Raw genomic sequence first — 108734 nt, 5'->3', positions numbered from 1 at the left:
CCAGGCATCTGTCATTAAAGCTGTTTTTCATTGTCCCTAGCACAAGACTGTATTTCGACGTATCCGAGAATTTCCTCTCAACGGATATGAACTTATTTTCAAAGTTCTCCGTGTATTGTCCTCGATTATGCGTCAGATGATAAACGTATGAGCCGGTATTTATTGAATACAGATTTATTTCATCTGCAGAGCAATGCAACGTAAAAAGATAAAAACTTCCGCACCACAGCCATGTGGGCCATCTTTTCCGATCTGTCTGCTTATGTGGAATATTATCCATATTCGCTCACTTTAGCTAACGTACTGAAATTATAAGGACTGTTTTCGATCTTCAGCTGGATAAATTTTAGCATACATACCAAAACTCGAGATATTCACGTCACGGATTGGGGGCTGAAATTACGATAGAACATGTTCTGCGAACCCTTACCCCAAGCGCTTACACGAGTGAAAATCAGCCTTTTTGCCGCCGCTAAAATCATAGCCTCTGAGGTATAATCGCTGTTCAGAAAAAGGCAAAGAGGATGTGACAAGATGCTGACTTATATCACTATAGGTACAAATGATCTTCAGCGCGCCGCGGCGTTTTATGACGCGATTTTTAAAGTGCTTGGCTATTCACGTTTGCCTGCCTGGACCAAGGACTGGGCAATGTGGGGAGATGAAAATAATCCAGATGAGGGGTTTAGCTTCTGTATTTGTCCTCCCTTTGACCGACAACCCGCAACGGCGGGAAACGGGACCATGTTCGCATTCCGTGCAGCTAACGCGGAGCTTGTCAGACGTTTCCATGCAGCAGGCCTTCTTGCGGGAGGAAAGAGTGAAGGCATGCCAGGGACACGAACCGCGTACGGCCCCGATTTTTATGTTGCCTATCTGCGCGATCCTGACGGGCATAAGCTGGCATGCGTTTGTCAGCATTATTCTTCTGAAGCCGATACGTTCCCATGCGAAGAATAGTCACAAGCGGTCGTTTTTGAACTATGTTTAACACCAGTCAGAATAATAAATAGTTGAACTGTTATTAGATTCTGAATAGTGGCGGCCTTAATCCGGAGCATTTGAAAGCCAGAACCTCACTGAGAAGTGTGCCAGCATGACGTGGCTAATATTCCTGTCCGGAGAACAACGTGTTCGGAAAACAATTGTTAAACTACATGCCAGGTTTACAAACTTTGTTAGCCTACGATAAAAGCTGGCTAAAAAATGATGTTAAAGCTGGCTTATCCGTTGCGGCTGTCGCGCTTCCGGTGGCTATTGCTTATGCTGAGTTGGCGGGTGTTGGGGCAATAGTGGGGCTCTATTCCTGCGTTTTACCGATGATAGCGTATGCACTCTTTGGTTCTTCACGTCAGCTTATTGTGGGCCCTGATGCCACGACCTGCGCGGTGATTGCGGCCGTCGTGTTTCCTCTTTCTGCAGGTAATCCCGAACTGCACTGGCAGCTGACCATTATCATGACGTTGATGATGGGTGGGTGGTGCCTGCTTGCCAGTAAATTCCGCCTGGGCGCACTTGCCGATCTGCTTTCTCATCCAATCCTTACGGGTTTGCTTAATGGCGTTGCCGTGACGATTATTGTCGGGCAATTAGGCAAGGTGTTGGGGATAAAACTCGACGAAGCGCAGGTTATTGAGAAAATAATGGCCTTGCCAGGCCGTCTTTCAGAAAGCCATTTATTAACCGTTGGCATATCGCTTTTAACGTTAATTATTTTAATGGCGATCAAAACGTATCGCAGCCACTGGCCAGCACCGTTGATTGCCATTGTGATGACAACGTTACTGGTATGGGCGACATCTGCACAACAGTATGGTATTGCCACTATTGGGGGAGAAGGCTTCCAGCCTGGTTTACCCGTCGTTAACTGGGGCGCGTTCCAGCCCGGTCCTATGCGTGATTTAGTGATCCCGGCGCTGAACCTGGCGTTGGTCAGTTTTGTCAGCCTGATGCTGACCGCCCGCAGTTTCGCCGCGAAAAATGGCTATGAAATTAATGCTGATGCAGAGTTCCGGGCACTGGGGATTGCGAACCTCATGTCGGGATTATCTCAGGGGTTTGCTATCAGTGGAGCCGATTCCCGGACCGCGGTTAATGATTCAGTGGGTGGGAAAAGCCAGCTGGTTTCCATCGTCGCAGCCTTACTCATCGGTATCGTAGTGGTGTTTTTCACTCAGCCATTACAATTTATTCCGGTATCTGCATTAGGTATTGTTTTGATGTACGCATCCTGGTCATTAATTGATCTGCGCGGGTTATGGAACCTGAGGCGTAGAAATAAACAGGCATTTCGCCTGGCCTTCTTCACGTTTGGCTGTGTGTTAATTATCGGCGTTATCCAGGGGATCGGCCTTGCGGTGTTGCTTGGCCTGTTACAGTTCCTGCGTACGGTGTTTCGTCCCTCTGAGCACTTACTGGGAACTGACGACGATGGCATGATTCACTCATTAGGTAATACAACCGATATTAAAATGGTCCCGGGCGTGCTGATGTATCGATTTAACTCACCGTTGACCTATTTTAACGTGGCTTATTTTAAACGTCGGGTATTGAACCTGGTTGATGGTGCAGCAGTACAGCCTAAATGGGTGGTCATTGATGCCGTTGCTTGCTTCACCTATTCAGACATCAGCGTTCTGGCAACCATAAATGAGTTAAAGCGCGATCTGAAAGGTCGACAGATTACGTTAATCCTTGCGGGCAGAAAAACGGAATTAACGCGCTGGTTTAAAGATAGCCGGCCAACAATGAATGATGATGACATGATTCTGGCGCCAGACCTCTATCTGGCACTTCGGTTCATTCAAAGCAAAGAGAGTGCGAGTGAATCAGGTAGCGAGGTATAAGCTAAAGGCTTGCCCGCCAACCGCGAGCAAGCCGCATCCCTTAGCGATACAGCGTTTTTTCCGCAACCGGAATAAGCAGCCCGGCTCGCCAGTCCGCGAGCGTCAGCTGCGCAAGCCTGCCCAGTGCGGTATAAAAGGGATGCCCGGCGTTTTCCACAAACACCGACAGGAAGCGGGTGCTCCACGGCAGCAGGTGCCACGCCAGAAGCTGAGCGCACTCTGCTTCGCGGCCATTCTCGGCCAGCCACGCCGCCAGCAGCAGCAAAGTACCAAAATGATCTTCCGGCTCATTCTGCTGCATCTCAAACGCGATATTGTTCTCACGCATCCACTGGCGCAGCGCGAGGGTCGAGTCGCCAAACAATACGGATTCACGGTCCAGCCAGACGGAACCCCACGGCGGAGCGGGTAGGGCATACGGACCAATAAACAGCCGTTGCCAGGCGTCCGCCAGCGGCTCATCGGAAGATGAGGCAAACGTATCGGCAACGGGCTGCAGCGTTTCTGCAGGCAGGGGCCAGTCCTGAACCCATTCGCCAGCGGTGAGCGCTTTCACCAGCGGCGCGGCCTGCTCGCTGTCCGGAGCGAAATAAAACAGCGCGCCCAGCACCCGGGCGCTGAACGCGAACGATTCACTATGTGAGACGTCTTTCATTAAACCTTCCTTGCTCGCGCGGATGACGCCCGCGCGACTGTGTTAACCGATAATACTGACCACAGAATAAACCAGGGTCTCGTGTTTCACCCTCTACACTTTCTCAATCTGCACGAGATTGGTGTGCTGCGGGTTGCCTTTTGCCAGCGGAGAAGGACGATGGGTCGTCAGCGTGTTGATGCAGGAGCCGTGGTCGATACGATCGCCACTCATATTGGCATCGTGCCAGGCGCCCTGGCCCATGGCGCTCACGCCGGGCATGATGCGCGGCGTCACTTTCGCTTCAATTCGCACCTCGCCGCGGCTATTAAAGACGCGCACCGTATCGCCGTTCTTAATGCCGCGTTTTTCGGCATCGACAGGATTAAGCCACACCTCCTGGCGGCAGGCCGCTTTCAGCACGTCGACGTTACCGTAGCTCGAGTGGGTACGGGCTTTGAAGTGGAACCCGAAAAGCTGCAGCGGGAACTGCGCGCGCTCGGGTGCATCCCAGCCGTCAAAGGTCGATGCGTAGACGGGCAGAGGGCTGATGGTCTCATCTTTTGCCAGCTCCCAGGTGGCCGCAATCTCTGCCAGCTTGCTGGAGTAAATTTCAATCTTGCCCGATGGCGTTTTCAGCGGATTGGCTTCAGGGTTCTCGCGGAATTTTTTATAGGCCACGAAGTGTCCGTTCGGATCTTTGCGCTTATAGATGCCCATTTTTTTCAGCTCGTCATATGACGGAAGCTGAGGATCTTTCGCGAGCATTTTGGCATACAGAAACTGCAGCCACTGTTCCTGCGTGCGTCCTTCGGTGAATTTCTGATGGATATCCGGCCCGAGGCGTTTCGCCACTTCGCTCATGATCCAGTAGATCGGCTTACGCTCGAACTTCGGCGCGGTCACGGGCTGGAGGAAAATCAGGTAGCCCATATTTCCCGCATAATCGTTAGGAATGATATCTTCCTGCTCGACGGTCATCAGGTCCGGCAGCACGATATCGGCATACTTCGCTGACGAGGTCATGAAATTGTCGATGACGACAATCATTTCGCACTTGCTTTCATCCTGCAGGATATCGTGGGTTTTATTGATATCGGAGTGCTGGTTGATGATGGTATTGCCCGCGTAGTTCCAGATGAACTTAATCGGCACGTCCAGCTTATCTTTCCCACGCACGCCGTCGCGAAGGGCGGTCATCTCCGGTCCGCGGGCGATGGCGTCCGTCCAGCTGAAGCAGGAGATTTGCGTTTTGACCGGGTTATCCGGTATCGGCATACGTTCGATGGTAATGGTGTATGTCGACTCACGCGCGCCGCTGTTGCCGCCGCTAATCCCCACGTTTCCAGTCAGAATAGGCAGCATGGCGATGGCGCGGGACGTCAGCTCGCCGTTCGCCTGGCGCTGTGGTCCCCAGCCCTGGCAGATATAGGCCGGTTTCGCGGAGCCGATTTCCCGGGCCAGCTTGATGATGCGATCCGCCGGAATACCGGTGATGCGTGAGGCCCACTCCGGCGTTTTCGCCGTGCGGTCATCGCCCTGGCCGAGAATGTACGCTTTGTAGTGGCCGTTAGCGGGCGCGCCTTCCGGCAGCGTTTTTTCATCGTAGCCAACGCAGTATTTATCGAGAAAAGTCTGGTCGACCAGGTTTTCGTCGATCAAAACCCAGGCAATACCCGCCACCAGTGCGGCATCGGTACCCGGACGGATCGGGATCCATTCATCTTCGCGTCCGGCTGCCGTATCGGTATAGCGCGGGTCGATAACGATCATTCGCGCGTTTGAGCGCTCGCGGGCCTGCTCCAGATAATAGGTAATCCCGCCGCCGCTCATGCGCGTTTCCGCCGGATTATTGCCGAACATCACCACCAGTTTGCTGTTTTCAATATCAGAGGTGCTGTTCCCGTCGTTGCTGCCGTAGGTGTAGGGCATGGCGCAGGCGATTTACGCCGTGCTGTAGGTGCCGTAGTGGCTCAGGAAACCGCCGTAGCAGTTCATCAGGCGCGCCACCAGCGAAGCGTAAGGGGAGGAGCGGGTGATATTGCCGCCGACAATCCCGGAGGAGTAGTTAATATAAACCGCTTCGTTGCCGTATTTGCTGACCACGTTTTTAAGGCTGGCGGTGATGGCGTCCAGCGCTTCATCCCATGTGATGCGCTCGAACTTGCCTTCACCGCGTTTGCCCACGCGTTTCATCGGGTAGTTGAGACGGTCAGGGTGATTGATCCGACGGCGAATAGAACGCCCGCGCAGGCAGGCGCGCACCTGATGGTTACCGTAAATATCTTCACCTGTGTTATCCGTTTCGACCCAGTACACTTCGTCGTCGCGGACGTGCAGACGTAGCGCGCAGCGGCTGCCGCAGTTGACCGAGCAGGCGCCCCACACCACTTTATCTTCAACAGGCTGGACGGCGTTCTTCACCGCCGCGGCGGCGCTTTTTAAACCAAAAGGAAGCGAGATCCCACCGGCGGCCAGCGCCAGAGACCCTATTGCCGTAGATTTCACGAGAGTTCGACGGCTAATCCCGCCGTGATGTTCAGTATCGGACATGGCTCACCCCATCATTATAATTACGTATTATTTTTCCCGAAATGATAACCGGGCTAATGATGGGGTGAGTGTTACTGATTTGGGGGTATTAAATCTTAATCCTCATCAAATCAAAGGGAATTGAGGGTAAATTACTGCGCTTCAGCAGCCCCGTTGCCTGAACGGGTGTACAAAATTTTAAAGGTGTCGTTGGCGCAGTGGCCTACCACCTGCGTGCCCGCCTGGTCGGCCTGATCGTTCGGCACAATGCTCAGCGTAAAACCTGATTCAGGCACACCGTTGTTGATAATTTTCTGCTGAATGTCGCTTTTCACGCGCTCGCAGGAATCCGGTGCCGCCAGCGCGGCCGTTGAGACACTCATTAACAGCAGGGCGGTAATCCAGGGTAACCGTTTCATCTGTAGCTCCTTTTCTCTGTGTAGAGATTAATTTTAGCAGGCTTCGTGTAAACAACTGTATTTGCTAATATGATTGGGAATAATCTCCCTGCACGGTAATAAATGTGAAGAAATACGCAGCGATAACGCTACTGGCAGCAACACTGGTGGGGTGCGACAACAGCTCCGCGCCGCTGTCGTTTACGCCCGAAATGGCGAGTTTCTCGAACGAATTTGATTTTGATCCGCTGCGCGGCCCGGTGAAAGACTTTACCCAGACGCTGTTCAACGAGAAGGGCGAAGTGTCCAAACGGGTCACCGGCACCGTGTCTACGGAAGGGTGTTTCGATACCCTTGAGCTGCACGACCTGGAGGCCAATACCGGCGTGGCGCTGGTGCTGGATGCCAATTACTACCTTGATGCAGAAACCCAGCAGCGAAAAGTGAAGCTGCAGGGGAAATGCCAGCTGGCCGAACTGCCGTCAGCCGGGATAACCTGGGATACCGACGACAACGGTTTTGTGGTGGCGGCGCACGGCAAAGAGATGGAAGTGAAGTATCGCTACGATGCGGACGGCTACCCGCTGGGCAAAACCACCGTCTCCGGGGATCAGCATCTGTCCGTCCAGTCGACGCCGTCTAAAGACGTTCGCAAAAGAATGGATTACTCGGCGGTGAGCATGTTGAATGATAAGCCGCTGGGCAACGTGAAGCAGAGCTGCGATTACGATCGACACAATAATCCGGTGAGCTGCGACCTGACGATCACGGACGATAGCGTCAAACCTGCCGTTGAGCGCAAATACACCATCAAAAACACGATTGAATACTACTGAGAATAAAACCGCGCAGGTTACTGCGCGGTCGGTTTCAGCAGGCTGGCGCCTGACGGCTTGTGTCCGGCCAGGTGCTGATGCTGGAAGATGCACATGCGAATGGTATTGCGGTATTCGCCGTTGATAAAGAACTCGTGAATCAGCTCGCCTTCCACCATAAAGCCCAGCTTGCGGTAGATATGGATCGCTTTCTCGTTCTCTTTATCCACAATCAGGTAAAGCTTGTAGAGATTCAGAACGTTGAATCCATAATCCATCGCCAGCTTCGCTGCCCGTGAGGCAAGGCCTTTTCCCTGATGTTCAGGGGAGATGATGATCTGAAACTCCGCCCGACGGTGAACATGGTTGATTTCAACCAGCTCCACAAGTCCGGCTTTTTCGCCTTCACACTCCACCACAAAACGACGTTCACTCTGATCGTGAATGTGCTTATCGTAGAGATCGGACAGCTCAACAAAAGCCTCGTACGGCTCTTCGAACCAGTAGCGCATCACGCTGGCGTTATTGTCGAGCTGGTGGACGAAGCGCAGGTCTTCACGCTCCAGCGGACGAAGCTTAACGTCGCAGGGCGCCGACATTACGGGGCTACCGTGCGGCCAGTGCGGCGATCCAGGCAGCGCAGGGTGTTTGGCTCCCAGTAGGCGTTGACGTTTGCACTTTGCTGGCACTTATCGCGCGCGTCAAAAGCGACATCTTCTTTATCCCACTCTTTCTCAGCACGTTTGTTGACCTTGTGGCGAAGGCTGCGGGTGTCATTCCATTGTTCTTTGTCCATAGCGGCGTTCTGGCGGCTTTGCGCGCTGTCACCAGACTCAATTATGAGCTTGCTGGTTTCCGCTGTCGCAGAGGCGGCAAAGGCGAACGATGACAGCGCCAGCAGGGCTGTCAGACAAAGGCGTTTGCTTAATGTGGTCATAGCGTTTCCTTTTAAACGGGTGCAGATAATCAAGTTATCCCGAACAGATTCTACACCAAAGCGAAAAGACGGCATACCCGCGGAGCAGGTATGGAAAAGTAAAGGATATCATCAGGTATGATGTCTAAATAAATCCTCACCTGACGTGAAATATGCTCAAAACGACGCTGCTTTTTTTTGCCACCGCGCTATGCGAAATCATCGGCTGCTTCTTGCCCTGGCTCTGGCTGAAGAAGGGGGGAGCCGTATTGCTGCTCATCCCGGCAAGCGTCGCGCTGGCCCTGTTTGTCTGGCTGTTAACGCTGCATCCTGCCGCGAGCGGCCGCGTCTACGCCGCTTACGGCGGCGTCTATGTCTGTACCGCGCTGCTGTGGCTGCGCGTGGTGGACGGCGTCAGGCTCAGCGCGTACGACTGGGCCGGCGCGCTGGTTGCCCTGTGCGGAATGCTGATTATTGTGGCGGGATGGGGACGGGCCTGATCCCCCGGTTTTGTGATCGTTAGCCGATTTTATGATCATTATACTTGTATGGTAGTCTGGTTAGTGGGTAAGTTTCCAGCATCACAACGAATGATGTAAGGAAAGGAATTATGAAGATTGTCGCGGCTGACGTGTTTGTTACCTGCCCGGGGCGGAACTTTGTCACCCTTAAAATCACCACCGACGAGGGGATTGTCGGCCTCGGTGACGCTACGCTGAACGGGCGTGAACTCTCCGTTGCTTCCTACCTGAAAGACCACCTCTGCCCGCAGCTGATTGGCCGCGATGCGCACCGCATCGAAGACGTCTGGCAGTTCTTCTATAAAGGCGCCTACTGGCGTCGCGGTCCGGTCACCATGTCGGCCATCTCCGCCGTGGACATGGCGCTGTGGGACATCAAAGCCAAAGCGGCCAACATGCCGCTCTACCAGCTGCTGGGCGGCGCATCCCGCGAAGGCGTGATGGTTTACTGCCACACCACCGGTCATACCATTGACGACGTGCTGGAAGATTACGCCCGCCATAAAGAGATGGGCTTCAAGGCGATCCGCGTGCAGTGCGGCGTGCCGGGCATGAAAACCACCTACGGCATGGCCAAAGGGAAGGGGCTGGCCTACGAGCCTGCGACCAAAGGCGACTGGCCGGAAGAGCAGCTGTGGTCGACCGAAAAATACCTCGATTTCACACCGAAGCTGTTCGACGCGGTGCGCAGTAAATTCGGCTTCAATGAACATCTTCTGCACGACATGCACCACCGCCTGACGCCAATCGAAGCGGCGCGCTTCGGCAAGAGCATTGAAGAATTCCGCATGTTCTGGATGGAAGATCCAACGCCTGCGGAAAACCAGGCCTGCTTCCGCCTCATTCGCCAGCACACCGTCACGCCAATTGCCGTGGGCGAAGTGTTTAACAGCATCTGGGACTGCAAGCAGCTCATCGAAGAGCAGCTCATCGACTATATCCGCACCACCATTACCCACGCGGGCGGGATCACCGGAATGCGTCGCATCGCGGACTTCGCCTCGCTCTACCAGGTGCGAACCGGCTCGCACGGTCCGTCGGATCTCTCGCCTGTATGCCACGCCGCCGCGCTGCATTTCGACCTGTGGGTGCCAAACTTCGGCGTCCAGGAATATATGGGCTATTCCGAACAGATGCTGGAAGTCTTCCCGCACAGCTGGCGCTTTGATAACGGATACATGCATCCGGGCGACAAGCCGGGGCTGGGCATCCAGTTTAATGAAAATCTGGCGGCGAAATACCCCTACGATCCGGCCTATCTGCCGGTGGCCCGTCTTGAAGACGGCACGCTGTGGAACTGGTAAACGAGGAGCGAACGATGAAAAGCGTAGTGATTCAACAGCCGAACGAACTGGTGATTGAAGAGCGGCCACTTCCGCAGCCAGGCCCGGGTGAAGTTCGCGTCAAAATCACGCTGGCGGGGATCTGCGGTTCGGACAGCCACATCTATCGCGGCCATAACCCGTTTGCGAAGTATCCACGCACGATCGGGCACGAGTTTTTTGGCGTGATTGACGCCGTGGGCGAGGGCGTAGACGGCGCCCGTCTGGGCCAGCGCGTCTCGGTCGAACCGGTGATCAGTTGCGGACACTGTTATCCGTGTTCCGTCGGAAAACCGAACGTCTGCACCTCGCTGGTGGTGCTGGGCGTACACCGCGACGGGGGCTTCAGCGAATACGCGGCGGTACCCGCTAGAAATGCCTGGCCTATCCCCGATGACATTCCGGATAGACACGCCGTCATGGTTGAGCCCTTCACCATCGCCGCCAACGTGACGGGACAGGCCTGCCCCAACGGGCAGGACGTCGCGCTGATTTACGGCGCAGGGCCGATGGGGCTGGTCACCGTGCAGGCGCTGAAGGGCGTCTATAAGGTGAAGCAGGTTATCGTGGTTGACCGCATCGACGAACGCCTGAAAATGGCCCAGCGCAGCGGTGCGGACTGGGTGTTGAATAACGGCGAGCGGTCGCTGCAGACCGCGCTGGACGAAAAAGGCATCAAGCCGACGTTAATCATTGATGCCGCCTGTCATCCGTCGATTTTGCAGGAGGCGATAACCCTGGCCTCACCGGCTGCGCGCATCGTGCTGATGGGCTTCTCCAGCGAGCCGAGCCAGATTGTTCAGCAGGGCATCACCGGCAAAGAGCTGGCGATCTTCTCCTCGCGCCTCAATGCCAACAAATTCCCGGTCGTCATCGACTGGCTGAAGAAGGGGCTGATCGACCCGGAAAAACTGATCACTCATGCCTTTGACTATCACCATGTAACAGACGCCATTGAGCTGTTTGAGAAAGACCAGCGGCAGTGCTGCAAAGTCTTGCTCACGTTCGGGCAATAATCATTTACGCGGTTAAGAGCCTGCGCAGACAGGCTCTATGTGGTACGCATCTTACCCTTCAGAGATAGCCATTATGACGCAAGCACAACCTCAAAGAACCACCTCCGATCTGGTGAAAGCCGCCGTCTCCGGCTGGCTGGGCACCGCCCTGGAGTTTATGGACTTTCAGCTTTACTCGCTGGGGGCTGCCCTGGTCTTTCACGAGATCTTCTTCCCGGAACAGTCCGCCGCGATGGCGCTGATCCTCGCGATGGGGACATACGGCGCAGGCTACATAGCACGCATTGTCGGCGCCTTTATCTTCGGCAGAATGGGCGACAGCATTGGCCGTAAGAAGGTGCTGTTTATCACCATCACCATGATGGGGATCTGCACCACGCTGATTGGCGTCCTGCCGACCTACGCGCAGATCGGGATTTTTGCTCCCGTTCTGCTGGTGACGCTGCGTATCATCCAGGGCCTGGGAGCCGGGGCGGAGATCTCCGGGGCCGGGACCATGCTGGCGGAGTACGCGCCGAAAGGCAAACGCGGCATCATCTCCTCGCTGGTGGCGATGGGCACAAACTGCGGGACGCTGAGCGCAACGGCGATCTGGGCGGTAATGTTCTTTGCCCTCGACCGTGAAGAGCTGATTGCCTGGGGCTGGCGCGTGCCGTTCCTCGCCAGCGTCGTGGTGATGATTTTCGCCATCTGGCTGCGAATGAACCTGAAAGAGAGCCCGGTGTTTGAGAAAGTGAACGACGCGCAAAGCGTGCAGCCGGACACTTCGCTCGGTTCAATGGTAAAAAGTAAATCCTTCTGGCTGGCTACCGGCCTGCGTTTTGGCCAGGCGGGCAACTCGGGTCTGATCCAGACGTTCCTTGCCGGATATCTGGTCCAGACGCTGCTGTTCGATAAAGCCATCCCTACCGACGCGCTGATGATAAGCTCCATTCTCGGGTTTATCTCCATTCCGCTGCTGGGCTGGCTTTCCGATAAAGTAGGGCGCCGTCTGCCGTACATTATCCTCAATATCTCCGCCATTCTTCTCGCGTATCCGATGCTGTCGATCATCGTCGATAAGAGCTATGCGCCGGGGACAATCATGCTCTCGATCATCGTTATCCATAACTTCGCCGTGCTGGGGCTGTTTGCGCTGGAAAATATCACCATGGCGGAGATGTTTGGCTCGCGAAATCGCTTTACCCGCATGGCTATCTCGAAAGAGGCGGGCGGTCTGGTGGCGGTGGGCTTTGGTCCGGTGCTGGCGGGGATCTTCTGCAATATGACCGGCTCCTGGTGGCCGATTGTCGCCATGCTGGTGGCCTATTCCGCGATTGGGCTGGTCTCGGCGATCCTGATGCCGGAAGTGCGCGACCGTGATTTGAGCGCGGCGCAAGACGCAGCGGAGTCCGCACCAGAAGAGAGTGTGGGTTACGGCGCGGTCTCCTCGCGGCGCTAGTGGTTCATAACTTGCGTGACCTGTCACACAACTTTAGCTTTATGTCACACCACATGAGCAAAAGTTAATATAAATCAAAATTTCAAACGGCAGTATCAGTATGGTTGATGGCAGTTACTTTTTTACCCCAACTGCCATTCTAGTTGGTGTAGTCAGCAGGCGCTGCCGCTTCTGAAGGCGTGGCAGCGGTCCACGGCTTTCTAATTAACGAGTCTTAATCATGGAAAACACCTTATTACAGGCCAACGCGACGCTGCCTCAGTACGATCGCGACAGCCTTCAACCACGCATTGTTCATCTGGGTTTTGGCGCCTTTCACCGGGCGCACCAGGCGGTATACGCCGACATCCTCGCCGCTGAGCACGGCAGCGACTGGGGCTACTGTGAGGTTAACCTGATTGGCGGCGAGCAGCAGATTGCCGATCTGAACGCGCAGGATAACCTGTACACCGTGGCGGAGATGTCTGCTGACGCATGGACATCCCGCGTGGTTGGCGTGGTTAAAAAAGCGCTGCATGCACAGGTCGACGGGCTGGAGTGCGTGCTGGCGGCGATGTGCGAACCGCAGGTGGCAATTGTCTCGCTGACCATCACCGAGAAAGGGTACTGCCACTCGCCGGCGACAGGACAACTGATGCTCGATCACCCGTTTATCGTCGCCGACCTGCAAAACCCGCACCAGCCGAAATCCGCGCCGGGCGTGGTGGTGGAAGCGCTGGCGCGTCGCAAAGCGGCGGGTCTGCCCGCGTTTAGCGTGATGTCCTGCGACAACATGCCGGAGAACGGCCACGTGATGCGCAATGTGACCTGTGCTTACGCCCGAGCGGTAGACGGCGAGCTGGCGGACTGGATCGAGGCTAACGTCACCTTCCCGTCAACCATGGTGGATCGCATCGTGCCGGCGGTCACTCCCGATACGCTGGATAAAATTGAGCAGCTGACCGGCGTGCGTGACCCGGCGGCGGTCGCCTGTGAACCGTTCCGCCAGTGGGTGATCGAGGATAACTTTGTGGCAGGACGTCCAGAGTGGGAAAAAGCCGGTGCCGAGCTGGTGTCAGACGTGATCCCGTTTGAAGAGATGAAGCTGCGCATGCTCAACGGCAGCCACTCCTTCCTGGCGTACCTGGGCTATCTGGCCGGTTACCCGCATATCAACGACTGTATGGAAGATGAGAACTACCGCCTCGCCGCGCATACGCTGATGCTTAACGAGCAGGCGCCCACGCTGAAAGTGAAGGGGGTTGATTTAGGTCGCTATGCCGATCTCCTGATTGCCCGCTACAGCAACCCGGCCCTGCGCCATCGGACATGGCAAATCGCGATGGACGGCAGCCAGAAGCTCCCGCAGCGTATGCTGGACTCCGTGCGCTGGCACCTGGTGCATCAGAAGCCTTTCCCACTGCTGGCGCTGGGCGTGGCAGGGTGGATGCGTTATGTTAGCGGCGTGGACGAGCAGGGTAACGCCATCGACGTGAGCGATCCGCAGCTGGCGGTGATTCAGACGGCGGTGAAGGGAAGTGCGGAAGGGGAAAGTCGGGTTAACGCGCTGCTCGGCATTGAGGCCATCTTTGGTAAAGAGTTACCGCAGGAGCCGCGCTTCGTTGCTGCGGTGATGACCGCGTACCGGGCGCTGCTGCAAAAAGGCGCGAAAGCGACCGTGGCGCAGTACGCGTCTCAACGGTAATTCAGCACATGCCGCCGTGCGCGGCGGCATGGCTGCGCACAGCTTAGTGCATCCCAAGGCGAATCAGCTCAATCGGCTCGAACTTACCTTCGCATCCTTCCACTTCAACCGTTTTGCTGCGGCGCACCTGCGCGGCATCCAGCCCGTCGCTGTGGATCGCTTTAATCACGCCGGTTTTGCCCGTGCCGCTAATCATGACGCGGCTGCCGGTGGTGATTGCATTGCGGTTACGGTCGTATGTCATCATGGTATTTTCTCCTCTCTAACCTGTTCGTTACGGCGCTATTTCGGGTTATGCCGTTCACGGGGCATATAAATACGCCTGTCCGCGCTTCATGTTTTTGTTTTTGATCAAAATCACACTTTTTTCTTTATTTCGTCTGGCGCTGACGGTTCAGGACGGTAATTTACAAAGTGGACCATTATTTTCATTAATTGATAGTTTCGACAGGGAAGCGTTGAGGGTTGGTTTATATTCCCGATGTCATCCTGTGTGCAGGAAATAACCCTTCATCGGAATAAGGAGTCAGGCTTATGTATAAGAGCATTTTGATGCCTGTAGACGTGTTTGAAATGGATTTGAGCGACAAAGCGGTTCGCCACGCGGCAAACCTTGCAAAGGCAGAGGGCGCGTCGATTACCCTGGTCAACATTCTGCCTGCCAGCAGCCGGTCTCTGCTGCGCGGGTTCAACGCCGATATTAAAAAGTTTGAAGAGTATATGACCGCAGAATCCGGTAAGAAAATGAACGAGTTAAAAAGACTGTTCGATATCGCCCCAGAGAATATTCACAGCATGGTGCGTTTTGGCAACGTCCGGGATGAAATTATCAAGCTGAGCAAGGAGGGGGAATATGATGCGATTGTGATCGGGTCGAAAAACCCGAGCATCACCACTCATCTGCTGGGTTCAAATGCGGAATCTATTCTGCGCTACGCCACGATCCCGGTGTTAGTCGTTCGCTAATCACGCCGCCGCACCCGAAAGGGGCGGCGAATATTACTCTTCGCTAAACCACTCGCTATTTTCCTGACGAATAAGCTGCACGGATTCGCTAATTTCCTGCAGATGCAGCGTCATCGCTTTTTCCACACCGTCCGGGTCGCGTTTTTCCAGCGCGCTGAAAATATCATGATGCTGTCGGAGCAGCATTTCCGGCGGGGAGACGTGATCGAGGCTCATATAGCGCACGCGGTCAATGGTGGCCTTGATGTTCTCGATGGTGTCCCAGGCCAGCTGACAATCCGCGATCTGCGCCAGCTTCTGGTGGAATTCATCATCAAGCTGGAAGAAATCATTGAGCTGCTTACGGTCAATCGCAATACGCTGCTGGTGAAGGTTCTGCTCAAGCTGGTAACACTGGTTGTCGTTGATAAGCGTTGCGGCGCGGCGCGCCACCGCACATTCAATGGCCTGGCGAACGAAACAGCCGTTGCGTACCTGAGAGAGTGAAATTTTGTTCACGTAGCTGCCGCGCTGCGGGCGGATCTGAATCAGTCCGTTTTCAGCAAGCTTAATAAACGCTTCACGTACCGGCTGACGGGAAACGTCAAAACGCACGGAGACCTCTTTTTCAGAAAGCGGCGTTCCCGGTGGGATCAGGCAATGGACAATATCACGTCGCAAAATGCGATAGATTTGCTGGTTAACGGGCTGGGTGGGATTGAGTTGCGATTCAGCGGCCATGAGTTGTCATTTCTCAGAGAGTTAGCCTGAACATACTACCATTCTTTTATAACCCGAAACAGACCCGGCCCGCAGGCCGGGAAGGGCGGATTTAGCCACGATGGACGCTAAGTCCTGCAAAACTCTGGCTGACTGGCATCATTTCCACGGTATTGATGTTGACGTGTTTTGGCAGCGTCGCCACCCACCAGACCGTTTCGGTCACATCTTCCGGCGTCAGCGCGTTAGCATTTTCGTAGGTTTTGCCCGCTTTTGCGTCATCCCCTTTGAAACGCACGTTGGAAAACTCGGTGCCGCCCACCAGACCCGGCTCGATATCGGTGACGCGAATGGCGGTGCCGTGCAGGTCGGTACGCAGGTTAAGGCTGAACTGGCGCACAAACGCTTTCGTCGCGCCATAGACGTTGCCGCCTGCGTAAGGCCAGCTTCCGGCGGTGGAGCCAATGTTGATAATGTGGCCGCGGTTGCGCTCGACCATGCCCGGCAGCACCGCGCGGGTCATATAGACCAGCCCTTTGTTGTTGGTGTCGATCATGTTTTCCCAGTCTTCAACGCTGGCTTTGTGGGCTGGCTCCATGCCCAGCGCCAGACCGGCATTGTTGACCAGCACGTCGATGGCGCGCCACTCGGCGGGCAGGTTGGCAATCATCTCTTCAATGGCCGCGCGGTTACGCACGTCCAGCTGCGCGGTCAGGATGCTGTCGCCTAATTCGTCCTTCAGCTCCTGCAGGCGCTCCTGACGACGGCCCGTGGCAATAACCTTGTGCCCGTTGGCGACGAAGCGACGCGTGATGCTTTCACCAAAACCTGCCGTTGCCCCGGTAACTAAAATAATCATCTCACTGTTCCTCAACGCTTTTTGTGTTGTACTAACATAGCACGGCCGCAGAGGGTGCGTTAAGGCAACATTTGTATGACGGCGTTGCAGGGGATGGCGGCCTGGCCTACTCTGGGAGGATACCCGTACTCAGGAGCGAAAGATGACGGCCACGAATCCCTTTTTTGACATCAGCCTGCTGCCCTATCAGGCCCCCCATTTTGATGAAATCACCGACGATCACTATCGCCCGGCCTTCGATGAAGCGCTTCGCCAGAAGCGGGCGGACGTAGACGCCATTGTGTCCCAAACCGCTGCGCCGGACTTCACCAACACCGTGCTGGCGCTGGAGAAAAGCGGTGCCATGCTCTCGCGCGTCAGCAGCGTGTTCTTCGCCATGACCTCCGCGAATACCAATACGTACCTGCAGGAGCTTGAGGAAGAGTTCTCCACCGAGCTTGCCGCGCTGGCGAACGACATCTGGCTGAATGACGTGCTTTTCGCCCGCGTGGAGAGCGTCTGGCAGGATCGTGCCGCGCTGGACGCCGAATCCCGCCGGCTGGTCGAGGAGACGTATCAGCGGTTTATTCTGGCCGGCGCGCGTCTCAATGAAACGGAAAAAGCCGAGCTGAAGGCGCTGAATACCGAGGCGGCGACCCTGACCAGCCAGTTCAACCAGCGTCTGCTGGCTGCCGATAAGACGGGCGGGCTGGTGGTGGATTACGCGCACCAGCTTGATGGACTCAGCGCCAGCGAGATTGCCGACGCGGCGCAGGCTGCCGCGGAGCGAGGGCTAAACGATCGCTGGCTGATCCCGCTTCTGAACACGACCCAGCAGCCCGCGCTTTCCGCGCTGCGCAATCGTCAGACCCGCGAAAACCTGTTCAACGCTGGCTGGACGCGCACCCAGAAAGGGGATGAAAACGACACTCGCGATCTGATCCTCCGCCTTACGGCGCTGCGTGCGCGGCAGGCCCGCCTGCTGGGCTTTGAGGATTACGCCAGCTGGAGCATCGCCGACCAGATGGCGAAAACTCCGGACGCCGCGCTGACCTTTATGCGCGGCATTGTGCCTGCCGCCCGTGCCCGTGCTGAGCGCGAGCAGGCCGATATTCAGAAAGTGATTGATGACGAACAGGGCGGTTTCACCGTGCAGGCCTGGGACTGGGCCTTTTATGCCGAGCGCGTGCGTCAGGCAAAATATGCCCTCGATGAATCGCAAATCAAACCCTATTTTGCGCTCAATACCGTTTTGCACGACGGCGTATTCTGGGCCGCAAGCCAGCTGTTTGGCATCCGCTTTGTGGAGCGCTTCGATATCCCGGTGTATCACCCGGACGTCCGCGTCTGGGAAATTTTCGACCACACCGGTGAGGGCATGGCGCTGTTTTACGGCGACTTCTTTGCCCGCGATTCCAAGCAGGGCGGGGCCTGGATGGGGAATTTCGTCGAGCAATCCTTCGAGCTAGCTGCCCGTCCGGTGATCTACAACGTCTGTAACTACCAAAAACCGGCTAACGGCGGCGTTGCGCTTCTCTCCTGGGATGACGTGATCACCCTGTTCCACGAGTTTGGCCATACGCTGCACGGTCTGTTTGCCAGCCAGCGTTTCGCCACGCTCTCCGGGACCAATACGCCGCGCGATTTCGTTGAATTCCCGTCGCAGATCAACGAACACTGGGCCAGCCATCCACAGGTGTTTACCCACTACGCCCGCCATTACGAAACCGGTGAACCGATGCCGGAGGCGCTGCGTGAAAGCATGCTCAACGCGACCCATTTCAACAAGGGTTATGACATGACGGAGCTGCTGGCTGCCGCGCTGCTGGACATGAACTGGCACGGGATTAGCGAAGCCGTTTCGAGCGTTGACGCGTTTGAAGCGGCAGCACTGCAAAAAGAGGGGCTGGATCTGCCCGCCGTTCCGCCGCGCTATCGCAGCAGCTATTTTGCCCATATTTTCGGCGGCGGCTACGCGGCGGGATATTACGCCTACCTGTGGACGCAAATGCTGGCGGACGACGGCTATCAGTGGTTTGTTGAACAGGGCGGCCTGACTCGTGAAAACGGGCAAAAATTCCGCGAGGCGATTTTGTCCCGTGGTAACAGCACGGATCTGGCTGAACTTTATCGGCAGTGGCGCGGGCACGATCCGAAGATTGAACCGATGCTGGAAAATCGCGGGTTGAGCGAATAGAGCCAGTCTCGTCTGAAAAAAGAACCGGGCTTTACGCCCGGTTTTTTTATAGGCTCCAACGTGCTTGTAACGTCTTCTGCAAAAAAAGTTTTAATATGCGTTCTTTATAAATAAAACAGGTGAGATTAAAACTTACTTCGGACAGTATATTTAATTTATCGAGTTTAGGTAGTAAAAGAGTTAATGATTAATAATTTGATCTGGTTTAGAGAAATCAAATATTCTTTAATCTCAGATTTTTAGCTATAAATTTTTGTTATTTTGTGCCGATAAATGAAAGTGGCATACAAATCGACGTACTAGCAGTTAAGAAGGCGAAAGATGACCCTACCTCTGAACAATCCGGGCTTCACCGACACCGAGCCTTCTAAAGGCCTGATAAATAAAACCTTTACCTATATTGTAACGTTGTTGATAAGTATTTTTATTGCGGCAATAATTTCCCTGCTAATAATAAAAGATAATGTGAATGAAATCAGCGACAAGCACGATGAATTTTTGTTAAGGAAAGCCCTCGATACCCGCCAGGAAAGCATGCGAAGTCATTTGAAAGACAATGCCGAGTGGGGAGATGCCTACAAACATCTTCATCTGAACACTGACGTTCACTGGGCATGGGATAAGCAGAACCTGGGCAAATCCCTGTATGACAACTTTGGCTACGAAGGGGTGTTTGTTCTCTCGCCGGAAGGGAGCACGCGATACAGCGTCGTTGACGGGAAGCTGAAGCTTCAGGAGCTGGAGCGCTGGTTAGACAAATCAACCAAAGACCGTTTACTCCATGAGTTGAGTATAAAAAAGGGAGTGCCGGTTTCTGTGCTAGCGCTTATCGATTCCGTGCCGGCCATTGTTTCTGCGGAATGGATAACGACGGGCGATGATACGAGCGTGCAAACCATGCCCGGAAAACCGTCGACAATGGTGTTTATAGACAAGTTAACGGCTAAAAAACTCCTCACGATTGGGCAGGATGCCGGTATCCAGAACGTTCGTACTTCTCCCGCTACAGCCACTTCTCAAATAAATAATCAGACAGAATTTACCTTAAGCACCCAGAATGGGGATGTGAAAATTATCTGGGACGGTGAAAATCCCGGCCAGGCGTTAATAATTTATTTTTTGCCATTGCTCATTCTTTCAGTCGTTCTGACGGTATTGATGACGGTGATATTAATGCGCCATATTATGCACAAGGCGAGAATGCTTGACGAAAATACGTTTCTCCTCGAGCAGGCGCGGTTGAATCTTATTACGAGTGAAAAACGATTTCGGGACGTCAGTGAAACAACCAGCGACTGGTTCTGGGAAACAGATTTATCGTTAAGGATAACGTGGCTTTCGGGTCGTTTTTCTACAATAACGGGATATGAAAATAGCAAATGGATAGGCCGCAGGTTGGATGAACTCTTTCCGTCGACAAGCGGATTATCACATGACTGCGCCAGGCAGCGGGACTTAACCGAACGCTTTGAATTTAAAAACTGTCCTTATACTCACGCGCAACAATCCACCTCATATTGCACGCTTCTGGCAAAATTTTCTGCTCAGCCTGATGGAACGGTGGTGTTGCGAGGCGCGGCAACCGACGTTTCTCAGGAAGTTGAAGCAACAAAACGCGTGGAGTTCCTGTCACGCCATGATGAATTAACCGGTCTGCCGAACCGGTATCATATTAAGGAATTTCTGGCTGGCAAGTTAGCGAAAGAAGACCTTAACCACTATCCCTTTGCCATGATTTGCCTTGATTTAGACAAGTTTAAACCCGTCAATGATATTTTCGGGCACTCCACCGGCGATGCCCTGCTTGGCGAGGTCGCTTCACGTCTTAAAAATTGCGTTCGTCGAGGTGATTTTGTCGCACGGCAGGGAGGGGATGAATTTATGCTTCTCCTCGGCAACACCAGCCAGCAAGACCAGATTGAGGAGGTGTGTCGTCGCATCGTGCAAGAGCTTAACCGTCCTTTCGCCATTGAGGGCAATGATGTGGCGATAGGCGTAAGCATGGGCATTGCGCTGGCTCCCCGGGATAGCAGCAGCGCAAACGATCTTCTCCGCTACGCGGATATTGCGCTGTATCAGGCGAAACAATCCGGCAGAAACCGATGGGTCTATTACCGCCCGGATATGTCGGAAAAGTTGACCGAACGCAGGAAACTGGAATTAGAACTCAAGACCGCGATTCGCGAAGAACAGCTCTACCTGGTTTACCAGCCGCGTTATAACCTCAGGTATTCTACTATTGATGCCGTCGAAGCGCTGGTGCGCTGGCAGCACCCGGCTCGGGGGACCATAATGCCCGATCAGTTTATTCCGCTGGCAGAAGAAACCGGGCTGATTATTAGCCTGAGCAACTGGGTCATACGCAAAGCCAGTACGGAGACGAAAGACAAATTGCCGGGATTATCGGTCTCCGTCAATATTTCTGCTATCGAATTCCAGGCAAGCGATCTTGCCGAAAGGATAAAAGAGATCCTTCACGAAACGGGGCTTGAACCCAACCGGCTGGAAATTGAAGTCACTGAAAACGTCACGCTTTCCGACCCGGAAAAAACCTTGCAGACCATGAAGTCTCTCAAAAAAATGAGCGTCCGCATTCTGATTGACGATTTCGGTACCGGCTATGCCTCTCTGAGCTATCTGCGGAAGTTTCAGTTTGACGGGCTTAAGCTCGACAAGAGCTTTATTTTTACCCTGGGGGACTCGCCGCAGAACCAGTCAGTCGTGGAGAAAATTATCGACCTGGGGAAAGCCTATTCCATGGCGGTAACCGCAGAAGGGGTGGAGACCGCCGAACAGCTGTCTTTTCTGAAAAAAAATAAATGTGATGAAGTTCAGGGCTACTTACTTGGAAAACCGGCCGCCATTACGGACTTAAATTTAAACGCCAACAGAGTAAATCTCTAAATCGCGCTTTCACTCAGGGCTGCGTAAATGAAAAACCGGGCTTCGCGCCCGGTTTTTGTTATCCGCTATCCGTTCGTATTCACGAGCGTAAACGCCGCTTTCTATCTCACGACCAGGACAGGGCATTTCGCATGCCGAACCACTGCCGCAGCGTTCGAACCCAACAGATACGTCGATATGTCAGGTTTATGGGAAGCGATGATAATCAGGTCGGCATCGACCGTGTCAGCGAGCTTAAGGATTTGATCCTTTGGAGATCCCGTCACGGCGTGAGTCTGTACCTTGTCTGGAGGAATTTTGAATTGCTTAACGATTTCATCCAGCTTCGCTAAGGCCGCGTGCTGGAACTCTTTCAGCTTCGGCATTTCTACCGAATAGGCCAGGCCTAATGATGAATAATACGGAAGCGATGGAATGACGGTAAGAAAGTGAACTTTAGCTGTGTTAAGTGCTGTATGTGCCTGAACGAAGGGGATAACCATGTGCGTCAGGCTATCCTCCGAAATGTCAATTGGAACCAAAATTGAATTATACATTTGTCCCTCCTGAGTGTTTTTCACACAATTCAGGGTAGACCGTTAATTTCAGGAAAACAGAGAGCAAGCTGTCATAACGAGTACAAATTTCGGTTATGTGATAGGCGTACAGTGGAACCTGCCCTGATCTCGCTAACGTGGCGTGACAACGAACAGGGGCATTCGGGGATGAATCTCTCCGCGTCACGGTCCGTTTTCTGCAAAACGCCAAAGCCTCAACCGGGCGCAATGCCCGGTACCTTGTTCATATTGCGTGACAGCTGACGGACGCGATAATTTTATTTCCGCCCATATTCCCCATAATCAGATCGAGTAATTTTCGGTATTCCTCCCGGGTCATCACCTCCGCGCGAATTTCAGTTTTACCTTCTGTTTGCGCCGTAGCGGAATAAATTGCTTTCAGACTTAACGTCAACTCTTTCGCCATGTTTACGACGCTTTGCCGCACCGCATCTTCATGCTCATCATTACAGGTGATTTTAAGGACATAGCATTTTTCGCCTTCATGTAGCACGGGCAGTTGATTAATTCGCTGCGCGGCTTCGCGAAGCAATATGTTAGCGCAGAGAATAATTAGGCTGGCCATAGCGGCATTCCAGAACTGGCCTAATCCGCACAGTACACCAATTCCGGCCGAGCACCACAGCGTTGCGGCGGTATTCAAACCACGAATATTCATTCCTTCACGCATAATGACGCCTGCGCCAAGAAAGCCGATTCCGGAGACGATCTGCGCTGCGATACGCCCCGGGCTATCAGGAGAAGTCGATACCGAACTTAAAATGAACACTGCCGCACCCGTGGCAACCAGTGCATTGGTACGAAGCCCGGCCATACGCTGGCGCCACTGTCTTTCCGCGCCAATAATTGCGCCCAGCAGCATCGCTGCGAGCAGATGAGAGATATAAGGGAACATCAGCCTGTCGCCTGTTAACGTTATTAAATAATAAGCGTCAGTGCTTTGCTAAGCACATCATAACGCCGTTTAAATGCTAAGCGTGTCAGGACAACGGTGGCGGAAAGAGTGAATGAGTAAACATGAACATGCGATTCCCCACAAATTGAGTGGTTCTTACTGTGTCGGGATACAATCGCTTAAAGAGGATTGCTGCCCACCGTTTCAGGTAAGCAGCGAGAAAATCGCGCTAGCTTACCTTCGTATCGACGATAAAATAACTTTCCAACGAAGGACTCCTGTGAAAATTTATTGCCAGTATAGTCAGGGGCGATAATGAGTAAAGCGAAAAAACAGACTCCGTTATGAATTGTTTAAGTTCGGAAAGCATGTTTTTTTAAGACGTCATCTGATTTTCAAAAATACCCGGTATACTACATTTTCTTTTTTACAGGCGATAACAGACAAAGGCAGGAAGTATGTCTCTTCGTTCGCTGCGGGCATTGTGCCTGACAAGTTTTTTCATTGCGGATGTCCGCGATGGCCTCGGTCCTTTTCTCGGTATTTTTCTGACCGAACGCCACTGGACCCCCGATGATATCGGCATCCTGATGACGGCCGGTGGGCTGGCGGGACTACTCGCTACGCTGCCGGCGGGATTCATCACCGACACCTCGCGCAGCAAGCGGACCGTGCTGGCGCTGGTGTGCCTGCTCATCACCCTTAGCACGCTCCTGCTGTGGTTTAGCCAGCAGAGCGGCATTGTCGCTGTTTCGCAAATCGTCACCGGTATCTGTGCGGCGTTTGTCGGTCCGCTGATCGCCGGAATTACCCTGGGGCTGACCGGTCAGGGCGGGTTCAGCGCGCAGATGGGCAAAAATGAGGCGTTCAATCACGGCGGCAACTTTGTTACCGCACTGATTGCAGGCGGCATTGCGTGGTACTGGGGCGTCGGCGGGATTTTCCTGCTGATGACCTGTACCACGCTGTTAACGCTCTGCGCGCTGCTTGCCATTCGCAACGGGGATATCGACAACGACGCCGCACGAGGACTCTCTTCTTCAGCGAGCCTGCCGGTTCCCGGATTTGCCGTGCTGATAAAAAACCGGGCGCTGTTCGTGACCGGACTGACGCTGCTGCTGTTTCACCTGGCGAACGCCGCGCTGCTGCCGATGCTGAGCATGAGGGTGGCCGCCGCGCCCGCCTCGATCAACCCCGGTTTGTACGCGGCGGGCACCGTTATCATCTCCCAGGCCGTGATGATCCCCGTCGCCATCTGGGTCGCTAACCGAATAGACCGCTACGGCTACTGGCGCTTAATTATGCTGGCGCTGCTGGTGATGCCGGTGCGCGCGGCGCTGGCTGATGCGCCGCGCGATAAATGCGCCCCTTTCCGTGAGATAAATGGCATCGCTGCGGCGTTTCAATATTCGCAAAAGAATTACAATCCTACTGCGTCATCCTTCCTCTGACCATCTACCGGAAAATACCGGTAAAGCGTCGATAACCCTACCCCGTAAATAATGGCCAACTGTTGGCGGGTGTGCCCCTTCGCCAATAGCCGCCCAATCTGCTCTCGCTCACGCGCTTTTAATGCGTTGGGCCTTCCACCTACGCGTCCCTGTGCCCTGGCTGCTGCCAGCCCGGCCAGCGTTCGTTCGACGATCAGCTCACGTTCCATCTCCGCCAGTGCCGACATCACGTGAAAAAAGAAACGCCCCATGGCAGTGCTGGTATCAATACTGTCTGTTAAAGAGCGGAAGTGGGCACCGCGTTCATGTAACTCTGATATCAGTGCGATCAGGTTCTTAACGCTGCGCCCCAGCCTGTCCAGTTTCCACACGACCAGGGTATCCCCGCTATTAACGCACTTTAAAGCACGTTTCAAACCGGGACGGCTGGCAACTTTTCCGCTCATACGGTCTTCAAAAATGCGTTCACAGTTTGCGCTTGTGAGTGCATTACGCTGTAAATCGCTGTTCTGGTCGATTGTTGATACGCGGATATAACCAATGACGGCCATCAATTCTCCTCCTCTAAGTCGCGGTGGGAGGATTTTTACAGATTTCGCTATGTGTAACCGCTTTTCCAAAAACCTTGGTTTGAAAGAAGCGGCAAAACGGGACGTGGGCACTGGCGCGAATCAGATACCGGATATGTCAGCATGGCAAAGAACACCGGGGTCGAATCGGTGGCGAAAACTGCCAGATGGTACAATCATTCAGATTGGAATCTCGATGTCTGGTTTTTTAGGTGCGCCGGTAAATATCACGCTTCCGGTCTCCTTCAGCAGTTCAAACTACAGTGTTGTAACATCCTACGATAATGCCCGCTCTGGTGTATCGGTCATTCCCGGATTTGCTGCGCTTCCTGTTTCACCATCGCAGTTTGCATTAATGAACTCAATGCCTGCTCAGGGAACGGGGCACTACGCTTATTGGATAGCCATAGGGGATTAAAAAATGGAAAAATATTATTATTCGGGGTCACAAAAAGGCTTTTTTACCAGTGCAGACACCGCGCCTGATGATGTTGTCGAAATAAGCGTTGAGTATTGGGAAGCGTTACTTGATGGGCAAAGTAACGGACAATATATTTCGAGCAATGCAGACGGCTTTCCTGTGCTAACAGATCCACCACCACCAACGACTGAAGAATTAATTGCTAAAGCTGAGAGGCAGAAGTCCGCATTAATGGCTCAGGCTAATAACTCTATCGCGCCGCTTCAGGATGCTGTTGATTTAGGCATGGCAACAGATGAAGAATCGACTGCACTGTCAGAATGGAAAAAATACCGGGTCTTGCTGATGCGTGTTGATACAACAAAACCCGTATGGCCTATACCCCCGGCTTTGTTGGGAGGGTAATGGCAGGCGCGGTACTGGTATCGACTTTAGTCAGTTTATAGCGGTACCGCTGCCATTCAGCCAGGCGTGGCACGTCAGCATCATCGATATAGCCTCCAGCCTGAGCATCTGCCAGTGGAGCAATAATCGTCGTTGCCTCAGCAAGCAACGCGTTTATCTGCTGTTCGGCCTCTTCCACAGCCGCAGCGTGCTGTGCATTTGTGTCGGTCTCCCATTCGCTGCCGTTCCACTTATCATAGAGTGTGCCAGGGGCCTGCGTAGTGGTATCCTCCGGATAATCACCCGGTACGGTGATGGAAATTTTCTCGCCTGTTTTTGTGCTGTAAACAACCTCACCGCGATGATCGACAACATACTCCCAGGCTTTGCCATCTGCCGTTCGGCAAACAGTAAAGCCGTCTTTGATTTTGTCAGGCGCATCCACGCATGAATTGGCTGGGATGCCGACACCTGCCGCCAGATACTCAACTGACGAAGACAGGTATTCTCGCGTTTCACCGTCATAGTTAAATACGATGACATCACCGGCTACGATGGCAATCAGTTCGCTGTTTAATTCTGCCTGAGACATTATGCTGCCCTCACGATGTAGTTAAACGCGGTATTGCATGGAGCTGTCTCATTCTGGCCTTCTTCAGTTATATACACACCACTGCTTCCCGAAACCGCATAGTAAGTTGTTGCTGCTGCTTTCCTTGATTGTTCATGTACGGCAGGGGTTGCTGTTCCATCCCCATTACCAAATAAAAATCCATGAGTATGCTTTCTCATTTTATCAGCAGCGTAAGACAAAATGGCACGGCCACTGTCAAGACCTCGCCCGTCATCCCAGCCGCGAATAAACACACCACGTAAATCCGGGAGAGTGCCAGTGGGATAAGCAACAGCCAGCCGTGGATATTGCGCTAACGAAAATGCCGCACCGTTGCACTTGAGCCACCCCGTGGGCGGTGTTGCAGATGGCCATGGAACAGGTACGCCGACAGGCAACGCAGAGCCTTCCCCTAAACCAAGGTTTTTGACAAAGAGCGCCGGGTCAGGAATATCTGCGCCGTTCTGGTCTTTGGCCAGCTTCTCCGCCAGCTTGTTCAGGACCGTGGTTGCAAAGTTTGGATCGTTACCAAGGGCATCAGCCAGCTCTTTGAGCGTATCCAGCGTCTCAGGGGCGCTGCCTGCAAGCGCCGCAAGTGCTTTGGCCACAAACTCCGTCGTCGCCAGCTTCTTGCTGTTGTCGCTATTTGCAGGCGTAGGCGCTGTTGGCGTGCCGGTGAATGTCGGGCTGGCTTTCGGTGCGTACTGGGTATGCGGGTCTGCTGCCGCGATGTGTTTCGCAAGGTCTGTACCGCCTTTCTCAACCTGTTGTTTCAGGTACAGCGTGCGGCTGGCCAGTTGTTTACCCTGACGGTTAGAAATTCCGTCAGGCCCACCCAGAACGGGGTCAGAGACCTCAATCTGGTAGATGCCTTCTTCCCACTGCGGGGTTTCAGGTAGGTTTGCCATAATTAACTGCTCCCGTGGTTATAGCTGCCGTCATAGTTGACGGTGTTGTTGTAGCGAATGGCGACAGACTGATACTCCAAGCTTGCCAGATGGCAGCGGGCCGGAGCAAAAGCAGCGAGCGTCTGGCGTAACAGCGCCGCCTGATCGTTAGTGATGGGCTGTTGAAGGATGACGCGATATACCGCCCAGGCTTCCGCATCGCCATGAACGAAAAGCCCGTTGTAAGTGTGTTTGCCGTCGTAGCCAATCTGGCCAGTACCTTCAATCAGATCCACTTCGCCGAAGCCGAAACGGCGGATAATTTCCCTGATTGACCACGGCGTCCCTTTGTAGCGGTGCAGCTCGATAGCGGATTTGATAAGCATGCGGCGAACATCGTCAGATTCCGCCAGCTCCCAGCCATCGCCAAACAGTGAGAACTGCTCGCCCAGCCATGGCAGCGCGGAACTGTCGACAATATCGACGAGATAGACCATCAGTACGCTCAGGTCGATGTTATCCAGCCGCCCGGCCAGTCTTCCCAGCGTTCTGAGACTGATATCACCCTCAAGCGGCGGCGGGAGTTGTAGCGGCTCAGCCATCAGACACTCCAGTCATGTTAAGAGTGATCGCCGTACAGTTTGCCCATTCGTTTTCTGCCACTACCTTCAGCACCGGTGTCACCAGTTCGACCTGATACACTCCGGCAACGGACAGCACGCTGATAATCTGACTGGGGACAATATCGCGCCCCAGCGTGGCGGTACGAGACGCTACCCAGTTCTGTATGGCGCTGTTGGCGCTGTCCTTTATCGAGTTGGCATCCTGGTCACGATAGATAGTGATGTTGGCTTCAATGGCGTAATCCACCTGAACAGGTGTTTTAGCCCGCACGGTATCAGTGAGCGGCCTGACTTTTTCGTCCGAGCAGAAACTCTCTACCAGCGTGAGGATGCTGTCGTCCGGCAGGCCGGTGCTGAGCAGCGGATACAGTTCTACGGTGCCGGGAACCGGGGAAAGCACCGCAACATCGACGATGTTGGGATGGGCCTGCATGGCATGAAAGCGGTATGCCATACGGCTTCCGGCGTTGGTGAATGACTCCGGGGCCAGTTTGATACGCTCGCGGAGCCTGTCATTGTCTTCCTGCTCTGAACCGCCAGAACTTGCCATCAGATTGGTCACCTGCAGGTCGACGTTATCAATCTCATCGAGCAACTGACTGACCTGCGCAGGTTGCCAGCCATTGCCAGCGGCTCCCGGTTCGGTACAGGTGGCCGTGGCATTGACCAGCAGCAATCCGGCTTTCAGCACCACGTCCGTTTCGGTGGCAAAAATAATGCTGTCGGAAGCGCTGACGCGGGTGCCTGCCGGAATCAGCACATCAATGGCCAGTGCCTCATCCACGGAGAACTGGAGAGTTGTGGTGGCAGGCTGCGCGGCAAGGCGGTAAACACCGACCAGTTCACCGAGGTAATCAATCATCGGCTCACGGGCAAAGGCGACCAGATTCTGTTTGGCCGCTTCCTGCGCCGCTACCCTGACCAGCATTTCGCGGTATGCCCACAAGTCAATCAGCAGGCGCTCAGCCTGGGCGGGGTACAGCGTCTTGCCGGTCGCGGCTTCGTACTGAGCAATCATTTCAGCCGTGATTTTGTCGGCATCGCGTTCAATAAAATCGGGTTCTGTCAGCGCCATAAAAGCTCCTGAGTCCGGGGCTGTCCGTCAGAGCCTTTCCAGCTCACCCGGAGCGTAAGATGTTCGCCGTCGACGGCGGGTTTAACCGACATAAGCTGGCAGCGAGGCTCCCAGCGGCGAATGGCATCGACGGATTCGCGCACCACATGCGGAATAGCCCGGTCGATGGGCCAGTCGATATAAAGGTGAAGATTGCTGCCGAACTCCGGGCGATGCGGGTCGCTACCGCGAGGAGTACGCAGGATGATTTGAATGGCCTGCCAGATATCATCCAGCCCCCGAACGATTTCGCCGGGGGCCTGCAGGGCCGGTTGCCAGAATACGGAGGTTGTTTTCATGGGGGCAGTATTGCCCCTGCGCGGGAACGCCGATATTAAAGGCGTTTAAGAAGGTCAGTGGGAGTGGTGATTAGAGTTCTGGCCATCAGACAGCATGCTGCCTGTTGAGTGGGCATTGCCGTTGATTTCAAGGTTGCCGTTCACCGTGGTGGTGTCAGCGGTCAAATCAATGGTTTTCCCCTTCAGACTGATACCCACCGCAACCTCGATTACTACGCGCTCGATACCACCTTTGACCGTCAGCGTATGGGTCGCGCGGTTATAGCTGAACTCTGCGCCATCCGCGTATTTCGTGCCCCGGACGTTTTTGTCGCTGAACGGTGGCTTATCGACGTCTGAATACACCGCGCCCAGAATGACACCATCCTCGCCGTTGGCATCGAGCAGCACCTCAACCTGCTCCCCCACGTCAGGGAGCCAGTAATCCTTGTTATCCTGGGTGTTGCGCTGGAGTACGTTAAGCCAGTTAGTGCGCAGGTTATCGCACTCAGGCAGACGAACGCGGGCCTGAACCTTGTCGGCATCGACGGCGCTGACCGTACCGACCTGACGGGTGACGCCTGCCATTATTTCTTCTCCTTTGTTACCGTAGATGTGCTGCCGTCCGGTTTATAGACGGTCAGTGTCTGACTCTTGCCGGTCTTTTTACCTTTCTTCGCCTTGCCCTGCGTGACCGGCCCTCGCGCCACCTCCAGTTCGGTGATATAGCCGCTGTTGCGGTCAAACGCATGGCGGGCAGTGGTTATCAGCCATGGCCCGGATAACTGTCCAAAACCCACCAGTTCAATTTTGTTGCCTGCAGTCAGTTGAGGCGTCCCCATCAGCGTCAGGGAGCCGTTCTGCTGGTATTCGTTATGCCTGGCCAGCGCCGAATCCGCTTTAATCCGGGCACTGTCCGGGTCGCTGACGCGGCTGTTGACCTTCAGTGAGTCGGCACTGGTGACCTTACCGCCTTTGGTTTGTTTGTCGCTTTCGCTGGTACCGCCATCAGCTTCGTAGACGATCAGCTTTTTATCGCTGCTCTTCTGGTGTTTTACCTTTGCGGATTTGTAGACGCGGTTGATGGTGTCACGCAGGGAAAAGCTGGCCACATCCTGTGGCTTCAACTGTTTTACCGGCTCCTGATCGCGCAGCGTGGCCAGATGAGAGAAAATTAGCTGGTCGCTGACCACTTTCACGGCATAACCATACTCGCTGGCCAGTCGACGCAGGAAGCCCACGTCCGTTTCAGCATACTGTGTAACGCGGTCAATTTTGATGGACTCAATACTGCCAACCAGCTTCAGCTGATGCTTTTTGGCAATCCGCCCGGCGATGGCCGCCAGCGTGGTGCTCTCGAAACCACGACTGGATTTTGTCCGCAGGGCGTTGTTGACCGACGTGGCCACGCCCCGGATAGCGACAACGGACGCGGGCGAACTCACCTCGATCTCGTCTATCGAGAACGTACCGCAGGACAGCAGCTTCTCGCCCTGATAACCCATTTTCAGCGTCAGCGTGTCACCCTTGCCCGGATACCACTTATCCAGCCAGCGGCCATCGGTGTCGTCCAGCTCCACCTCAATGGTATCGGACTCGCTTTTGATGTTATCGCTGTAGGTTACGCGGGTGACAAAGGGGGCGATATCGGTGGTGATGTTCTTCTGCAGATACCACAGCGTGAATACCGGACTCAGAACATCGCTGACGCCGGTTAACGCTGATGCGGCCTGTGCAGTGCTGTTTATCTCAGCCATGGGGCAATATCCTCTTCTGTGGTGGCTTCTTCAGCCTCGATAACCGGGATCAGTAACAACAGCCCGGAGGGCAGCACCGGCGTAATGGCCACGTGCGGATTGGCGGCAATTATCCGGGGATAGCCCAGTGGGTCGCCGTAGTACTGCCATGCCAGAGAGTCCCAGCGCTCTCCGTCACGGGTGACATGTTCAAGAAACATCACACACTCCTCGCCAGAATTTTAGCTGCCATGGTGCTTAACCCCGGCGACATACGAGTGAAGGTGGTGCTGGCGGAGTTAAGCTGCCCGGAAACAGCATCCAGCGCTGCCGCGATATTGCTGCCGTCCACGCCGCTCAGCGAAGACTGTGCCTGTTGTACATATGTAGCCGCATCACTGGTGGCTCTGGCCAGACTGATGGCATCGGGCATGGATTCAGAGAGAGCATTAAACGCCGGAACGCTCTGACCTAATGTCCCGGACACGTTGCCCAGTCCGGTCATCAGCCCCGGCACGCGGGTCAGTGCGACGGCGGGGTTATCCTTCATCTTCTGCGCCACCCGAACGGCACTGATAGTGGTCTGGAGAACAGACTGCGCCTGTTTGGCATAATTGACGCCGTCGCGAACGTACTGGGCCACCCCGGAAGGTGAAGGAACAGCACCGGAGACCGCTCCGACGCCGGGAACCTGGGTGCGTATTGCAGGCGGCTGCAGCGGGTTTTTCGGGTCGCCAATGTACTCCCGGAGAGACGCGGTGGCATTGACGGCCAGCACGTTGCCTGTGCTGTCGGTCTGCTCGCTGGTCGCGGTCACGTCGGTAATCACAAACCAGCCGCGATAGTCACCGTTGCCGAAAACCAGTGCCAGCGCCTGATGGGCTTTCATGGCCGTTCTCAGTCTCGCCAGCTCCACGTCGGGCACACAATAATGTTGATGGAAGACCAGGCTTATCTGGATTTCGTCCAGCTTGTCGCCGACGAACTGCAGGCCGGGCTTACCCTCTATGCGGGCATGTTCCGCATAATCGACGCCGAACGTGGCCTCGAAGCCATCCCAGTAGGTAATCAGTTCAAACTCAATATCACCCAGAACTGCAAACATCAGCTGTACCTCCTGCGTTGTTGCTGAGCCAGCAGACGATCCAGCATTTTCTCCAGCTCATGCAGGCTCATATTCAGTGCGCCGGTCAACCCGTCAGGCGCTGCGGTTTCTTTGCCATTGAGGAAAAACTGAGGATTAAAGCTGACCTGGATACCGCCAGATGTTCCGCCGCCAGTTGCAATTGCGCCACGACCTGAATATCCCGCTGCCATGATTTCCGGCGACGGGATACGGGGAACATCGGGAGTCATCTCTGTTGCCAGGCGTTGTCCGGCGAGCGCTGCCAGTGGTGTGGTACGCTGCAGGCCGATAGCGGCACCCTGCGCGATATTGTCACCAAAGCCTATAAACACGCGGCTCGGCGAATGAATGCCCAGCTTTTCCTTGAACCAGCCGCCGACACTGTCGCCCATATCTGTGACGGTGGTTTTGAGCGACTCCCATTTGTTTTTGATGCCGTTTATCAGCCCGTCGATAAGATGGCCACCGAAGTCAGTGAACTTCGCTGGCAGATCAACGCCGAGATATTTCAGCGCAGCCGCAAAGGCTTTATAGAGCAGACCAACCGGCGACCAGTTAATCAGCAGCTTACCAATCCCCATGATACCGCCGTTAAAAGCCTCTTTAATGTCAGCCCAGCGCTGTTTGAACCAACTGCTGACAGCCCCCCAGTTACGATAAATAAGATAAGCCGCCGCCGCGACGGCGGTGATAGCAAGACCAATGGGATTCATCAGCAGTGCCCGGCCAATCCAGAGAACGGCACGCCCGGCGATCATAATGCCGCGGACCAGCCCCCCGGAGAGCACACCACCCAGTGTTCTGGCTCCTCTGGCGACGGAGCTGAAGCCGGTCACCAGCCAGCGAAGTTTGCCGCCTTCACCCAGCGCGAGTGTCAGGCGAAGCCAGTTGGCCCGCAGGAGCACGGCATTTTTCCAGACGTTGACGAAAGGTGAAATAAGGAGATTCAGCCCGAGCTTGAGGCCGATGGTTGCCATCTTGAACGCAAGTAATGCGCCAATCACTTGAATTGTGCCGCTCACGAGTTGCGGATTAGCCGCAATCCATTTTCCAACGCTGTTCATTAAGGGGATGAATGTTTCCCCCAGCTGGATCAACGCCGGACGTAATGATTCTCCGATGCTAATGGCCGAGTCGTTAAACCCAATCTGCGTTCTGCGCCAACGTCCTTCGAGCGTATCATTTTGTTTCGCTGCATCCTTGTCCAGCGTAGACATTGCAGAGGGAGTGTTCATTTCCTGCTTGTTAGATTGGTACTTATCCCAGCCCTGACGCATAGACAGTAGATGGTTCACGGTCTGGATATCGGTAAAGACTTCCGCCAGTCCGAAGGACTCCATCAGCTTCTGCTGGCCTTCCTGATCGCCTCTTGAGCCTGCCGCCTTCCATTGCTGCACAAATGCCTTGCCTTTACCGTCGATAAACCGGTTGGCAATCATCAGGGAGGCTTCATATTGAGAGAACCCCTGGGCTACATAATTTTGCATTGATCCCTGGTAATCCACGCCAGCCTTAGCGTATTTCTGCGTGGTATCTCCGCGTCCCATTGCCGCCAGCCAGTTTGACATATTGGTGACGGCCTCTTCCGCTGAGCCGCTGCCTTTACCCACTTCCAGACTGGCTACGATCTGGGTTATGGCGTCTTTGCCGTAAATACCACGTGCAGCGAAGGCTTTGGCCATACCGGGTAACGCTTTCGCCATATCCTTCAGCTCAAACGAGCCTAGCTTGGCCCCGGTTGCCGCAATCCCAAACGCCTGCTCCAGCTCTTTGGCATCGGTAATTTTCAGCGCATCGCTAAAGGCGTAGGTCATTTTTGCGAGGTCAGTCATATCTGCTTTGGTGGCCGTGGCCGCTTTACCGAGCATCCCGGCAAAGGTCGCTGCCTGCTGCGGATTCATGCCATCGGCAACCAGTTGACCAACGCCGCTCAACAGAGATTCCTGGAGCTGATTGACCTGCAGGGATGCCCGACGAATGGCAGTACCGATGGCCTGTTCCTGCCTTGAATCCAGATCACCGGTGACACTGATATCGCGTAGCTGGGATTCAAACGATGAATATTGTTTGACAGAGGCCATGACCGGTGCGCCCAGCGTTCGGGCGATACCATAAGTCTCTGCTCCCTGGCCATAGAGCGCCATGCGGTTAGCTTTCAGCGCGTCACTGGTGGCTGATACTGCTGACAGACGGCGCTGCTGGCGTTCAATTTGCTCCATTGTGCGGCTTACCCGCAGCAGTTCGCTGTTGAGGCGCTGCATCCGGGAAGAGCCTAACTGGCCATAACGTTCAGTTGCACGAGTTAAGGCATTCTGGCGTTCCTGCAGGCGTCGGGATGTATCGCCCAGGGAATCTAGGGCGCGTCGGGTGCCACTGACGGCTGAGCGGAAGCTGCTCCCGACAATGCCGCCAATAATGACGCCGACTGAAAATTCACTGGCCACGGTTGTTATCCTCTGAAAGCGGAAAAACGGAAGGAAAATGTCTGAGAGCCATGCAGAACAGCCGCGAGGGGCGGCTGTTAAGTGATGAGTCGTTACTGATTGTCGCCGAACTCGCTTTTGATTTGCTCTTCAGCCTGCTCCAGCCACATCTCCAGATCGTCAGTATCGAGGGCATCAATCTCCCCCGGCTGAAATCTAAACCACCTCGCCAGCAGCCCCTGCGCCTGCATCAGCGTTTTCGTCGCTCTTGCCCAGCCCAGTGACTTGCTGAAATCGTTTCTGCAGCTCCATGTAATCGGCAAGATCCATGTTATCGAGGTCTTCGGGGAGAATACCGGTGCTACGGGCAATGAGCGGTTCGTCCCAGTCAGCCGGGTCTTTACTGATTTTGCGCACCTGCTTCAGGTCTTTGACCGTCAGGCGTTTCAGTTCAACCTGCTCCACTCTGGTGCCTGCTGCGGTGGTGAAGGGGTAAGACAGCTTAAAAGTATCGGATTGGGTCTGTGACATGATCGTGCTCCTGTGTAAGTTCAGAGCAGTATGTCTGGAGGTGGACGTGACGGATATTAAAGGGGATTAAGAAGAAAGGGGCCGAAGCCCCTGTGATATCAGTGAGTGCGAAAGCCTTTGCAGTTACGCAGGAAGGCGATGAGAAGCGCCTTTCCTTCAGATTTGCCGATGCCGGTGAACCAGTGGTCAGGTGGCTCCCATTCCTCAATCAGGTCAGCCAGCTTCCGTGCTTTAGAGCGGGTGCAGTCAATCGGGTCATTGGTTTTCTGGGTATTAAAAAGGTTTTCCACCCCCGGAATATCAAGGATGGTAAACCACGTACCATTTCCCATGCCAATCGAACCACAGTTCCCGCCTTTATCTTCAATCTCGACGGTCACCGTCAGCCCCCGATATTGATGCGGTAGTCAGTCAACTGGTCAACGCCGCCGACGCGGAAGATGTTGGCCAGATAGTCCAGCTCCAGCAGCTCTTCACCATCCAGTACCTGCTTGATGTACGTGCAGGTGAAGCTACTGGAGAACTCGGCGTTCTCGTGCTGTTTGAACGTCCCCAGCGGGTTCTTCTTGAACATGATCGTCAGGAATGTGACCAGCGGGATTTCGTCAATCAGCCCCTGCGAACTGTAGCGCTGGACGCTGGAACGGCACTGCAGCGCCAGCGACTTATACGGGTTCGCAGCAGACAGCATCGCGTCGCGGTAAAAGCTGTTCCACTTGATCTCACCCTCCAGCTTGTCGAAGCCTGCCGGGAGTTCCACTTTGCCCACCATCCCCAGCGCCTTATGCTCCTGCATGGTCATGGAGACGTCCGGGAGTTTGACCTCCTCGGCCCGGCCCAGCAGGTTAGCGCCATCCAGGTAGATGTTGGCATTCGTGATGCGGTTGATCTCAATCTTTGCCATCAGCTATTCCCCTTCAGGGTTAACAGATATTCCGAGGTGATCTCGGTCTCAAACGTCAGTCGCTCCAGCGGTGGTGGTGGCGTGTATTTGTAGCTCAGCAACAGGTGACCGGCGGCAAGCTCCGTCTCTTCGTTGCGGGCCGGATCAAACCAGCAGCTGAAGCCCAGCAGCGCACCGTCACCAATCAGCTTGCGACCGTAGGCGTTGACCGACTCCGTCAGCGCATCAATCAGCGCCTGGGTAATCGGCATGTCGATGTACTGCTGGCTGAAATAACGCAGGGACTCGTTGATCACATCACCGGTGCGGCGAACGTTCTCAAAGTTGCGCATATGGGTGACCGTTGGCCATGCCGCCATACGGTTGCCCCACAGACGCAGGCCGCTGCCGTAGCTGCTGAAGACCGTGGTGATGCCCTGTTCGTTGAGCAGGTTCACCTCACTCTGCGGGTCGTCAATCATTGCTGACAGCTGGCGCTCCACACCAGTGATACCCAGAATCTCCTGGTTGGAGGACGACCACCAGTAGCCCTTGTCCAGGTCGACCTTTGCACGCAGACCTGCAGCACGCTGGCTCAGCGGCTCCAGCCGTTCGCTGTTGGTGGCCGCGTCGTACACCTTGACGTGCGGGTAGCACAGACGGACGCGGTCGGAGCTGGTGTTGAAGTTAATGGTGCCTTCCGGGCCACGCCCCGCCAGAGCCTGAGCAAAAGTGGTACCAATCGGCGCGTCGATGTAGGTCACCGCGCCCAGCTTCTCAGCCATGGCGATAAGCTCAACCGAGACGCTGTTCTGGGTGCAGAAGACCGGGGCAATCAGGATTTTTGCGAAGTAGCCAAACAGGTTGAAGCTGTCGTTAAGCAGCTTCATGCCGGTACGGTTGCCCGCCGCATTAACGGCACCGATGATATCAGCCGGGGTGACTTTAGTGGGATCAGCATAGTTATAGCTGGCCTTCACCGTTGCATCTGCCGCGATGCTCTTACCGAGGTTGGTAATCACCCCGGTCTGTGCATCAAGCGAGTAGTCCTGACCTTCCACATAAGGCTGGCCATCGCTGTCCGGTTTCAGTACCAGCTGCGCGACCACCGGATTAGCCAGCTTCGCTTTGCCCGTCGCCTTGTCGAACGTTACATCTTCATCGGCCACAGCAGTTTTATGCACAGCCGGATCAAGCACGTTAATGACCAGAACGGTGCCTGCCCCATGGTCGTAGATCGCATCCAGCGCCTGCGGAATGGTAAAGCCGGTGAGCTGGCTGCCAAACGCCGCGGCATCTTTCTCAGACAGGCACTGCACCAGCGTATTGACGTCCCCCATCGGGGCGGTACCAATCAGGCCAATGACGGCAGACTTCACCGTTTTTACCGGGCGGGCACCGTTTTCCACCTCAATGGTTTCGACGCCATGCAGATAGTTAGCTGCCATGGGAGTCCTCCGTTTTCACATCGTTGTCGCCGACGTTCCTGCGCTTTGGTGACTGCACAACCGGTGTGCTGGCGGGTTTAGTCTCTTCAGATACCGGTGTCAGATGCTTCAGCGCCACCAGTACCTTCACATAGTCATGCTCCTCCGGCAGGGAAACATTCTTCCCCGGCCAGAGCAGGATTTCGGTTCCGTCCGACAGCGTGACGCCGCTGGCCGGGCCGGAATAGCGGTATTCTTTCATCACTCGCTTTCCTCATAGTTCACTTCGGTTAACAGCGGGCCGGACGGTAAATCGCTGTCTTCGATAAAGACACTTTCAGTGGCAAAGTCGAGGGCGTACTGCCATAGCCCCTTGACCTCACCGATAAATACCTCGCGGGTCAGCCAGATGCGACGGCGGCAGTTCGGCGGGGTGTAGCCACCGAGGATGCGACGGACTGCATCCAGAACATCAATCGCGCCTCTTTTACCGTTGAGCTGGCGGAAGACCACCGTGACGCAGAGCTGGATAGTCTGAGGCTGGAGTACCGCACCGATATCATTCGGCTTATCGAAGCGCGACCCGGCATAGCTCACCAGCAGCGCCCCAACCGGATGATTCAGGCGATATTCAGCCGGTTTCTCCGGGAAGTACTCCACCTGCAGCTGCGGCAGCTTCTCCCGTAACCGGGTCAGTACTGCATCGAGGACGGGCAGAACGTTCATCAGTATTTCTCCAGTAAGCCGTCGCGCCCGCCAAAGGTGGGGCGGCGTGCCCGTGCCCGGATTTCACCGGACTCAGGCACGTCTTTCTGAGTCGACTGCAGCCCCAGCGTGAGTTTTCCGTCGCGGATGGCCTCAAGCTGACGCCGGGCCTCTTTGTGGTCATCCTTCACGGTATCCGGGACTGCGCCTTCCGGGCGGCGGGTGTAGAGCCGGTAACGCACCAGCGTGATGGCAATGTCGCGCAGAACGGTCGGTATCTCCGCCAGCGGCAGGGTATAGCGTCCGCGCAGATGGGCATCAATCAGCTCATCGGCATAGCGAATACAGCTGTCCATCACCTCAGTTTTCACCGTCGCGGGCGAGTCGAAGTCCAGCTCCTCATTGGTGAGCTGAATTAGCGTCCGCTCAGGAACCTGTTCAAGCAAATCCGCGAGGGTGCAGTACATATCACACACCGCGCAGGATGCGGATAACGTCGCCTTCGGCCAGAGCCTCATCCAGCGCAATCCCGGCAGAAATACCCGCCGGGGTCTCGCCTGATGCGGCTGTCTGGGGAACGGCGCAGGCATTCTCATCCGACTGGACATTCTGCCCTTTAGCAATCGCAGCACCAGCCTCGACTGCAACAATACCCAGTACGTTGACTGGCGTTACATCACCGGCAGCGGCATCCACCTCTGCCACGCCAAGCGCGACGGCTCCGGCCTGACAGGGGCCATTATCGGCACCGACAAAGCGCTGTTGCGTCAGCGCCGCGCTGGCCGTCACGGTGGTGGTCAGAATGACCTGTTGAGTTGTACCCATGACCGTCTCCTTATTTCACGATGTTGGTGACGAGATACCCGGCATCGCCACCGACCACGGCGACTTTGTAGATATCGGTATAACGGCAGTACTTCACTTTGCCGCCGACGCCGTCGTATTTATCCGCCACTGGCATCCCTTTCCGGCGCAGGGTGTAACCGAAGGACGGTTCGTTTTCGTCGGCGCTGTCGGTGCCCGGCTGGGGTTTGCCGACGTAATGCAGCATCAGGTTGTCGCCCCAGATATCGGTCGGGACTTTGTCCTTGTTCTGCGCGTCTTTCATGGAGGCCATGGAGACCGGCTCGCCGATCGCCACATCTTCCAGCTGGAAAAGGTCTTTCAGAATTTCGATGGTGATACGCTTGCGCTCGTTGGCCCCAATCGCGGCCTGAATCGCCGGGTGGAACTTCAGCAGCGACATGACGCTTGCCCCCATGGTCATCAGGTTCGGACGCAGGCCGGTGGCGTTACGCACCGCTTCGATCCCGCCTTCAATGATGCCAATCGGGTCACCCTTGCCACCACCCCAGCGGTCGGCAGCGGCCAGCGCTTTGACGTTAGCCGCGCGATAGACGTTCTTGTCCTGGGCCAGACGGGCCGCATACAGTTCTCGCTTGAGGTTGACGCCGCTCGTCACACGGCGAATGGCTTTGGCCTCTTCGTTGAACATCGACTCTGCCTGCTCGCGATAGTCCACCGGCGCGGCCAGATCGTGCTCGTTGAGAACCAGGTCCAGCTTGCCGGTTTTCTCGCGCACCAGAACGTTACTGTCAGCCCCCACGGCACGCTCGGTGTCGTACTCCACAAAAGCGGATTTACCGAAGGTCGGCACGGTCACACCTTCCTTATCGGTAAGGACAATGGGGAAGATGCGTTCGCCGATGAACGCGGCATTTTTATAACCGCGTGCGATGCTGGTCAGCACCGGGTCAACGACGCGCTTACCCTTTAAATAGTCAGACATGTTCTCTCCTTAATTACAGGCAGCGGGAGACAGCAGCGTCGTAGCTGATGCCTTCTTTTTTCGACAGTTCCAGCGCTTTCTGATGCAGCGCCAGACGTTCCGGGTCGGCTTCAGCAAACTCCGCTGACGTCGTTTTGATATCCGTGCTCACGCGGTCTTTGGTCGCATGCTCACTGAAATTCAGTACCGGATCAGTGCTGTCCAGCAGCGTCTTAAACGCCGTGGCCAGCGGGGTGCGGGTATCGCCTTCGGCAAACTCAACCGGCTTGTCACCTGTAGAGACCGCGTCAAGAATGGCAACAACAACCGGTTTTGCTGCCGGGGTCAGGCGACCCGCGCCGACCAGCTTCTCGGCAAAGGAGACGTTGTCCGCGTGCAGCTTGTCCTGCCTGGTCTTTGCTTCCTGTTCCGCCCGTTGGGTGGCTTCCGCTTTCAGACGCGTGTTTTCCGCCTGAAGCGCTTTGATTTCTTCTTCAGTCATGGTGCTGTTCTCTTGTTGAGGGTTGGGATTGTGTTCACTGAAGTCCGGTTCAGACTTCCCGGTGTCGCGGTAAGCCTCTTCGCGCAGGGAGTCAACCTGCCATGAAGGAAGCACCTTGTCGGTCTCGTCCAGCCCGAACTGGGCGATCAGAAAATCGCGCAGACGGCCCCATAAAGAGGCATTGGTGATATCACTCCAGTCGGCAAACTCCACGACGCCTTCTTCTTTCTCACCAAACGAGACCTGCTTCAGCCCCTTAATGGAAGGTGGCTGCGCCCCCAGAAAGCCGACATGACGGAGGTAAAGCGTGCCGGGCTTCGGGTTGTTCGGTGAGTCAGGGAGATAGAATGAGGCGGAGACCTTCTTGAAGCGTCCGTTGCCCACCAGTTCGGCAAACTGCGGGTCGAGCTGGTCAGGCTCTGCCAGCAGATCGCCGCCGTTAAGTGACAGGGATTTCACCCAGCCCCACGCCGGGTCTTCCGTTTTGGGGTGGCCAATAACGAGTGGTGCTTCATGGACGGACGGGTCATAGGCTTTCACGCAGGCGGCAAGATCGCTTTGCGTGAACGGCAGTTTCGTGCCGTGCATATCGGTATGAGTACCGGCTTTAAAAATGTGAATGGCTGGCATTTTGCTGTCCCGCGTTACGTTGTCGGGGACAGTCTGTGGAAAAAGCATCAGCAGCGCTTTTAATCTGCTTTAGAAAAAATCGGGGGTATCAGTACGGGGAATGTCACGCTGCGGGCAAATAGTGGTGCAAAGCGGGGGCTGTAAAGCCTTTATAAAGGTAATACAGCCCCTCAGCGGCTGGCAATGATAAATCACCCGCCTGCAGAGACAAAACTCAGCGACGGGCCGCTGCTTCAAGATGGCGGACAATCGTATCGAGGATGGGGACAACCACTTCAGGCTGCAGCTCACCGTCCCCTGTCAGCGGCAGGAACGGACGGGCCGGAAGTTCAACGGACTCATTACGCCCCGTTTTACCACCGAACTGGTGAATCGGCCCATAAACGACATTAGTGCCAACCGCTGCCTGCCGGTCGTCATGGTCGGTTGATACTGACCCCATCAGACGCCCGGTATCCTGCAGTGTTTGCCCGTCGCGCTCCTGCGCTGCCAGCGAGGGAGTCCACCCCGGACGCCCCTCATCGAGAAAGTTAAACTGTGTCTCAGCCAGCAGGGTTCCGGCGATTTTACGCATCGCGGGTTCCAGGTCTGTGGCAGCCAGGTCCAGCGCACGGAGGCTCCGGCGCAGGGATTCATCGTTAATGGTGATATTGACCAGGTTATCGGAAGCCATCGTTATCCTCTCAGTTCCTGCTGTGCCAGCGGTTGAAGCGTACCCTGATAGCGGGCAAGGTCGGGACGGTATGCTGCCCCCGGCGCGTAAGACCAGCCGACGTCGGTGGCCACCTTCGTGGTGCCGGTATTGAAGGTGGCGACGTTCTGCATCTCGCCTGTTTTCTCTGAGACCAGCTTCAGCTCCCATCCCATGGCTGAGCCAGAATCTGACACCTTCAGGCCACGGGCACGCACATCGGCTGCGCTCAGGGCAATGACACCACAGCGGCAGCGCCAGCCGTTCGGCGGGTAGAACGCCTGCCAGAACGGGTCATCATAGCGCAGCACCAGACCATGCAGCGCCAGATGGCTCTTGCGGGTATGGCTGTCGTTGATGCCGGTATACATCCAGTACGGCCTGTCGTCGACGTTCTCCATCTGCTCCGCCCAGCGACCGGCACTGTAGAGTACGGACATATTGGTACGAAAGATGGTGTCGAGCCGCCACGGGCTGCCCTGCTGGATGGTGACCGGCTCGCCCGTTACCGGGTCTGTGGTGTCACGTGGCCCCCACCATCCCTTGCGCTGCAGCTCCGGCTCCAGCTGCTGGCGGAACCAGCGGTCAGTCTTGCCCTCATCCAGTGCCTGCTGCAGGGCGCTCCTGATATCTTCCAAGATATCAAGGCGGGTCACTTTGGCGACGGTAAAGGCGCGGGCATGGGCATCCTGCCACATCTCCTCCCAGTCCCACGTGAAGCTATACCCTTTGGACTTCAGGTAGCTGACAGCCCGTTTTGGGGGCAGCGTCATGCAGTACGCCAGTTCAGCCGTTGTCACGCTCATGCAGACGCCCCCAGACAGTTGCAACAAACATGATACGGGCCAGCCGTTCCTGCAGGTCATCCGCATTCATCTGCGGGTACAGTTCAGCCAGCGCCCCCAGCAGCTCAGACGGGTTAACGCCGTCTTTCACCTGGTTAAAGAGCGGCTCCAGCACCGGCGCAAGTACGCCATTTAAGGTGCCACCGTTCATCAGAATATCCAGCGCATCATCGAGGTCCTGCTGGGCCTGAATATCAGCATCTATGGCCTCGGCGAACGACAGCGGCAGCGTGTTCTTCTGGCGCTCTGACGGTGGTGTCTCGTCAATATCGCCGTCCTGCAGCTGGTACTCACGCTTGAAGTATTGCGGGGTGAAGACCACACCGGCGCGGCTGAGTTTCTCGTCGCGGGTCGCCTGGGTATCATCGACCGTTCCCTGTTCCCACATCTTCCAGACGGGGCTGGCCACATCGCCAAAGTTCATCGATACCGCCATCCTGATGGCCTGATTCACCGCGCTTTCCACGATATCAGCGTCAGCGTCACGGATATCATCGGTGACCTCCAGTCCGGCCTGCGCGGAGGCGCGGTTACTGTTGGCCTCGGTGGTCTGGTTCTGCCCCAGCAGGGCGATGGAGATTTCACTGCGGGCAAGCGTGATCAGGTTCTGATAAATATCGCTACTGTCGGCCTTGCCTGCGGCCTCCTTAATTTCAATGGAGGAATCGTCAGGGATAGCGGCCACCGCGTCTTCCACCATTGCCTCCATGGAGTCCAGCAGCAGGTCAATCTCACCCTGGGCCGTCCCGCGCGGATGCTTACCGATAACCCACGGTGAGCCGTACTTCTCGGCAAAGCGCACCCAGAATTTCATGCCGCCTTTTTTGAATGTCACGGGCCAGAAGCACATCGACAGGTCAGGGAAGCCATACGGGTTGTCGTAGGTCGCGTCCTGACGCGGTACCACGAACTTGTTCAGCGGTACCGGCTCGCCTTCCAGCCCGGCGTCTTTTGCCCGAAAGCGCAGCAGGTTGTCATTGTCGAACTGGAACCACTCTGGCGGCTTACCCACGATATCGGCGATGCCCCAGGATTTAACAGAACGCCCCCACATGATCTCACAGGGCTGATATCCGTAGAGAACGGCGTCGGTCATCTCGCCGATGATGCGTGACAAATCCAGATCGTCGAGCATATCCCGGATGAAGCTGAATACCCGCGCCGGAGCATGACCGCGCTCAAGACCACGCTCCAGCGACTTGACAGCCGCCTTACGCCTGCGGATGCAGCCACCAACCAGCGGGTCGGTACGCAGTTCACGATAGATGCGGATATCCCGGCCCTGAGATTTCAGAATGGGGTCAGGGTTAGGCAGGTACATTCCCAGCCCGAAGAAGTCGATGGAGCGGCTGCGCGAGGCGATCTGCTCCGTCAGCGTTTTAGTGGGTTCGGCAAAAGAGACAAACTCATTGGGTGAAACCCAGAGTCCACGGGCCATCAGTAATCCTCCAGCATACGGGCCGCCTGACGACGACGGCGTGAGCTTGCCTTCACCGGCCCTTTGTTAATTTCACGGCTGGCGAAGTACGCCAGCGCCAGTGCGATGGCTGAATCCCCGTGACGCTTGCCACTGTCAGACTTCGCTTTTGAGCGCTGTTCCGGCACGCGGGGAACGCCGTTGACCACCTGAACGGCCCGCAGGTCATCCAGCGTGTCTTCATCCTTCGGTAAATCCACCAGGTTGCCATCTTCCAGCGCAGCCTTGACCGGCGGCATATGCTCGCGGTACCAGTTTTCAGTTGGCATCACCTGCTTAACCCGGCTGGAGCCGTAGCGCTGCATTGCGTATTCGGCGAGGTAAGAGCCGTTACCACGGGCATCGAGCGCCGCGCCCATCAGGTTTGGCAGGCCGTCCATCAGATGCCACGCGATTTGCTCCTGCTGTTTGAACGGCACGTTGCGCAGCTCCAGCACGAACGGTACGCGACGCACCAGGTTCTTCTCCTGCAGCAGGGGATAGTCCACCGACAGGTCACCGCTGCGGCCAAAATCTCTCCCCAGGAAAGAACGTGCGTCAGCAGGTAGTGCTTCAAGCAATGGTTTGAGGTGTTCGTCCAGCCAGTCCTGCGTCTCGCTCCAGCGGACGTCGTCGGGCTTCAGTTCGTAGCCCTCCGGGCAGGTCAGACGCAACACTGGCGTGCCTGCCGACATACGGGACTCAATCAGGGCGCGGGACAGCCAGGCTCCGCCGCCGTTGGCCGGAACGCAGTCAAGCTCCTCCGATGCACCGGCACCGTAGAATTTGTATACCGATGCCATCCACGCCTGCTCGGACGCTTCCGACCATTCTTTCCCGGTACGCAGGCAGACGCGGTGGAACAGTCCCTCCGACACAGCCTCCTGGAAAGTAATGCGGTGTACGCTGCCCCCCTGACGCCCGGCCCGGATATCACCGATAAGCGTATTGAACGGGTTATCGTCACCGTCATGGGTGGAGATAACACGCACCTTACCGCCCCAGATAAGCATCGCCAGCGCCGCCTTCAGCAGCTCGTCCAGTTGCTCATGGAACGCCGCTTCATCGATAACGATGATGCCCTGACGGCCACGCAGGTTCGACGGTCGACTGGAGAGCGCGACAACGCGGAAACCGGAGTCGGGAAACTTGATGGTGTAGGTCTTGATGTGCTTGTCGTCTTCGTCCTCCTCCCAGAAACCCTCTTCGATTTCACTGGCGGCATAGTTGAATGCCCGCGCCCACATCGCACACGCCTGGATATATTCGACGGTCATGTCCTGGTTATAGGCGATGTAATACACGTTCATCCCGCCCGCAGGTGCTGAAGAGGCTGCGGTCAGCACATCATCGGACGCCTCAGCCCAGGTGATACCGGTACGGCGGCTCTTCTCAATCACCTTAAGCGGAGAGGTGTCAGCCACCCAGCGCTGCTGGTAAGGCATCAGAACGGCGGGGATATCCAGCGCCGAGGTATCAGGCAAAACGGGAGCAAGCTGACTCATGTGGCAATCCCCAGAATTTCACGGCGCAGCGCCTGTACTGCATCGGTTGACAGTCCACCCTTACGGGCAATTTTCTCGGCGTTGCTGGCCGCCTGCTGCGCTCTGGCCCGAACTTCAGACTGGAACTTCTTGAGGTTGACGGACGCGCGGGACAACGTGGCCACGTTCTTCGCCACCTTCGACAGCAGCGCCACGCGCTCTTTGGGGTCGACTTCGCCTTCTTCCGCTTCCTGCAGCTGGACGATGCTCTCGAACAGCTCGGTCTGAATCAGGGCGATCACCGCCTCCGAACGCGCATCCTGATCGTCAGCAGCTCCCTCGGTCAGCATGCGGGCCGCTTCGGTAGCCGCACGGATGGCACCATAGCGGCGCTCAATCTTCTGGCCATAGCGATGGATAGCCGATTTGCTGATGACGTAACCCTGCTCACGCAGCAGGGACTCCAGCTCGTTATACCCACTGAAGCCGGATTCAGTCAGCGCCCGCTCAAGCCAGCGACGCACATCTTCCGGCAGCTTTTCTATCGTGCTGCGTCTGGCCATCATTCACTCCAGTACTTTTCCGGGCGGGCGATGCCGGGGCCGCATTCCACGGTGTATTCCACCAGGTCAACGCCGAGGCGGGTCAGGTCGGCAAACCAGTCACCGGAGGGTTTTTTCTCCAGATCTACCATCTTGCGGTCGGCCAGATAATCCAGCTCACGGCGCAGCTCCAGCGGCGTGGTGTCCGGGTAGATGGCGCGGGATACATCCAGCAGCAGCGTCTCGCTGGCGGTATACGGGCGGGTTTTGTTCAGAGCAACCAGCAGACTCCAGCGCAGGGATTCCCGGCGCACGCGGGCGATATCAACCATGGTGACCTCCTGTATGACGGTACTGCTGTACCACTTCCAGTTTGTTGTAGAGTGCGTCCAGCTTGGCCTCGATGACCGTCTGGCCACGGATGTAATCCTCGCGGCGGACGTAGTTCAGCGGTAAATCCGCTTTAAACCGCATAAATTCTTTTTCCAGCTCGCCCCAGTTGGAGGCGGACTGTTGCAGCGACTGCTCAAGGGAGGCGAACCGCGCCGCCTGACGCTCCTCCGCTTTACTGAACAGCCACTTGGCCATACCGCCGACAAAGCTCATGAAGGTGATGAGAAAGCCCACCACCGTCCAGAATTCAACCTGCAACGTCATTTATGTAATCCTTCCCGTTCGTCCAGCAGCCCGTTTATCTGGCCGCGCCAGATGCGACACTGCTTCGCGTTGTCGATGATGTTGGCGAGGACGTCACGCTGGGAGACGCCTGAGTCGCGTAGCCAGGCGTCAGCGGCTTCAGGTTGCCCGGACGCTGCGCGAGTGCCGGTGTCAGCGGCGGCAGTTGTGTCTGAATGACCGGTGTCGACGGATGCGTTGTCATATCCGAGCGCGGTGTTGTACTGGCGCACGAAACCGCGAGTAAACACGCACTCAATGGGATGGCTCTTGCCTTTTTCATCAATCCAGCGCTGTGTGACATCGTTAATTTGCCCCTGTAATTGTTTGTTCTGGCTCTCAAGCTGAGCAATCTGCTCAAGGTAACTGGCTTCGGCCTGGTGGCCTGCGGCAACCTGATCCTGATACCGCTTTGCCCAGGCCCGCAGCGCAGCGTTCTCAAGCATCGTTTGTTCGGTTTTGTAGGTATCAAACGCTGACTGCAGCCGACTGAGCGCTGCGTCACCGTCACGTTTTGCGTCCTCAGAACCGTCGTGATAGCCCCAGCGGTTCAGTCCATAAAGAGCAGCCACCAGAACAAGCGCCAGCACCATGCCGCGCCACGGTAATCTTTTAACCAGGTTCCACACAGCTGCTGCCTCCCCATGTGAGATAGCGCGGAGCCAGCTCCCGCAGGATACGCTGCGGATAATGGCGGTTCTCACGCCAGTTGGCGGCGCTGCGTCCGGCATTCACCGTCTCGACATGGCCAAACCAGCGGGCACTGTCCAGCCCTTTCTGTGAGGCCAGCCGTTTGTCCCGCTGTACCCAGCCCAGACCGCCGTTATAGCCCGACAGCGTCATGGCCATACGCTCACAGTTGCTGGCGGCGCTGACGCGCTGCCACAGCCAGCGGTCATAGCTGACCAGCGCCCGGATGGCCCATGCCGGATTAAACGGCTCACGGCTGTTCAGCCCCGGCATCAGCTGACTTATCCAGTCAGCGGTGGCGGGCATAAACTGCGCCAGCCCCTGAGCGCCAACCGGCGAGACCGCATCAGGTCGCCAGCCGCTTTCCTGATGCAGCTGCGCGGCGAAATCGGCCACCGGCGCAGACAGTCCCCATTCAAGCCGGGCATTACGGATCACATCGTCGCGATACTGCAGAGCGGCCTGTGGCGGCTGGGCTGCGCGGGCCTGACTGAAGAAACCGCCACACCAGAGCAGCCAGGCAATCACCAGGTTGCCAGCGAGCTGCCACCAGAAGCTGTATTTATCGTTGCGTGGCTCGCCATGCTTGATGGCGGTTACGCCCAGACCAAAGGCGAGCAGGATGATGAGGGTGATTTGAGGCCAGTTCATGGTCACAGCCCCGTAGCCACGGCCAGACAGACCGATGCAACAATCAACGCACGGCGGATTAGCGCAGCGGAAAAGACCAGGTGAAGGCCAGTCTGGACGGGGAAGCGACCATCAGCCATCAGCCTGTCATCGTGCTTCAGGTACTGACCGGGGCGGGATTTGGGAAAAAGCGAACGGTCAAGCCAGTAGCCCAGCACAGCTGCCAGCGTGATGAGTGACAGCTTGTAGATAACCACCGGCAGCTGCTGAGGCGATACCAGACCGATGGTGCCGAGCAACAGCACAGAGGTCAGCAGCCAGCCGCTGAGACGGGGCTTTTTAACAGGGGGAATGAATTTTTTCAGGTTTTTCATGAGTGTCTCCTTGTTGTGTGGGAGACAGCATCACAAATGTGGCGGGATACGGATTTTAAAGCGCGTTATAAGTGTTCGCAGAGGGAAGCGGCCAGAATGGTGGCACACAAAACACAGGGGAGGCAAGCACGATGACTGAACCGAAACAGCCCGGTTTTAAAAAAGGGTTCCTCTTTGGGATCAGAACCGGAGAGAAAAATAAAACTTACACGCTGAGCGTGGATGCATGTTGCCCAACCGAAGCGATTGCAGAACTGAAAAACGCGCTGGTTGCACTTGAAGAGAGAAGAAGTTATTTCGCCAGCGGAGAAAACAACGTCATGATGATTGGCAATGTGGCGGCGACATCACGATATAAAGCCGCACCTAATCCTGCTACTCAGTTATCCTGCGACCAACGAATACTGGAAGCGGAATCAGCAGTTCCCAGAACGGTTCTTCCTCACCAGTCTTAACCGGGGCCGCTTCTCCCGACCAGTAAAGCCAGGCCCGGTGATAAAGTTCCAGCACCGGGCAATCACTGTTCAATAACCTCATATCTCCGCGATGCACCGGCTCATCTGTGAGGGCTTCATATATCGGTGCCGTTCTGATTTCCTCTTCGCCTCTCTCATCGGCCAGTAATTCCCGGAACTTCCTGACTTCACTCAGATGCTGACAGGCAAACAGTGACTGATAGCGGGAAGGTTTGTCAGGAAAATGGCTACGGCGAACTAACTCAAACACCAGACCGACCAGCAGACTTCTGCTGACTCCACTGTCATCTTCCATTTTAGGACCGGGGTTATAGAGATAGTTATGACCGTGCTTGGAAAGACCATCGGGATACATCTGATGAAGGAAAGCGGCCAGCTCCGGCACTTCAGGTTCGTATTTTCCGGTAATTACATGGCAAGGCGAAGGCAGACGATTAGCGGAATCAAGTGTGTAATACGTACCCATTCAGAAAACAATCCTTATCTAACTAACACTGCACGTAGGTTACACATCCAGTAAATTGCGTTAATAGAAAACAGTTATCCCTAAACCTCATCCTGACAGTGAAAGAACGACCAGCCCGGTGCTCGAACACCGGACTGGTCATCAACCCACAGGTATGCACTGTGAGCCGACCAGGGTTCAGTCAGTCTCGCGAGACCAGACTAGCCTGCCATATTTTCACTGATTGCAAAAGGCTTACGGATAATGAAAGAACAATCTTTACCCATCGTCCCCTGGATTGGCGGCAAACGTCGTCTGGCTAAGCATATTCTGCCGCTGTTCCCGGCCCATACCTGCTATGTGGAGCCGTTCTGCGGGGCAGCTGCGCTCTATTTTCTTAAGACACCCAGCAAGATCGAAGTCATTAACGATATCAACGGTGAGCTGGTGAATCTGTATCGGGTGGTAAAACATCACCTGGAAGAGTTTGTCCGCCAGTTCAAATGGGCGCTGGTCAGCCGTCAGATTTACAAATGGCTGCAGGATACGCCGGAAGAAACGCTCACCGACATTCAGCGGGCGGCCCGGTTCTACTACCTGCAGAAACAGGCATTTGGAGGCAAGGTCGCCGATCACACATTCGGTACCTCTACAACCAGTGCGCCGCGCTTCAATCTGCTGCGTATTGAGGAAGAACTATCGATGGCACACCTGCGCCTGTCCAGAACGCTGATAGAGCATCTGGACTGGCACCAGTGCATAGAGCGATATGATCGCCCGCATACGCTGTTCTACTGTGACCCACCGTACTGGGGAACGGAAGGCTATGGTGTGGAGTTCGGGCTGGAAAACTATGATCACATGGCAGATTTAGCGCGAAGGATCAAAGGGACGATGATTATATCGGTGAACGATATCCCGGAAATGCGGCAGGCATTCAACGGTCTGAACATGCAGTCGATTGATATCAGCTACAACCTTAAGGTAACAGGCAAACCCAGCCCGAAGAAAGAGCTGGTAATTTGTAATTTTTGAAAGAGGTAGTTAAAGGTGGTGGTGCATCTGCAGCACCACCTAAACATTTAACCCTGCCTTGGACAAGTCCAATAATCATTATCTGGCTCTGGTGAATAAGCCTTCAAACAACCTGCTCGCGGGGTCTTACCATCATCTGTCATAGGAACTTTTTCCTTATCAAGTTTCACGGTCAGGTCTCCACCGGGAACATCCGTTTTATCGAAAAAAACAGCCTGACATGCTGATTTAGATATTTTCACTTCGTGGGCATTATTTGATATGAACAAATAACAATTATGACCAGAGGCTATGTAGTCACTTGGAATATTATTTTCATCTTTAATATGAAACTGCACCGTTGTCACCGGGCGTTCGCTATCCTCGGATACTTCGATTTTTTCAAAACTGTCCGCGTACTTATCCAGGCCGGGGAGTTGTTGGCGAATAAACGGTAATTCGCGTTTTATAACCGGATTATCTGTTTCAACGCTAAAAACCGTGTGCTCCTTAGCTGTGGTGGACGTATCAGCAGGATCGGTATTATCTCCACACCCAGATAAAACTAATATCAACGGTAAAAATAATTTGCGCATAGTCATGTCCTTATACCTCTAATGTTCTTAATGGGAACAGATTAACCCGTATTTTTTAATCTATCGAACGCTGCGGACAGCTCCTTAAGCTGTTTTTCCATATCAATCATTCGCTGTTTTTCCTCAGCGCCTCGCAGCAACTCTTTTCGCACCTCTGGCTCCAGTTGGTTGAGCAGTTCCAATAACTTCAGATCAGACTGGTTGAAATGCTGCTCCTGATTAGCTGGCTGTGCTTTCTCTACCCCAACAGCTTCCCCTTTACCAGTAAGTAGCCAATCTATTGATATGTTCAAATGGGTGCTTAACGCAACAAGAGCCTCCGCATTAGGTTCTCTCTCTCCACGCAGATAGTTTTGAAGTGAGCGATATGGAATTTTCGACAAGTCTGACAATGCCTTTATTGTCAAGCTTTTAGCATCCATCGCTTCGCGCAATCTCTCTTTTATACTCATTTGAACATATCTCGATTTGACATACCCGTTTGGGTGCGTACAATAGACCCAATAGAGTACATCATAACCCAACAGGAACACGGTGCATATGAACAAACAACAAGTTCGGGCACGGCTGGTTGAACGAGGCAGTAGCTTGCGCCAGTTCGCGCTTAACGCGGGCTATGAGCCACGAACAGTCACCCAAGCTGTCAGTCGCTGGGCAGGAAAAAGCGAACTTCCACGCGGTCGTTTGACTTATCGGATTTTGCGAGACCTTTCGGTCGCAATAGGCAAAGAAGTTACCCCCGGCATCCTCAAGGAGGCGTCATGAGTAAACCAAATACATCAAGCTCAGGTACCCGTATTTTGCGTGTCCTTAAAGCTTTACGCGGTCACGCTCTGAACGGTGTTTCTAACGGTGAACTGGCATCGGCTCTGGGTGAGTCACCGGCGAATATCAATCGTGCGCTGAATACCCTTATCGAAGAAGGACTGGCCCTGAAACTGGATAACGGGCGTTTTGCCCCTGGAGTCCAGCTCTTACAAATCGCCATGGCGCACAGTACCGAAATGGCACGGGCGCAGGATCGTATCAATGAAATCAACCAGCGTGTTATGGCTGGCAGTCGCTAAGGAGTTGAAATGGGACGCACAAAATCACAACCAGTTGAACTAGTGGAAGATGTACCGCTGACCGATGGTCTCAGCGTCAATCTTAATGCCATGACCGAACATCGCCTTGAAATCATGCAGCAGTTCGGTGATGGCCTGCCATATGAACGTGACCGCATCGTTCACGAGACACGCTTCTACATGGCTCAGAGTGCTGAAGCCATGCTGGAGGCTGGTAAGCGGCTGATTATCCTTAAAGAGAATGAGCCGCATGGCGAGTTTGTTGAGATTGTCAGGGAGCATCTCGGCATCGAACCTCGCATTGCGCAAAAAATGGCGCAGGCCGCACTCAAATTTCTATCTCCAGAACTGGAGTCAAAAGCGAAAACGTTTTCGCTTTTAGGGCGCTCAAAGTTATACGAACTAATGCTGGAAGATGATGAAGAACTGGCTCAATTAGCAGATGGCGGCACAGTGGCAGGCCTGACGCTAGATGATGTTGATCGCATGTCGGTACGTGAGTTGCGCCAGTCTCTTCGCGAAGCCCGCGAAACCAGCGCAGCGCAACAGCGCGTGCTGGCCGACAAAAACGAAAAAATCGACTCGCTTTCCACAAAACTGGAGAAGAAATCCCGTATCCAGCCACCTAAGCCTGACGAAGAAGTGAAGAAGTTACGCGCGGAAGTGACGGCGTTAGCGGTTGAGGCGGAATCTGCCATCGCGGTTCGACTGTCCAGCGCCTTTGAGACCCTGTGCGCATACTGCGCTGAAAACATGATTGATACCCCCAGAGACTTTATGGCCGGTCTGGTCTGCCAGCTGGAAAGCACCGCGCGTAGCCTGCGCTCCACATTTGACCTGCCGGATGAGCCGACAGGTAACGCTGCCCCTTCATGGCTGACTGACCCGACGCCACAGATTAACGGGCAGGAGGCATAACCGATGAGTGCCGCCCTGACTGAACGACTGGTTTATGTTGCCCGCGCGGCACGTGACGCGGGGCATGGTAAGCGCGGTGCGATATACGACGCCGCCTGCGCTGAACTAGGCATGTCCCGCGCCACCCTGCTGCGCAAGCTGAAGGAGGTATCAGTGACTGACAAACGTAAAAAACGCGCCGATGCCGGGCGCAGCGCCCTGAGCCGCGACGAAGCCGCGCTGATATCAGCCACGCTGCGCGAGGCCACCCGTAAGAACGGCAAACGCCTGTATTCCATCGCAGATGCGGTGGAGACCCTGCGGTCAAACGGCTTTATCACTGCAGGCAGAACGGACGAGGCCACCGGCGAGTTTTTCCCATTGTCCGAGGACACCATCAGCCGCGCCCTGCGTAACTATGGTCTGCACCCTGAACAGCTTGACGCCCCGGCCCCGTCGTCCGAGATGGCCAGCCTTCATCCCAACCATGTCTGGGAGATTGATGCCTCGCTTTGTACGCTTTACTACCTGAGCAACGGTCATAAAGGGCTGCAGGTAATGGACAGCGCGAAGTTCTACAAGAACAAGCCCGCCAACATCGCCCGCATCGCCAGTGACCGCGTGTGGAGTTATGAGATTACCGACCATACCAGCGGCTGGATTTACGTTGAGTACGTGATGGGGGCTGAATCCGGTGAGAACCTCTGTTCTGTTCTTATCAACGCCATGCAGGAGCGTGGTGGCGCTGACGTGCTGCACGGCGTGCCGAAAATACTCTACCTCGACCCCGGCTCGGCGAACACCGCTGGCATGACAAAAAATATGTGCCGTTCGCTGGGCATCGACCTGATAGCGCACAAACCACATAACGCCCGCGCCACCGGGCAGGTGGAAAAGGCGCGTGACATTATCGAACGCAAGCTGGAGCCGGGTCTCAAGTTCCAGCCGGTTCACAGTCTGGAAGAGCTGAACGCGCTGGCGGTGAAATGGCGCAGCCACTTTAACGCCACGGCTGTTCACAGCCGCCACGGTAAAACCCGCACGGATATCTGGCTGAAAATCACCGCAGAGCAGTTGAAGAAAGCACCTTCCGTCGAGGTATGCCGCGAACTGGCGGTGGCTGCGCCGGAAAGCCGCAAGGTCACATCAAAACTGCGTGTACCGTTCCGGGGCGCAGAGTTTGATGTTTCGACGGTGCCGGGCGTGATGGTCGGTGAAAAACTGATGATTACCCGTAACCCGTGGCGCAGCGATGTTGCGCAGGTAGTGCTGACCGGCGAAGACGGCCACGAGACGTTCTTCCTGGTCGAAGAGGTCAGAAAGAACGAGTTCGGCTTTGCCGAGAGCGCGGCGGTATTTGGCGAAAGCTACAAAGCCCTGCCTGAGACCCCGGCGCAGACGGCGGCAAAAGAAATCGAAGAGCTGGTCACCGGCACGGATAACGCCGCCGATGCAGCTGCTGCACGCAAGGCGAAGGCGCTGCCGTTTGGCGGGCGACTTGACCCGTATAAACATATCGACGACACCACGCTTCCGGCCTATATGCCTAAGCGCGGTCAGGCTTCAGACGTGCGCGGCCCGCGTATTGAGCAGCGTCCGCTGACCCATGTGGAGGCCGCGAAAGCCCTGCGCGAGAAGTTCAGCGCGAACGGCCATACCTGGACGCCGGAATGTTACCGCCAGTTAACAGCACGGTACCCGGAAGGCGTACCGGAAGCCGCACTGGATGAAGTGATGGTCATCCTGACCGCTCCGGCCCACAACAGCGTTATCAGCATCGTTAACGGCAACTGAGGGGGAAGACATGCTGGTACTGAAGCAACAACTGAAAGAGGCCCGTATCCCGCAGGCGGTAGTGGCAAGAGCCGTCGCCGTTTCCGAGGCCACGCTGGCCCAGATTGTGAACCATAACGAGTGGCCACGCACCAGCCCCGAAGAGGTACGCCAGCGTCTGGCGTTGTATCTGGAAAGTCAGGGGATTGATACAGCGAAAAGTTTTGATGCTGCACAGGGCGCTGTCACGCCCCGTACAGCGGGTACTACCGATAAAACCAACCTCAGTGAGGAAGAGAACATGTTACTCAAAAAGCAGGTGTTATTTCCAGCAACCAAAAAAGCGTTTGGCCTTTTCCGTGACCCGTTCGCCGATGAGGCCATGCAGGGCGCGGACGATGTGTTCACCACGCCGGATATCCGCTACGTGCGTGAGGCGCTGTTCCAGACCGCCCGCCACGGTGGCTTTCTGGCGGTTATCGGCGAGTCTGGCGCGGGTAAATCCACGCTGCGCCGCGACCTGATTGAACGCGTCAACCGCGAGAACGCGCCGGTGATTGTTATCGAGCCATACATCATCGCCATGGAGGACAACGACGTGAAGGGCAAAACCCTCAAGGCGGCAGCCATCGCCGAGGCCATCATCAGCACCATCGCGCCGCTGGAGAGCATCAAACGCAGCCAGGACGCCCGTTTCCGCCAGTTGCACCGCGTCCTGAAGGACAGCAGTCAGGCGGGCTTTAGTCACGTTCTGGTGATTGAGGAGGCCCACAGCCTGCCCATCCCGACGCTGAAGCACCTCAAACGCTTCTTCGAGCTGGAATCAGGCTTTAAAAAACTGCTGTCCATCGTGCTGATTGGCCAGCCTGAACTGGCGGACAAACTGTCTGAACGCAACATGGAAGTCCGTGAGGTCGTCCAGCGCTGCGAGGTGGTTGAACTGCTGCCGCTGGACAACAGCCTGGAAGAGTTTCTGGCGTTCAAACTGCAACGTGCCGGTAAGCAGCTGGCCGACATCATGGACGCCAGCGCAGTGGATGCCATCCGCGCCCGCCTGAGCAATCTGGGCAGCAACCGAAAAAGCATGGTCAGCCTGCTGTATCCGCTGGCCGTCAGTAACCTGGTGATAGCGGCCATGAATCTGGCCGCTGAAATCGGGGTTCCTCAAGTCAACGCCGACGTCGTCAAAGGGGTTTAATCATGAAATCCATCGCCGATATCAACCAGCAGATGAACAAGGTGCAGTCTGCCATTATGGCGCTCAACGCCATGAATACTACCGTGCAGAGCGTCATGATTGCGGGTAGTAAGCCGGTTATCCGTATCGCCCGCAACGGGCACTGTGCCCGCCTGCTGGAGCAGGGCAAGGCAAGTTATACCCATGTTGGTCATGACGGCTCAGGGCGCTTCCGTCAGGGCGTCTTTGAACTGCATGGCTGCCGCATTACCTGGTCAGAGTCATTACATTAACCATAAGGTGAACAGAGATGAGCGAAGTAAATAAAGAAGACTACATGAAAGACCGCAAGGGGCGTCTGGTGCCGGTTGACCAGGTGTCTGACTATGACCTTGCGATGGACTCTTTCGTTAAAGAACAGGTTGCCGCCGCGAAGATTAAGCGTGATGAACTCAGCGACTTCAAGCGTCGTGCCTTTGACGAGTGCTATGCCTGGCTTGACCTTGTGGCCGAGAAGTACGGCAGAACGCGCGGCGGTGCCAAAGGCAACGTGACCTTCAGCAGCTTCGACGGTGCTCAGCAGATCACCATCCGCGTGCAGGAAACCCTGACCTTCGGGCCAGAACTGCAGATTGCCAAAGACCTGATAGACGAATGCGTCACCGAGTGGTCGGAAGGCGCGAACGCCAACCTGCGGGCCATCATCAGCGATGCTTTTCAGGTGGACAAAGAGGGCCAGCTTAACACCGGACGCATTCTTTCCCTGCGTCGCGTCAAGATTCAGGACGAGCGCTGGAACCGGGCAATGGAGGCCATATCGGAATCACTGCAGGTGGCCATGTCCAAAACCTATATTAATTTCCGGGAGAAAGATAAACACGGGAAGCTAATTAATATTCCGTTAGATATCGCTGCCATTTAATTTTAATTCAATTTCTTTTTTATTTCGGCGTCAGCGCCGTGGGCTTCTGCACGCCGAAAACAGTATTGAGGAATAAATCATGTCCATCAAATGTTCCAACTGTAAGAAAGGTATCACCACTCTGAAGTTCAGCGACGCCAGCGTCATTACCTCTGGCAAATACCATGTTCCAGCCGTCCTCATCACGCTGGTATGCCCGCACTGCAGCCAGCATTACTACACCGAAGTCCCGGCCATGGAGTTCATCCCCTGCGAGGCAAAACAATGAAAGGCATGAAATTATATAACCGTTCGACGATCTACAATCTGGCCCTGAAAACCTTTGGCCCTGAAGCACAGGCGCTGAAGTTGATGGAAGAAGCCGCCGAACTGGCCGCTGCTGCCGCCCGCAACATGAACGGACTGGGCAATGAAGTTGATCTGGCTGGGGAGCTGGCTGACGTTGAAATCATGATTGAGCAGTTCCGCCTCAACGGGATGGGCCTGATGATTGACTTTCATAAACAGAAAAAGCTGGAACGCCTTGCCGAACGTCTGGGGGTGACTTATGCCTCAGAATAATGAAAAACTGCTGGAGAAGTTAAAAAAGCTGCTGGCGCTGGCGAAATCCGACAACCCTCATGAAGCTGCACTGGCCCTGCAACGCGCCCAGAAACTGATGCAGGCCTATAACATCACCCAGGCTGACCTCGCACTCAGTGATATTGATGAAAGCGTCAGTAACTACTGGGCAGCAGGTAGCGTTAACCCGCCGCGATACATGCTGGGTCTGCTGGATATTATCCAGGTAGCATTTGGCGTTAAGTCTATTATTCACTCCGGCTTTAAACCCAGCGTTGGTTTTTACGGTAATAAAGACCGGGTTGAACTGGCCTCATATACATGGGAGGTACTGGCCAGACAATTAATCGTGGCCCGTAAAAACTATATTCGACAGCAGAATAAAAGAATCAAAAACACGACCAAGACCAGTCGTGGTGACAAGTTTGCAGAAGGATGGGTTCTGGCCGTGCGCAGCGAGGTTCATTTATTTGCTATGTCCCGCGAAGAACGGGAGCTGGCAAGCCTCTGGCTTGAACAAAAATACCCTGACTCAGGCACAACCACGGGCCGTGGGGCCGGGAAATCACGTGACGCGGACATGTCCCGCCACATCGGTTACAGAGAAGGGGAAAACGTCCGCCTGCATCAGCCTGTCAGCGGGCAGGAACAGCGGAAGCTGGGGAGTGGCTTATGATGGCTGAATCTATTGTATGTGCCCTGTTCTGGTATGGTCTCGTGGGGTGGTGTACTGCTGAACTGCACCGCCGCTCAGGTTTTTACTCACGTTACAACGGTGCCGCACACTGGATCAGTTGGGCTGTTATGTTCCTGTGCTGGCCTGTAGCGCTTCCTTTATATGTCGATTATATCGGTGGCGCAGGTAAAAGGAGCGACGATGATGACTAAGCAGCGTCTTATTCAACTCATCCATATTGCCCGCAATGACCTCCAGATGGATGAGGACACCTACCGCCAGATGCTACAGGGTCTGACCGGCAAAGCCTCAACCAAAGGGATGGATACCCCGCAGCTCAACCGCGTGCTGGAATCCATGAAAAAGAAAGGCTTTCGCATTAAGCCTGCCGGAAAAGCCAGGTCCGGCTTACCGCTGGATAACCATCCCCAGTCAAAGAAAATCCGTGCGCTTTGGCTTGAAATGACAGCGGCGGGTACCGTCCGTGACTGTTCAGAGCAGGCGCTGGCGTTGTGGGTTAAACGGGAAACGGGCATCAGCGCGTTACGCTGGCTCAGCAATGAGCAGGCAAGTAGCGTTATTGAGAAACTGAAGAAGTGGCAGCGCAGAGCTGCGGGAGTGAAGCAATGAGCGACCTGAATCAGTTTCGTAGTAAAGGGCCGGAACTGTTGGTAGAACTGGCACAGCACACTTCTGAGACCGTCCGCGAGATTATTGATATCGAACCCGCAGTTGCCGACCAGATTGGTCAGGCTGTTGCGAACCGCATGATGCAGGTCTGGGGTGGGCAAAACGTCTATTTTCCGATGGGCATGGTCTGGAAGGTCAGCCAGCGCGACCGGGAAATCTTCCTGGAGTTTGACGGACGCAACCATCACGAACTGGCCCGCAAATTTGGTGTTTCGCTACAGTGGGTCTACAGCGTGGTGAAGCGGGTCAGAAAAGAAGAACTGTATCGGATGCAGGGCAAACTGTTTGATGGTGAACCCGATGCCGATACGGGGAAAAAGGAGTAACATCTGCAATCAGGCTGGCGCGAGTTCTGTTTTTTTTCGGGCCGGTCTGATTTTCACATACTGTAACGTTATTGCATATTCCATCCAGTCTCTTCCCATGTTGACCCAGTTCTTCCCATAATTATCTCACTTATTCCCTGTCATTTATCTCAAGTCTAATCAGCTGGCGGCGTCTACGGACGCGCCGCTCATGATGATCCCGGTACAAATCCTCGACGGGCTGGCCGCAGGGATTCTGGGCGTCGCGGTACCGTCTTTTATCGTGGTGCTGTTGCGCGGGAGCGGGCACGTCAATGCCGGGCAGAGCGTGGTGATGCTGATGCAGGGGGTTGGGGCATCCATGAGCCCGGCGTTAACCGGCACGATTGCGGGTCATTACTCATTTGCCACAGCATTCAGCGTCCTGAGCGCGATTGCGCTGGTGGCCGTACTGCTATGGTGGTGCTTTGCGCACCGGACCTGGGAAACAGACAGTACGCCGGGTGGGGCATAGACGCCACCCGGCGTCACGCTTACGCCAGTTCGTTAGGGCACGCTTCGCCCTTTTCCAGCTGCTGCAGGTTACCCAGCGTGGTTTCTGAAATGCTGATCAGCGCTTCGGCAGTCAGAAACGCCTGGTGTCCGGTAAACAGCACGTTATGACAGGCAGACAGGCGGCGGAACACGTCGTCCTGGATCACATCATTCGACTTGTCTTCAAAGAACAGATCGCGTTCGTTCTCGTACACATCCATTCCCAGCGCGCCAATTTTCTGGGTTTTCAGCGCTTCGATAGCGGCCTGAGAGTCAACCAGCCCGCCGCGGCTGGTGTTGATGATCATCACGCCATCTTTCATCTGGTCAAACGCCGCCTGGTTGAGCAGGTGGTAGTTCTCCGGCGTCAGCGGGCAGTGCAGGGAGATCACGTCAGACTGCGAGAACAGGGTCGGCAGGTCGACGTATTCCACGCCCAGCTCCAGCGCAGCGGCGCTCGGGTACGGATCGAACGCCAGCAGACGCATGCCGAAGCCTTTCAGAATGCGCAGGGCGGCGATGCCGATTTTACCGGTGCCGATCACGCCCGCGGTTTTGCCGTACATGGTAAAGCCGGTCAGCCCTTCCAGAGAAAAGTTGGCATCACGGGTACGCTGATAAGCGCGGTGAATACGACGGTTGAGCGACATCATCATGCCAATCGCATGTTCCGCGACCGCTTCCGGGGAGTACGCCGGGACGCGCACCACCCTCAGACCCAGCTCTTTCGCCGCGTCGAGGTCCACGTTATTAAAGCCCGCGCAGCGCAGGGCGATATATTTCACCCCCTGTTTTTTCAACTCTTCCAGCACCGGGCGACTGCCGTCGTCGTTAACAAAAATGCAGACGCCTTCACAGCCGTGCGCCGTTTTGGCGGTTTTTTCGGACAGCAGAAAGTCGAAAAATTCAAGCTCAAACCCGTAAGCCTCGTTAACATGTTGCAGATACTTTTTGTCGTACTGCTTTGTGCTATATACCGCGAGTTTCATAAGACTTTCTCCAGTGATTTTGCATTCACGTTAGCATGATTAAAATTATCTTACAATTTATAAAATATTATTGAATTCAATAAGTTCTATCAATTATTCTAGAGCATATGTGCACCCTAACTCCATGATATTCTTGCTACGAGGAATCTTTGGCGTGAATCTGGTTAGGGCGTGTAGAGAAAAATGCAGTGGGTTGAGGATGCGAAAAAAGCCTGTCTGAATTACGTTAAAGAATGGCAAGAGGATGTGAAAACTGCAATCCTTCTGGATGTGATGGGACGATATTAGGAACCGGGTGAGTTTCTGATAAAGAGGGAGAATGATGCATGTCGCAACAACTGGGGTTGTCCTTATCTCCGCCAATGCTGCCCGCTTTGTACTATTTCATTGTATCTATAGTAGTTTTTTTCTTTTTATATTTCGGGAAACAGAAGATTACCCGGCTAAGAAAACACCCACTGTTCATTGCCTATATGCTGTTTGTGATAGCCATTGCAGCCATCCAGATTAACGTTTTTGCCAACGGCTATGAGTTTGTTAGCGGTTTTTTACATATCGATTTTGATCCCTGGCGGTACGACTCGGTGTACTGGGGGTCATTGATATTCGCAATGCTTTACCTGCTGGCAGTGCCCAGGAACAGGTATTAATTACGCAGTTATTCCGGCTTCTTCGCCTGAAATTATGCGTAACCCACTGAATCTAAATTGTGTTCTTTAGGTTCCGCATAGCAAAAAAGTTACCTCATACTATTTACAGCATCTATCCTTAATCTTGGCGTTAACTTCAACTCAACCGCTAAACATGCGACAATGATCGGCACTGCCGGCTTAATTCTTTCGCTAAATCAGGATATTAACTGCCCATGAAGGGTAAATACAAAGCCGCTCTTGCGCTTTTACTGCTGTTCATACTGTTGCCGCTGACGCTGCTGATGACGCTCGCTCAGTGGGTACCGACGCTCGCCGGGATCTGGCTGCCCGTCGGGACGCGCATCGCTTTCGAAGAGAGTCCGAAACTTACCCGCCACGCGCTGGTGATCCCCGATCTTCGCTATCTGGTTGAAGACTGCGAAATTGCCCGCATCGATAACGTTACGCTGTCACATCCGAGCCGCTGGAAGCTGGATGTCGGCGCTCTGGATCTCAATTCCGTCTGTTTGAGCAAAATTCCCCAGTCTGCACCCTCAACGGTCGCCCCCAAAACGCTGGCACAGTGGCAGGCGGTATTACCGAATACCTGGATCACGGTTCACCGTCTGACGCTGTCGCCCTGGCAGCAGTGGCAGGGCGAGCTGCATGCGTCGCTGACGCCGTCCATTCAGGAGATTGCCTATAAAGGCGAGCAGGTCAGCATTAAAGGCACGCTGCGCGGTCAGACGCTCTCGGTCAGCCAGTTCGATGTACAGCTCCCGGACCAGCCGCAGCCGATTAAGCTGGTGGGCGAGTTTACCCTGCCGCTGGTGCCGGATGGCGTGCCGGTGAAAGGCCACGCGGTCGCGACCTTTAACGTGCCACAGTTGACGCCTCTGGTCGATGCCGATCTGGACTGGGAAGACAATCAGGGACAGCTGGTGGTGATGGCGCGGGACAATCCCGATCCGCTGCTCGACCTGCCGTGGCAGGTCACGGCGGAGCAGCTGAACATCAGCGACGGGCGCTGGAATTGGGATCTCTCGGGGATGCCGCTGAGCGGCCGGGTGTCTCTTCGCGCCGACAACTGGCAGCAGGGGCTCGATAAAACCACCCTGACCGGACGGCTGAATGTGCTTACTCAAGGCGATGCGGGGAAAGGCAACGCGGTACTGAACATTGGGCCCGGCAGGCTCGGCATGGAAAACAGCGACATGCCCCTGCATCTGAGCGGCGAGGCGAAGCAAAACGATCTTATTCTTTACGCCAAATTGCCCGCAACGCTGACCGGCAGCCTGTATGAACCGCAGCTGGCCTTTGAGCCGGGCGCGCTGCTCCGCTCGCGCGGGCGCATCATTGACTCACTCGATATCGATGAAATCCGCTGGCCGCTGGCGGGCGTGAAGCTGACGCAGAAGGGCGTGGACGGTCGATTACAGGCGATTCTGCGCGCTCATGAAAACCAGATGGGTGATTTTGAACTCCACCTGGACGGCCAGGCCAACGACTTTTTACCTGATAACGGTCTGTGGCAGTGGCGCTACTGGGGAAAAGGCGGCTTTACGCCGATGCATGCCCGCTGGGATGTCGCCGGGAAAGGCGAGTGGCGCGACAATCTTATTGAGCTGACGGCGCTCTCCACCGGTTTTGACAAGCTCCAGTACGGCACGATGGAGGTCAGCAAGCCGCGTCTGGTGCTGGATCGGCCGGTGCGCTGGCTTCGTGACCCCGAAAAACCGGCCTTCAGCGGCGCGCTGTCGCTCAACGCCGGGCAAACCCGTTTCTCCGGCGGCAGCGCGTTGCCGCCCTCGGTCCTGACCTTCAGCGTCGACGGTACCGACCCGACCATTTTCCAGTTTAAGGGCGACCTCCATGCGGACAAAATCGGCCCGGTACAGGTGAACGGACGCTGGGATGGCGTGCGCCTTCGCGGGCAGGCCTGGTGGCCGAAACAGTCGCTCACCGTCTTCCAGCCGCTGATCCCGCCGGACTGGAAAATGACGCTGCGCGACGGGGAGCTTTACGCGCAGGTCGCCTTCTCGGCGGCGGTCGATCAGGGCTTTGAGGCCGGTGGGCACGGCGTGCTGAAATCCGGCAGCGCCTGGATGCCGGATAACCAGATTAACGGCGTCGATTTTGTGCTGCCGTTCCGATTCAGCGAGGGAACCTGGTCCCTCGGCACGCGCGGTCCGGTCACCTTGCGCATTGGCGAAGTGGAAAACCTGGTGACCGCGCGCAACATTACCGCCGATCTACAGGGGGACTATCCCTGGACGGAGGACAATCCGCTGCTCCTCACCAACGTGAAGGTGGAAACCCTCGGCGGGAAGATCACCATGCAGCAGCTGCGGATGCCTCAGCACGATCCGGCCCTGCTGCGCGTGGACAATATCTCCTCCAGCGAGCTGATCAGCGCCGTCAATCCGAAACAGTTTGCCATGTCAGGGCCGGTGAGCGGGGCGCTGCCGTTCTGGCTGGATAATGAAAAATGGATCATAAAAGATGGCTGGCTGACCAACCCGGGGCCAATGACGCTGCGCATCGACAAAGATACGGCCGACGCCATCGTGAAAGATAATATGGTGGCGGGCGCGGCGATTAACTGGCTCCGCTATATGGAAATTTCGCGTTCGTGGACGAGAATCAATTTAGATAATCTGGGTGAATTAACCATGCAGGCGACCATCAAGGGGACCAGCCGGGTGGATGGCAAAAGCAGCTCCGTCAACCTGAACTATACCCATGATGAGAATGTCTTTACCCTCTGGCGCAGCCTGCGCTTTGGGGACAACCTGCAAACCTGGTTTGAGCAACATGCGGCGATACCTGCTCCCCGCAGTTTGACTAGCAAGGAAAGTGAGGAACAACAATGAAAAAGATGGCTGGTGTGCTCACCGTTGCCGTTACCGCGCTACTGACCGGCTGTACGCCGCGCATTGAAGTCGCTGCGCCAAAGGAGCCGATTACTATCAATATGAATGTCAAAATCGAACATGAAATCCATATTAAGGTCGATAAAGACGTCGAAACACTGCTGAAATCGCGCAGCGATCTGTTCTGAGGATGCCATGAAACGATTAGCTCTGATTTTACTGGCGCTGGGGATGAACGTGCAGGCGGCTGCGCTGACCTTAAACGATGCCCGGGCGCAGGGGCGCGTGGGGGAAACCCTGAGCGGCTATCTTGCCCCGATTCAACAGGACGCGGAAACGCTGGCGCTGGTCAATCGTATCAATGCGGCGCGCGCGGAAAACTACCAGAAGCTGGCTGACAGCAATAATTTGCCGGTCGATGAAGTGGCTAAAATGGCCGGTCAGAAACTGGTTGCCCGCGCGCAGCCGGGCGAATACGTGAAGGGCATTAACGGAAAATGGCTCAAAAAGTAGTTAGCGGTAGCGCCTGCGGTATTCACCCGGCGAGACGCCAAAACGCTGCTTAAACGCCGTAGAAAAATGGCTATGGTCGGTGAACCCCCAGCTGTAGCCAATACCCGCCAGCTTTTCATCATCACCGGTAGATTGCAGTGCCTGCGCGCAGAGATCCAGACGACGGTTTTTGATGTACTGCGCCACCACCAGCCCCTTCTCGGCAAACATGCGGTAAAGGCTGCGCACGGACATGCCGCTCTCGGCGGCAATCCATTCCGGGCGCAGCGATTCAGACTGAATATGGTCGTCAATCAGCGCCACCACATGCTGGAACTGGCGCTCCTTGCGCGGCTGAATGATTTCACGCTGCTGGAAAGCGGGGCGCAGCAGACAGATCATCGCCTCGAGCGCCGCTTCGCTCTCCCGGTCACTCAGGTCGGCATTGTTCATGCTCTCCATCAGCAGGCGATGGCTCAGCTGTACCGTGGGCAAGGTGCGGGAAAGGGCGGTCGCGCAGCTTATCTCCTGGAAACGACACTGCTGCTCAATAATCTGGCGGGGAACCAGCAGCGAAATCTGGCGGGATTTTTCCCGCCAGTTGATCGAGCAGGGACGCGACGCGTCAATCAGCGTGATATCACCGGTTCTGAGCAGCGCGCGACGGTCATCCTGCTCAATTTCCGCGCTGCCTTCGAGCTGGAACACGGTATAGAACCAGGCATCATTACTCTGAGCAATCTCCTGACGGGAGCGGAACAGGTTAACCCCGCCTGCGGTCACGGTGCTGAGCTTCAGGCTGCGCGCATAGCTGGTCTCCAGCTCGCCGAAGAATTTCCCCCCGGTGGGCTGCGCGTTAAAACGCCCGCAAACCTGGTTAATTTGCGCCAGCCACTGCTGATACTGTTCCTGCTCGCTTGCACACGCCATCGTTTCTCTCACTGCACCGTCAACGTTTTCGCATTGTTGCATTTGTGTTGCATTTTGTCAGAGCTATGAGGCTGACTATAGGAAAGAACACTCACCGGTAACAGCGATATAAGCGGCAATTATCGCGATTTGCGGAGCCTGTCACAGGTGGCAAAGCGAATGTCACAGAGACAAAAGCGAGAACGCAAAACCCCACTTAGACTGGATGGACACCCTGCGAAGAATAACGAAGGAGTATCCTATGTCTGAATCACAGGTGGCCATTCAGCCTGCCGTACAACAATTTTTAGACCGACAGCATGGCCTGTGGATTGAAGGGCGTCAGGCCGCGTCGGACAGTGAAAAGCGGCTGAACGTCTTCAACCCGGCCACGGGCGAGGTCATTGCCTCGACTGCCGATGCCAGCGTCGACGACGTTGATCGTGCCGTCATGTCCGGCTGGCGCGCGTTTGTCGCCCGCAGCTGGGCCGGAAAACTGCCGGCGGAGCGCGAGCGGGTCCTGCTTCATTTCGCCGATCTGGTCGAACAGCACAGCGAAGAGCTGGCCCAGCTTGAAACGCTGGAGCAGGGCAAATCCATCAACATTTCCCGCATGTTTGAAGTCGGCTGTACCCTGAACTGGATGCGCTATACCGCCGGGCTGACCACCAAAATTACGGGTAAAACCCTCGACCTTTCCATTCCGCTGCCGCAGGGCGCCCGCTATCAGGCGTGGACGCGTAAAGAGCCGGTTGGCGTGGTGGCCGGGATTGTGCCCTGGAACTTCCCGCTGATGATCGGGATGTGGAAAGTGATGCCTGCGCTGGCCGCCGGCTGCTCTATTGTCATCAAGCCGTCAGAGACCACGCCGCTGACCATGCTGCGCGTGGCGGAGCTGGCAAGCGAAGCGGGTATTCCGGACGGGGTGTTCAACGTGGTGACCGGGAGCGGCGCGGTGTGCGGCGCAGCGCTGACCTCGCATCCGCATATTGCAAAGGTGAGCTTTACCGGCTCAACGGCGACGGGTAAGCAAATCGCCCGCGCGGCGGCGGATACGCTAACCGGGGTGACTCTGGAACTGGGCGGGAAAAACCCGGCCATTGTACTGAAAGACGCGGACCCGGCGTGGGTAATCGAAGGCCTGATGACCGGCAGCTTCCTGAACCAGGGGCAGGTGTGCGCGGCGAGCTCGCGCATCTATATTGAAGCGCCGCTGTTTGACACGCTGGTCAGCGGGTTTGAGCAGGCGGTGAAATCCCTGAGCGTCGGGCCGGGCATGTCGCCGGAGGCGTTTATCAACCCGCTTGTGTCGCGCGCGCACTGCGACAAGGTGCAGACCTTCCTTGACGAAGCGAAGTCGCGCAGCGCGGAGCTGATCGTCGGTAACCGGGGGCCGGAAGGCAAAGGCTATTACGTTTCGCCTACGCTGGTGGTGAACCCGGATGCCTCACTGCGCCTGACCCGTGAAGAGGTGTTTGGCCCGGTGGTCAACCTGGTACGCGTCGCCGACGGGGAAGAGGCGCTCCAGCTGGCAAACGACACCGAATATGGCTTGACTGCCAGCGTCTGGACGCAGAATATCAGCAAGGCGCTGGAGTACACCGACCGGCTGCAGGCGGGCACCGTCTGGGTGAACAGCCATACGCTGATTGACGCCAACCTGCCGTTCGGCGGCATGAAGCAGTCCGGCACCGGACGCGACTTCGGTCCGGACTGGCTGGACGGCTGGTGTGAAACCAAATCGGTTTGCGTGCGCTACTAGTAAAAGCAAAAGGCAACCTGGAGGTTGCCTTTTTAGTGTTTGTTCCCTCTCCCATGGGAGAGGGTCAGGGTGAGGGCATCCAGCCGCACCGGGCGAATTTTGCAGGCCGGGTAAGGCGTAGCCGCCACCCGGCTTTAATTAAAGCGACCACCGATCCCGTCCGGCCTCTTTCGCCCGGTACAGCGCCGCATCGGCGCGGGCGATGATCTCGGTGCCCGCTAACCCTTCCGCCATGCTTGCAATCCCCATGCTCACGGTGACACGATCGCTAACGGTTGACGCGCTGTGTGGTATAGCTTCTGTGCGCAGGCCGTCCTGAATACGTAAGGCCACCTTTTCTGCGATGTTTTCCGGACAGTTAAACAGGATCACCACAAACTCCTCGCCGCCGTAGCGTGACACCACATCATCAGGCGTGCGCACCGACTGCTTAAGCACCCGCGCCACGCGCGTCAGGCAGTCGTCACCCGCCTGGTGCCCGTAGGTGTCGTTGTAGCGTTTGAAATAGTCGATATCCAGCATGATCACCGAGAAGGTTTTTTTCTGCTCAACCGCGTTCTCCAGCACCACTTCCATTTTCCGGCGATTGGCGGTTTTGGTTAACGGATCCTGATGCGCCAGCGCATCCAGCCTGGAGATCAGCAGCTGATTTTGCTGGTTACGTCGCCAGGCCTCGTCAAACCAGCTCAGCAGGATGAAACGCCCGCAGATCAGGATCAGCGTAAAGACGCTCCAGATAACAAAAAAGTGAAGGTTGAGGCCATCGTTCCGTATCCAGCTTGCTACCGGCAGGGTGATCCAGAGCGGGAGCACAAAGGCGAGTAGCCCTTCAGGATAAAAATAGAGCGCCGTTAAGCCCGCGAGTAATAAAATGACGCACAGCGGCCAGACGTGCGGGAGCAGCAGCTGGGTGATAAACCAGAAGCAGGAGACCGACCAGATGGCGCTGCAGATAAACAGCACCACGCTGATGCCGGCGATGCGTCGCCAGGCCATGAGGATCAGCGCAGCTGAGAGGATGATAATGCCGAGCATGGAGGCATCGACCATTCTCGTCAGCTGCGGCGAGTGGGGATAAAGGGGATCGCTGGTATTAAGCAGGACGTGTCGCAGCAGAATCATCACCGCGAAGCTGATATTCACGAAGGCCAGCCACGGCAGGTTCATCGCCAGCCCGTGCATGACCATAGCATGGCGCGTTGGCCAGGTTGCCCGTTCAAGTGTCGGTTTTTTTCTTTTTTCCATAAAGCCCTTTCCCGTCCGGGGGATAAATCATGCAGGTGAGATATCAGTAACTATAAGCAAGCCAGGACGATCCTCAAACGCTGGGGCAAAAAAAACCGGGCGATTGCCCGGCGGGTGGTTATTTTTCGTCTTTCTTCTTCCCGAGCGTTGGCGTCTCGTCGAAGAAGTTCCACGGTTTAAGCAGGGTATGCACCCATTCCGTCGGCATTATCGGCCACTCTTCCGCGCGGGCGACGTGGGTGGTGCCGGTGGTCATCCAGACCACGTCGTCCTGGCCGTTAAGCGACTCGTTATCCTTGCTGTACTGCCCCAGGCCCGTGTCGTGTACGGAGCGGTTCGGGAATTTTCCTTCAGGGTAGAGCTCATCCGGGTGGTAACGAGTCACCCACAGCTGTTTGTCCATAAAGCTCAGGCGATGGTAAATCCACTCGTCCGGGGCAAATTTCGCGCCGGTCGCCACCGGGTGCGTACCGCCCGCGTAAGGGATAATCTGGTACGAGACCGGGTTGCCCATGCGGTTCTCTTTACTGGTGTTGCTCAGCAGCCGAATGGTGCCCGGGTCGAACTTCTGCGCCGCCTGCTGCTCGGTATTAATATCGTACTGATTGATCTGCATGGTGCTGGTGCGCGGGCCCCCGGCGGTATTCGGCTTCACTTCCGGATCCATCGCCACCAGCTTGTTATTGATGCCGTCCACGTCCATATCAAGACGGAAGTTGTAGATATGCTGGTGCGTGGTGCCCACGATGTTATGGTCGATCAGCGTGCCGTATTTTGTGTCGTCTTTGGCTGTGGCGTCGTGCATGGTTTTCGCCTGAACGCCTTTCACCGCCTCGATACCCGTTGCGCCGGCGTCAATGCCGATGGTGCCATTTTCATGGAACACCCAGTCAAAGATGTAATCGTAGTTGCCCACGGTACTCACCCAGCGCACCACCAGCTCGCGGCGCTCGGTGCTGACGTTTGGCTGACCCATCTCCTGATGTTTGTATTCCGGCCCGGCGTAGCGTTCGAAAATGGCGATCGCGCGCGGGATCTCCATCGGCGCGCCGGTGTAATCCGGGATGGTTTCATTGAGCATCACGGCGTTGGACGGCACGTCTTTACCGCGCACCAGCGGTGAGGTCAGGGTGCCCATACCGTAGTCGCCGGAGTCGAGATAGGCTTTAAAGTACCAGCCCACGTCCGGATCGCCGTAAGGGACGATCATGCCGCCGAGCGACCCCTGATACATCACCTGGCGCTTTTTGCCGTTGTCGTTATACGTGACGGTTGAAATCATCGGGCCGACGCGGGAGTCCAGGCTCAGGTGGAAATCCCAGTTCTGCCAGTGCACCATATCGCCGGTGATGGTGTAGTTCTTGCCTTCCGGCTCAGTGATGTTGAGCGGTTTTTTCGGCGTCTCAACGCGGTCGCGGCCATCATAGGGACGCGGGGTCATGGGAACCGGAACAACGGCACCTTCTTCAATCTTCTGGATCTTTTTCTGTTCAAGATCGACCACGGCCACCAGGTTCTCAATCGGGTGCGCCCAGTAGTTGCCGTCGCCCACGTCCAGATAGTTCACCACCTTCAGCAGGCGATCTTCCTGCTTCAGGCCGTCTTTACCGTCGAAATAGCCGACGGTCAGCGGCGTGGTAATCACTTTTTTCGGGTCGGTGATGCCGTGTTTTTTAAGCACCTCGGCGAACTCGGTGCTTTCGTTGATGATCTGCTGAACCGCGGTGAAATCATCCAGCAGCACCATGCCGTGCGCGTCTTTTACCGGTTCCCAGCGCAGGATTTTTTTATCCTTCAGGTCCACCACGCTTTCGATAACGTGCTTGCCATCGAGCATGACGATCTTCGCCTGGCGAGGGGCATCCACTGCCGTACCGTTAAGCACAAAGTCCCACACTTTGGCTTTCTCGGGCTCTGCCAGGGCGATCTGGGTAAAGCGGGTATTCGGTTTAAAGTCCGCCGAGGCTTTCACAATCTCAACGGCCTGCTTAATTTCGTCCGCCGTTAGCGCGTTTAACGGGTGAGGGCGTTTTTCTACCTGGAAGGTCTGGTCAAGGCCGGACTGGAAAACGTCGTTGATGAAGGTATCGGAAATAAAGGCTTTCTTGCCTTTCATCACCACCGGCACCTCGAGCCTGAGGGTTTTACCGTTGACGATGGCGGTTTTTGCGCCCGGTTTGACCTTCACAAAGGCACCGTCTTTCGCAATGGTGAACATCTGTGCGTAATCATCCCACTGAACGTCCGCGCCAAAGTCCTGCAGCGTTTTGTCCATCGGGACCATATGCGCCTCACTGCCGTGGGCGAAAACAGGGGATTGCCAGGCGCAACACAGCGCAACGGCCATGGCCAGCGCCGTTCTACGGGCAGAAAAAGAAGAATTGCTTCCCATCGTAGACCTCATCTTGTTGTGTTTATTGTGTTGTGACAGCCTTATCCTGACAGGCCTATGAGAAAAGCGTTTGCCTGCATCTGCCAGGTTATTTGCCAGTCTTGCCAGGTTAAAAAAAGAGCGGGGATACGTCACATCCCCGAGATAGAGGCTTCATGGGATCAGTAAGGTGATCTATCCAGATAAATACGCACGTCGAACCCAACTGTAGTGAAAGAGTAAATATTTCCGCGAACGCGGAGATAAATATCTCCGTTTGTTACCGTTGCTGTGGCTTTAGCATCGTTGGTAACCATGACAGGTTTGATATCTGATACGTGAGACATAAAATCTTCAGTGCTTTTTTTCGCATCATAGAGATAAAAGTGAAACGTATCTCTGGATAAAGAACTCGCTTCAACCTGGGTTATGTAGAGAGCTAAACGATCATTAACGATAATTTTTTCCTGAAATTTTTCATACACGGTAAACAGATCGCGGAAAGGGTATAAGATAAACCCCAGAAAAATGACAACCGCCACTACGATTCGCCAGTTAAAATCCCGAACGTCGTGCATAATCTATTCCTGCCCTAATCCATAATTGATCAACAGGGTCATCTCCATAAGCACTGGCACCATGATATTTAGCAAATTCTACCGGATCGCTTGTGCCAGCAAGGATCTGCGCAGTACCTGCACCGCGTAGCAGCACTCCATCAGGAATGCCCGCCGCCGCGCCAACCGCACCGTAATGAAAATTTCCAAAGTTAGCGTATTGCGAACGGCCTTGCTTATAGTCCCACGGACCATGATTTCTCACCATTTGATAAAACCAGATGTACGTCATCATTGAGGGACCGCCATGAAATCGAGCGATGACCATATGGCTGACAACGTCAACGCCCGGGGGCGAAAATGAAGCAATATCGTATGGAGTAGAATATGAAGGCACACGCATAGTTAACGCTCTGCCCAGCTATCGGCGAATCGCAAATTACCGTCGCAATATGTCCAGGTTATTTTGTCGTACCGTAGTTCAACGACTTCAAGATGATTGTGTTTTTCTTTCGTCGGGTCTTTAGTGTCATGCATCAATGGCGTAACGGAAACGACGCGAACATTATCGAGATGCATATTGTAATATTCTACCTCTTGACCAGCGTCATTTATGCGATACCACCTGAATTCCGCTGTTTTGAGGGTTTGCCCAGTAGCAACGGCTTTCATCAGGTAAGGAGAAGATGAATCAATTTCCTTTTGAAAAACGATTGGCGCATGGTTGCGTTTGCTGGTGATTTTACCGGTTAAAGGATCCGTTGGCAGGCGGAGGTTATGGGTAAAGCCGGTGACTTCAATGCTTCCCTCGCGGTCACGAATATCCACTGAGCCTGTGATTTTTGCGCCGCCGTCGTCCGTTAAGAAAAGATATACGGGTATTGCCATATTCAATTAACCTTCCATGTAATTGCACTTGAAAATATTCACGTCAGAAAATAATATCCTTGATAATAATATGGTCAATTCGATTACTGTTTCTGGTTGTAACTTATCCAGACCAGGCTGGCTGGATGGTTTGGTCTCCCAATGCCATCCAGTTTATGTTTTCTCTTAACGCAACACATCTGCGGATTAAGAGTTAAGGCTCAAGATAAAATATCCCCATGCTGGCGCGCCACCAGCGTCAGGATGGAGTAGAGCGCCACGGCCTGCTGGTGCTGGTTGAAGATCTCAACCGCCCACTCCACCACGCCGGTCGGTTTTTCCTCCCCGGTACGCTGTTTCTTCAGCGTTTTACGCTTGCAGGTCAGACGCACCTGTATGGTATCGCCCGGCTTAACCGGCTCGATAAAGCGCAGGTTTTCCATGCCGTAATTGGCAATAACCGGCCCGACGGCCGCATCAACAAACAGCCCCGCGGCGGCGGAGATCAGGAAGTAGCCGTGCACCACGCGCTCGCCAAAGATCGACTCTGCCGCGGCGATCTTGTCCATATGGGCGTAGAAGTGGTCCCCGCTCAGGCAGGCAAAGTTCACAATGTCCGCTTCCGTGAGGGTGCGGCGCGGCGTCAGCAGGCTGTCGCCCGGCTGTAGCTCCTCGAAGTATTTGCGGAACGGATGCACGCGATCTTCCTGCACCGCTGCGCCACGCACCCACTGTTTGCCAATGGCGGCCAGCATCGACGGGCTGCCCTGAATCGCGGTGCGCTGCAGGTAGTGCTTCACCGCGCGCAGGCCGCCCAGCTCTTCGCCGCCGCCCGCGCGGCCCGGGCCGCCGTGCACCAGCTGAGGCAGCGGGGAGCCGTGGCCGGTAGACTCTTTTGATGATTCCTCGTTAAGGATCTGAATGCGCCCGTGGGCGCGCGCCGCGCCGGCAATAAACTCGCGGGCAATCGCCGAATCGGCGGTGACCAGCGTACCCGCCAGGCTGCCGCCGCCCGCGCGGGCAAGCTGCATCGCGTGGCGTGCGTTGCGATACGGCATCAGCGTCGCAACCGGGCCGAAGGCTTCGGTTGAGTGCACCGCCGGGGTTTCGTCCGGCTGCGGGCAGAACAGCAGGGTCGGCGGGAAGAACGCGCCCGGGGCCTGCAGATCCGCTTTGCCACCCAGACGGATCTGGCAGCCAGCGGCGATCAGCCGATCCACTTTCTCCTGCACGTCCGCGCGCTGTTCGGCGTTGACCAGCGCACCCATCTTCACCCCTTCCTGCGCCGGGTCGCCCACTACCACCTTTTCCAGGCGTGCAATCAGCGCCTTGGTCACGGCGTCAATCTGGCTCTGCGGGACGATAATGCGGCGAATGGCCGTACATTTCTGCCCGGCTTTGGCGGTCATCTCGCGGACCACTTCCCGGATGAACAGGGCAAATTCCGGCTGTTCCGGCGTAACGTCCTCTCCCAGCACGCAGCAGTTCAGGGAGTCGGCCTCCATGGTGAACGGAATCGAATTCGCCACAATATTCGGGTGCACGCGCAGGCTTTGCCCTGTACTGGCGGAGCCGGTAAAGGTCACCACGTCCTGGCTGTCGAGCTGGTCGAGCAGATCCCCCGCGCCGCCGCAGATCAGGCTGATGGCGCCGTCCGGCACAAGCCCGCTGTCCACGATGGATTTCACCATCGCCTGCGTCACCTGCGCGGTCGCGGTAGCGGGTTTGATAATGGCGGGCATGCCGGCAAGCCAGGTCGGCGCCAGCTTTTCCAGCATCCCCCAGCAGGGGAAGTTAAAGGCGTTGATGTGCACCGCCACCCCGGATTTGGAGGTGAGGACATGGCGCGCCGCAAAGCCGCCTTCTTTCGACAGCGGGATTAACTCATCTTCCGGCCACAGCGTGTCATCCGGCAGCTCGCGGCTGCCCAGGCTGGCGTAAGTGAAGAGGGTGCCGATGCCGCCTTCAATATCCACCCAGCTGTCCGCCTTCGTCGCGCCCGTCTGGGCTGACAGGGCATAGAACGTCTCTTTCTCGCTAAGCAGGTGCTTTGCCACCGCCTTCAGCATGGCCGCACGTTCGATAAAGGTCATCTCGTGAAGCGCTTCACCGCCGCGCTCAATCGCATAGCGACGGGCGGCCGCCATGTCCAGCCCTTCGCTGGTCACGCTCCACAGGGCTTCGCCACTGATGGCGTGATGAATAGTGCGTTCGCGGCCCCGGCCAGACTGCCAGGTACCGGACAAGAAGCTGGCTAACTGCTGCATCGCTTATCTCCAAGTGTTACGTAATTTACTCATTAATAGTTTGATCATGAATCATAAAAATCAAGCTGAGTTTTTAATGAATTGTTAACGTTGTGATCTGGCCGGATGAATCTCACCGCTTGAAGGCGCTTTATGAAAGGCCTGAGACAAAAGCCTTGCGAGCAACATCACAAAACCAGGAAACAATTCTTGGGGTTATATTTAACCTTTGTGTAACTTTCAAAAAACAAAGTGATTCAACATTACGCTTTGATTTGCAAACTAACGAATCATAAAGGTGACGACGTGACGCAAGAACAACGGTTTGAGCAGCGCATAGCGCAGGAGACGGCGATTGAGCCTCAGGACTGGATGCCTGACGCCTACCGTAAGACGTTGATCCGTCAGATTGGTCAGCATGCGCACTCCGAAATTGTCGGCATGCTGCCGGAAGGGAACTGGATTACCCGCGCGCCGACGCTGCGCCGAAAAGCGATCCTGCTGGCGAAAGTGCAGGACGAAGCCGGGCACGGGCTCTACCTCTACAGCGCGGCGGAAACGCTGGGCTGCGCGCGGGAAGACATCTACCAGAAGATGCTCGACGGCAGGATGAAATACTCCTCCATCTTCAACTATCCGACCCTGAGCTGGGCCGATATCGGCGTGATCGGCTGGCTGGTAGATGGCGCGGCCATCGTCAACCAGGTGGCGCTGTGCCGCACCTCCTACGGCCCGTATGCCCGCGCGATGGTGAAAATCTGTAAAGAAGAGAGCTTCCACCAGCGCCAGGGCTTTGAGGCCTGCATGGCGCTGGCGCAGGGCAGCGAGGCCCAACGTCAGATGCTGCAGGACGCCATCAACCGCTTCTGGTGGCCGGCGCTGATGATGTTCGGGCCGAACGACGACAACTCGCCGAACAGCGCCCGCAGCCTGGCCTGGAAAATCAAACGCTTCGGCAATGACGAGCTTCGCCAGCGCTTTGTCGACAACACGGTGCCGCAGGTGGAGATGCTGGGCATGACGGTGCCGGATCCCGACCTGCGATTTGATGAAGAGAGCGGTCATTATCGCTTCGGCGAGATTGACTGGCAGGAGTTTGACGAGGTCATTAACGGGCGCGGCATCTGCAACCACGAGCGCCTGGCCGCGAAACGTAAAGCCTGGGAAGAGGGGGCGTGGGTGCGCGAAGCCGCACTGGCGCACGCGGAAAAACAACACGCCCGCAAAGTGGCTTAAGAGGAATCACGATGAGCAACGTCTACTGGCCGCTGTACGAAGTGTTCGTACGCAGCAAACAAGGGTTATCCCACCGTCACGTGGGCAGTCTGCATGCCGCCGACGATCGCATGGCGCTGGAAAATGCGCGTGATGCCTACACCCGCCGCAGCGAAGGGTGTTCTATCTGGGTGGTAAAGGCGAGCGAGATTGTCGCCTCCCAGCCGGAAGAGAGCGGTGAGTTCTTCGACCCGGCGGAAAGCAAGGTTTACCGCCACCCGACGTTCTACACCATCCCCGACGGCATCGAGCATATGTGAGGCAAAGAATGAATTCAGTGACTGCCTATGCCCTGCGTCTGGGCGACAACGGTCTGGTGCTTTCCCAGCGCCTCGGCGCCTGGTGCGGCCACGCGCCGGAGCTGGAAATTGACCTCGCGCTCGCCAATATCGGCCTCGACCTGCTGGGGCAGGCGCGCAATTTCCTGACCTATGCTGCGGAGCGGGAAGGCCAGGGCGATGAAGACACGCTGGCGTTTGGCCGCGACGAGCGCCAGTTCCGCAACGTCCTGCTGGTGGAGCAGCCGAACGGCAGCTTCGCCGACACCATTGCCCGCCAGTATCTGATGGATGCCTGGAACGTGGCGCTGTACGAACGGCTGACCCAAAGCAGCGACGGCCAGCTTGCGGCCATCGCCGCCAAAGCGGTTAAAGAGGCGCGCTACCACCTGCGCTTCAGCCGCGGCTGGCTGGTGCGTCTGGGCGACGGGACCGAAACGTCCGCGCAAAAAATGCAGCAGGCTATCGACAATCTGTGGCGTTTTACGGCGGAGCTGTTCGAAGCCGATGACGTCGAGCTGGCGCTGATTGACTCCGGCGTGGCGGTTGACCCGCGCGTCCTGCGCCAGCCGTGGGAAAGCGAAGTGTTTGCCGGTCTGAATGAAGCCTGCCTGCAGGTTCCCGCAGAGGTGGCGTACCGCACCGGGGGCAAGAGGGGGCTGCATACCGAACATCTGGGCCCGATGCTGGCGGAAATGCAGTATCTCCAGCGCGCGTATCCCGGTCAGCAGTGGTAAAGGAGAACGCTATGCAACGCCTCGTCGACATCGCGCCCGCGCAAATCCCGCAGATCTGGGCGCTGTTAAGCCAGATCCCCGATCCGGAAGTGCCGGTATTAACCATCACCGATTTAGGCATGGTGCGCAGCGTGAAGGCGCAGGGGGAAGGCTGGGTCATTGGCTTCACGCCAACCTACTCGGGCTGTCCGGCTACGGAACACCTGCTGGGGGCGATCCGCGACGCGATGACCGCGAACGGGTTTACCCCGGTGCACATTGTGCTCCAGCTTGATCCCGCCTGGACCACCGACTGGATGACCGCCGACGCGCGCGAGCGCCTGCGGGCGTACGGCATCAGTCCGCCCGTGGGGCATAGCTGCCACGCGCACGCGCCTGTGGAGGTGAGCTGCCCGCGCTGCGCCAGCACCGATACCTCGCTTATCAGTGAATTTGGCTCGACGGCCTGCAAAGCGCTCTACCGCTGCAACACCTGCCGCGAGCCCTTCGACTATTTCAAATGTATTTGAGGCTGCCATGACAACGTTTCATTCATTAACAGTGGCAAAAGTGGAACCCGAAACCCGCGACGCGGTGACCATTACCTTTGCGGTGCCGCAGGCGCTGCAGGAGGCCTACCGCTTCCGTCCCGGCCAGCACCTGACGTTAAAAACGAAGCTTGACGGGGACGAACTGCGCCGCTGCTACTCCATCTGCCGGAGTACCGCCCCGGGCGAAATCAGCGTGGCGGTCAAAGCCATCGACGGCGGGCGCTTTTCCCGCTACGCCCGGGATGAGATCAAAGCGGGCATGGCCCTGGAGGTGATGGTTCCTCAGGGGCAGTTTGGCTACCAGCCGCGGGCTGAACGTGAAGGCCACTATCTGGCTATTGCGGCAGGATCCGGGATCACTCCGATGCTGGCGATTATCTCCGCGACGCTGGCAACTGAACCCAACAGCCAGTTCACCCTGATCTACGGCAACCGCAGCAGCCAGAGCATGATGTTCCGCCAGGCGCTGGCGGACCTGAAAGACAAGTACACGCAGCGGCTGCAGCTGGTCTCCATCTTCAGCCAGGAGCGGCTGGACAGCGATCTGCTTTACGGCCGCATCGACGTGGAAAAGCTGCAGGCGCTGGCGAAAACCCTGATTAACTTCCGCCAGTACGACGAGGCGTTTATCTGCGGCCCGTCGGCGATGATGGACGACGCCGAAGCGACGCTGAAGGCGCTGGGGATGCCGGACAAATCCATTCACCTTGAGCGCTTTAACACCCCGGGGACCACCGCTAAACGCGCGGTGCACGTCCAGGCGGAAGGACAGAAAGTGACCGTGCGCCAGGACGGGCGCGATCGTGAAATCACCCTGACGGCGGACGACGACAGCATCCTGGATGCCGCCCTGCGTCAGGGGGCGGATCTTCCGTATGCCTGCAAGGGCGGCGTGTGCGCCACCTGTAAATGCAAAGTGCTGCGCGGGAAGGTGGATATGGCGACCAACTACAGCCTGGAGCCGGACGAGCTGGCCGCCGGATACGTGCTGAGCTGCCAGTCGCTGCCGTTAACCGCCGACGTGATTGTCGACTTCGACGCGAAGGGGATGGCATGAGCGAACTGACTGTTACCCGTCATGGCCGCGTGCTACAGCTGACGCTAAACCGTCCGGCGGCGCGCAACGCCCTCAACAATGCGCTGTTGACGCAGCTTGCGGAACAGCTGGAGGCCGCGGCTTCTGACATCGAGATTTCCGTCTGCGTGATTTACGGCAGCGAGCGCTGCTTTGCCGCCGGGGCCGATCTCAACGAAATGGCGGAGAAAGACCTGCCCGCCACGCTGAACGATATTCGCCCGCAGCTGTGGGCGCGGATTAACGCTTTTCCTAAACCGCTGATTGCCGCCGTGAACGGCTTCGCGCTGGGCGCAGGCTGCGAGCTGGCGCTGCTGTGCGACGCGATCGTTGCTGGCGATAACGCCCGTTTCGGCCTGCCGGAAATTACGCTGGGCATTATGCCCGGCGCGGGCGGCACCCAGCGTCTTATCCGCAGCGTCGGTAAATCGCTCGCCAGCAAAATGGTGCTGACCGGAGAGAGTATCTCCGCGCAGCAGGCGCTGAGCGCCGGGCTGGTGAGCGACGTCTTCCCGCCAGCGCTGACGCTGGAGTATGCCCTGAAGCAGGCGGCGCTGATGGCGCGCCACTCTCCGCTGGCGCTGCAGGCGGCGAAACAGGCGCTGCGCCAGTCTCAGGAGGTGCCGCTCCAGGCCGGTCTGGCCCAGGAGCGCCAGCTGTTTACGCTGCTTTCTGCCACCGAAGACCGCCGGGAAGGCATCGACGCCTTCTTACAAAAACGCACCCCCGACTTTAAAGGACGCTAATTGTGGAATTTATTCTCAGTCATGTTGAGCAGGGCGTAATGACCATTACGCTGAACCGTCCGGAGCGTCTGAACAGCTTTAACGACGTGATGCACCAGCAGCTTGCCGAGTGCCTGAAACAGGCCGAGCGTGATGACACCGTTCGCTGCCTGCTGATCACCGGGGCGGGACGCGGCTTTTGCGCCGGTCAGGATCTGAACGACCGCAACGTCGACCCCAACGGCCCGGCGCCGGATCTGGGGATGTCCGTTGAAACCTTCTATAACCCGCTGGTGCGCCGCCTGGCAAAGCTGCCGAAACCGGTCATTTGTGCCGTTAACGGCGTGGCGGCAGGCGCGGGGGCCACGCTGGCGCTGGGATGTGACATGGTCATTGCCGCTCGTTCCGCCAGCTTCGTGATGGCCTTCAGCAAGCTCGGCCTGGTGCCGGACTGCGGCGGCACCTGGCTGCTGCCGCGCGTGGCCGGACGCGCCCGCGCCATGGGGCTGGCGCTGCTCGGCGACAAGCTCAGCGCCGAACAGGCGCAGGCCTGGGGGATGATCTGGCAGGTGGTGGATGACGAACAGCTCTCCACCACCGCGCAGCAGATGGCGCTGCACTTTGCGTCTCAACCGACCTTCGGGCTGGGGCTGATCAAGCAGGCAATCAATGCAGCGGAAACCAACACCCTGGACGCCCAGCTCGATCTCGAGCGCGACTATCAGCGCCTGGCCGGGCGAAGCGACGATTACCGCGAGGGCGTCAGCGCCTTCCTGGCGAAGCGCGCGCCGAACTTTACGGGGAAATAAGATGCTGAGCATACGTACTGTCGCCGTGATCGGCAGCGGCACGATGGGCGCAGGGATTGCCGAAGTCGCCGCCAGCCATGGGCATCAGGTGCTGATCTACGACATCTCCAGCGACGCGATATCGCGGGCCATCGACGGGATCCGCCAGCGTCTGGCCTCCCGGGTGACGCGCGGAAAACTCTCCGCCGATGCCGGGAGCCAGATCCTCGCCCGGCTGCTTCCGGTCACGGATATCGAGGCGCTCGCCGCGGCCGATTTGGTCATAGAAGCGGCCTCCGAGCGTCTGGAGGTGAAAAAGGCGCTGTTTGCTCAGCTGGCTGAGATCTGCCCGCCGCAGACGGTGCTGACCAGCAATACCTCTTCCATCTCCGTCACGGCGATTGCGGCGGACGTCCACCACCCGGAGCGCGTCGCAGGGCTGCACTTCTTTAACCCGGCGCCGGTGATGAAGCTGGTGGAGGTGGTCAGCGGGCTGGCGACCTCTTCGGAAGTGGCAGACGCGCTGTGCGAGCTGGCGCTGAACTGGGGCAAACAGCCCGTTCGCTGCCAGTCAACGCCGGGATTCATCGTCAACCGCGTCGCCCGTCCATTCTATTCCGAGGCCTGGCGCGCGCTGGAAGAGCAGGTCGCCCCGCCGGAGGTGATTGATGCCGCCCTGCGCGACGGCGGCGGTTTCCCGATGGGGCCGCTGGAGCTGACCGACATGATTGGTCAGGACGTGAATTTCGCGGTGACCTGCTCGGTATTTAACGCCTTCTGGCAGGAGCGTCGTTTTCTGCCTTCGCTGGTCCAGCAGGAGCTGGTGCTGGCGGGAAGGCTGGGCAAAAAGAGCGGGAAGGGCGTCTACGACTGGCAGGGCGAGAAACCCGCCGTGCAGTGGGTGCCGGCCGTGAAAGACAGCTTCAGCCCGATGCGCGTGGAAAGAAGACGTGACGGTGTCACCGAAATTGATGATGTGTACCTGATCGAAACGCAGGGCGAAACCGCTCAGGCGCTGGCGCTGCGGCTCAACGGCCCGGTGGTAGTGGTGGACCGCATTGAGCGCGACGTGGCGGTGATTGCGTCGGCCGCCAGCAACCCGCACACCGCGACGCAAAAGGCCATCCGCTACCTGCAGCAGCAGGGTAACCGGGTGGTGCAAATTGCCGATTATCCCGGCCTGCTGGTCTGGCGCACGCTGGCGATGATTGCCAACGAAGCGCTGGATGCCCTGCAAAAAGGGGTCGCCAGCGAAAAGGACATCGATACCGCCATGCGCCTGGGCGTGAACTACCCGAGCGGACCGATCGCCTGGGGCGAACGGCTGGGCTGGCAGCGCCTGCTGACGCTGCTGGAGAACCTGCAGCGTCATTACGGCGAAGAGCGCTATCGCCCCTGTTCACTGCTGCGCCAGCGCGCGCTTCTGGAGAGTAGCTATGAGTCATAACGCCTGGCATAACGCCCGCGCGATGTACGAACGGGACGCCTGCGCGCAGGCGATGGGGATGGACATTGTCGACATGGATGAAGGCTACGCGGTGGTGACCATGACCATCACCCCGCAGATGCTTAACGGCCACCAAACCTGCCACGGCGGACAGCTTTTTTCGCTGGCAGACACCGCCTTTGCCTACGCCTGCAACAGCCAGGGGCTGGCGGCGGTAGCCTCAGGCTGCTCGATTGATTTTCTGCGTCCGGGCTTTGCCGGGGACACGCTCACCGCCACCGCGCGGGTGATGCACCAGGGCAGGCTGACCGGCGTATACGACATTGAAATCCAGAACCAACAACAGAAAACCGTCGCCCTTTTTCGCGGGAAATCTCACCGCATCGGCGGCAACGTGACAGGAGAGGCAGATGCGTGACGCATTTATTTGTGATGGCGTTCGAACCCCGGTGGGGCGCTACGGCGGCGCGCTTGCCGCAGTCCGAACCGACGATCTCGGTGCCGTGCCGCTGCGCGCGCTGCTGGCCCGCTATCCCCAGCTCGACCTCGAGCGGATTGACGACGTGATCTTCGGCTGCGCCAACCAGGCGGGGGAAGATAACCGCAACGTAGCGCGCATGTCGTCCCTGCTGGCCGGGCTGCCGCAGACGGTGTCCGGAACTACCATTAACCGCCTGTGCGGGTCGGGGCTGGACGCGATTGGTTTTGCTGCCCGCGCCATTAAGGCGGGCGATGGCGAACTGCTGATTGCGGGCGGCGTGGAGTCGATGTCGCGCGCGCCGTTTGTGATGGGCAAAGCCACCGCCGCGTTTCAGCGTCAGGCGGAAATCTTTGATACCACCATCGGCTGGCGATTTGTGAATCCGCTCATGCATCAGCAATTCGGAACTGACAGTATGCCGGAAACGGCAGAGAATGTAGCTGAATTGTTAAATATCAGCCGTGCCGATCAGGACGCGTTCGCGCTGCGCAGCCAGCAGCGTACCGCGCAGGCGCAGCAGAACGGCATTCTGGCGCAGGAGATTGTGCCGGTACCGGTGCCGGGCAAAAAAGGGGCGGTCACGGAGTTCTGCGTGGATGAACATCCGCGCGCGGACACCACGCTCGAACAGCTCGCTGGACTCAAAACGCCGTTCCGTAAGAACGGGGCGATCACGGCGGGAAATGCCTCCGGCGTCAACGACGGCGCGGCGGCGCTGATCGTCGCCAGCGAGAAGATGGCGCTGGCGCAGGGGCTAGTCCCGCGCACGCGGATCGTGGCGATGGCGACGGCGGGCGTGGAGCCACGTCTGATGGGGCTCGGCCCGGTCCCGGCCACCCGCAAGGTGCTGGAGCGCGCCGGGCTTAGCATTAACGATATGGACGTTGTCGAGCTTAACGAAGCTTTCGCCTCGCAGGCGCTGGGCGTGCTGCGTCAGCTGGGCCTGCCGGATGATGCCGCGCACGTCAACCCGAACGGTGGCGCGATTGCGCTGGGCCACCCGCTGGGCATGAGCGGTGCCAGACTGGCGCTGGCCGCGAGCAATGAACTGCACCGACGCGGCGGGCGCTACGCGCTGTGTACGATGTGCATCGGTGTGGGTCAGGGCATTGCCATGATCCTTGAGCGTGTTTGAGCATAAAAACAATGTGAGTACCCTACAATGACAAATACAACAAAGCTTGATCCGATTGAAACGGCCTCCCTTGACGAGTTACAGGCGCTGCAGACCGAGCGTCTGAAATGGACGCTGCATCACGCCTACAGCAACGTGCCGATGTACAAACGCAAGTTTGACGCCGCGGGCGTTCACCCTGACGATTTCAAAGAGCTGGCGGATATCCGCAAATTCCCGTGCACCACCAAGCAGGACCTGCGGGATAACTATCCGTTCGATACCTTTGCCGTGCCGATGGAGCAGGTGGTGCGCATTCACGCGTCATCCGGCACCACCGGCAAACCGACCGTTGTCGGCTATACGCAGGGCGACATCGACAACTGGGCCAATCTGGTGGCCCGCTCCCTGCGCGCCGCGGGCGGCAGCGCGAAGGACAAAATTCACGTTGCATATGGCTACGGCCTGTTTACCGGCGGGCTGGGGGCGCACTACGGGGCCGAGCGTTTAGGCGCGACGGTGATCCCGATGTCCGGCGGCCAGACGGAGAAACAGGCGCAGCTGATCCGTGATTTCCAGCCGGATATGATCATGGTGACGCCGTCCTACTGCCTCAACCTGATTGAGGAGCTGGAGCGCCAGATGGGCGGCGATGCCAGCGGCTGTTCCCTGCGCGTGGGCGTCTTCGGCGCCGAGCCGTGGACGCAGGCCATGCGTCGCGAAATCGAAAAACGCTTAGGCATTACCGCGCTGGATATCTATGGCCTCTCCGAAGTAATGGGGCCGGGCGTGGCGATGGAGTGTATCGAAACCGTCGACGGCCCGACCATCTGGGAAGATCACTTCTACCCGGAGATCGTCAACCCGAACGACGGCACGCCGCTGGATGACGGTCAGCAGGGCGAACTGCTGTTCACCACGCTGACCAAAGAGGCGCTGCCGGTGATCCGCTACCGGACCCGCGACCTGACGCGCCTGCTTCCGGCAACCGCGCGCAGCATGCGCCGCATGGACCGGATCAGCGGGCGCAGTGACGACATGCTGATCATCCGCGGCGTCAACGTCTTCCCGTCGCAGCTGGAAGAGGAGATCGTCAAGTTCGAACACCTTTCTCCGCACTACCAGCTGGAGGTGAACCGTCGCGGGCATCTTGATTCACTTTCCGTGAAGGTGGAGCTGAAAGAGAGTAGCCTCACGCTGACGCACGAGCAGCGCTGTCAGGTGTGCCACCAGCTGCGCCACCGCATTAAGTCAATGGTGGGAATTTCCACCGACGTAATGATTGTTAACTGCGGCAGCATCCCGCGCTCGGAGGGCAAAGCCTGCCGGGTGTTTGACTTGCGTAAAGCTGCGGCCAACGGTTGAATTTCCCTCACCCCAGCCCTCTCCCAAAGGGAGAGGGAGTACTAAGTTCCCTCTCCCTTTGGGAGAGGGTCAGGGTGAGGGGCTATCCCAGAATCCTGTGCTATGATTCATCCAGGACAAAAATTACAACAGAATGAATCACATGAATAAACTCGACGCCTTTATCCAGCACGCGGTCAGCTCCGTACCCGTCAGCGGGACCTCTCTCATCTCCTCGTTATACGGTGACGCGCTTTCCCATCGCGGCGGTGAGATTTGGCTCGGTAGTCTGGCCGCCCTGCTGGAAGGCATGGGGTTTGGCGAGCGCTTCGTGCGCACCGCGCTGTTTCGCCTCAACAAAGAGGGCTGGCTGGACGTTTCCCGCATCGGGCGGCGCAGCTTTTACCGCCTGAGCGATAAAGGGCTTCGCCTGACGCGTCGCGCGGAGAATAAGATTTACCGCGCGGAACTGCCCGCCTGGGACGGAAAATGGCTGTTGCTGCTCTCCGAAGGTCTCGATAAAGCCACACTTGCCGACGTCAAAAAACAGCTTATCTGGCAGGGGTTTGGCACGCTGGCGCCGAGCCTGATGGCCTCGCCGTCGCAGCATCTGGCGGACGTGCAGTCTCTGCTTCACGATGCCGGCGTGGCGGAAAACGTGATCTTCTTTGAAGCCCACTCGCCGCTGGCGCTCTCCCGCGCCGCGCTGCGTTCGCGGGTGGAAGAGTGCTGGCAGTTAACCGAGCAAAACGCGATGTACGAGTCCTTTATCAACTCGTTCCGGCCGCTGCTGCCGCTGCTGAAAGAGGCCGCGCCCGAGGAGCTGACGCCGGAACGCTGTTTCCAGATCCAGCTGCTGCTGATTCACTTTTATCGTCGCGTGGTGCTGAAAGACCCGCTGCTGCCGGAAGAGTTGCTGCCCGCTCACTGGGCGGGGCAAAGCGCCCGACAGCTCTGCATTAATATCTATCAGCGTGTCGCGCCGGGGGCGCTGGCGTTTGTCAGCGAGAAGGGCGAAACCTCCGTGGGCGAACTGCCCGTGCCCGGCACGCTTTACTATCAACGCTTTGGTGGTCTTACAAGCGCATAAGGAGCGAAGATGCCAGTTTATCAAATTGACGGTCTGACGCCGGTCGTGCCGGACGAGAGCTATGTTCACCCAACGGCGGTGCTGATCGGGGACGTGATTCTGGGTAAAGGCGTTTATGTTGGTCCCAACGCCAGCCTGCGCGGTGATTTTGGCCGTATCGTGGTGAAAGACGGTGCCAACATTCAGGATAACTGCGTGATGCACGGCTTCCCGGAGCAGGACACGGTGGTGGAAGAGGACGGGCATATCGGCCACAGCGCCATTCTCCACGGCTGCGTGATCCGCCGCAATGCGCTGGTGGGCATGAACGCGGTGGTGATGGACGGCGCGGTCATCGGTGAAAACAGCATCGTCGGCGCGGCGGCGTTCGTGAAGGCGAAAGCGGAGATGCCCGCCAACCATTTGATTATCGGCAGCCCGGCCAAAGCGATTCGCGAACTCAGCGAGCAGGAGCTGGCGTGGAAGCAGCAGGGCACGCGGGAGTATCAGGTGCTGGTGGAGCGCTGCAAGCTCACTATGCACCAGGTGGAGCCGCTGCGCGAGGCTGAGCCTGACCGGAAACGGCTGGCGTTTGATGAGAATTTAAGGCCGAAGTCGGCGGTGTAGGACGGGAAGTTCGCGCCACGGCACTAACGGGAAGATGTTACCCGCCTCATCATGCTATTAATCCTCGATACAGACTCATCACGACAGAGGACACAGAGTTATGCTGAGGGGTAAAAGAGCTGTTATCACGGGTGGCGGCGGGGGATTTGGTCAGGCGCTGTGCGTCTGGCTTGCCCGAGAGGGCGTTGAAGTGGATTTTAGCGCCCGTCGGGCGGTGGATATTCAAAAAACCTGCAGCCTCATCGCGGCTGAAGGTGGTGAGGCGAAGGGGTATCTCTGTGATTTAGCCCTGCCGGAATCCATTTCTCAGTTTTCTTCGCAGATCTTACATTCAGACAGGCCAATCGATATTTTAATTCTGAATGCTGCTCAGTGGTTGTCCGGGACAATAGACGAACATTCGAGCACAGAAATCTTCAATACCGTCAGTTCAGGCCTGACAGGTTCAATCCTGCTAACCCAGGCAATGCTTCCGGGTTTAAGACGCTCAGACAGTGCAGACATCATTGCGGTTATCTCTGCGTGCGGTATTCCGAACTTTACAGATTCGATTGCCCATCCCGCTTTTTTTGCCAGCAAACACGGGCTCAGCGGCTTTACAACGAAACTGTCAGAACACTTATCTAAAGAAAACATTCGGGTAACCGGATTATATCCGCCTGATTTTGAACTGACCGGTTTAGATGCGCATGTCGATAATCAATCAAGAATGGGGGAGCGTCTGGTGAATGGATGGTCAATCTGGGAAACGATTCGTTTTGTACTGACTCAGCCTCGAAGTTGCCATATTAGTACTATCTACTTTCAGGGGCCGACTCGCGAAGATCTTGCGCATCAGACCTGAATTTGACGGCGGGCGTTCACTATTATTGCTGATAAACGCGTTTTGGGATCCCATTAATCGCAAAGCGGCTGCCAGGGCTCTGGCTGTCTTTTTTCGCCATATCCATTAATAGCGCGATGCCAATGTAATTACTCCAGTTAAAGGTATTTTGCAGCACCACCACCGCATTGCCTTTTTCTTTGTCATAGCCGATAAAGCTGGAGTAGCCGCCGATATAGCCGACCTGATAGGTGATTTTTTCCAGGCCGATAAAGTCGGTGGTCCAGGCAATACCCTGTACTCCGTCGGGGCGTTGAATATCGGTATTTCTCACTTCGGCAAAGACGCTGTCCAGCAAGGGATTATGCGTCGTCGATACGTGATAGCGGGCATAGGTCGCCAGATCTTCGGCGTTGCTGTACAAGCTCGCTGCCGCCACCATGTTGTTGGAAAAATGCCAGTCCGGGGTGAGCTGCCCGCGCGGGATAAATTTCGGCTGATCGCCCGCGTGGCCGAGCGCACGCTCCGGGTATCCTTTTAGCTGCTGGGGAATAAAGCTGCTGTTAGCCATTTGCAGCGGACGGAAAATATAGCGCGAGGCTAAACTCTGGATATCTTCGCCGGTTTTGTGCTTCAGGATATAGCCGAGCAGCGCGTAGCCGGTATTGGAGTATTGCGGCACTTTATTCTTTGGCGCCCGCCAGTCGGCGAGGTAGCGCAGCACGTTATCGCTGTCCAGCTCGCTATAGAAATTTTCGCCCGTGCTTAAATAGCCGATGAATTTTCCAAGCATCGGAACATCCATATTCTGACGCGGCAGGCCGGATGTGTGGGTTACCAGTTCAAGCAGGGTGATTTTTTGTGCATCCGCGCTAAGCGGCGTCCCCGGTGGAAGCAATGTCGCCAGGCTATCGTTCCAGTTCAGTTGCCCTTCATTCACCAGGCACGCCACCACTTCCGCCGTGATCCCTTTGCTGAGCGAGCCGAGAGCAAACAGGGTGTCGGGCCTGACCGGATAGCGATTGACCGCATCGGTTACGCCCCAGGTGTAAAACTGCGGCGAGCCGTGATTATGGATCACCGCGACCGTCATCCCGGGAACGGATTTTTGTGCCATATAGTGACGCACCACGCTGTCAACGTCGCCATCCAGCGAATCATGGGTGAGAAGTTCCTGAGTACCTTCCGGGGAGGACATCTGTGAGAGCGTGCCACAACCGCTGAAGAGTGGGAGAGTAAGCAGAAGCCAGCGAATTTTTATTGTTATGTTCTGCATACCTGATAGCGAGTGTGGTGGTCATTAGCGCGCCAGGAATGTATCACAAATAGCCTGCCTGAATGTAAACTTTCTAAACGGCGGCAGCCCTGTTGATGGTCACCGCGACTTTTCGGCCTGCTTTGAGGATTTCAGTATGACTCGCTTTTATCAACTTACTGCCACACGTCTGGATGGGCAGCTTATCTCTATGGCCGACTACGCGGGAAAGGTGGTTTTGGTCGTCAATACTGCAAGCCAGTGTGGCTTCACGCCGCAATATGCTGGTCTTGAAGCGCTATACAAGAAATACGCCGATCGAGGGTTAGCGGTGCTGGGCTTCCCCTGCAACCAGTTCGGCAAACAGGAACCCGGCGGCGCCGACGAAATCTCGAAAACATGTTACATCAACTACGGCGTAAGCTTCCCGATGTTTGAGAAGTTAGAGGTTAACGGTAGCGCAGCGCACCCGCTGTTTCGTTATCTGAAAAACGAATTACCCGGCGTGCTGGGAGGGCGGATTAAGTGGAACTTTACTAAGTTTCTGATCGGCCGCGACGGTAAACCACTGAAGCGTTTTGCACCGATGACTACGCCAGAGAAAATGGATCCTGCAATTCTTGCGGCACTGGAGATGTAAGGTATCTGATAGCCGAACCTTTCTCTTAGAGCATGACGAAACACTCACACCGGAGAGAAGATAACGCCCGCTCTGTGTTCCTGACGGACTAAACGCTATTTTTAACGCGTTGTGCCGGGAGCGGACGTTATTATTTATAAAAGCTGACGGCCCGCTGATGAAGAGAAACGTAGAGTGGTTGCTCCACGCTGGCATAACGAGCTTATAAATTATAATTCTATTTTTTCGACAAGAAAAATGTTTCCTGGATTCGTTGGTTATTATCCTTCAATATTTTGTCTGATGCTTCCAGTACGGACTTTAACACTGGGGTTTCTTTACCAAATTTTATGGACTGGGTATCTATTGTGAGATTGTACACCGGAATGTTTTCAGCGCGATATACATTGTAAATCTTCAGTGTAAGTGTTGCAGGGACTTTTAAAGATAGTTTGTCGCTAGTTGTTTTTTTATCATCGGATTTATCTTTGTTATAGTCATCAATAATTGACTGAATTTCTCTCTTAATGCCGTCTTGATAAGAACCGACAGATAAATCGGTAAGTTTGAAGATGGTTGAGTTATCGCTTTCTGTTTTTAATTCAACATTGAGAAATGTATTTTCACTATAAACTTTTCCTAATGATACATGACCGTTGTCATTGCTTAAAATGTTCTGTTTCTTAAATTCTATATTTCCTGATAACATTGCAGAGGAAAACAACACTGACGCGCCAATTATTACGCTTGATATGATAATTTTCATTTTTATTCCTTGATAAGTTAAATTCATTTTTTCGGGGTTTGACGTTGTTAGTTTGCCAGACTCATCAATAACTAACGCCATGCCTGTAACTGATTATTTTTTGATCTTTTTGGTCTTGAAATTTCGCTAAGGAAGGTGCGAACAAGTTCCTGATATGAGATCATCATATTCATCCGGAGCGCATCCCAGAGGGACATCATGAGCCATCAACTCACCTTCGCCGATAGTGAATTCAGCACTAAGCGCCGTCAGACCCGAAAAGAGATTTTCCTCTCCCGCATGGAGCAGATTCTGCCATGGCAGAATATGACCGCTGTCATCGAGCCGTTTTATCCCAAGGCGGGCAATGGCCGACGGCCCTATCCGCTGGAGACCATGCTGCGTATTCACTGCATGCAGCATTGGTACAACCTGAGCGACGGTGCCATGGAAGATGCCCTGTACGAAATCGCCTCCATGCGCCTGTTTGCCCGATTATCCCTGGATAGCGCCCTGCCGGATCGCACCACCATCATGAATTTCCGCCACCTGCTCGAGCAGCATCAACTGGCCCGTCAATTGTTCAAGACCATCAATCGCTGGCTGGCCGAAGCAGGCGTCATGATGACCCAAGGCACTTTGGTGGATGCCACCATCATTGAGGCACCCAGCTCGACCAAGAACAAAGAGCAGCAACGCGATCCGGAGATGCATCAGACCAAGAAAGGCAATCAGTGGCACTTTGGCATGAAGGCCCACATTGGTGTCGATGCCAAGAGTGGCCTGACCCACAGCCTGGTCACCACCGCGGCCAACGAGCATGACCTCAATCAGCTGGGTAATCTGCTTCATGGAGAGGAGCAATTTGTCTCAGCCGATGCCGGCTACCAAGGAGCGCCACAGCGCGAGGAGCTGGCCGAGGTGGATGTGGACTGGCTGATCGCCGAGCGTCCCGGCAGGGTAAAAACCTTGAAGCAGCATCCGCGCAAGAACAAAACGGCCATCAACATCGAATACATGAAAGCCAGCATCCGTGCCAGGGTGGAGCACCCGTTTCGCATCATCAAGCGGCAGTTCGGCTTCGTGAAAGCCAGATACAAGGGGCTGCTGAAAAACGATAACCAACTGGCGATGTTATTCACCCTGGCCAACCTGTTTCGGGTGGACCAAATGATACGTCAGTGGGAGAGATCTCAGTAAAAACCGGAAATAACGCCAGAAATGGTGGAAAAAATAGCCTAAATAGGCTGATTCGATGTGTTTGCGGGAAAAAAATCGGCCCAGATCCGCGAAATTTTAATCAGCGAGTCAGCTTGGGAAGAAATGACCTGCTTATTCGCACCTTCCCTAAGAAAGCCCCATCCATCTTTTGTCACTTAGTTTTTGAGAGAGCATGTCACTCCTTTGTTTGTTAGCATTTGGAACCATATTACAATCTATTATTTTGAGTTAAAACTGTTATTTTTTGTAATGCGTCAGTTAAAGGAAATGAAGATGCCAGTGGGGTGGTAAATATGCAATTACTGTACTTCTAGAATCTGTCACCAACACCTGGACTGGATGGCAGGTATCCTGGGAGTGTCCCTGGCAAGGAATTAGCTTAACGTAACGAAAAAGGCCCCGTCAGGGGCCTGGTCTGCTTTAACAATGGACTGTTGTTCGCCTGGATTAGAAGCGGTATTGCAGGCCCGCTGTAATGGTATAGTTATGGTTAGAAATACCTGCCGCATCCCCGCCAATAGAGCCGGAGTCACCAGTATTGGTATCAATAATCTGCGTACCGCCTTTACCTTCTTCGTAACTGCTATAGGTAAATTCTGCAAAAACTTTGGCGTGCGGAGTGACGTAATACCCGGCATCAACAGAGGCACCATAATAGCGGGAATCTGTTGTCTTCTCGCGGAAAGTCAGATCGCGCATGTAATGTTCGTCGTTATCATGTGCACGCACCCAGTCACTGAATTTGAAGAGGGCATTAAATTCAAAGTCATTGAAACGGTACTGTCCTGCAAGGCCAATGTAGGGCATAGAAAAACGCTGGCTATAACCAATGCCGCGTTCGCCTGCCGGGAAGTTCCCTTGATAGGCACCGTTATCATAATTGTAAGTACCACCAGTCGCCGTCCAACTGAAGCGTGTTTCCTGATAGCCTGCGGTTACGCCCGCTTTATAGTTATCGCCCTGGAGGATCCACCCTTTTACGTTGAGGTCATATTCATTGGCGTAGTTAACGTTCGTGGCCGGATGGCTTGAATGGTCTGTCCAGGAGGATTGTTTTTCATTCATCCAGTCATAGTCATCCATATGACCTGAACCTGATGCCAGGGACGTCCAGCCGCGGGCGTTCAATGTTAAAAATGAGTAAGCATCCCAGGTGATATCGCCTTTCAGAATGGCGACATTTTTTATTTTCCAGTCCAGTTGGCTAATTTTTCTTCCTGTAGCTTCGTCATAAACCATTTCGTGAGATTTTCCGCTCAGCATCCCGGCAGAGGCTGAAACCGCTAAACTATCCGGTGAAAAATCTGGTGTAACGATTGTTGGTCCTGCATATACTGCCCCTGAAAACGCGGCCATCATCATTCCCGCAACGATATTTCTTGTCATTTTTATTTCCCTAAAGCAAATTAATCAATGAGTTGCGGTAAAATCTTAAAAGTCATAACAATAATAATCAACTGCTAGTTTTGGTAATTTTTTATTATTTGACGTAAGGAACAATATTTAACTTTGGGCAGCCTGAAAGAGGCGATTTCTAATATTTAAATGATTTCTGGCTTAATGCGAAATAACAGTCAGCTGCGGATAAGATGACCAACTTCGCTATGGTATGCACGTCTGCAACCAGCGTCACAAACAAATTCCCATTTACCCCCGCAGCCACGGCGTAATCGTCAGCCCGGTAAGCAAGCCTTCCGGGCTGAGCAGGCGAGTGACGGTTTGCCCCCACGGTTCCGTGCGGTTAGCCACCAGCAGCCGATAGCCTTTTTCACTCAGAACGCGGGTAGCCCCGTCCAGATCCTGAACCTCGTACTCGACCCATCCCTGCGGTATCGGGTGCTCAACTGGCCACTGTTCTTCTCCAAAACAGGATGCAGCCGCCTGTGCGAGCGGCCAGACGGCAAAATGCTTCACGCCTTCCAGCTGACCCTCTTCAGTGAGCAGATAATCGCTGTTCCCCTCCATCGGCTTCAGCGGAAGGCCGAGTGTCTGGACATAAAACGCGGTGCTGGACTCCGTATCCCGCGAAATGGGCCCGAACCCGGCGACAAATAAGACATCAATTTCTGGTAGCGTCTGCGACATATCCACTCCTGAATGAGGTGAAATTCACCCTGAATTTATCTTACGATTGGCGGAAATACGACTCTCAATTCTGGTGTTGCATTCACCCTGCCTGCACGTCCACGACGGGTTTAAAATTCAGCGCGATGACGATCAGCAGCACGACTCCCGCACTCATGATCAGCCATGCGCTGGTCAGCGAGAACGAACTGTCGCGAACGATCCCCGCTATTAGCGGCATAAGCGCGGCAATCATGTATCCACCTCCCTGAACTTTAGACAGTAACTTCCCGGCCTGGGCGGGTGTTCGCGCATGATCGAACGTAACGATGAGCGACAGCGGGAAGAGGGCGCCGATCCCGGTGCCAAGCAGCAGCGTGGATAATACAGGCGTCGTACCCGGCGCAAAGACCAGACACAGTAATCCTGCCAGCAGCAACAGCAATACGGCGATCAGCGGCACGCGGCGGTCGGGGAATTTACCGATCAGCGCGGAGACGGCAAACCCGGCGACAACCTCGGTTAACGTTAGCCAGGCCAGCATGTAGCCGCTGCTGCGTGCGGACCATCCCGCCTGAATGTAAAGCGGGGGCAGCCAGGCCAATACCAGCGTGTAGGCGCCCGTACCCACGCCGAAAAAGAGCAACAGTAGTGCTGTACGGGAGGACGAGAGCGTGACGGTTTCGTGGGCTGTTTTTTCCTCCTGAGGATGCTTAACCAGGGTTAACCAAAGTATCAGCGCAAGCAGCGCTAACAGCCCGGCCATTGCCAGCGCGGGCTTCAGCGTGAGCCATGAAAACAACGGCTCGGCGCTGGCGGCGGCGACTGCCGCTCCGGCCATAATGCCCGTGCTGAAGAGCGACATCACCGTGCTGGCCGTTTGCGTATATTCCTTTTTAATCAGGGCAGGCATTAACGCCTGGATCGTGCCTATGCTGGCCCCGCCCAGTAACGCGGTGCCCATAAGACTCTCCGGTGAGGCGCTAAAACCGCGCAGCAAACAGGCCGCAAGCAGGATAAAGAGCCCGAGCATAATTCCCCGAACGGCGCCGAGTCGGGCTAAAAGCCAGGGGCCAAACAGGGCGGCAAGCCCCATCATCGCGACCGGCAGGGTGGTCAGCAGGCTGAATTGCGTAGCGGTCAGCCCCGCTTCGCGCTGCAGCACGGAAAACAGCGGTCCGACAGAAGCCAGAATGGGGCGCAGGTTAAGCCCGACGATAAAAGCGATAACGGCGAAGAGTAAAGGCGACGTGCGTTTCAACGTGGAATCCTTTTCGGTTGTGAATGGCCCGCGCAAATCGGCACGAGCATTTATCTTAACGTTAAGATAAAATATGTTTTTGCGTAAGATGTACCGCACAACAGGATAAATTCGCACGCCATCAGGGGTGAAAATGCAAGACCATGTAGACTTCGTTGTCGGCCAGTGGAGCCGCGCCATGCCGGAGCTGGACGCCTCGTCGATGAAAATTTTTGGCCGAATGCTCCGGCTGATGAAGAATCTCGGAAAAGAACGGGCGCAGGCGATGGCGCAGTTTGGTTTTCGCGAGGGCGAGTTTGACGTGCTCGCCACGCTGCGTCGCGCCGGTGAGCCGTACTGCCTTTCCCCCACGCAGCTCTATAAATCGCTGTTGGTAACCTCAGGGGCGATGACGAACCGGCTCAGCCATCTAGAACAGCAAGGGCTTATCAGGCGAATTGCCGATCCGAATGATAAGCGCAGCACCCTCGTAAGCCTGACGCCGCACGGGCAGGAGCGTATCGAACAGGCGCTGATCGTGCATACACAAACGCAAAATGCGCTGCTGAGCAACTTGTCTGACGCGCAGCGCGCGCAGCTTGAGTCCCTGCTCAGGGAGCTGCTGATGACGTTCCCGTCTGAGGACCTGAGCGACAGGTCACCGAGTGCCGATAATACAAACACTGCATAGCTAAACCTCACAGAAAGGGAACGTATGTCTTTACCGCCACTGTATGCGCTGCGCGCTTTTGAAGTTGCCGCGCGGCTGAACTCCTTCAGCAAAGCTGCTGAAGCACTGAATATCACGCCGGGCGCGGTCAGCAGGCATGTCCGGACGCTTGAACAGTGGTTCGACTGTGAGCTCTTTAAACGCCAGGGGCCGCGAGTGGAGGTCAGTGATGCCGGACGTATTCTGGCCGGACAGCTCAGCGAAAGTTTCTCGAATATTGAGTGGGCCTGTCGGGCATTCAGAAGTGAAAACCACCTTCTGCGCCTCAAAGCCCCCAGCACCCTGACGATGCGGTGGCTTCTGAATGTGCTTAAATCCTTTCGCGAGAACCACGCGAAGCCAAAAATTGAAATTGCCAGCGTCTGGATGGACTTCGACACCGTTGACTTCAGCCGTGAGCCCTATGATTGTGCGATCCTGCTCGGTAATGGCTATTTCGGCGAGTCAACGGAAAGCAGGCTGCTCTTCAGTGAATGGCTCATTCCGGTTTGTACCCCGTCGTTGCTTGAATCTGCCCGGCATCAGCTTCCAGAGTGCGATCTTATCCATCCCTCTCCGGACAGACGGGACTGGAAGCGCTGGCTGAAAAGAACGGGGTCATTCCCCGGACTCGACGTGAGTCGAGGGATAGTATTCGACACCCTGGAGCAGGGAAGCCTGGCCGCCATGCACGGTCACGGCGTGGCGATGGCCGATCTCCGCCTCACGCTCGACGCGCTGAAAAGCGGTCTGCTCGCGCTGCCCTTCAGGGAAGCTATCGCAACCGGCGATGGCTATTACCTCGTCTGGCCGAAAAACTCGCTCAGAAGACAGAGTATTGAACGGTTGCTGGCGTGGCTTAACCTTAATGCGCCGGTGCTGCCTTCGTTGGATATCGTCTGTCTTGATTATAGCGAAAAGCGGGTTTAATAAATGGCGGAATATTTATTGAGGGATATTCCGCAGATTGAGCGTATTTATGCGTAGGGAATATTCGCCATCTGTTTATATCGCTCCGGCAATGCGCTGTTCAGGTTGAGCAATTTATCCAGAATATAAAGCGCAGGCGTCCCCCTTGCGCGCTCTGCGTCGATCAGCGCCGTGCGTAACAGATTGGCAGCCGACGTCATGTCACGGAAATACTCCTGCGATTCACGCGTCTGAACTTCGCCTGACGCGGCGTAACGCACCTTTGGCCAGTCCGCAAAGTCTAGCAGCGGAAGGATCCCATCTTCTTTTGGCAAGTGTGCTGAGAGCAGCTCTTCGGCGTTACCCGGATTGCTTTGGGCGAAAGCCAAAAGATGCAGTCGATGGAGGAAAGGCGATAGCGCCTCTGAGCTTTCCTTTTCTGCTGAAAGTAACGTTATCAACTCATGCACATTTGCCTGGACGCTAAATTTATGAGGCGAGATAATATTCATTACAGGGAATAAAACATCGAGTGTCATAGGTGCTCCATACAGGCTTAGTATTATTTATTTTTCTATCCCAGGGGTGAATGGATGGTATTTCAGCGCCGTCGCTTTTGAAAAACGATAAATAGTGGGAATCAATGTGAGTTTTACTCAATGTTGCGCTTTGGAGTGCGATCACGCGCATCCTCACGTTGCAGCGTTTTGTTTCACAAACGCCATCGCTCATCGACCGTCCAGAATGGTATAACGTCGTGCGGCAATCGGGTTGCCGCCCGCTGACTCCATTCACAAAGGTGTATATGAAACAAATTACGTTCAGTGACCTGCTGCAACAAAGCGAGCAGGCTGCCAATTCTCCTCGCTTACGCGCGCACCGCAATTTACATCCCGAGCTGAGCGACCCGGTACAACGCCTGGCTATCGCGATGGAGCCTGGTACCTATGTTCGCCCTCATCGCCACCCGCACACGTTTGAACTGCTGACGGCTCTGAGCGGTCGCTTTCTGGTGTTGAATTTTGATGACAGCGGTAACGTGACCCAGCGCGTGGTGTTAGGTGAAGACTGCAAAGTGCTGGAGATGGATGCCGGTACCTGGCATGCCGTGCTGTCGCTGGATAAAGGCGGCGTCATTTTCGAGGTGAAACACGGCGGCTATCAGCCTGTTCCGGAGCACGATACCGCCCCGTGGTCACCGGCTGAGAACGCGCCCGGTACCGCGGAGCTGATGAAATGGTACGCCCAGGCGCAGGTGGGTGACGGAGGTTTTACCCTGTAATTTTCTCTACTTTTCCCGACGCGCGGAAAGGCGCGCCGGGATAGAAAGAGACGATCCCGCTAACTCAACTGACCGTATTAAAATGCCAGCCGCCGGCAGTCGACAGCATCACGAACGGGCCGGCCAGCGTGCTGTTGTGATGCGCAATGATGTCAGTGGCGGATAAATGTGCGTTATCCATTGTGGTATGCGCATCTGAAATCAATATCGTCCTGAAGCCCAGCTCCGGCGCGGCCCGGCAGGTGGTGTCGACACAAAATTCTGTTTTCATCCCGGCAATGACCAGCTGTTTGATGCCTCTCTGATTAAGCTCACGCAGCAATTCGGTATCCCGAAAACAGCTGGGATGGCGCTTGGTGAAAACAACATCCTGCTCCTTCACGTCCAGCTCGGGTATCAGCTGCGTCAACGGCCCCTGCGCTGAGAAGGGGGAGTCGTCTGGTCCAACATGGCGGGCAAAAAAGACGGGTACCCGAGCGTGGCGCGCGTTGGCTATTAACAAACGGATATTTGCCAGAACGGCATCGGCGGAACAGGGTGAGACCGGGCCCCGGAAGAGGCCCTGCTGCATGTCGATAATTAAGAGAGCATTGTCAGAAATCATTTTCTTTCTCCATTCAGAGGGCGGTGAACGGAGAGGTATTTCCCCGTCCAGGCTGGCGGGGATTGAGGTTCTGTTTGTCAGTAGTTCGCTACAGATACGCCCACGCCGCCGAAGGTGCCGGTGGTGGTGAGGGTGGTTGTTGGCTGAACTGACTGATACATGGAATGACCTTTGTTTATTCATTCCGCTATATGCGGAATTATCACGTTAGTTATTGTAGATTCAATCTGTCAATGCAACACCCCTTTCAATTATCTCTTTCGGTGTTTTGAACTTCAGTGTCTTTCTCGGTCTGTTGTTTAGCTGAGCAGCAACCAGATCTAGTTCATGTTGAGTATATTGGGCAAGACATGTCTTTTTAGGAAAGTACTGCCGAATTAGCCCATTTGTGTTCTCATTTGTTCCCCGCTGCCAAGGACTCTGAGGATCGCAGAAGTAAACTTTAACGCCGGTGCTGACAGTAAATTCTAGATGTCTGGCCAGTTCCATTCCTCTGTCCCATGTCAGTGATTTTCTGAGTTCTGACGGTAAACTCAGGAATTTGTCGGTAAGAGCCTGATTTACTGAGACAGAATCTTTGCCCCTGAGTCTAAGGATGATCGTATAACGTGATTTTCGGTCTACAAGTGTGGCTATATGAGAGTTTTTTGTACCTGAGACTAAATCGCCCTCCCAATGCCCCAGAGAGCGTCTGTTATCGATATTTCGGGAACGTTCGTGAATTGGTGTTCCGTTCACTATGTTAATCGTACCTCTTTCGCCTTTGCGGGTATGACGCCTGCCATGGCGAAGGCTATGCGACCGTCGCAGATGCTGTATATTCAGGTGGTGTAGCGCTTCACGGCTACGAAAGTACAGCGTTTTATAAATTGTCTCAGGTGATATTCGCAGCGTTTTTTGACGTGGTTTTGTTCGCCTTAACCATCCTGATATTTGCTCTGGAGACCATTTCATCTCCAGCTTTTCCAGAACAAGCTTTCGCAATGGTAAATTTTGATCCAGTAAGCACGGTTTTGGCCTTTTCGCCATTCTGTTGGCTCGGTTATTAGCATCAACAGCTTTGTAATAGCGTCTGCCCCGATTACGCTGAACTTCACGTGAGATCGTCGAAGGACTGCGATTCAGCGCAGTAGCTATCGCACGAATGCTCATTTTGGCTGACAAACCAGCTCGTATCTCCTCGCGCTCAGACAGTGTCAGGTGAGCTACAGCCCGCTTACGCTCATGGGGTTTTATGCCGCCAGTATCCCTTAACATAGTGAAGATCGTTCCGGGTTTTGAACCCAGGATATTCGCTATTTCACTGAAGCCTGTTCCGTTCTTCCATAGTTCAAAAACAGAGGCTTTTTCCTCTGCTGTAAATGTTCGTCTCATTCAAAAAACCTCCGCAACCCCATGTTTTCACATAACTGTTGCGTTGACCAATTGAATCTACAATAGCGTTGCTTAACTCATTGCTTCAAGACACCAACTTGAGTAGGGGTACGATCAAGCGGCAGGAAGCTGTCAGCAAAGGCTCGTAACCTGCTGTGCACGCCTTTGCTGACTGAATAGCCGGGATTATTTAAGGTCCTCTAGCCCCTTCAGGAACTCCTCCACCTGCTCAGGCGTCGCCGCGTCTGCCTGGTAAAGAATATCGAGCTTAACGTTCTTCAGCCCGCAGAAGCCAAACACGCCTTCGATTATCTGCGTCTGAATCGCCGTCGAATAGCCGTGTTTGTCGAATCCGGTGAGATCGCTGCCGCCGGTGGCAATCAGGCGGACGGGAACATCGCGTAAGCTGCCAACGATCCGGCCATCGTCGGCCACCTTATACGCCCAGTTCAGGGTTAATACGCGATCGAACCAGCCTTTCAACAGCGCGGGGACCGACCACCAGTACACGGGGAAAACAAACACCAGCATATCCGCTCGCTCGACGCGCTGCTGCTCGCGCAGAATATCTTCAGGAAGGGCGCTCGGATCGCCGTGATACAAATCGAGATCGGCGCGGGTCATCGCCGGATTAAACCCTTCAGCATGCAGATCGGCAATTTCAACCTGCGTACCTTGCTCGCGTAATTTTCCGGCAATACGGGCTGCCAGCGAATGGGATAACGAATTGTCGACAGGATGAGCCGTCACGATCAGTGCGTTATTAATGGCATTTGTAGCAGACATAGCGACCTCGAATGGGTGAGAATTGACGCCTATATTACTATTGGTAACTTAGGTGTCAATCCGCCCCCAGCGATCATTTTGTGCTATTCACGTAGGTCTCCAGCACGCCGGTCATGGCGCCGCTGAGCGTATCTTCCGCCACGTTCCGGGCGAGCACGCCGTTGCCAGCGGCAGTACTGAGCGCCTCCGCGGCGCCAATAATGGCCGTCAGTACCGCTTCTCCCTGAACGCCTTTCAGCGCGACAAACGGGGAAAGCGCGGTACGCAGGCAGTCGGCACATTCGGCCACGCATGCTTCACGAAACGTCTGCAACGCGTGGGATCCGGACAGCGCGGCAGCAATCGGCCCGGTCTCAGGCCCGGCGCTAATGGCGCAGTCGATATAGGCGGCGCTGAAAAAGCGGATCGTCTTCTCCAGCGTTTTGCTGTCGACCGCCAGCGTCTCGCGGAATTTCGCCAGCTGCCGGTCGCTATAGTCCTGGTACAGCGCCATCAGCAGCCCTTCACGATCGCCAAAGTGATCGTAGGGGATAGGCTTGGTCACGTTGGCTCGTTCGGCCAGGTAGCCAAGGGTCAGCGCCTCCGTACCTTGCTGACGAACGATTCCGCGCGCAACCTCCAGCAGCTGCACGCGGCGGTCCTCTTTTCTTAAGCGCTTAACAACCATGCTTTCCTCAGAAGTGTTATCTACTCATGGTAGTTTACACGTTTTCTGCACGGTGCTGCACTCGTTGTTCCGCAGGACGGATCCGGAACCAGATCGCATACATCGCGGGCAGGAAGACGAGGGTGACGATCGTCCCGCCCAGCGTGCCGCCTATCAGCGTGTAAGCCAGCGTGCCCCAGAACACCGAATGCGTCAGGGGAATGAACGCCAGCACGGCGGCTATGGCGGTCAGAAGGACCGGGCGCGCGCGCTGGACCGTCGCTTCAACCACCGCCTGGAACGGCTCGAGACCGTCCTTTTGGTTATGATCGATTTGACCGATCAGGATCAGCGTATTGCGCATAAGAATGCCGGAAAGGGCGATCAAGCCGACCAGCGCGTTGATGCCAAACGGCTGATTGAAAATCAACAGCACGGGCACTACGCCAATCAGCCCCAGCGGCGCGGTTAAGAACACCATCACCATCGCCGAGATTGAGCGCACCTGCAAAATGATGATCAGCAGCGTCAGGGCAATCATGATCGGGAACAGCGGAATCATTGCCTGCGTGGCTTTGCCCGATTCCTCAATCGAACCCGCCATGTCTATTCGGTACCCGGGCGGCAGCGCATCAACAATCGGCTGGAGCTGCTTCATGACGGCGACCGACACATCCGGTGGCTGAAGATTGTTAGCGATGTCGCCCCGCACGGTAATCGTCGGGGTGCGATCGCGGCGGCGCAGGATCGGATCTTCCATACCGATCTCAATCTTGCCAATTTGCGACAGCGGAACGCGCTGTCCCGCATTGCCGACAAGGGTGAAACCCTCGATTTTTGCCGGATCGAGACGGATGTCTCCCGCCGCGCGGCCAATAACCTCAACCGAGCGAATATCTTCCCGCACGGAGGTGACGGGCACGCCTGAGAGCAGAAACTGAAGCTGATCGGCAACGGCACTGGAGGTCAAGCCGGTCGCCTGCAGGCGGTTTTGATCGAGGGTGAAATGCAGGACGGGAACGCGTGAGCCCCAGTCGGTGTTGACGGTTCTCATCATCGGGCTCGCCTGGAGCACGGCTTTCACCCTGTCAGCGATGTCATGCACCTGTTCGACATCCGGCCCCGACACGCGCCAGGCAACCGGGAAGGGCGAGTACGGGCCAAACACCAGCTGCGTTACCCGTACGCGGGCTTCGGGGGCAAGGCCGTTGGCGACAGCTTCTCTCAGCCGGAGCTTGAGCGCCTCGCGCGATGTCTCGCTGTCCGTCAGGATCACGATTTTCGCAAAAGACGGATCGGGCAGTTCAGGCGCCATCGCCAGATAAAAACGGGGCGAACCCTGACCAATATAGGCCGTGACAATTTTGGCTTCGGGCTGCTGGCCCAGCCACGCTTCGATTTTTGCGGTTGCGGCGCTGGTTTGCTCAATCGAGGTACCGTATGGCATCTGCACCTCAACCAGTACTTCCGGGCGATCGGAGGTCGGGAAGAATTGTTTTTTAACCAGCCCCATACCGAGCACGGCAAGAATGAAAATGGCGACCACCGACCCGGCTACCCGCCATTTTCTGGCGATAACGCGGGCAAGCAGCTGGCGAAAACGGTTATAGCGAGGCGTGTTATAGATGGCGGCATGACCCCCTTCTACTTTAGGGATCGCCGGCAGGATCTTCACCCCAAGATAGGGCGTGAACACCACCGCGACAAACCACGATGCAATCAGGGCGAGGCCGACAATCCAGAACATATTGCTGGTGTATTCCCCTGCGGTCGACTGGGCAAAGCCATTCGGCATAAAGCCAATGGCCGTCACCAGGGTACCGGCCAGCATGGGCGCAGCGGTATGGCTCCAGGCGAAGGCCGAGGCTTTGATTCTGTCGTAACCTTCCTCCATTTTCACCACCATCATTTCGATGGCGATGATGGCATCATCAACCAGCAGGCCGAGGGCGAGGATCAGGGAGCCCAGCGTAACGCGGTCAAAGTTTATCCCCGCGGCTTCCATCACTACGAATACGACCGCCAGCGTCAGCGGGACCGCCGCCGCAACGACAACACCCACGCGCCAGCCCATGCTGATAAAACACACCACCATGACCACAAGCAGGGCGACGAAGAATTTGATCATGAACTCATCGACCGACGAGCGAATATTCACGGACTGGTCGGTGACCTTGGTCAGGGACATGCCCAGCGGCAGGCTGTCATTTATTTTCGCCGTTTCCGCATCCAGCGCTTTTCCCAGCGCCAGACCGTTCCAGCCTTCACGCATCACGATGCCCAGCAGAAGGGCGGGCTCATGCTGATTACGTATCAGCATCGTCGGGGGATCTTCGTAGCCTCGCTCAACCGTTGCCACATCGGACAGCTTGAGCGTTTTGCCCTGAGCCACAAAAGGCGTATCGCGGATTTTCTGCAGTTCATCGAACGCGCCGTCCAGGCGGATAAAAATCTGCGCGCCTCGGGTCTCAATGGAGCCCGCCGCGGCTAACGCGTTCTGGCTGTTGAGGGCGTTGAAAATATCCTGGGGTGAGAGCCCTATCGTCGCCAGACGGTCGTGGGAGAAGGAGATGTAAATCCGCTCGGCCTGTTCGCCGATAATGTTCACTTTCTTCACGCCGGGAACGTGCAGAAGCTGCTGGCGCAGGCCTTCGGCATCGCGTACCAGCTGCCGCTGCGGTTCGCCTTTCGCTTTCAGCGCAAAGAGGGCAAAGGTGACATCCGAGAATTCGTCATTGATCATCGGGCCGATGACGCCCGCCGGAAGTCGCTGCGATTCATCTCCAAGCTTCTTCCGCGCCTGATAGAACTCCTCCTGCACTTCGGCTGGCGGGGTCTTGTCCTGCAATGACAACGTGATAAACGCCATGCCGGGACGGGTATAGGTTTCGGTACGGTCATACCATTTGAGTTCCTGCAGGCGTTTTTCCAGCGGTTCGGCGACCTGATCCTGAATTTCCTGCGCGGTGGCACCCGGCCAGACGGTTATCACCGTCATTTGCTTTACCGTGAAGGGCGGATCTTCCGCGCGTCCGAGCCCAAAGAAGGCGTAAATTCCGGCAATCGTAACCAGAACGATCAGAAACAGCGTAATTGAACGTTCGCGGACGGCCAGCGCCGACAGGTTGAAGCGGCTTCCGCTCATGGCGTGTTCTCCGCCAGGGCGGCATTGCGTTGCTCGGCAAGCCTGACGACCTCACCTTCGTGCAGAAGATGGGCACCTAACGCAACAATCTTCTCACCGGGCTTCACGCCGCCCGTGACCTGCGCCGCATCTTCACCCACGCTCAGCACCCTGACGGGCGTCCATGCGACCTTTGCCGGCTGGGCGGAAATGCGCCAGACGCCGGGACCTTTTCCTGCATCATAGAGTGAAGCCAGCGGGACCTGCATGACCTGACCTTCCGCTTTATTGTCCTGAATGTTCAGCGTGACGGTCGCCCCCAGCGGCGCGTTCGCCAGCAGGCCATCCAGCACGTAGCGGGCTTCATACGTGCGGGTCGCGGCATCGGCCGAGTCAGACAGCAGGCGCAGCGTTGCGGTGACAGGATGTTTTTCATTGCCATACAGCGTGGCCTGCGCTTCGCTGCCGACGGCAGGACGCAGCGTTTCCGGAAGCTGGACGAGCGCTTCACGCTGTCCCGCTCTGGCGAGTCTGATCGCCACCTGTCCGGCGCTGACGACCTGACCCGGCTCGGCGAGCGTCTCCATGACCACGCCGTCTGAATCCGCCAGCAGTACGGCATAGCCCGTGGCGTTTTGCGCCACGCTGGCCTGCGCCCGGGCGGCGCTGAGATCGGCCCTGGCCGTGTCGGCCGCCGCTTTGATCTGGTCATACTCCGAGGCAGACACCGCGCCGGACGCCACAAGTCCACGATAGCGCGCCTCATCGCTGGTGGCTTTGCGCGCGCGCGCCTGAGCCGCATCCACCGCGCGCTGCTGCGCCTGAGCCTGTAATTTCAGGTCAACCGGATCCAGGCGCAGCAGGGGCTGGCCCTGTTTGACGGTCTGCCCCGTGTCGACCAGCCGCTCAAGGATTTTTCCCTGGACTCTGAAACCTAAATCGCTTTGCGTTCTTGCGACCACCACGCCCGTGAAGGCGCGGGCGCTATTGTTCGCAAGCTCGACGGAGGCGGATCTGACAAGCGGTGGCTTTGTGCGCGGATCGTCACTCGCGGAAATATCGCCGCACGCCACCAGGGCAAACGGCAGGAGACAAACGGCAACGCGGGCTGAAGTGAGCCTGAGCATGGGAAACCTTTTTGACGTAACAGGACGGTATCCGCATTCTCTGACTAGTGACCAAAATTGTCAATGGTCACAAATTAGGGGGCCAGGCTTCTTAAAATCAGTGAAGAGAGTAGCACGGCTGCCGTGGGGGCCATTTCGAGGTTGTACTGCAGCTGAACGGGGTTAATGTAAGGACACATCACCATGTAGACGGCAAATGTGACCTCATCCAGCGGCGTTTTTCTTTCAAACTCGCCGGCCTGCCTGCCTTCGATAATGATGCTCTCGATCAGCTTCATCAGACTTTCACTGTATTTTTGGGTTGACGGCCACTGCTCCTGCGCGGCGACGGCGGCGATGTCGTATAGCTTGCGGTCGTGGAAAAACAGCTCGCTTCCTGCCTCGGTGAGCGCTTTGAAAAGGCGGCGTAATTTTTCGCTTGCTGACGGCGCATCCTCGATGGCGGAAAGCACTGCCGCCATGATCAGCTCCAGGCGGTTAGCGCAGATCACCTCGCCGATAGCCTGTTTGGAATCGAAAAACTTATAGATGTAGGACTTTGAAAAACCAATAGATTTAGCCAGTTCGGCGACGGTGGTTTTTTCATAGCCGTAGTGACCGAAGTGCTCAAAAGCCGCTTCGACGATTTGCTCTCTGACAGCGTGGCCAAGGGGACCACGTGCTGATGGGGGATTCATATTTTTAGTCATTATTTAAGCTTAGCGTGACGGGCTTCGATTAACAACGAGTGACCATTTTGAGATTTGGTTACCGTCATTCATCATGAAACGTTCAGACGGGACGATCAACCAGGTGGGGTAAGTGTATCACTGTTTTTCGTGCACTATGGCATCTATCTGTCTGCGATAAGCGAGCATTTCAGCGCAACTCCCTTGCGCTGAACTGGGCTGTTTTTGCTTAAGCCGAGCGCGGGCGCAATATTTTTTCAACAATAAGCACCAGACGCCTGCGCGTCACGAACCGGTGTAGCTGCCCCAGAAGCCAGTTACCGCATCCGGTAATCAGGTAGCTACGGTTACTCTCCATGGCCTTCAACGCCAGGGTGACCACCTTGTGAGCGGGCATTCGTTTACCTACCGAGGCTTCCTCAGCATTCACCACATCAAAAAAGGCCGTATCCGTTGCGCCGGGGCAAAGCGCCAGGACGCGGATGCCCCTGGAGAGATATTCTCCCCACAGCGCGTTCGAAAACGAGAGCAGAAAGGCTTTGGTTGCGCCATAAATCGCCATATAGGGATCCGGTTGCATCGCGGCCGTTGAGGCAACGTTAATAATCACCCCGGAACCTTGCTGCAGCATTCCCGGCAGCAGGGCGTGAGTCAGCTCCACGGGGGCCATGCAGTTTACGTTAATCTCATCACGCTGCCTGTCGATTGACAGCTTTTCGAATGGCCCGTAGGTGGCGAACCCGGCGCAATTAATCAGAATGTCTGGGACGCGTCTTAAGGTTTCAAGCCGTTCCACAATGTGGGGAATGGCTTCCTGCTTCACTAAATCCTGCACGATAATCGTGATGGAGACGCCGTGCTTTCTGACCAACTCTGCGGCAAGCGCCTGCAGCTTTGGCTCGCTGCGGGCGACGAGGATCAAGGCCACGCCGCGGGCGGCGAGCTGCCGGGCAAAATCACGGCCTATGCCCGAAGATGCTCCGGTAATCAGCGCTGTTTTTCCTGTATAATCAAAAGAATTCATATCTTTAATCCCGTTTCCCTAATGTATTCCGCAAAGGATAAACCGTGCACTTAGGTACACGGTCAAGCGTGATTTTTCCAGGGTGAGGGCGACGCGATGCGAATTGGTGAACTGTGTGCGAAAACGGGATTGTCGAAAGAGACGGTGCGTTACTATGAGCGACAGGGGCTATTAGAGAATATCCCGCAGCCCAATCGCAGCAATAACTACAAAGTTTATTCCGCCGTCGATTTACAGCGTTTAAACATGATCAAGCATGCCAAAATGCTGGGCTTTACCTTAGCCGAAATTGCAGAGGTTTTAGCTGTCTGGGTTGACGACAAATTTACCGCTGAGCAAAAACAGGCTTCTCTGCGCCGCAAGCTGCAGCAGCTTGAAGAGAAAGAAGCGGCGTTAATTGAACTCAGAGCCAGGTTGAAAAACGCCCTAAATAAGGTCGGCCAGCCTTGCGTCGACACGTTTTGATCGCCGGGTGAGAGGAGGCCGCAAAACCGATGCGGCCTTATCTGTCAGGCAGCCAGTTCAGGCATCTGTTCCTTCACGAAATTCAATACGTTCCTCGCGTCGAGAGAGGCATAGGGCAGGCTCTCAATAATGGCGAGTGAACGCGTATTGCCCACCGTTTCTTTTATCTCATCGAGTTTGTACTGAATGTGCGGCGCGATGAGGAAACCATCGAAAGCGGGAGCGACGCTGGCGAAGTTATCCAGCCCAACAGCGCTAATCATCAGCGGATAGCCTTCGCGTTCTGCCAGAGACTGCATCTTTTTGGCGAGAGAGTTTGCGGTATTACCAAACAAACAACAGATCAGAAGCTTTTTCATATTTTGTACCTCCTGAAAACCGCTCACAGAGTAGTCCTGAGGTTGTCAGCGAAATGCGCGCCATCTCTTATTTTGGCGAGAAATTAACCGCAGATGCCTGACGCGATTTAATTTTACTGCTTTTTTAGCCAGTCGAGAAAAAACTGGCTAAAAGCCGTGACCTGAAGCGGCTGCAGTTTGCGCTGGGGGTAAACAAGCTGCAGGCCGACATCTTTGCGATCGTATCGGCTAAAGCCGGTGAAGCTGTCGGCAAACAGTACCGTGAGCCTTCCGGTTTCAACATCGTCTTTGACGTCCCACCACGATTTCCCCGCGATGCCAGCTCCGCTGAGTGCCCACTGGCGAAGTAAAGCCCCGTCGTCGCACACCATGGCTGGCTCTACGCGAACGACGCTTTCCTCGCCATCTTTTTCAAAGCGCCATTCGTTCATCACCACGCCCTGAGACTCAAGCGCCAGGCACCGGTGCTGAGCTAAATCGGCAAACGTGGCGGGGATGCCGCGTTCGTTAAGATACTCCCCGGAGGCGACCAGCACCCGATGGTTCGGGCGGATGTTTCTGACGACAAGGCTGCTGTCCGGCAGGTTGCCAAAACGCACGCTCATATCCAGCCGGTTAGCGACCAGGTCCTCAACGTGTTCTCTTAACGAGATGAAAAATTTAACGTCGGGATGGCGTCGTGAGAATTCCACGACGGCGGGGCTAAGATACTGTCTGCCAAAGTCCGAGGGCGCAGAAAGGCGAATGTTGCCGCTGAGCACGCCTTCCTTTTGCGCCAGTAACGACTCGGCGTGATGCACTTCTTCCAGCACGCGCAGCACGGCATGGTAAAACTCTTCCCCGGCGCGGGTCAGCGCGATCGATCGCGTTGAGCGGTGAAACAGGCGCGTCTGGTAACGCTCCTCAATCGCCTTCAGCCTGGCCGTCATGGTGGCGGGAGAAAGCGACAGGCGTCGCCCGGCGGCAGAAAGACCCCCGGCCTCGGCAACTTCCACCAGTAACGCCATGTCTTCGAGTTTACCCATTATTCATATTTTCCGAAAAGTGCATCTGCTTTTAGCGTAATTATCAAAACCAGATGCCGCCTGTAAAGTGATTTCATCCAAACCATAAGGGATGAAAACATGCAACGTATCTCACTTTTTGAACGCTACAGGCTGGGTCAGCAGGACCTGAAAAACCGTATCGTTATGGCGCCGATGACCCGCGCGCGCTCCCTACAGCCGGGAAATATTCCCTCGGCGCTGATGGCGGAGTATTACCGGCAGCGGGCCAGCGCCGGATTAATTATCACGGAAGCCACCCAGATTTCGCCTCAGGGCCAGGGATACTCATGGACGCCCGGCATCCATTCGCCTGAGCAGGTTTCAGGATGGCAGCTCACCACTGGCGCCGTGCATCAGGCGGGCGGGGTGATTTTTTCGCAGCTCTGGCACGTCGGGCGAATGTCGCACGCCAGCTTTCATCAGGATGGTCAGCCCGTCG

124 protein-coding genes and 4 pseudogenes (2 of these 128 cut by a window edge) are annotated in these 108734 nt (G+C 55.8%); 57 read left to right on the top strand and 71 right to left on the bottom strand.

What is annotated here, in order from left to right; all coding sequences use genetic code 11:
• Positions 1–280, bottom strand: the 5' portion of a protein-coding gene (locus AC1VYI_RS14110; protein ID WP_223604024.1) for a hypothetical protein. Its footprint begins 269 nt before the window's first position; 280 of the gene's 549 nt are visible here — the first part of the coding sequence; its start codon is at positions 278–280; the stop codon falls past the left edge of the window.
• A gap of 254 nt (positions 281–534) precedes the next feature.
• Between AC1VYI_RS14110 and AC1VYI_RS14105 the strand changes: the two genes are divergently transcribed.
• Together AC1VYI_RS14105 and AC1VYI_RS14100 are read left to right on the top strand one after the other, a co-directional pair.
• The gene (locus AC1VYI_RS14105) at positions 535–960 is read left to right on the top strand and encodes a VOC family protein (protein WP_059446704.1); all 426 of its coding nucleotides are present in this window, start codon (positions 535–537) and stop codon (positions 958–960) included.
• A gap of 170 nt (positions 961–1130) precedes the next feature.
• Positions 1131–2846, top strand: a complete 1716-nt coding sequence (locus AC1VYI_RS14100) for a SulP family inorganic anion transporter (RefSeq protein WP_063408721.1) — start codon at positions 1131–1133, stop codon at positions 2844–2846.
• 40 nt (positions 2847–2886) lie between these two features.
• On the opposite strand, the gene dmsD is transcribed toward AC1VYI_RS14100, so the two are convergent.
• The 3 genes and pseudogenes from dmsD to AC1VYI_RS14085 all read right to left on the bottom strand — a co-directional run bounded on the left by dmsD (position 2887) and on the right by AC1VYI_RS14085 (position 6431).
• Complete coding sequence (dmsD, locus tag AC1VYI_RS14095) at positions 2887–3501, bottom strand: Tat proofreading chaperone DmsD (protein WP_045354790.1); 615 nt, start codon at positions 3499–3501, stop codon at positions 2887–2889.
• A 93-nt stretch (positions 3502–3594) separates the two neighbouring features.
• Positions 3595–6033 (bottom strand): annotated as a pseudogene (ynfE, locus tag AC1VYI_RS14090) (selenate/tellurate reductase subunit YnfE).
• A 131-nt stretch (positions 6034–6164) separates the two neighbouring features.
• The gene (locus tag AC1VYI_RS14085) at positions 6165–6431 is read right to left on the bottom strand and encodes a DUF1161 domain-containing protein (RefSeq protein WP_126303224.1); all 267 of its coding nucleotides are present in this window, start codon (positions 6429–6431) and stop codon (positions 6165–6167) included.
• Between the two features lie 104 nt (positions 6432–6535).
• Between AC1VYI_RS14085 and AC1VYI_RS14080 the strand changes: the two genes are divergently transcribed.
• On the top strand, positions 6536–7246 hold the full coding sequence (locus AC1VYI_RS14080) for a YnfC family lipoprotein (RefSeq protein WP_032657501.1): 711 nt from the start codon (positions 6536–6538) through the stop codon (positions 7244–7246).
• Positions 7247–7263: 17 nt separating this feature from the next.
• Here the strand turns inward: AC1VYI_RS14080 and speG are convergent, their stop codons facing one another.
• Positions 7264–7824: a spermidine N1-acetyltransferase gene (gene speG, locus AC1VYI_RS14075; protein ID WP_023311549.1), complete on the bottom strand. Its 561-nt coding sequence runs from the start codon at positions 7822–7824 to the stop codon at positions 7264–7266.
• Positions 7824–8162: a DUF1283 family protein gene (locus tag AC1VYI_RS14070; protein ID WP_023311550.1), complete on the bottom strand. Its 339-nt coding sequence runs from the start codon at positions 8160–8162 to the stop codon at positions 7824–7826. The genes speG and AC1VYI_RS14070 overlap by 1 nt, the downstream gene beginning before the upstream one ends.
• A gap of 152 nt (positions 8163–8314) precedes the next feature.
• Here AC1VYI_RS14070 and AC1VYI_RS14065 point away from each other — a divergent pair, with 152 nt between their 5' ends.
• The 5 genes from AC1VYI_RS14065 (at position 8315) to AC1VYI_RS14045 (ending at position 14125) form a co-directional block, all read left to right on the top strand.
• On the top strand, positions 8315–8641 hold the full coding sequence (locus AC1VYI_RS14065; protein ID WP_134866370.1) for a YnfA family protein: 327 nt from the start codon (positions 8315–8317) through the stop codon (positions 8639–8641).
• 110 nt (positions 8642–8751) lie between these two features.
• The gene (gene manD / locus AC1VYI_RS14060) at positions 8752–9966 is read left to right on the top strand and encodes a D-mannonate dehydratase ManD (protein WP_045354797.1); all 1215 of its coding nucleotides are present in this window, start codon (positions 8752–8754) and stop codon (positions 9964–9966) included.
• 14 nt (positions 9967–9980) lie between these two features.
• Positions 9981–11000 (top strand): Zn-dependent oxidoreductase, encoded by a 1020-nt coding sequence (locus AC1VYI_RS14055; RefSeq protein ID WP_134866368.1) that lies wholly within the window; start codon positions 9981–9983, stop codon positions 10998–11000.
• Between the two features lie 73 nt (positions 11001–11073).
• Positions 11074–12441: an MFS transporter gene (locus AC1VYI_RS14050; RefSeq protein WP_134866366.1), complete on the top strand. Its 1368-nt coding sequence runs from the start codon at positions 11074–11076 to the stop codon at positions 12439–12441.
• A gap of 220 nt (positions 12442–12661) precedes the next feature.
• Positions 12662–14125: a mannitol dehydrogenase family protein gene (locus tag AC1VYI_RS14045; protein ID WP_059446709.1), complete on the top strand. Its 1464-nt coding sequence runs from the start codon at positions 12662–12664 to the stop codon at positions 14123–14125.
• Positions 14126–14168: 43 nt separating this feature from the next.
• Here the strand turns inward: AC1VYI_RS14045 and ydfZ are convergent, their stop codons facing one another.
• Positions 14169–14372, bottom strand: coding sequence for a putative selenium delivery protein YdfZ (gene ydfZ / locus AC1VYI_RS14040; RefSeq protein ID WP_014883679.1), 204 nt, complete (start codon positions 14370–14372; stop codon positions 14169–14171).
• Positions 14373–14659: 287 nt separating this feature from the next.
• On the opposite strand from ydfZ, the gene AC1VYI_RS14035 reads away from it, so the two are divergent.
• Positions 14660–15091 (top strand): universal stress protein, encoded by a 432-nt coding sequence (locus AC1VYI_RS14035; RefSeq protein WP_029739402.1) that lies wholly within the window; start codon positions 14660–14662, stop codon positions 15089–15091.
• A 33-nt stretch (positions 15092–15124) separates the two neighbouring features.
• On the opposite strand, the gene AC1VYI_RS14030 is transcribed toward AC1VYI_RS14035, so the two are convergent.
• Both AC1VYI_RS14030 and ydfG read right to left on the bottom strand, forming a co-directional pair.
• Positions 15125–15811, bottom strand: a complete 687-nt coding sequence (locus tag AC1VYI_RS14030) for a GntR family transcriptional regulator (RefSeq protein ID WP_023311557.1) — start codon at positions 15809–15811, stop codon at positions 15125–15127.
• Positions 15812–15902: 91 nt separating this feature from the next.
• A complete protein-coding gene (gene ydfG / locus AC1VYI_RS14025) occupies positions 15903–16649 on the bottom strand; it encodes a bifunctional NADP-dependent 3-hydroxy acid dehydrogenase/3-hydroxypropionate dehydrogenase YdfG (protein WP_023311558.1) in 747 nt (248 codons plus the stop codon).
• 142 nt (positions 16650–16791) lie between these two features.
• Here ydfG and dcp point away from each other — a divergent pair, with 142 nt between their 5' ends.
• Positions 16792–18825, top strand: a complete 2034-nt coding sequence (gene dcp, locus AC1VYI_RS14020) for a peptidyl-dipeptidase Dcp (protein WP_226483743.1) — start codon at positions 16792–16794, stop codon at positions 18823–18825.
• A 321-nt stretch (positions 18826–19146) separates the two neighbouring features.
• A complete protein-coding gene (locus AC1VYI_RS14015) occupies positions 19147–21729 on the top strand; it encodes a bifunctional diguanylate cyclase/phosphodiesterase (RefSeq protein WP_226483750.1) in 2583 nt (860 codons plus the stop codon).
• A 101-nt stretch (positions 21730–21830) separates the two neighbouring features.
• Here AC1VYI_RS14015 and uspF read toward each other — a convergent pair whose 3' ends face one another.
• Both uspF and AC1VYI_RS14005 read right to left on the bottom strand, forming a co-directional pair.
• On the bottom strand, positions 21831–22265 hold the full coding sequence (gene uspF / locus AC1VYI_RS14010) for a universal stress protein UspF (protein ID WP_134866364.1): 435 nt from the start codon (positions 22263–22265) through the stop codon (positions 21831–21833).
• Positions 22266–22509: 244 nt separating this feature from the next.
• Positions 22510–23181: an MgtC family protein gene (locus AC1VYI_RS14005; protein ID WP_023292541.1), complete on the bottom strand. Its 672-nt coding sequence runs from the start codon at positions 23179–23181 to the stop codon at positions 22510–22512.
• Between the two features lie 458 nt (positions 23182–23639).
• Between AC1VYI_RS14005 and AC1VYI_RS14000 the strand changes: the two are divergent.
• Positions 23640–24578 (top strand): annotated as a pseudogene (locus AC1VYI_RS14000) (MFS transporter); the annotation flags it as partial.
• A 23-nt stretch (positions 24579–24601) separates the two neighbouring features.
• Here AC1VYI_RS14000 and AC1VYI_RS13995 read toward each other — a convergent pair.
• The gene (locus AC1VYI_RS13995) at positions 24602–25183 is read right to left on the bottom strand and encodes a recombinase family protein (protein ID WP_045329605.1); all 582 of its coding nucleotides are present in this window, start codon (positions 25181–25183) and stop codon (positions 24602–24604) included.
• Between AC1VYI_RS13995 and AC1VYI_RS13990 the strand changes: the two genes are divergently transcribed.
• On the top strand, positions 25173–25619 hold the full coding sequence (locus AC1VYI_RS13990) for a gp53-like domain-containing protein (RefSeq protein ID WP_230941254.1): 447 nt from the start codon (positions 25173–25175) through the stop codon (positions 25617–25619). The two genes, AC1VYI_RS13995 and AC1VYI_RS13990, sit on opposite strands and share 11 nt — an antisense overlap.
• 3 nt (positions 25620–25622) lie before the next feature.
• Positions 25623–26027 (top strand): tail fiber assembly protein, encoded by a 405-nt coding sequence (locus tag AC1VYI_RS13985; protein ID WP_045354214.1) that lies wholly within the window; start codon positions 25623–25625, stop codon positions 26025–26027.
• Here the strand turns inward: AC1VYI_RS13985 and AC1VYI_RS13980 are convergent.
• The 31 genes from AC1VYI_RS13980 to AC1VYI_RS13830 all read right to left on the bottom strand — a co-directional run bounded on the left by AC1VYI_RS13980 (position 25999) and on the right by AC1VYI_RS13830 (position 48639).
• Positions 25999–26598: a tail fiber assembly protein gene (locus AC1VYI_RS13980; protein WP_045354216.1), complete on the bottom strand. Its 600-nt coding sequence runs from the start codon at positions 26596–26598 to the stop codon at positions 25999–26001. The two genes, AC1VYI_RS13985 and AC1VYI_RS13980, sit on opposite strands and share 29 nt — an antisense overlap.
• A complete protein-coding gene (locus tag AC1VYI_RS13975) occupies positions 26598–27527 on the bottom strand; it encodes a tail fiber protein (protein ID WP_072268481.1) in 930 nt (309 codons plus the stop codon). The genes AC1VYI_RS13980 and AC1VYI_RS13975 overlap by 1 nt, the downstream gene beginning before the upstream one ends.
• A gap of 2 nt (positions 27528–27529) precedes the next feature.
• Positions 27530–28108, bottom strand: a complete 579-nt coding sequence (locus tag AC1VYI_RS13970) for a phage tail protein I (protein WP_016246279.1) — start codon at positions 28106–28108, stop codon at positions 27530–27532.
• A complete protein-coding gene (locus AC1VYI_RS13965; protein ID WP_045355432.1) occupies positions 28101–29204 on the bottom strand; it encodes a baseplate assembly protein in 1104 nt (367 codons plus the stop codon). The genes AC1VYI_RS13970 and AC1VYI_RS13965 overlap by 8 nt, the downstream gene beginning before the upstream one ends.
• Positions 29195–29542, bottom strand: coding sequence for a GPW/gp25 family protein (locus AC1VYI_RS13960; protein ID WP_000859115.1), 348 nt, complete (start codon positions 29540–29542; stop codon positions 29195–29197). The genes AC1VYI_RS13965 and AC1VYI_RS13960 overlap by 10 nt, the downstream gene beginning before the upstream one ends.
• A 54-nt stretch (positions 29543–29596) precedes the next feature.
• Positions 29597–30109: a phage baseplate assembly protein V gene (locus tag AC1VYI_RS13955; protein WP_000929399.1), complete on the bottom strand. Its 513-nt coding sequence runs from the start codon at positions 30107–30109 to the stop codon at positions 29597–29599.
• Positions 30109–31278: a phage late control D family protein gene (locus AC1VYI_RS13950; RefSeq protein WP_045355433.1), complete on the bottom strand. Its 1170-nt coding sequence runs from the start codon at positions 31276–31278 to the stop codon at positions 30109–30111. Before AC1VYI_RS13950 ends, AC1VYI_RS13955 begins: the two co-directional genes overlap by 1 nt.
• Positions 31266–31478, bottom strand: coding sequence for a tail protein X (locus AC1VYI_RS13945; protein WP_000478225.1), 213 nt, complete (start codon positions 31476–31478; stop codon positions 31266–31268). The genes AC1VYI_RS13950 and AC1VYI_RS13945 overlap by 13 nt, the downstream gene beginning before the upstream one ends.
• Positions 31478–32362, bottom strand: coding sequence for a phage tail protein (locus AC1VYI_RS13940; protein WP_045355435.1), 885 nt, complete (start codon positions 32360–32362; stop codon positions 31478–31480). The genes AC1VYI_RS13945 and AC1VYI_RS13940 overlap by 1 nt, the downstream gene beginning before the upstream one ends.
• Positions 32362–34827 carry a phage tail tape measure protein gene (locus AC1VYI_RS13935; RefSeq protein WP_045355436.1) on the bottom strand — a complete coding sequence of 822 codons (2466 nt, stop codon included), beginning with the start codon at positions 34825–34827 and terminating at the stop codon, positions 32362–32364. The genes AC1VYI_RS13940 and AC1VYI_RS13935 overlap by 1 nt, the downstream gene beginning before the upstream one ends.
• Positions 34828–34919: 92 nt before the next feature.
• Complete coding sequence (locus tag AC1VYI_RS13930; RefSeq protein ID WP_001148841.1) at positions 34920–35057, bottom strand: GpE family phage tail protein; 138 nt, start codon at positions 35055–35057, stop codon at positions 34920–34922.
• Positions 35023–35337 carry a phage tail assembly protein gene (locus AC1VYI_RS13925; protein WP_000084225.1) on the bottom strand — a complete coding sequence of 105 codons (315 nt, stop codon included), beginning with the start codon at positions 35335–35337 and terminating at the stop codon, positions 35023–35025. The genes AC1VYI_RS13930 and AC1VYI_RS13925 overlap by 35 nt, the downstream gene beginning before the upstream one ends.
• 98 nt (positions 35338–35435) lie before the next feature.
• Entirely contained in the window at positions 35436–35717 is a 282-nt protein-coding gene (locus AC1VYI_RS13920; RefSeq protein ID WP_045355437.1) for a hypothetical protein, read from the bottom strand.
• Between the two features lie 2 nt (positions 35718–35719).
• Entirely contained in the window at positions 35720–36244 is a 525-nt protein-coding gene (locus AC1VYI_RS13915) for a phage major tail tube protein (RefSeq protein WP_162837902.1), read from the bottom strand.
• Complete coding sequence (locus AC1VYI_RS13910; protein WP_020803500.1) at positions 36241–37668, bottom strand: phage tail sheath subtilisin-like domain-containing protein; 1428 nt, start codon at positions 37666–37668, stop codon at positions 36241–36243. The genes AC1VYI_RS13915 and AC1VYI_RS13910 overlap by 4 nt, the downstream gene beginning before the upstream one ends.
• The gene (locus tag AC1VYI_RS13905) at positions 37658–37909 is read right to left on the bottom strand and encodes a hypothetical protein (protein WP_006122445.1); all 252 of its coding nucleotides are present in this window, start codon (positions 37907–37909) and stop codon (positions 37658–37660) included. The genes AC1VYI_RS13910 and AC1VYI_RS13905 overlap by 11 nt, the downstream gene beginning before the upstream one ends.
• The gene (locus AC1VYI_RS13900; RefSeq protein ID WP_032637440.1) at positions 37909–38373 is read right to left on the bottom strand and encodes a Gp37 family protein; all 465 of its coding nucleotides are present in this window, start codon (positions 38371–38373) and stop codon (positions 37909–37911) included. The genes AC1VYI_RS13905 and AC1VYI_RS13900 overlap by 1 nt, the downstream gene beginning before the upstream one ends.
• Positions 38373–38819, bottom strand: coding sequence for a gp436 family protein (locus AC1VYI_RS13895; protein WP_045355441.1), 447 nt, complete (start codon positions 38817–38819; stop codon positions 38373–38375). Before AC1VYI_RS13895 ends, AC1VYI_RS13900 begins: the two co-directional genes overlap by 1 nt.
• 1 nt (position 38820) lies before the next feature.
• Entirely contained in the window at positions 38821–39177 is a 357-nt protein-coding gene (locus AC1VYI_RS13890; RefSeq protein WP_000537462.1) for a DUF2190 family protein, read from the bottom strand.
• A 10-nt stretch (positions 39178–39187) separates the two neighbouring features.
• Positions 39188–40141 carry a hypothetical protein gene (locus tag AC1VYI_RS13885; RefSeq protein ID WP_029464126.1) on the bottom strand — a complete coding sequence of 318 codons (954 nt, stop codon included), beginning with the start codon at positions 40139–40141 and terminating at the stop codon, positions 39188–39190.
• Positions 40142–40154: 13 nt separating this feature from the next.
• Positions 40155–41252 carry a hypothetical protein gene (locus tag AC1VYI_RS13880; protein ID WP_045355442.1) on the bottom strand — a complete coding sequence of 366 codons (1098 nt, stop codon included), beginning with the start codon at positions 41250–41252 and terminating at the stop codon, positions 40155–40157.
• A 214-nt stretch (positions 41253–41466) separates the two neighbouring features.
• On the bottom strand, positions 41467–41925 hold the full coding sequence (locus AC1VYI_RS13875; RefSeq protein WP_029464124.1) for a phage virion morphogenesis protein: 459 nt from the start codon (positions 41923–41925) through the stop codon (positions 41467–41469).
• Between the two features lie 2 nt (positions 41926–41927).
• Positions 41928–42749, bottom strand: a complete 822-nt coding sequence (locus AC1VYI_RS13870; protein WP_032637445.1) for a phage head morphogenesis protein — start codon at positions 42747–42749, stop codon at positions 41928–41930.
• Positions 42730–44226, bottom strand: coding sequence for a DUF935 domain-containing protein (locus tag AC1VYI_RS13865; RefSeq protein WP_045329634.1), 1497 nt, complete (start codon positions 44224–44226; stop codon positions 42730–42732). Before AC1VYI_RS13865 ends, AC1VYI_RS13870 begins: the two co-directional genes overlap by 20 nt.
• Complete coding sequence (locus AC1VYI_RS13860; RefSeq protein ID WP_045329636.1) at positions 44226–45749, bottom strand: hypothetical protein; 1524 nt, start codon at positions 45747–45749, stop codon at positions 44226–44228. Before AC1VYI_RS13860 ends, AC1VYI_RS13865 begins: the two co-directional genes overlap by 1 nt.
• Entirely contained in the window at positions 45746–46291 is a 546-nt protein-coding gene (locus AC1VYI_RS13855) for a DUF3486 family protein (protein ID WP_011410682.1), read from the bottom strand. The genes AC1VYI_RS13860 and AC1VYI_RS13855 overlap by 4 nt, the downstream gene beginning before the upstream one ends.
• Entirely contained in the window at positions 46291–46602 is a 312-nt protein-coding gene (locus tag AC1VYI_RS13850; protein ID WP_006122433.1) for a hypothetical protein, read from the bottom strand. Before AC1VYI_RS13850 ends, AC1VYI_RS13855 begins: the two co-directional genes overlap by 1 nt.
• Positions 46595–46927, bottom strand: a complete 333-nt coding sequence (locus AC1VYI_RS13845) for a hypothetical protein (RefSeq protein WP_000175096.1) — start codon at positions 46925–46927, stop codon at positions 46595–46597. Before AC1VYI_RS13845 ends, AC1VYI_RS13850 begins: the two co-directional genes overlap by 8 nt.
• On the bottom strand, positions 46924–47574 hold the full coding sequence (locus AC1VYI_RS13840) for a lipoprotein (RefSeq protein ID WP_045355443.1): 651 nt from the start codon (positions 47572–47574) through the stop codon (positions 46924–46926). The genes AC1VYI_RS13845 and AC1VYI_RS13840 overlap by 4 nt, the downstream gene beginning before the upstream one ends.
• Positions 47558–48286, bottom strand: a complete 729-nt coding sequence (locus AC1VYI_RS13835) for a transglycosylase SLT domain-containing protein (RefSeq protein ID WP_045355444.1) — start codon at positions 48284–48286, stop codon at positions 47558–47560. Before AC1VYI_RS13835 ends, AC1VYI_RS13840 begins: the two co-directional genes overlap by 17 nt.
• Before the next feature lie 2 nt (positions 48287–48288).
• Positions 48289–48639, bottom strand: coding sequence for a putative holin (locus AC1VYI_RS13830; RefSeq protein ID WP_045355445.1), 351 nt, complete (start codon positions 48637–48639; stop codon positions 48289–48291).
• Between the two features lie 131 nt (positions 48640–48770).
• Here AC1VYI_RS13830 and AC1VYI_RS13825 point away from each other — a divergent pair, with 131 nt between their 5' ends.
• Positions 48771–49094, top strand: a complete 324-nt coding sequence (locus AC1VYI_RS13825) for a hypothetical protein (protein WP_233422829.1) — start codon at positions 48771–48773, stop codon at positions 49092–49094.
• Here AC1VYI_RS13825 and AC1VYI_RS13820 read toward each other — a convergent pair.
• Positions 49015–49581, bottom strand: coding sequence for a DUF2441 domain-containing protein (locus tag AC1VYI_RS13820; RefSeq protein WP_045355446.1), 567 nt, complete (start codon positions 49579–49581; stop codon positions 49015–49017). The two genes, AC1VYI_RS13825 and AC1VYI_RS13820, sit on opposite strands and share 80 nt — an antisense overlap.
• 243 nt (positions 49582–49824) lie before the next feature.
• On the opposite strand from AC1VYI_RS13820, the gene AC1VYI_RS13815 reads away from it, so the two are divergent.
• Positions 49825–50595: a DNA adenine methylase gene (locus AC1VYI_RS13815; RefSeq protein ID WP_045355447.1), complete on the top strand. Its 771-nt coding sequence runs from the start codon at positions 49825–49827 to the stop codon at positions 50593–50595.
• A gap of 47 nt (positions 50596–50642) precedes the next feature.
• Here AC1VYI_RS13815 and AC1VYI_RS13810 read toward each other — a convergent pair whose 3' ends face one another.
• Together AC1VYI_RS13810 and AC1VYI_RS13805 are read right to left on the bottom strand one after the other, a co-directional pair.
• Positions 50643–51170 (bottom strand): hypothetical protein, encoded by a 528-nt coding sequence (locus AC1VYI_RS13810; RefSeq protein WP_227641874.1) that lies wholly within the window; start codon positions 51168–51170, stop codon positions 50643–50645.
• Positions 51171–51211: 41 nt separating this feature from the next.
• A complete protein-coding gene (locus AC1VYI_RS13805) occupies positions 51212–51622 on the bottom strand; it encodes a helix-turn-helix domain-containing protein (RefSeq protein WP_045355449.1) in 411 nt (136 codons plus the stop codon).
• Between the two features lie 88 nt (positions 51623–51710).
• On the opposite strand from AC1VYI_RS13805, the gene AC1VYI_RS13800 reads away from it, so the two are divergent.
• From AC1VYI_RS13800 to AC1VYI_RS13735, 14 genes and pseudogenes are all read left to right on the top strand, one after another.
• Positions 51711–51935: a hypothetical protein gene (locus AC1VYI_RS13800; protein ID WP_001041677.1), complete on the top strand. Its 225-nt coding sequence runs from the start codon at positions 51711–51713 to the stop codon at positions 51933–51935.
• Entirely contained in the window at positions 51932–52237 is a 306-nt protein-coding gene (locus AC1VYI_RS13795) for a helix-turn-helix domain-containing protein (protein WP_000042842.1), read from the top strand. Before AC1VYI_RS13800 ends, AC1VYI_RS13795 begins: the two co-directional genes overlap by 4 nt.
• A gap of 9 nt (positions 52238–52246) precedes the next feature.
• A complete protein-coding gene (locus AC1VYI_RS13790; RefSeq protein WP_045355450.1) occupies positions 52247–53155 on the top strand; it encodes a phage protein in 909 nt (302 codons plus the stop codon).
• A 3-nt stretch (positions 53156–53158) separates the two neighbouring features.
• A complete protein-coding gene (locus AC1VYI_RS13785) occupies positions 53159–54928 on the top strand; it encodes an integrase catalytic domain-containing protein (RefSeq protein ID WP_045355451.1) in 1770 nt (589 codons plus the stop codon).
• A gap of 10 nt (positions 54929–54938) precedes the next feature.
• Positions 54939–56105 carry an ExeA family protein gene (locus AC1VYI_RS13780; protein ID WP_045355453.1) on the top strand — a complete coding sequence of 389 codons (1167 nt, stop codon included), beginning with the start codon at positions 54939–54941 and terminating at the stop codon, positions 56103–56105.
• Between the two features lie 2 nt (positions 56106–56107).
• On the top strand, positions 56108–56377 hold the full coding sequence (locus AC1VYI_RS13775) for a hypothetical protein (RefSeq protein ID WP_000835317.1): 270 nt from the start codon (positions 56108–56110) through the stop codon (positions 56375–56377).
• Between the two features lie 17 nt (positions 56378–56394).
• On the top strand, positions 56395–57006 hold the full coding sequence (locus AC1VYI_RS13770) for a DUF3164 family protein (RefSeq protein WP_029464111.1): 612 nt from the start codon (positions 56395–56397) through the stop codon (positions 57004–57006).
• 79 nt (positions 57007–57085) lie between these two features.
• Positions 57086–57274 (top strand): hypothetical protein, encoded by a 189-nt coding sequence (locus AC1VYI_RS13765; RefSeq protein WP_023214066.1) that lies wholly within the window; start codon positions 57086–57088, stop codon positions 57272–57274.
• Positions 57271–57567: a nucleoside triphosphate pyrophosphohydrolase family protein gene (locus AC1VYI_RS13760; RefSeq protein WP_063162366.1), complete on the top strand. Its 297-nt coding sequence runs from the start codon at positions 57271–57273 to the stop codon at positions 57565–57567. The genes AC1VYI_RS13765 and AC1VYI_RS13760 overlap by 4 nt, the downstream gene beginning before the upstream one ends.
• The gene (locus AC1VYI_RS13755; RefSeq protein ID WP_045355456.1) at positions 57554–58243 is read left to right on the top strand and encodes a DUF2786 domain-containing protein; all 690 of its coding nucleotides are present in this window, start codon (positions 57554–57556) and stop codon (positions 58241–58243) included. The genes AC1VYI_RS13760 and AC1VYI_RS13755 overlap by 14 nt, the downstream gene beginning before the upstream one ends.
• Positions 58240–58455, top strand: a complete 216-nt coding sequence (locus AC1VYI_RS13750; RefSeq protein ID WP_061351304.1) for a hypothetical protein — start codon at positions 58240–58242, stop codon at positions 58453–58455. Before AC1VYI_RS13755 ends, AC1VYI_RS13750 begins: the two co-directional genes overlap by 4 nt.
• Positions 58445–58873 (top strand): gp16 family protein, encoded by a 429-nt coding sequence (locus AC1VYI_RS13745; protein WP_045355457.1) that lies wholly within the window; start codon positions 58445–58447, stop codon positions 58871–58873. The genes AC1VYI_RS13750 and AC1VYI_RS13745 overlap by 11 nt, the downstream gene beginning before the upstream one ends.
• A complete protein-coding gene (locus AC1VYI_RS13740) occupies positions 58870–59259 on the top strand; it encodes a Mor transcription activator family protein (RefSeq protein ID WP_482881787.1) in 390 nt (129 codons plus the stop codon). Before AC1VYI_RS13745 ends, AC1VYI_RS13740 begins: the two co-directional genes overlap by 4 nt.
• A gap of 163 nt (positions 59260–59422) precedes the next feature.
• Positions 59423–59752 (top strand): annotated as a pseudogene (locus tag AC1VYI_RS13735) (MFS transporter); the annotation flags it as partial.
• A gap of 19 nt (positions 59753–59771) precedes the next feature.
• On the opposite strand, the gene AC1VYI_RS13730 reads toward AC1VYI_RS13735, so the two are convergent.
• A complete protein-coding gene (locus AC1VYI_RS13730; RefSeq protein ID WP_023311563.1) occupies positions 59772–60761 on the bottom strand; it encodes a 2-hydroxyacid dehydrogenase in 990 nt (329 codons plus the stop codon).
• A gap of 326 nt (positions 60762–61087) precedes the next feature.
• Between AC1VYI_RS13730 and AC1VYI_RS13725 the strand changes: the two genes are divergently transcribed.
• The 4 genes from AC1VYI_RS13725 (at position 61088) to AC1VYI_RS13710 (ending at position 64779) form a co-directional block, all read left to right on the top strand.
• A complete protein-coding gene (locus AC1VYI_RS13725) occupies positions 61088–61411 on the top strand; it encodes a hypothetical protein (RefSeq protein ID WP_023311564.1) in 324 nt (107 codons plus the stop codon).
• A gap of 215 nt (positions 61412–61626) precedes the next feature.
• A complete protein-coding gene (locus AC1VYI_RS13720) occupies positions 61627–64266 on the top strand; it encodes a YdbH family protein (protein ID WP_134866362.1) in 2640 nt (879 codons plus the stop codon).
• Complete coding sequence (locus tag AC1VYI_RS13715; protein WP_134866360.1) at positions 64263–64454, top strand: YnbE family lipoprotein; 192 nt, start codon at positions 64263–64265, stop codon at positions 64452–64454. Before AC1VYI_RS13720 ends, AC1VYI_RS13715 begins: the two co-directional genes overlap by 4 nt.
• 7 nt (positions 64455–64461) lie before the next feature.
• Positions 64462–64779: a YdbL family probable chaperone protein gene (locus AC1VYI_RS13710; RefSeq protein WP_023311566.1), complete on the top strand. Its 318-nt coding sequence runs from the start codon at positions 64462–64464 to the stop codon at positions 64777–64779.
• Here AC1VYI_RS13710 and feaR read toward each other — a convergent pair whose 3' ends face one another.
• Positions 64780–65688, bottom strand: a complete 909-nt coding sequence (gene feaR / locus AC1VYI_RS13705; protein ID WP_023311567.1) for a transcriptional regulator FeaR — start codon at positions 65686–65688, stop codon at positions 64780–64782.
• 241 nt (positions 65689–65929) lie between these two features.
• Between feaR and AC1VYI_RS13700 the strand changes: the two genes are divergently transcribed.
• On the top strand, positions 65930–67429 hold the full coding sequence (locus tag AC1VYI_RS13700) for an aldehyde dehydrogenase family protein (protein WP_126787194.1): 1500 nt from the start codon (positions 65930–65932) through the stop codon (positions 67427–67429).
• Between the two features lie 138 nt (positions 67430–67567).
• Here the strand turns inward: AC1VYI_RS13700 and AC1VYI_RS13695 are convergent, their stop codons facing one another.
• From AC1VYI_RS13695 to paaZ, 6 genes are all read right to left on the bottom strand, one after another.
• Positions 67568–68674, bottom strand: coding sequence for a GGDEF domain-containing protein (locus tag AC1VYI_RS13695; RefSeq protein ID WP_047742015.1), 1107 nt, complete (start codon positions 68672–68674; stop codon positions 67568–67570).
• Between the two features lie 118 nt (positions 68675–68792).
• On the bottom strand, positions 68793–71066 hold the full coding sequence (gene tynA, locus AC1VYI_RS13690; RefSeq protein ID WP_134866358.1) for a primary-amine oxidase: 2274 nt from the start codon (positions 71064–71066) through the stop codon (positions 68793–68795).
• A gap of 161 nt (positions 71067–71227) precedes the next feature.
• Positions 71228–71623 carry a hypothetical protein gene (locus tag AC1VYI_RS13685; RefSeq protein WP_045398970.1) on the bottom strand — a complete coding sequence of 132 codons (396 nt, stop codon included), beginning with the start codon at positions 71621–71623 and terminating at the stop codon, positions 71228–71230.
• A complete protein-coding gene (locus AC1VYI_RS13680) occupies positions 71601–71897 on the bottom strand; it encodes a polymorphic toxin type 44 domain-containing protein (protein WP_223604042.1) in 297 nt (98 codons plus the stop codon). Before AC1VYI_RS13680 ends, AC1VYI_RS13685 begins: the two co-directional genes overlap by 23 nt.
• Positions 71898–72007: 110 nt before the next feature.
• Positions 72008–72490, bottom strand: a complete 483-nt coding sequence (locus AC1VYI_RS13675) for an Hcp family type VI secretion system effector (RefSeq protein WP_045398973.1) — start codon at positions 72488–72490, stop codon at positions 72008–72010.
• Between the two features lie 200 nt (positions 72491–72690).
• Complete coding sequence (paaZ, locus tag AC1VYI_RS13670; RefSeq protein WP_226483758.1) at positions 72691–74736, bottom strand: phenylacetic acid degradation bifunctional protein PaaZ; 2046 nt, start codon at positions 74734–74736, stop codon at positions 72691–72693.
• A 285-nt stretch (positions 74737–75021) separates the two neighbouring features.
• Here paaZ and paaA point away from each other — a divergent pair, with 285 nt between their 5' ends.
• From paaA to AC1VYI_RS13600, 14 genes are all read left to right on the top strand, one after another.
• Entirely contained in the window at positions 75022–75951 is a 930-nt protein-coding gene (gene paaA, locus AC1VYI_RS13665) for a 1,2-phenylacetyl-CoA epoxidase subunit PaaA (RefSeq protein ID WP_045398979.1), read from the top strand.
• A gap of 11 nt (positions 75952–75962) precedes the next feature.
• Positions 75963–76250: a 1,2-phenylacetyl-CoA epoxidase subunit PaaB gene (gene paaB, locus AC1VYI_RS13660; RefSeq protein ID WP_003857353.1), complete on the top strand. Its 288-nt coding sequence runs from the start codon at positions 75963–75965 to the stop codon at positions 76248–76250.
• A gap of 8 nt (positions 76251–76258) precedes the next feature.
• Entirely contained in the window at positions 76259–77005 is a 747-nt protein-coding gene (gene paaC, locus AC1VYI_RS13655; protein ID WP_134866354.1) for a 1,2-phenylacetyl-CoA epoxidase subunit PaaC, read from the top strand.
• Between the two features lie 11 nt (positions 77006–77016).
• A complete protein-coding gene (gene paaD, locus AC1VYI_RS13650) occupies positions 77017–77514 on the top strand; it encodes a 1,2-phenylacetyl-CoA epoxidase subunit PaaD (RefSeq protein WP_134866352.1) in 498 nt (165 codons plus the stop codon).
• A gap of 7 nt (positions 77515–77521) precedes the next feature.
• Complete coding sequence (gene paaE, locus AC1VYI_RS13645) at positions 77522–78592, top strand: 1,2-phenylacetyl-CoA epoxidase subunit PaaE (RefSeq protein WP_134866350.1); 1071 nt, start codon at positions 77522–77524, stop codon at positions 78590–78592.
• On the top strand, positions 78589–79356 hold the full coding sequence (gene paaF / locus AC1VYI_RS13640) for a 2,3-dehydroadipyl-CoA hydratase PaaF (protein WP_047174259.1): 768 nt from the start codon (positions 78589–78591) through the stop codon (positions 79354–79356). Before paaE ends, paaF begins: the two co-directional genes overlap by 4 nt.
• A complete protein-coding gene (gene paaG / locus AC1VYI_RS13635) occupies positions 79356–80144 on the top strand; it encodes a 2-(1,2-epoxy-1,2-dihydrophenyl)acetyl-CoA isomerase PaaG (protein WP_088544781.1) in 789 nt (262 codons plus the stop codon). The genes paaF and paaG overlap by 1 nt, the downstream gene beginning before the upstream one ends.
• A gap of 1 nt (position 80145) precedes the next feature.
• Entirely contained in the window at positions 80146–81570 is a 1425-nt protein-coding gene (paaH, locus tag AC1VYI_RS13630) for a 3-hydroxyacyl-CoA dehydrogenase PaaH (protein WP_134866348.1), read from the top strand.
• Positions 81560–81988, top strand: a complete 429-nt coding sequence (gene paaI, locus AC1VYI_RS13625) for a hydroxyphenylacetyl-CoA thioesterase PaaI (RefSeq protein WP_047742007.1) — start codon at positions 81560–81562, stop codon at positions 81986–81988. Before paaH ends, paaI begins: the two co-directional genes overlap by 11 nt.
• Positions 81981–83186 carry a 3-oxoadipyl-CoA thiolase gene (gene pcaF, locus AC1VYI_RS13620; protein WP_023311580.1) on the top strand — a complete coding sequence of 402 codons (1206 nt, stop codon included), beginning with the start codon at positions 81981–81983 and terminating at the stop codon, positions 83184–83186. Before paaI ends, pcaF begins: the two co-directional genes overlap by 8 nt.
• Before the next feature lie 27 nt (positions 83187–83213).
• Positions 83214–84530 carry a phenylacetate--CoA ligase PaaK gene (gene paaK, locus AC1VYI_RS13615; RefSeq protein WP_045399011.1) on the top strand — a complete coding sequence of 439 codons (1317 nt, stop codon included), beginning with the start codon at positions 83214–83216 and terminating at the stop codon, positions 84528–84530.
• A gap of 133 nt (positions 84531–84663) precedes the next feature.
• The gene (gene paaX, locus AC1VYI_RS13610) at positions 84664–85599 is read left to right on the top strand and encodes a phenylacetic acid degradation operon negative regulatory protein PaaX (protein WP_045354833.1); all 936 of its coding nucleotides are present in this window, start codon (positions 84664–84666) and stop codon (positions 85597–85599) included.
• Positions 85600–85608: 9 nt separating this feature from the next.
• Positions 85609–86205 carry a phenylacetic acid degradation protein PaaY gene (gene paaY, locus AC1VYI_RS13605; RefSeq protein ID WP_023335575.1) on the top strand — a complete coding sequence of 199 codons (597 nt, stop codon included), beginning with the start codon at positions 85609–85611 and terminating at the stop codon, positions 86203–86205.
• Positions 86206–86305: 100 nt separating this feature from the next.
• Entirely contained in the window at positions 86306–87049 is a 744-nt protein-coding gene (locus AC1VYI_RS13600; RefSeq protein WP_023311583.1) for an SDR family oxidoreductase, read from the top strand.
• Between the two features lie 22 nt (positions 87050–87071).
• On the opposite strand, the gene AC1VYI_RS13595 is transcribed toward AC1VYI_RS13600, so the two are convergent.
• Positions 87072–88304 carry a serine hydrolase domain-containing protein gene (locus AC1VYI_RS13595; protein WP_134866346.1) on the bottom strand — a complete coding sequence of 411 codons (1233 nt, stop codon included), beginning with the start codon at positions 88302–88304 and terminating at the stop codon, positions 87072–87074.
• A gap of 136 nt (positions 88305–88440) precedes the next feature.
• Between AC1VYI_RS13595 and AC1VYI_RS13590 the strand changes: the two genes are divergently transcribed.
• Positions 88441–88923 (top strand): glutathione peroxidase, encoded by a 483-nt coding sequence (locus tag AC1VYI_RS13590; RefSeq protein ID WP_134866344.1) that lies wholly within the window; start codon positions 88441–88443, stop codon positions 88921–88923.
• Positions 88924–89140: 217 nt separating this feature from the next.
• Here AC1VYI_RS13590 and AC1VYI_RS13585 read toward each other — a convergent pair whose 3' ends face one another.
• Complete coding sequence (locus AC1VYI_RS13585; RefSeq protein ID WP_134866342.1) at positions 89141–89749, bottom strand: hypothetical protein; 609 nt, start codon at positions 89747–89749, stop codon at positions 89141–89143.
• Between the two features lie 117 nt (positions 89750–89866).
• Here AC1VYI_RS13585 and AC1VYI_RS13580 point away from each other — a divergent pair, with 117 nt between their 5' ends.
• A complete protein-coding gene (locus tag AC1VYI_RS13580; protein ID WP_000019450.1) occupies positions 89867–90847 on the top strand; it encodes an IS5-like element ISKpn26 family transposase in 981 nt (326 codons plus the stop codon).
• On the top strand, positions 90829–91062 hold the full coding sequence (locus tag AC1VYI_RS13575; protein WP_482881750.1) for a hypothetical protein: 234 nt from the start codon (positions 90829–90831) through the stop codon (positions 91060–91062). The genes AC1VYI_RS13580 and AC1VYI_RS13575 overlap by 19 nt, the downstream gene beginning before the upstream one ends.
• Positions 91063–91315: 253 nt before the next feature.
• Here the strand turns inward: AC1VYI_RS13575 and AC1VYI_RS13570 are convergent, their stop codons facing one another.
• The 3 genes from AC1VYI_RS13570 to AC1VYI_RS13560 form a co-directional block, all read right to left on the bottom strand.
• Positions 91316–92254 carry an omptin family outer membrane protease gene (locus AC1VYI_RS13570; protein ID WP_023311587.1) on the bottom strand — a complete coding sequence of 313 codons (939 nt, stop codon included), beginning with the start codon at positions 92252–92254 and terminating at the stop codon, positions 91316–91318.
• 261 nt (positions 92255–92515) lie between these two features.
• Positions 92516–92953: a VOC family protein gene (locus tag AC1VYI_RS13565; RefSeq protein WP_134866339.1), complete on the bottom strand. Its 438-nt coding sequence runs from the start codon at positions 92951–92953 to the stop codon at positions 92516–92518.
• 82 nt (positions 92954–93035) lie between these two features.
• A complete protein-coding gene (locus tag AC1VYI_RS13560) occupies positions 93036–94193 on the bottom strand; it encodes an MFS transporter (RefSeq protein WP_226483760.1) in 1158 nt (385 codons plus the stop codon).
• Positions 94194–94326: 133 nt separating this feature from the next.
• On the opposite strand from AC1VYI_RS13560, the gene AC1VYI_RS13555 reads away from it, so the two are divergent.
• The gene (locus AC1VYI_RS13555) at positions 94327–94863 is read left to right on the top strand and encodes a MarR family winged helix-turn-helix transcriptional regulator (protein ID WP_134866337.1); all 537 of its coding nucleotides are present in this window, start codon (positions 94327–94329) and stop codon (positions 94861–94863) included.
• Between the two features lie 24 nt (positions 94864–94887).
• The gene (locus AC1VYI_RS13550) at positions 94888–95811 is read left to right on the top strand and encodes a LysR substrate-binding domain-containing protein (RefSeq protein WP_023311591.1); all 924 of its coding nucleotides are present in this window, start codon (positions 94888–94890) and stop codon (positions 95809–95811) included.
• A 47-nt stretch (positions 95812–95858) separates the two neighbouring features.
• Here AC1VYI_RS13550 and AC1VYI_RS13545 read toward each other — a convergent pair whose 3' ends face one another.
• Positions 95859–96329, bottom strand: a complete 471-nt coding sequence (locus AC1VYI_RS13545; protein ID WP_134866335.1) for a hypothetical protein — start codon at positions 96327–96329, stop codon at positions 95859–95861.
• 266 nt (positions 96330–96595) lie between these two features.
• On the opposite strand from AC1VYI_RS13545, the gene AC1VYI_RS13540 reads away from it, so the two are divergent.
• The gene (locus tag AC1VYI_RS13540) at positions 96596–97072 is read left to right on the top strand and encodes a WbuC family cupin fold metalloprotein (RefSeq protein ID WP_226483762.1); all 477 of its coding nucleotides are present in this window, start codon (positions 96596–96598) and stop codon (positions 97070–97072) included.
• A gap of 64 nt (positions 97073–97136) precedes the next feature.
• On the opposite strand, the gene AC1VYI_RS13535 is transcribed toward AC1VYI_RS13540, so the two are convergent.
• From AC1VYI_RS13535 to AC1VYI_RS13495, 9 genes and pseudogenes are all read right to left on the bottom strand, one after another.
• Positions 97137–97676 carry a cysteine hydrolase family protein gene (locus AC1VYI_RS13535; RefSeq protein WP_134866333.1) on the bottom strand — a complete coding sequence of 180 codons (540 nt, stop codon included), beginning with the start codon at positions 97674–97676 and terminating at the stop codon, positions 97137–97139.
• A 222-nt stretch (positions 97677–97898) separates the two neighbouring features.
• On the bottom strand, positions 97899–99050 hold the full coding sequence (locus AC1VYI_RS13530) for an IS30-like element IS30 family transposase (protein WP_001254932.1): 1152 nt from the start codon (positions 99048–99050) through the stop codon (positions 97899–97901).
• Positions 99047–99124 (bottom strand): annotated as a pseudogene (locus AC1VYI_RS13525) (hypothetical protein); the annotation flags it as partial. The gene AC1VYI_RS13530 and the pseudogene AC1VYI_RS13525, both read right to left, overlap by 4 nt.
• 112 nt (positions 99125–99236) lie before the next feature.
• A complete protein-coding gene (locus AC1VYI_RS13520; protein ID WP_023311595.1) occupies positions 99237–99836 on the bottom strand; it encodes an NAD(P)H-dependent oxidoreductase in 600 nt (199 codons plus the stop codon).
• Between the two features lie 73 nt (positions 99837–99909).
• Positions 99910–100503 carry a TetR/AcrR family transcriptional regulator gene (locus AC1VYI_RS13515; RefSeq protein ID WP_023311596.1) on the bottom strand — a complete coding sequence of 198 codons (594 nt, stop codon included), beginning with the start codon at positions 100501–100503 and terminating at the stop codon, positions 99910–99912.
• 34 nt (positions 100504–100537) lie between these two features.
• The gene (locus tag AC1VYI_RS13510; RefSeq protein ID WP_226483764.1) at positions 100538–103627 is read right to left on the bottom strand and encodes an efflux RND transporter permease subunit; all 3090 of its coding nucleotides are present in this window, start codon (positions 103625–103627) and stop codon (positions 100538–100540) included.
• Positions 103624–104733, bottom strand: a complete 1110-nt coding sequence (locus AC1VYI_RS13505; protein ID WP_063408872.1) for an efflux RND transporter periplasmic adaptor subunit — start codon at positions 104731–104733, stop codon at positions 103624–103626. Before AC1VYI_RS13505 ends, AC1VYI_RS13510 begins: the two co-directional genes overlap by 4 nt.
• A gap of 74 nt (positions 104734–104807) precedes the next feature.
• Positions 104808–105422 carry a TetR/AcrR family transcriptional regulator gene (locus tag AC1VYI_RS13500; protein WP_482881742.1) on the bottom strand — a complete coding sequence of 205 codons (615 nt, stop codon included), beginning with the start codon at positions 105420–105422 and terminating at the stop codon, positions 104808–104810.
• Positions 105423–105630: 208 nt separating this feature from the next.
• Entirely contained in the window at positions 105631–106425 is a 795-nt protein-coding gene (locus AC1VYI_RS13495) for an SDR family NAD(P)-dependent oxidoreductase (RefSeq protein WP_226483766.1), read from the bottom strand.
• 96 nt (positions 106426–106521) lie between these two features.
• On the opposite strand from AC1VYI_RS13495, the gene AC1VYI_RS13490 reads away from it, so the two are divergent.
• Positions 106522–106890, top strand: a complete 369-nt coding sequence (locus AC1VYI_RS13490) for a MerR family transcriptional regulator (RefSeq protein ID WP_023311602.1) — start codon at positions 106522–106524, stop codon at positions 106888–106890.
• Positions 106891–106934: 44 nt separating this feature from the next.
• Here the strand turns inward: AC1VYI_RS13490 and AC1VYI_RS13485 are convergent, their stop codons facing one another.
• Both AC1VYI_RS13485 and AC1VYI_RS13480 read right to left on the bottom strand, forming a co-directional pair.
• Positions 106935–107249 carry a PTS sugar transporter subunit IIB gene (locus tag AC1VYI_RS13485; RefSeq protein ID WP_134866328.1) on the bottom strand — a complete coding sequence of 105 codons (315 nt, stop codon included), beginning with the start codon at positions 107247–107249 and terminating at the stop codon, positions 106935–106937.
• A 113-nt stretch (positions 107250–107362) separates the two neighbouring features.
• A complete protein-coding gene (locus AC1VYI_RS13480; protein WP_134866326.1) occupies positions 107363–108274 on the bottom strand; it encodes a LysR family transcriptional regulator in 912 nt (303 codons plus the stop codon).
• A gap of 99 nt (positions 108275–108373) precedes the next feature.
• Here AC1VYI_RS13480 and AC1VYI_RS13475 point away from each other — a divergent pair, with 99 nt between their 5' ends.
• A protein-coding gene (locus tag AC1VYI_RS13475) for an SDR family oxidoreductase (protein ID WP_134866324.1) crosses the window boundary here: on the top strand, positions 108374–108734 show its start. The gene runs 1226 nt beyond the window's last position; only the first 361 of its 1587 coding nucleotides appear in the window; its start codon is at positions 108374–108376; its stop codon lies off the right edge, out of view.

The sequence above is a fragment of the Enterobacter sp. QK-SA4 genome (genome assembly GCF_056856775.1).
This window is presented reverse-complemented; position numbering and strand designations above follow the sequence as displayed.

Excerpts from the sequence above, each read along its gene's own strand:
- AC1VYI_RS14105 (WP_059446704.1), top strand. The coding sequence starts at position 535 with ATGCTGACTTATATCACTATAGGTACAAATGATCTTCAGCGCGCCGCG.
- dmsD (WP_045354790.1), bottom strand. The coding sequence starts at position 3,501 with ATGAAAGACGTCTCACATAGTGAATCGTTCGCGTTCAGCGCCCGGGTG.
- AC1VYI_RS14085 (WP_126303224.1), bottom strand. The coding sequence starts at position 6,431 with ATGAAACGGTTACCCTGGATTACCGCCCTGCTGTTAATGAGTGTCTCA.
- speG (WP_023311549.1), bottom strand. The coding sequence starts at position 7,824 with ATGTCGGCGCCCTGCGACGTTAAGCTTCGTCCGCTGGAGCGTGAAGAC.
- AC1VYI_RS14070 (WP_023311550.1), bottom strand. The coding sequence starts at position 8,162 with ATGACCACATTAAGCAAACGCCTTTGTCTGACAGCCCTGCTGGCGCTG.
- AC1VYI_RS14065 (WP_134866370.1), top strand. The coding sequence starts at position 8,315 with ATGCTCAAAACGACGCTGCTTTTTTTTGCCACCGCGCTATGCGAAATC.
- manD (WP_045354797.1), top strand. The coding sequence starts at position 8,752 with ATGAAGATTGTCGCGGCTGACGTGTTTGTTACCTGCCCGGGGCGGAAC.
- AC1VYI_RS14055 (WP_134866368.1), top strand. The coding sequence starts at position 9,981 with ATGAAAAGCGTAGTGATTCAACAGCCGAACGAACTGGTGATTGAAGAG.
- AC1VYI_RS14050 (WP_134866366.1), top strand. The coding sequence starts at position 11,074 with ATGACGCAAGCACAACCTCAAAGAACCACCTCCGATCTGGTGAAAGCC.
- AC1VYI_RS14045 (WP_059446709.1), top strand. The coding sequence starts at position 12,662 with ATGGAAAACACCTTATTACAGGCCAACGCGACGCTGCCTCAGTACGAT.
- ydfZ (WP_014883679.1), bottom strand. The coding sequence starts at position 14,372 with ATGATGACATACGACCGTAACCGCAATGCAATCACCACCGGCAGCCGC.
- AC1VYI_RS14035 (WP_029739402.1), top strand. The coding sequence starts at position 14,660 with ATGTATAAGAGCATTTTGATGCCTGTAGACGTGTTTGAAATGGATTTG.
- AC1VYI_RS14030 (WP_023311557.1), bottom strand. The coding sequence starts at position 15,811 with ATGGCCGCTGAATCGCAACTCAATCCCACCCAGCCCGTTAACCAGCAA.
- ydfG (WP_023311558.1), bottom strand. The coding sequence starts at position 16,649 with ATGATTATTTTAGTTACCGGGGCAACGGCAGGTTTTGGTGAAAGCATC.
- dcp (WP_226483743.1), top strand. The coding sequence starts at position 16,792 with ATGACGGCCACGAATCCCTTTTTTGACATCAGCCTGCTGCCCTATCAG.
- AC1VYI_RS14015 (WP_226483750.1), top strand. The coding sequence starts at position 19,147 with ATGACCCTACCTCTGAACAATCCGGGCTTCACCGACACCGAGCCTTCT.
- uspF (WP_134866364.1), bottom strand. The coding sequence starts at position 22,265 with ATGTATAATTCAATTTTGGTTCCAATTGACATTTCGGAGGATAGCCTG.
- AC1VYI_RS14005 (WP_023292541.1), bottom strand. The coding sequence starts at position 23,181 with ATGTTCCCTTATATCTCTCATCTGCTCGCAGCGATGCTGCTGGGCGCA.
- AC1VYI_RS13990 (WP_230941254.1), top strand. The coding sequence starts at position 25,173 with ATGACGGCCATCAATTCTCCTCCTCTAAGTCGCGGTGGGAGGATTTTT.
- AC1VYI_RS13995 (WP_045329605.1), bottom strand. The coding sequence starts at position 25,183 with ATGGCCGTCATTGGTTATATCCGCGTATCAACAATCGACCAGAACAGC.
- AC1VYI_RS13985 (WP_045354214.1), top strand. The coding sequence starts at position 25,623 with ATGGAAAAATATTATTATTCGGGGTCACAAAAAGGCTTTTTTACCAGT.
- AC1VYI_RS13980 (WP_045354216.1), bottom strand. The coding sequence starts at position 26,598 with ATGTCTCAGGCAGAATTAAACAGCGAACTGATTGCCATCGTAGCCGGT.
- AC1VYI_RS13975 (WP_072268481.1), bottom strand. The coding sequence starts at position 27,527 with ATGGCAAACCTACCTGAAACCCCGCAGTGGGAAGAAGGCATCTACCAG.
- AC1VYI_RS13970 (WP_016246279.1), bottom strand. The coding sequence starts at position 28,108 with ATGGCTGAGCCGCTACAACTCCCGCCGCCGCTTGAGGGTGATATCAGT.
- AC1VYI_RS13965 (WP_045355432.1), bottom strand. The coding sequence starts at position 29,204 with ATGGCGCTGACAGAACCCGATTTTATTGAACGCGATGCCGACAAAATC.
- AC1VYI_RS13960 (WP_000859115.1), bottom strand. The coding sequence starts at position 29,542 with ATGAAAACAACCTCCGTATTCTGGCAACCGGCCCTGCAGGCCCCCGGC.
- AC1VYI_RS13955 (WP_000929399.1), bottom strand. The coding sequence starts at position 30,109 with ATGGCAGGCGTCACCCGTCAGGTCGGTACGGTCAGCGCCGTCGATGCC.
- AC1VYI_RS13950 (WP_045355433.1), bottom strand. The coding sequence starts at position 31,278 with ATGGCTGAGATAAACAGCACTGCACAGGCCGCATCAGCGTTAACCGGC.
- AC1VYI_RS13945 (WP_000478225.1), bottom strand. The coding sequence starts at position 31,478 with ATGTTTCTTGAACATGTCACCCGTGACGGAGAGCGCTGGGACTCTCTG.
- AC1VYI_RS13940 (WP_045355435.1), bottom strand. The coding sequence starts at position 32,362 with ATGTTTGCAGTTCTGGGTGATATTGAGTTTGAACTGATTACCTACTGG.
- AC1VYI_RS13930 (WP_001148841.1), bottom strand. The coding sequence starts at position 35,057 with ATGCAGGCGCAGGGGCTGCTGGCGAGGTGGTTTAGATTTCAGCCGGGG.
- AC1VYI_RS13925 (WP_000084225.1), bottom strand. The coding sequence starts at position 35,337 with ATGTCACAGACCCAATCCGATACTTTTAAGCTGTCTTACCCCTTCACC.
- AC1VYI_RS13910 (WP_020803500.1), bottom strand. The coding sequence starts at position 37,668 with ATGGCAGCTAACTATCTGCATGGCGTCGAAACCATTGAGGTGGAAAAC.
- AC1VYI_RS13905 (WP_006122445.1), bottom strand. The coding sequence starts at position 37,909 with ATGAAAGAATACCGCTATTCCGGCCCGGCCAGCGGCGTCACGCTGTCG.
- AC1VYI_RS13900 (WP_032637440.1), bottom strand. The coding sequence starts at position 38,373 with ATGAACGTTCTGCCCGTCCTCGATGCAGTACTGACCCGGTTACGGGAG.
- AC1VYI_RS13895 (WP_045355441.1), bottom strand. The coding sequence starts at position 38,819 with ATGTACTGCACCCTCGCGGATTTGCTTGAACAGGTTCCTGAGCGGACG.
- AC1VYI_RS13890 (WP_000537462.1), bottom strand. The coding sequence starts at position 39,177 with ATGGGTACAACTCAACAGGTCATTCTGACCACCACCGTGACGGCCAGC.
- AC1VYI_RS13885 (WP_029464126.1), bottom strand. The coding sequence starts at position 40,141 with ATGTCTGACTATTTAAAGGGTAAGCGCGTCGTTGACCCGGTGCTGACC.
- AC1VYI_RS13880 (WP_045355442.1), bottom strand. The coding sequence starts at position 41,252 with ATGCCAGCCATTCACATTTTTAAAGCCGGTACTCATACCGATATGCAC.
- AC1VYI_RS13875 (WP_029464124.1), bottom strand. The coding sequence starts at position 41,925 with ATGGCTTCCGATAACCTGGTCAATATCACCATTAACGATGAATCCCTG.
- AC1VYI_RS13870 (WP_032637445.1), bottom strand. The coding sequence starts at position 42,749 with ATGAGCGTGACAACGGCTGAACTGGCGTACTGCATGACGCTGCCCCCA.
- AC1VYI_RS13865 (WP_045329634.1), bottom strand. The coding sequence starts at position 44,226 with ATGGCCCGTGGACTCTGGGTTTCACCCAATGAGTTTGTCTCTTTTGCC.
- AC1VYI_RS13860 (WP_045329636.1), bottom strand. The coding sequence starts at position 45,749 with ATGAGTCAGCTTGCTCCCGTTTTGCCTGATACCTCGGCGCTGGATATC.
- AC1VYI_RS13855 (WP_011410682.1), bottom strand. The coding sequence starts at position 46,291 with ATGGCCAGACGCAGCACGATAGAAAAGCTGCCGGAAGATGTGCGTCGC.
- AC1VYI_RS13850 (WP_006122433.1), bottom strand. The coding sequence starts at position 46,602 with ATGGTTGATATCGCCCGCGTGCGCCGGGAATCCCTGCGCTGGAGTCTG.
- AC1VYI_RS13845 (WP_000175096.1), bottom strand. The coding sequence starts at position 46,927 with ATGACGTTGCAGGTTGAATTCTGGACGGTGGTGGGCTTTCTCATCACC.
- AC1VYI_RS13835 (WP_045355444.1), bottom strand. The coding sequence starts at position 48,286 with ATGAACTGGCCTCAAATCACCCTCATCATCCTGCTCGCCTTTGGTCTG.
- AC1VYI_RS13830 (WP_045355445.1), bottom strand. The coding sequence starts at position 48,639 with ATGAAAAACCTGAAAAAATTCATTCCCCCTGTTAAAAAGCCCCGTCTC.
- AC1VYI_RS13825 (WP_233422829.1), top strand. The coding sequence starts at position 48,771 with ATGACTGAACCGAAACAGCCCGGTTTTAAAAAAGGGTTCCTCTTTGGG.
- AC1VYI_RS13820 (WP_045355446.1), bottom strand. The coding sequence starts at position 49,581 with ATGGGTACGTATTACACACTTGATTCCGCTAATCGTCTGCCTTCGCCT.
- AC1VYI_RS13815 (WP_045355447.1), top strand. The coding sequence starts at position 49,825 with ATGAAAGAACAATCTTTACCCATCGTCCCCTGGATTGGCGGCAAACGT.
- AC1VYI_RS13810 (WP_227641874.1), bottom strand. The coding sequence starts at position 51,170 with ATGCGCAAATTATTTTTACCGTTGATATTAGTTTTATCTGGGTGTGGA.
- AC1VYI_RS13805 (WP_045355449.1), bottom strand. The coding sequence starts at position 51,622 with ATGAGTATAAAAGAGAGATTGCGCGAAGCGATGGATGCTAAAAGCTTG.
- AC1VYI_RS13800 (WP_001041677.1), top strand. The coding sequence starts at position 51,711 with ATGAACAAACAACAAGTTCGGGCACGGCTGGTTGAACGAGGCAGTAGC.
- AC1VYI_RS13795 (WP_000042842.1), top strand. The coding sequence starts at position 51,932 with ATGAGTAAACCAAATACATCAAGCTCAGGTACCCGTATTTTGCGTGTC.
- AC1VYI_RS13790 (WP_045355450.1), top strand. The coding sequence starts at position 52,247 with ATGGGACGCACAAAATCACAACCAGTTGAACTAGTGGAAGATGTACCG.
- AC1VYI_RS13785 (WP_045355451.1), top strand. The coding sequence starts at position 53,159 with ATGAGTGCCGCCCTGACTGAACGACTGGTTTATGTTGCCCGCGCGGCA.
- AC1VYI_RS13780 (WP_045355453.1), top strand. The coding sequence starts at position 54,939 with ATGCTGGTACTGAAGCAACAACTGAAAGAGGCCCGTATCCCGCAGGCG.
- AC1VYI_RS13775 (WP_000835317.1), top strand. The coding sequence starts at position 56,108 with ATGAAATCCATCGCCGATATCAACCAGCAGATGAACAAGGTGCAGTCT.
- AC1VYI_RS13770 (WP_029464111.1), top strand. The coding sequence starts at position 56,395 with ATGAGCGAAGTAAATAAAGAAGACTACATGAAAGACCGCAAGGGGCGT.
- AC1VYI_RS13765 (WP_023214066.1), top strand. The coding sequence starts at position 57,086 with ATGTCCATCAAATGTTCCAACTGTAAGAAAGGTATCACCACTCTGAAG.
- AC1VYI_RS13760 (WP_063162366.1), top strand. The coding sequence starts at position 57,271 with ATGAAAGGCATGAAATTATATAACCGTTCGACGATCTACAATCTGGCC.
- AC1VYI_RS13755 (WP_045355456.1), top strand. The coding sequence starts at position 57,554 with ATGCCTCAGAATAATGAAAAACTGCTGGAGAAGTTAAAAAAGCTGCTG.
- AC1VYI_RS13750 (WP_061351304.1), top strand. The coding sequence starts at position 58,240 with ATGATGGCTGAATCTATTGTATGTGCCCTGTTCTGGTATGGTCTCGTG.
- AC1VYI_RS13745 (WP_045355457.1), top strand. The coding sequence starts at position 58,445 with ATGATGACTAAGCAGCGTCTTATTCAACTCATCCATATTGCCCGCAAT.
- AC1VYI_RS13740 (WP_482881787.1), top strand. The coding sequence starts at position 58,870 with ATGAGCGACCTGAATCAGTTTCGTAGTAAAGGGCCGGAACTGTTGGTA.
- AC1VYI_RS13730 (WP_023311563.1), bottom strand. The coding sequence starts at position 60,761 with ATGAAACTCGCGGTATATAGCACAAAGCAGTACGACAAAAAGTATCTG.
- AC1VYI_RS13725 (WP_023311564.1), top strand. The coding sequence starts at position 61,088 with ATGTCGCAACAACTGGGGTTGTCCTTATCTCCGCCAATGCTGCCCGCT.
- AC1VYI_RS13720 (WP_134866362.1), top strand. The coding sequence starts at position 61,627 with ATGAAGGGTAAATACAAAGCCGCTCTTGCGCTTTTACTGCTGTTCATA.
- AC1VYI_RS13715 (WP_134866360.1), top strand. The coding sequence starts at position 64,263 with ATGAAAAAGATGGCTGGTGTGCTCACCGTTGCCGTTACCGCGCTACTG.
- AC1VYI_RS13710 (WP_023311566.1), top strand. The coding sequence starts at position 64,462 with ATGAAACGATTAGCTCTGATTTTACTGGCGCTGGGGATGAACGTGCAG.
- feaR (WP_023311567.1), bottom strand. The coding sequence starts at position 65,688 with ATGGCGTGTGCAAGCGAGCAGGAACAGTATCAGCAGTGGCTGGCGCAA.
- AC1VYI_RS13700 (WP_126787194.1), top strand. The coding sequence starts at position 65,930 with ATGTCTGAATCACAGGTGGCCATTCAGCCTGCCGTACAACAATTTTTA.
- AC1VYI_RS13695 (WP_047742015.1), bottom strand. The coding sequence starts at position 68,674 with ATGGAAAAAAGAAAAAAACCGACACTTGAACGGGCAACCTGGCCAACG.
- tynA (WP_134866358.1), bottom strand. The coding sequence starts at position 71,066 with ATGGGAAGCAATTCTTCTTTTTCTGCCCGTAGAACGGCGCTGGCCATG.
- AC1VYI_RS13685 (WP_045398970.1), bottom strand. The coding sequence starts at position 71,623 with ATGCACGACGTTCGGGATTTTAACTGGCGAATCGTAGTGGCGGTTGTC.
- AC1VYI_RS13680 (WP_223604042.1), bottom strand. The coding sequence starts at position 71,897 with ATGATGACGTACATCTGGTTTTATCAAATGGTGAGAAATCATGGTCCG.
- AC1VYI_RS13675 (WP_045398973.1), bottom strand. The coding sequence starts at position 72,490 with ATGGCAATACCCGTATATCTTTTCTTAACGGACGACGGCGGCGCAAAA.
- paaZ (WP_226483758.1), bottom strand. The coding sequence starts at position 74,736 with ATGCAGCAGTTAGCCAGCTTCTTGTCCGGTACCTGGCAGTCTGGCCGG.
- paaB (WP_003857353.1), top strand. The coding sequence starts at position 75,963 with ATGAGCAACGTCTACTGGCCGCTGTACGAAGTGTTCGTACGCAGCAAA.
- paaC (WP_134866354.1), top strand. The coding sequence starts at position 76,259 with ATGAATTCAGTGACTGCCTATGCCCTGCGTCTGGGCGACAACGGTCTG.
- paaD (WP_134866352.1), top strand. The coding sequence starts at position 77,017 with ATGCAACGCCTCGTCGACATCGCGCCCGCGCAAATCCCGCAGATCTGG.
- paaE (WP_134866350.1), top strand. The coding sequence starts at position 77,522 with ATGACAACGTTTCATTCATTAACAGTGGCAAAAGTGGAACCCGAAACC.
- paaF (WP_047174259.1), top strand. The coding sequence starts at position 78,589 with ATGAGCGAACTGACTGTTACCCGTCATGGCCGCGTGCTACAGCTGACG.
- paaH (WP_134866348.1), top strand. The coding sequence starts at position 80,146 with ATGCTGAGCATACGTACTGTCGCCGTGATCGGCAGCGGCACGATGGGC.
- paaI (WP_047742007.1), top strand. The coding sequence starts at position 81,560 with ATGAGTCATAACGCCTGGCATAACGCCCGCGCGATGTACGAACGGGAC.
- pcaF (WP_023311580.1), top strand. The coding sequence starts at position 81,981 with ATGCGTGACGCATTTATTTGTGATGGCGTTCGAACCCCGGTGGGGCGC.
- paaK (WP_045399011.1), top strand. The coding sequence starts at position 83,214 with ATGACAAATACAACAAAGCTTGATCCGATTGAAACGGCCTCCCTTGAC.
- paaX (WP_045354833.1), top strand. The coding sequence starts at position 84,664 with ATGAATCACATGAATAAACTCGACGCCTTTATCCAGCACGCGGTCAGC.
- paaY (WP_023335575.1), top strand. The coding sequence starts at position 85,609 with ATGCCAGTTTATCAAATTGACGGTCTGACGCCGGTCGTGCCGGACGAG.
- AC1VYI_RS13600 (WP_023311583.1), top strand. The coding sequence starts at position 86,306 with ATGCTGAGGGGTAAAAGAGCTGTTATCACGGGTGGCGGCGGGGGATTT.
- AC1VYI_RS13595 (WP_134866346.1), bottom strand. The coding sequence starts at position 88,304 with ATGCAGAACATAACAATAAAAATTCGCTGGCTTCTGCTTACTCTCCCA.
- AC1VYI_RS13590 (WP_134866344.1), top strand. The coding sequence starts at position 88,441 with ATGACTCGCTTTTATCAACTTACTGCCACACGTCTGGATGGGCAGCTT.
- AC1VYI_RS13585 (WP_134866342.1), bottom strand. The coding sequence starts at position 89,749 with ATGGCGTTAGTTATTGATGAGTCTGGCAAACTAACAACGTCAAACCCC.
- AC1VYI_RS13580 (WP_000019450.1), top strand. The coding sequence starts at position 89,867 with ATGAGCCATCAACTCACCTTCGCCGATAGTGAATTCAGCACTAAGCGC.
- AC1VYI_RS13570 (WP_023311587.1), bottom strand. The coding sequence starts at position 92,254 with ATGACAAGAAATATCGTTGCGGGAATGATGATGGCCGCGTTTTCAGGG.
- AC1VYI_RS13565 (WP_134866339.1), bottom strand. The coding sequence starts at position 92,953 with ATGTCGCAGACGCTACCAGAAATTGATGTCTTATTTGTCGCCGGGTTC.
- AC1VYI_RS13555 (WP_134866337.1), top strand. The coding sequence starts at position 94,327 with ATGCAAGACCATGTAGACTTCGTTGTCGGCCAGTGGAGCCGCGCCATG.
- AC1VYI_RS13550 (WP_023311591.1), top strand. The coding sequence starts at position 94,888 with ATGTCTTTACCGCCACTGTATGCGCTGCGCGCTTTTGAAGTTGCCGCG.
- AC1VYI_RS13545 (WP_134866335.1), bottom strand. The coding sequence starts at position 96,329 with ATGACACTCGATGTTTTATTCCCTGTAATGAATATTATCTCGCCTCAT.
- AC1VYI_RS13540 (WP_226483762.1), top strand. The coding sequence starts at position 96,596 with ATGAAACAAATTACGTTCAGTGACCTGCTGCAACAAAGCGAGCAGGCT.
- AC1VYI_RS13535 (WP_134866333.1), bottom strand. The coding sequence starts at position 97,676 with ATGATTTCTGACAATGCTCTCTTAATTATCGACATGCAGCAGGGCCTC.
- AC1VYI_RS13530 (WP_001254932.1), bottom strand. The coding sequence starts at position 99,050 with ATGAGACGAACATTTACAGCAGAGGAAAAAGCCTCTGTTTTTGAACTA.
- AC1VYI_RS13520 (WP_023311595.1), bottom strand. The coding sequence starts at position 99,836 with ATGTCTGCTACAAATGCCATTAATAACGCACTGATCGTGACGGCTCAT.
- AC1VYI_RS13515 (WP_023311596.1), bottom strand. The coding sequence starts at position 100,503 with ATGGTTGTTAAGCGCTTAAGAAAAGAGGACCGCCGCGTGCAGCTGCTG.
- AC1VYI_RS13510 (WP_226483764.1), bottom strand. The coding sequence starts at position 103,627 with ATGAGCGGAAGCCGCTTCAACCTGTCGGCGCTGGCCGTCCGCGAACGT.
- AC1VYI_RS13505 (WP_063408872.1), bottom strand. The coding sequence starts at position 104,733 with ATGCTCAGGCTCACTTCAGCCCGCGTTGCCGTTTGTCTCCTGCCGTTT.
- AC1VYI_RS13500 (WP_482881742.1), bottom strand. The coding sequence starts at position 105,422 with ATGACTAAAAATATGAATCCCCCATCAGCACGTGGTCCCCTTGGCCAC.
- AC1VYI_RS13495 (WP_226483766.1), bottom strand. The coding sequence starts at position 106,425 with ATGAATTCTTTTGATTATACAGGAAAAACAGCGCTGATTACCGGAGCA.
- AC1VYI_RS13490 (WP_023311602.1), top strand. The coding sequence starts at position 106,522 with ATGCGAATTGGTGAACTGTGTGCGAAAACGGGATTGTCGAAAGAGACG.
- AC1VYI_RS13485 (WP_134866328.1), bottom strand. The coding sequence starts at position 107,249 with ATGAAAAAGCTTCTGATCTGTTGTTTGTTTGGTAATACCGCAAACTCT.
- AC1VYI_RS13480 (WP_134866326.1), bottom strand. The coding sequence starts at position 108,274 with ATGGGTAAACTCGAAGACATGGCGTTACTGGTGGAAGTTGCCGAGGCC.